General features: G+C 37.1%; 102 protein-coding genes, 6 tRNA genes and 1 pseudogene (1 of these 109 running past the window's edge). 59 read left to right on the top strand and 50 right to left on the bottom strand.

Annotated features, from left to right (window positions below; translation table 11 throughout):
• Both prfA and hemA read right to left on the bottom strand, forming a co-directional pair.
• On the bottom strand, positions 1-190 hold the beginning of the coding sequence (gene prfA, locus H4J67_RS09570; RefSeq protein ID WP_182203558.1) for a peptide chain release factor 1. Its footprint begins 899 nt before the window's first position; 190 of the gene's 1089 nt are visible here — the first part of the coding sequence; it begins with the start codon at positions 188-190; its stop codon lies off the left edge, out of view.
• Between the two features lie 163 nt (positions 191-353).
• A complete protein-coding gene (gene hemA / locus H4J67_RS09565) occupies positions 354-1613 on the bottom strand; it encodes a glutamyl-tRNA reductase (RefSeq protein ID WP_182171320.1) in 1260 nt (419 codons plus the stop codon).
• 234 nt (positions 1614-1847) lie between these two features.
• Here hemA and lolB point away from each other — a divergent pair, with 234 nt between their 5' ends.
• The 3 genes from lolB to H4J67_RS09550 all read left to right on the top strand — a co-directional run bounded on the left by lolB (position 1848) and on the right by H4J67_RS09550 (position 4476).
• Positions 1848-2489, top strand: coding sequence for a lipoprotein insertase outer membrane protein LolB (gene lolB / locus H4J67_RS09560; RefSeq protein ID WP_182171318.1), 642 nt, complete (start codon positions 1848-1850; stop codon positions 2487-2489).
• Positions 2476-3399, top strand: a complete 924-nt coding sequence (gene ispE / locus H4J67_RS09555; RefSeq protein WP_182171316.1) for a 4-(cytidine 5'-diphospho)-2-C-methyl-D-erythritol kinase — start codon at positions 2476-2478, stop codon at positions 3397-3399. The genes lolB and ispE overlap by 14 nt, the downstream gene beginning before the upstream one ends.
• 129 nt (positions 3400-3528) lie before the next feature.
• Entirely contained in the window at positions 3529-4476 is a 948-nt protein-coding gene (locus H4J67_RS09550) for a ribose-phosphate pyrophosphokinase (RefSeq protein WP_070376156.1), read from the top strand.
• A gap of 121 nt (positions 4477-4597) precedes the next feature.
• Here H4J67_RS09550 and H4J67_RS09545 read toward each other — a convergent pair whose 3' ends face one another.
• Positions 4598-5719: an alanine--glyoxylate aminotransferase family protein gene (locus tag H4J67_RS09545; RefSeq protein ID WP_182203556.1), complete on the bottom strand. Its 1122-nt coding sequence runs from the start codon at positions 5717-5719 to the stop codon at positions 4598-4600.
• Between the two features lie 344 nt (positions 5720-6063).
• On the opposite strand from H4J67_RS09545, the gene H4J67_RS09540 reads away from it, so the two are divergent.
• The 10 genes from H4J67_RS09540 (at position 6064) to H4J67_RS09495 (ending at position 10126) form a co-directional block, all read left to right on the top strand.
• The gene (locus H4J67_RS09540; protein WP_182171312.1) at positions 6064-6684 is read left to right on the top strand and encodes a 50S ribosomal protein L25/general stress protein Ctc; all 621 of its coding nucleotides are present in this window, start codon (positions 6064-6066) and stop codon (positions 6682-6684) included.
• Between the two features lie 19 nt (positions 6685-6703).
• Entirely contained in the window at positions 6704-7288 is a 585-nt protein-coding gene (pth, locus tag H4J67_RS09535) for an aminoacyl-tRNA hydrolase (protein WP_182171310.1), read from the top strand.
• Between the two features lie 43 nt (positions 7289-7331).
• A complete protein-coding gene (gene ychF / locus H4J67_RS09530) occupies positions 7332-8423 on the top strand; it encodes a redox-regulated ATPase YchF (RefSeq protein ID WP_070376152.1) in 1092 nt (363 codons plus the stop codon).
• Positions 8424-8715: 292 nt separating this feature from the next.
• Positions 8716-9063 (top strand): DUF3718 domain-containing protein, encoded by a 348-nt coding sequence (locus tag H4J67_RS09525; protein WP_182171308.1) that lies wholly within the window; start codon positions 8716-8718, stop codon positions 9061-9063.
• A gap of 216 nt (positions 9064-9279) precedes the next feature.
• Positions 9280-9356 (top strand) — tRNA-Met (locus tag H4J67_RS09520).
• 37 nt (positions 9357-9393) lie between these two features.
• A tRNA-Leu gene (locus tag H4J67_RS09515) sits at positions 9394-9478 on the top strand.
• A gap of 52 nt (positions 9479-9530) precedes the next feature.
• Positions 9531-9605: transfer RNA gene (locus H4J67_RS09510), tRNA-Gln, on the top strand.
• Between the two features lie 102 nt (positions 9606-9707).
• Positions 9708-9782, top strand: a tRNA-Gln gene (locus H4J67_RS09505).
• Positions 9783-9914: 132 nt separating this feature from the next.
• A tRNA-Leu gene (locus tag H4J67_RS09500) sits at positions 9915-9999 on the top strand.
• 52 nt (positions 10000-10051) lie between these two features.
• Positions 10052-10126: transfer RNA gene (locus tag H4J67_RS09495), tRNA-Gln, on the top strand.
• Between the two features lie 101 nt (positions 10127-10227).
• Here the strand turns inward: H4J67_RS09495 and H4J67_RS09490 are convergent.
• On the bottom strand, positions 10228-11439 hold the full coding sequence (locus tag H4J67_RS09490) for an FAD-dependent oxidoreductase (RefSeq protein ID WP_182171306.1): 1212 nt from the start codon (positions 11437-11439) through the stop codon (positions 10228-10230).
• Between the two features lie 252 nt (positions 11440-11691).
• Here H4J67_RS09490 and miaB point away from each other — a divergent pair, with 252 nt between their 5' ends.
• The 6 genes from miaB to H4J67_RS09460 all read left to right on the top strand — a co-directional run bounded on the left by miaB (position 11692) and on the right by H4J67_RS09460 (position 18920).
• Positions 11692-13134: a tRNA (N6-isopentenyl adenosine(37)-C2)-methylthiotransferase MiaB gene (gene miaB, locus H4J67_RS09485; protein ID WP_182203554.1), complete on the top strand. Its 1443-nt coding sequence runs from the start codon at positions 11692-11694 to the stop codon at positions 13132-13134.
• 36 nt (positions 13135-13170) lie between these two features.
• On the top strand, positions 13171-14217 hold the full coding sequence (locus H4J67_RS09480) for a PhoH family protein (RefSeq protein ID WP_220463203.1): 1047 nt from the start codon (positions 13171-13173) through the stop codon (positions 14215-14217).
• Positions 14217-14675, top strand: coding sequence for an rRNA maturation RNase YbeY (gene ybeY / locus H4J67_RS09475; RefSeq protein WP_182171301.1), 459 nt, complete (start codon positions 14217-14219; stop codon positions 14673-14675). Before H4J67_RS09480 ends, ybeY begins: the two co-directional genes overlap by 1 nt.
• A 108-nt stretch (positions 14676-14783) precedes the next feature.
• The gene (locus H4J67_RS09470; RefSeq protein WP_070376146.1) at positions 14784-15659 is read left to right on the top strand and encodes an HlyC/CorC family transporter; all 876 of its coding nucleotides are present in this window, start codon (positions 14784-14786) and stop codon (positions 15657-15659) included.
• Between the two features lie 5 nt (positions 15660-15664).
• Positions 15665-17233, top strand: coding sequence for an apolipoprotein N-acyltransferase (gene lnt / locus H4J67_RS09465; protein WP_182171299.1), 1569 nt, complete (start codon positions 15665-15667; stop codon positions 17231-17233).
• A 25-nt stretch (positions 17234-17258) separates the two neighbouring features.
• On the top strand, positions 17259-18920 hold the full coding sequence (locus H4J67_RS09460; protein WP_182171297.1) for an amidohydrolase: 1662 nt from the start codon (positions 17259-17261) through the stop codon (positions 18918-18920).
• Between the two features lie 61 nt (positions 18921-18981).
• On the opposite strand, the gene H4J67_RS09455 is transcribed toward H4J67_RS09460, so the two are convergent.
• Together H4J67_RS09455 and H4J67_RS09450 are read right to left on the bottom strand one after the other, a co-directional pair.
• Positions 18982-19950 (bottom strand): GGDEF domain-containing protein, encoded by a 969-nt coding sequence (locus H4J67_RS09455; RefSeq protein ID WP_182171295.1) that lies wholly within the window; start codon positions 19948-19950, stop codon positions 18982-18984.
• A 2-nt stretch (positions 19951-19952) separates the two neighbouring features.
• Positions 19953-21062, bottom strand: a complete 1110-nt coding sequence (locus H4J67_RS09450) for a response regulator (protein ID WP_182171293.1) — start codon at positions 21060-21062, stop codon at positions 19953-19955.
• A 172-nt stretch (positions 21063-21234) separates the two neighbouring features.
• On the opposite strand from H4J67_RS09450, the gene tpx reads away from it, so the two are divergent.
• Positions 21235-21897, top strand: coding sequence for a thiol peroxidase (tpx, locus tag H4J67_RS09445; protein ID WP_182203552.1), 663 nt, complete (start codon positions 21235-21237; stop codon positions 21895-21897).
• A gap of 295 nt (positions 21898-22192) precedes the next feature.
• The gene (locus tag H4J67_RS09440; RefSeq protein WP_070376140.1) at positions 22193-22684 is read left to right on the top strand and encodes an Hsp20 family protein; all 492 of its coding nucleotides are present in this window, start codon (positions 22193-22195) and stop codon (positions 22682-22684) included.
• 136 nt (positions 22685-22820) lie between these two features.
• Here H4J67_RS09440 and H4J67_RS09435 read toward each other — a convergent pair whose 3' ends face one another.
• From H4J67_RS09435 to H4J67_RS09420, 4 genes are read right to left on the bottom strand one after another with little or no spacing between them, the layout of a single operon-like run.
• Complete coding sequence (locus tag H4J67_RS09435; RefSeq protein WP_182171289.1) at positions 22821-24056, bottom strand: ABC transporter permease; 1236 nt, start codon at positions 24054-24056, stop codon at positions 22821-22823.
• Entirely contained in the window at positions 24049-24822 is a 774-nt protein-coding gene (locus tag H4J67_RS09430; RefSeq protein WP_404842788.1) for an ABC transporter ATP-binding protein, read from the bottom strand. The genes H4J67_RS09435 and H4J67_RS09430 overlap by 8 nt, the downstream gene beginning before the upstream one ends.
• Positions 24823-26028, bottom strand: a complete 1206-nt coding sequence (locus H4J67_RS09425; RefSeq protein WP_182171286.1) for an efflux RND transporter periplasmic adaptor subunit — start codon at positions 26026-26028, stop codon at positions 24823-24825.
• A gap of 14 nt (positions 26029-26042) precedes the next feature.
• Positions 26043-26762: a YIP1 family protein gene (locus H4J67_RS09420; protein ID WP_182203550.1), complete on the bottom strand. Its 720-nt coding sequence runs from the start codon at positions 26760-26762 to the stop codon at positions 26043-26045.
• A gap of 326 nt (positions 26763-27088) precedes the next feature.
• On the opposite strand from H4J67_RS09420, the gene H4J67_RS09415 reads away from it, so the two are divergent.
• The 3 genes from H4J67_RS09415 (at position 27089) to H4J67_RS09405 (ending at position 29041) form a co-directional block, all read left to right on the top strand.
• Entirely contained in the window at positions 27089-28069 is a 981-nt protein-coding gene (locus tag H4J67_RS09415; RefSeq protein WP_182171283.1) for a methylenetetrahydrofolate reductase, read from the top strand.
• A gap of 203 nt (positions 28070-28272) precedes the next feature.
• A complete protein-coding gene (locus H4J67_RS21220) occupies positions 28273-28833 on the top strand; it encodes a transporter substrate-binding domain-containing protein (protein ID WP_182203579.1) in 561 nt (186 codons plus the stop codon).
• Between the two features lie 16 nt (positions 28834-28849).
• The gene (locus tag H4J67_RS09405; RefSeq protein WP_259368543.1) at positions 28850-29041 is read left to right on the top strand and encodes a hypothetical protein; all 192 of its coding nucleotides are present in this window, start codon (positions 28850-28852) and stop codon (positions 29039-29041) included.
• Here the strand turns inward: H4J67_RS09405 and H4J67_RS09400 are convergent, their stop codons facing one another.
• Entirely contained in the window at positions 29042-29380 is a 339-nt protein-coding gene (locus H4J67_RS09400; RefSeq protein WP_182171277.1) for a HopJ type III effector protein, read from the bottom strand.
• A gap of 220 nt (positions 29381-29600) precedes the next feature.
• On the opposite strand from H4J67_RS09400, the gene H4J67_RS09395 reads away from it, so the two are divergent.
• Positions 29601-29840 (top strand): hypothetical protein, encoded by a 240-nt coding sequence (locus H4J67_RS09395; RefSeq protein WP_182171274.1) that lies wholly within the window; start codon positions 29601-29603, stop codon positions 29838-29840.
• Positions 29841-30076: 236 nt separating this feature from the next.
• Here H4J67_RS09395 and H4J67_RS09390 read toward each other — a convergent pair whose 3' ends face one another.
• The 6 genes from H4J67_RS09390 to H4J67_RS09365 form a co-directional block, all read right to left on the bottom strand.
• Complete coding sequence (locus tag H4J67_RS09390) at positions 30077-30994, bottom strand: ABC transporter permease (protein ID WP_182171271.1); 918 nt, start codon at positions 30992-30994, stop codon at positions 30077-30079.
• Positions 30991-31851 (bottom strand): ABC transporter ATP-binding protein, encoded by an 861-nt coding sequence (locus H4J67_RS09385; RefSeq protein ID WP_182171268.1) that lies wholly within the window; start codon positions 31849-31851, stop codon positions 30991-30993. Before H4J67_RS09385 ends, H4J67_RS09390 begins: the two co-directional genes overlap by 4 nt.
• Positions 31848-32204 carry a GntR family transcriptional regulator gene (locus H4J67_RS09380; protein ID WP_182171265.1) on the bottom strand — a complete coding sequence of 119 codons (357 nt, stop codon included), beginning with the start codon at positions 32202-32204 and terminating at the stop codon, positions 31848-31850. Before H4J67_RS09380 ends, H4J67_RS09385 begins: the two co-directional genes overlap by 4 nt.
• A gap of 256 nt (positions 32205-32460) precedes the next feature.
• Entirely contained in the window at positions 32461-32850 is a 390-nt protein-coding gene (locus H4J67_RS09375; protein WP_182171262.1) for an acyl-CoA thioesterase, read from the bottom strand.
• A 134-nt stretch (positions 32851-32984) separates the two neighbouring features.
• Complete coding sequence (locus H4J67_RS09370) at positions 32985-34463, bottom strand: VCBS repeat-containing protein (protein ID WP_182203549.1); 1479 nt, start codon at positions 34461-34463, stop codon at positions 32985-32987.
• 533 nt (positions 34464-34996) lie between these two features.
• Entirely contained in the window at positions 34997-35881 is an 885-nt protein-coding gene (locus H4J67_RS09365) for an alpha/beta fold hydrolase (RefSeq protein WP_182171256.1), read from the bottom strand.
• A gap of 291 nt (positions 35882-36172) precedes the next feature.
• Between H4J67_RS09365 and H4J67_RS09360 the strand changes: the two genes are divergently transcribed.
• Positions 36173-38623, top strand: coding sequence for a DUF748 domain-containing protein (locus H4J67_RS09360; RefSeq protein ID WP_182171253.1), 2451 nt, complete (start codon positions 36173-36175; stop codon positions 38621-38623).
• A gap of 173 nt (positions 38624-38796) precedes the next feature.
• Here the strand turns inward: H4J67_RS09360 and H4J67_RS09355 are convergent, their stop codons facing one another.
• Both H4J67_RS09355 and H4J67_RS09350 read right to left on the bottom strand, forming a co-directional pair.
• Positions 38797-39438 carry a LiaF domain-containing protein gene (locus tag H4J67_RS09355; protein WP_182171250.1) on the bottom strand — a complete coding sequence of 214 codons (642 nt, stop codon included), beginning with the start codon at positions 39436-39438 and terminating at the stop codon, positions 38797-38799.
• 185 nt (positions 39439-39623) lie between these two features.
• Complete coding sequence (locus tag H4J67_RS09350; protein ID WP_182171248.1) at positions 39624-40397, bottom strand: ABC transporter substrate-binding protein; 774 nt, start codon at positions 40395-40397, stop codon at positions 39624-39626.
• 154 nt (positions 40398-40551) lie between these two features.
• On the opposite strand from H4J67_RS09350, the gene H4J67_RS09345 reads away from it, so the two are divergent.
• From H4J67_RS09345 to H4J67_RS09335, 3 genes are all read left to right on the top strand, one after another.
• Positions 40552-40869 carry a DUF2956 domain-containing protein gene (locus H4J67_RS09345; protein WP_182171245.1) on the top strand — a complete coding sequence of 106 codons (318 nt, stop codon included), beginning with the start codon at positions 40552-40554 and terminating at the stop codon, positions 40867-40869.
• A gap of 164 nt (positions 40870-41033) precedes the next feature.
• A complete protein-coding gene (locus H4J67_RS09340; protein WP_182203548.1) occupies positions 41034-42905 on the top strand; it encodes a GNAT family N-acetyltransferase in 1872 nt (623 codons plus the stop codon).
• Complete coding sequence (locus H4J67_RS09335) at positions 42902-43858, top strand: histone deacetylase family protein (protein WP_182171242.1); 957 nt, start codon at positions 42902-42904, stop codon at positions 43856-43858. Before H4J67_RS09340 ends, H4J67_RS09335 begins: the two co-directional genes overlap by 4 nt.
• 68 nt (positions 43859-43926) lie before the next feature.
• Here the strand turns inward: H4J67_RS09335 and H4J67_RS09330 are convergent.
• The 5 genes and pseudogenes from H4J67_RS09330 to yegD form a co-directional block, all read right to left on the bottom strand.
• A pseudogene (locus H4J67_RS09330) lies at positions 43927-44875 on the bottom strand (DUF808 domain-containing protein).
• Positions 44876-45089: 214 nt separating this feature from the next.
• A complete protein-coding gene (gene hpf, locus H4J67_RS09325) occupies positions 45090-45428 on the bottom strand; it encodes a ribosome hibernation-promoting factor, HPF/YfiA family (RefSeq protein WP_070377205.1) in 339 nt (112 codons plus the stop codon).
• A 124-nt stretch (positions 45429-45552) separates the two neighbouring features.
• Complete coding sequence (locus H4J67_RS09320; RefSeq protein WP_070376120.1) at positions 45553-45897, bottom strand: YajD family HNH nuclease; 345 nt, start codon at positions 45895-45897, stop codon at positions 45553-45555.
• A gap of 111 nt (positions 45898-46008) precedes the next feature.
• A complete protein-coding gene (locus H4J67_RS09315) occupies positions 46009-46686 on the bottom strand; it encodes a hypothetical protein (protein WP_182203547.1) in 678 nt (225 codons plus the stop codon).
• A 101-nt stretch (positions 46687-46787) separates the two neighbouring features.
• Entirely contained in the window at positions 46788-48146 is a 1359-nt protein-coding gene (gene yegD / locus H4J67_RS09310; protein ID WP_182203546.1) for a molecular chaperone, read from the bottom strand.
• 592 nt (positions 48147-48738) lie between these two features.
• On the opposite strand from yegD, the gene H4J67_RS09305 reads away from it, so the two are divergent.
• From H4J67_RS09305 to H4J67_RS09295, 3 genes are all read left to right on the top strand, one after another.
• Positions 48739-49851, top strand: coding sequence for a DUF3083 family protein (locus tag H4J67_RS09305; protein WP_182203545.1), 1113 nt, complete (start codon positions 48739-48741; stop codon positions 49849-49851).
• A gap of 137 nt (positions 49852-49988) precedes the next feature.
• Positions 49989-50954 carry a 23S rRNA (adenine(1618)-N(6))-methyltransferase RlmF gene (rlmF, locus tag H4J67_RS09300; protein WP_182203544.1) on the top strand — a complete coding sequence of 322 codons (966 nt, stop codon included), beginning with the start codon at positions 49989-49991 and terminating at the stop codon, positions 50952-50954.
• A gap of 28 nt (positions 50955-50982) precedes the next feature.
• Positions 50983-51705 carry a tRNA (adenine(22)-N(1))-methyltransferase TrmK gene (locus H4J67_RS09295; RefSeq protein ID WP_182171227.1) on the top strand — a complete coding sequence of 241 codons (723 nt, stop codon included), beginning with the start codon at positions 50983-50985 and terminating at the stop codon, positions 51703-51705.
• A 156-nt stretch (positions 51706-51861) separates the two neighbouring features.
• Here the strand turns inward: H4J67_RS09295 and hppD are convergent, their stop codons facing one another.
• From hppD to H4J67_RS09275, 4 genes are all read right to left on the bottom strand, one after another.
• Entirely contained in the window at positions 51862-52917 is a 1056-nt protein-coding gene (gene hppD, locus H4J67_RS09290) for a 4-hydroxyphenylpyruvate dioxygenase (RefSeq protein ID WP_182171224.1), read from the bottom strand.
• A 279-nt stretch (positions 52918-53196) separates the two neighbouring features.
• Positions 53197-54999, bottom strand: a complete 1803-nt coding sequence (locus tag H4J67_RS09285; protein WP_070376112.1) for a DEAD/DEAH box helicase — start codon at positions 54997-54999, stop codon at positions 53197-53199.
• 499 nt (positions 55000-55498) lie between these two features.
• Positions 55499-57901, bottom strand: a complete 2403-nt coding sequence (locus tag H4J67_RS09280; RefSeq protein WP_182171218.1) for an ATP-binding protein — start codon at positions 57899-57901, stop codon at positions 55499-55501.
• A gap of 117 nt (positions 57902-58018) precedes the next feature.
• On the bottom strand, positions 58019-58504 hold the full coding sequence (locus tag H4J67_RS09275; RefSeq protein WP_182171216.1) for a zinc ribbon-containing protein: 486 nt from the start codon (positions 58502-58504) through the stop codon (positions 58019-58021).
• 249 nt (positions 58505-58753) lie between these two features.
• Between H4J67_RS09275 and leuS the strand changes: the two genes are divergently transcribed.
• The 15 genes from leuS (at position 58754) to H4J67_RS09200 (ending at position 73385) form a co-directional block, all read left to right on the top strand.
• Positions 58754-61357: a leucine--tRNA ligase gene (leuS, locus tag H4J67_RS09270; protein WP_182203543.1), complete on the top strand. Its 2604-nt coding sequence runs from the start codon at positions 58754-58756 to the stop codon at positions 61355-61357.
• Positions 61358-61386: 29 nt separating this feature from the next.
• Positions 61387-61908, top strand: a complete 522-nt coding sequence (lptE, locus tag H4J67_RS09265) for an LPS assembly lipoprotein LptE (protein ID WP_259368541.1) — start codon at positions 61387-61389, stop codon at positions 61906-61908.
• Positions 61908-62951, top strand: a complete 1044-nt coding sequence (gene holA / locus H4J67_RS09260; protein WP_182203541.1) for a DNA polymerase III subunit delta — start codon at positions 61908-61910, stop codon at positions 62949-62951. The genes lptE and holA overlap by 1 nt, the downstream gene beginning before the upstream one ends.
• Positions 62938-63606, top strand: a complete 669-nt coding sequence (nadD, locus tag H4J67_RS09255) for a nicotinate-nucleotide adenylyltransferase (RefSeq protein WP_182171207.1) — start codon at positions 62938-62940, stop codon at positions 63604-63606. The genes holA and nadD overlap by 14 nt, the downstream gene beginning before the upstream one ends.
• A gap of 70 nt (positions 63607-63676) precedes the next feature.
• On the top strand, positions 63677-63994 hold the full coding sequence (gene rsfS / locus H4J67_RS09250; protein ID WP_070376106.1) for a ribosome silencing factor: 318 nt from the start codon (positions 63677-63679) through the stop codon (positions 63992-63994).
• Positions 63995-64022: 28 nt separating this feature from the next.
• The gene (gene rlmH / locus H4J67_RS09245; protein WP_182171204.1) at positions 64023-64493 is read left to right on the top strand and encodes a 23S rRNA (pseudouridine(1915)-N(3))-methyltransferase RlmH; all 471 of its coding nucleotides are present in this window, start codon (positions 64023-64025) and stop codon (positions 64491-64493) included.
• A 2-nt stretch (positions 64494-64495) separates the two neighbouring features.
• The gene (gene mrdA / locus H4J67_RS09240; protein WP_182171201.1) at positions 64496-66493 is read left to right on the top strand and encodes a penicillin-binding protein 2; all 1998 of its coding nucleotides are present in this window, start codon (positions 64496-64498) and stop codon (positions 66491-66493) included.
• On the top strand, positions 66493-67608 hold the full coding sequence (gene rodA / locus H4J67_RS09235; protein ID WP_182203539.1) for a rod shape-determining protein RodA: 1116 nt from the start codon (positions 66493-66495) through the stop codon (positions 67606-67608). Before mrdA ends, rodA begins: the two co-directional genes overlap by 1 nt.
• Positions 67609-67638: 30 nt before the next feature.
• Entirely contained in the window at positions 67639-68433 is a 795-nt protein-coding gene (locus H4J67_RS09230; RefSeq protein ID WP_310650622.1) for a septal ring lytic transglycosylase RlpA family protein, read from the top strand.
• A gap of 102 nt (positions 68434-68535) precedes the next feature.
• Positions 68536-69723 carry a serine hydrolase gene (locus H4J67_RS09225; RefSeq protein ID WP_182171195.1) on the top strand — a complete coding sequence of 396 codons (1188 nt, stop codon included), beginning with the start codon at positions 68536-68538 and terminating at the stop codon, positions 69721-69723.
• A 172-nt stretch (positions 69724-69895) separates the two neighbouring features.
• Positions 69896-70159, top strand: coding sequence for a DUF493 family protein YbeD (gene ybeD, locus H4J67_RS09220; protein WP_070376102.1), 264 nt, complete (start codon positions 69896-69898; stop codon positions 70157-70159).
• 142 nt (positions 70160-70301) lie between these two features.
• Positions 70302-70925, top strand: a complete 624-nt coding sequence (lipB, locus tag H4J67_RS09215) for a lipoyl(octanoyl) transferase LipB (protein WP_220463210.1) — start codon at positions 70302-70304, stop codon at positions 70923-70925.
• A complete protein-coding gene (lipA, locus tag H4J67_RS09210; protein WP_070376100.1) occupies positions 70915-71883 on the top strand; it encodes a lipoyl synthase in 969 nt (322 codons plus the stop codon). Before lipB ends, lipA begins: the two co-directional genes overlap by 11 nt.
• A 247-nt stretch (positions 71884-72130) precedes the next feature.
• Positions 72131-72511 (top strand): GntR family transcriptional regulator, encoded by a 381-nt coding sequence (locus tag H4J67_RS09205; protein WP_070376099.1) that lies wholly within the window; start codon positions 72131-72133, stop codon positions 72509-72511.
• 10 nt (positions 72512-72521) lie between these two features.
• The gene (locus H4J67_RS09200; RefSeq protein WP_182203538.1) at positions 72522-73385 is read left to right on the top strand and encodes a hypothetical protein; all 864 of its coding nucleotides are present in this window, start codon (positions 72522-72524) and stop codon (positions 73383-73385) included.
• Positions 73386-73463: 78 nt separating this feature from the next.
• On the opposite strand, the gene H4J67_RS09195 is transcribed toward H4J67_RS09200, so the two are convergent.
• A complete protein-coding gene (locus H4J67_RS09195; RefSeq protein WP_182203536.1) occupies positions 73464-74864 on the bottom strand; it encodes a hypothetical protein in 1401 nt (466 codons plus the stop codon).
• Between the two features lie 132 nt (positions 74865-74996).
• The gene (locus tag H4J67_RS09190) at positions 74997-75329 is read right to left on the bottom strand and encodes a PBPRA1643 family SWIM/SEC-C metal-binding motif protein (protein ID WP_182171187.1); all 333 of its coding nucleotides are present in this window, start codon (positions 75327-75329) and stop codon (positions 74997-74999) included.
• A 220-nt stretch (positions 75330-75549) separates the two neighbouring features.
• Here H4J67_RS09190 and H4J67_RS09185 point away from each other — a divergent pair, with 220 nt between their 5' ends.
• Complete coding sequence (locus tag H4J67_RS09185) at positions 75550-76284, top strand: EAL domain-containing protein (RefSeq protein ID WP_182171184.1); 735 nt, start codon at positions 75550-75552, stop codon at positions 76282-76284.
• Positions 76285-76494: 210 nt separating this feature from the next.
• Here the strand turns inward: H4J67_RS09185 and H4J67_RS09180 are convergent, their stop codons facing one another.
• From H4J67_RS09180 to trmJ, 13 genes are all read right to left on the bottom strand, one after another.
• Positions 76495-77079, bottom strand: a complete 585-nt coding sequence (locus tag H4J67_RS09180; protein WP_182203534.1) for a YceI family protein — start codon at positions 77077-77079, stop codon at positions 76495-76497.
• A 35-nt stretch (positions 77080-77114) separates the two neighbouring features.
• Positions 77115-77678 carry a cytochrome b gene (locus H4J67_RS09175; protein ID WP_182203575.1) on the bottom strand — a complete coding sequence of 188 codons (564 nt, stop codon included), beginning with the start codon at positions 77676-77678 and terminating at the stop codon, positions 77115-77117.
• 160 nt (positions 77679-77838) lie between these two features.
• A complete protein-coding gene (gene cobO, locus H4J67_RS09170; RefSeq protein ID WP_182171179.1) occupies positions 77839-78468 on the bottom strand; it encodes a cob(I)yrinic acid a,c-diamide adenosyltransferase in 630 nt (209 codons plus the stop codon).
• Between the two features lie 116 nt (positions 78469-78584).
• A complete protein-coding gene (locus tag H4J67_RS09165) occupies positions 78585-80972 on the bottom strand; it encodes an EAL domain-containing protein (RefSeq protein WP_182203532.1) in 2388 nt (795 codons plus the stop codon).
• Positions 80973-81219: 247 nt separating this feature from the next.
• The gene (gene fdx, locus H4J67_RS09160) at positions 81220-81558 is read right to left on the bottom strand and encodes an ISC system 2Fe-2S type ferredoxin (RefSeq protein WP_070376092.1); all 339 of its coding nucleotides are present in this window, start codon (positions 81556-81558) and stop codon (positions 81220-81222) included.
• A 21-nt stretch (positions 81559-81579) separates the two neighbouring features.
• Positions 81580-83442 carry a Fe-S protein assembly chaperone HscA gene (gene hscA / locus H4J67_RS09155; protein ID WP_182203530.1) on the bottom strand — a complete coding sequence of 621 codons (1863 nt, stop codon included), beginning with the start codon at positions 83440-83442 and terminating at the stop codon, positions 81580-81582.
• Positions 83443-83557: 115 nt separating this feature from the next.
• Positions 83558-84088, bottom strand: coding sequence for a Fe-S protein assembly co-chaperone HscB (hscB, locus tag H4J67_RS09150; RefSeq protein ID WP_182171170.1), 531 nt, complete (start codon positions 84086-84088; stop codon positions 83558-83560).
• A gap of 106 nt (positions 84089-84194) precedes the next feature.
• A complete protein-coding gene (gene iscA / locus H4J67_RS09145; RefSeq protein WP_070376089.1) occupies positions 84195-84518 on the bottom strand; it encodes an iron-sulfur cluster assembly protein IscA in 324 nt (107 codons plus the stop codon).
• A gap of 15 nt (positions 84519-84533) precedes the next feature.
• Positions 84534-84914: a Fe-S cluster assembly scaffold IscU gene (iscU, locus tag H4J67_RS09140; RefSeq protein WP_182171167.1), complete on the bottom strand. Its 381-nt coding sequence runs from the start codon at positions 84912-84914 to the stop codon at positions 84534-84536.
• Between the two features lie 69 nt (positions 84915-84983).
• Positions 84984-86198: an IscS subfamily cysteine desulfurase gene (locus tag H4J67_RS09135; protein ID WP_182171164.1), complete on the bottom strand. Its 1215-nt coding sequence runs from the start codon at positions 86196-86198 to the stop codon at positions 84984-84986.
• A gap of 32 nt (positions 86199-86230) precedes the next feature.
• Positions 86231-86743, bottom strand: coding sequence for a Fe-S cluster assembly transcriptional regulator IscR (iscR, locus tag H4J67_RS09130; protein ID WP_182171161.1), 513 nt, complete (start codon positions 86741-86743; stop codon positions 86231-86233).
• Positions 86744-86915: 172 nt separating this feature from the next.
• Complete coding sequence (gene cysE, locus H4J67_RS09125; RefSeq protein WP_182171158.1) at positions 86916-87722, bottom strand: serine O-acetyltransferase; 807 nt, start codon at positions 87720-87722, stop codon at positions 86916-86918.
• Positions 87723-87836: 114 nt separating this feature from the next.
• A complete protein-coding gene (gene trmJ, locus H4J67_RS09120) occupies positions 87837-88643 on the bottom strand; it encodes a tRNA (cytosine(32)/uridine(32)-2'-O)-methyltransferase TrmJ (RefSeq protein WP_182203529.1) in 807 nt (268 codons plus the stop codon).
• A gap of 351 nt (positions 88644-88994) precedes the next feature.
• Between trmJ and suhB the strand changes: the two genes are divergently transcribed.
• The gene (suhB, locus tag H4J67_RS09115; protein WP_070376083.1) at positions 88995-89798 is read left to right on the top strand and encodes an inositol-1-monophosphatase; all 804 of its coding nucleotides are present in this window, start codon (positions 88995-88997) and stop codon (positions 89796-89798) included.
• A gap of 172 nt (positions 89799-89970) precedes the next feature.
• The gene (locus tag H4J67_RS09110) at positions 89971-92838 is read left to right on the top strand and encodes a pitrilysin family protein (RefSeq protein WP_182203527.1); all 2868 of its coding nucleotides are present in this window, start codon (positions 89971-89973) and stop codon (positions 92836-92838) included.
• A 94-nt stretch (positions 92839-92932) separates the two neighbouring features.
• Here the strand turns inward: H4J67_RS09110 and H4J67_RS09105 are convergent, their stop codons facing one another.
• Genes H4J67_RS09105 through prmB form a run of 3 tightly spaced genes read right to left on the bottom strand, consistent with a single transcriptional unit; the run spans position 92933 to position 96215 of the window.
• On the bottom strand, positions 92933-94096 hold the full coding sequence (locus H4J67_RS09105) for an MFS transporter (protein ID WP_182171149.1): 1164 nt from the start codon (positions 94094-94096) through the stop codon (positions 92933-92935).
• A 29-nt stretch (positions 94097-94125) separates the two neighbouring features.
• On the bottom strand, positions 94126-95217 hold the full coding sequence (gene aroC, locus H4J67_RS09100; protein WP_182171146.1) for a chorismate synthase: 1092 nt from the start codon (positions 95215-95217) through the stop codon (positions 94126-94128).
• A 53-nt stretch (positions 95218-95270) separates the two neighbouring features.
• A complete protein-coding gene (prmB, locus tag H4J67_RS09095) occupies positions 95271-96215 on the bottom strand; it encodes a 50S ribosomal protein L3 N(5)-glutamine methyltransferase (RefSeq protein ID WP_182203525.1) in 945 nt (314 codons plus the stop codon).
• 282 nt (positions 96216-96497) lie between these two features.
• On the opposite strand from prmB, the gene smrB reads away from it, so the two are divergent.
• Positions 96498-97055 carry an endonuclease SmrB gene (smrB, locus tag H4J67_RS09090; protein WP_182171139.1) on the top strand — a complete coding sequence of 186 codons (558 nt, stop codon included), beginning with the start codon at positions 96498-96500 and terminating at the stop codon, positions 97053-97055.
• Positions 97056-97063: 8 nt separating this feature from the next.
• Here the strand turns inward: smrB and sixA are convergent, their stop codons facing one another.
• Positions 97064-97537 carry a phosphohistidine phosphatase SixA gene (gene sixA / locus H4J67_RS09085; RefSeq protein ID WP_182171136.1) on the bottom strand — a complete coding sequence of 158 codons (474 nt, stop codon included), beginning with the start codon at positions 97535-97537 and terminating at the stop codon, positions 97064-97066.
• A 218-nt stretch (positions 97538-97755) separates the two neighbouring features.
• On the opposite strand from sixA, the gene H4J67_RS09080 reads away from it, so the two are divergent.
• The 3 genes from H4J67_RS09080 (at position 97756) to H4J67_RS09070 (ending at position 105906) form a co-directional block, all read left to right on the top strand.
• Positions 97756-100539: an insulinase family protein gene (locus tag H4J67_RS09080; RefSeq protein ID WP_182203523.1), complete on the top strand. Its 2784-nt coding sequence runs from the start codon at positions 97756-97758 to the stop codon at positions 100537-100539.
• Positions 100540-100799: 260 nt separating this feature from the next.
• On the top strand, positions 100800-105383 hold the full coding sequence (locus H4J67_RS09075) for an EAL domain-containing protein (RefSeq protein ID WP_182203521.1): 4584 nt from the start codon (positions 100800-100802) through the stop codon (positions 105381-105383).
• Between the two features lie 178 nt (positions 105384-105561).
• Entirely contained in the window at positions 105562-105906 is a 345-nt protein-coding gene (locus H4J67_RS09070; protein WP_182203520.1) for a DUF4097 family beta strand repeat-containing protein, read from the top strand.
• Between the two features lie 227 nt (positions 105907-106133).
• Here H4J67_RS09070 and H4J67_RS09065 read toward each other — a convergent pair whose 3' ends face one another.
• The 3 genes from H4J67_RS09065 to fadI form a co-directional block, all read right to left on the bottom strand.
• Positions 106134-106334 (bottom strand): hypothetical protein, encoded by a 201-nt coding sequence (locus H4J67_RS09065; RefSeq protein ID WP_182203518.1) that lies wholly within the window; start codon positions 106332-106334, stop codon positions 106134-106136.
• Between the two features lie 170 nt (positions 106335-106504).
• Positions 106505-108649, bottom strand: coding sequence for a fatty acid oxidation complex subunit alpha FadJ (fadJ, locus tag H4J67_RS09060; protein ID WP_259368546.1), 2145 nt, complete (start codon positions 108647-108649; stop codon positions 106505-106507).
• A 59-nt stretch (positions 108650-108708) separates the two neighbouring features.
• Positions 108709-110016, bottom strand: coding sequence for an acetyl-CoA C-acyltransferase FadI (fadI, locus tag H4J67_RS09055; RefSeq protein WP_182171123.1), 1308 nt, complete (start codon positions 110014-110016; stop codon positions 108709-108711).
• 246 nt (positions 110017-110262) lie between these two features.
• Here fadI and H4J67_RS09050 point away from each other — a divergent pair, with 246 nt between their 5' ends.
• From H4J67_RS09050 to H4J67_RS09030, 5 genes are all read left to right on the top strand, one after another.
• On the top strand, positions 110263-111228 hold the full coding sequence (locus H4J67_RS09050; protein ID WP_182171120.1) for a MoxR family ATPase: 966 nt from the start codon (positions 110263-110265) through the stop codon (positions 111226-111228).
• A gap of 59 nt (positions 111229-111287) precedes the next feature.
• Positions 111288-112316 (top strand): DUF58 domain-containing protein, encoded by a 1029-nt coding sequence (locus tag H4J67_RS09045; RefSeq protein WP_182203516.1) that lies wholly within the window; start codon positions 111288-111290, stop codon positions 112314-112316.
• The gene (locus H4J67_RS09040) at positions 112304-112813 is read left to right on the top strand and encodes a DUF4381 domain-containing protein (protein WP_182171115.1); all 510 of its coding nucleotides are present in this window, start codon (positions 112304-112306) and stop codon (positions 112811-112813) included. The genes H4J67_RS09045 and H4J67_RS09040 overlap by 13 nt, the downstream gene beginning before the upstream one ends.
• On the top strand, positions 112810-113808 hold the full coding sequence (locus H4J67_RS09035; protein ID WP_182171112.1) for a VWA domain-containing protein: 999 nt from the start codon (positions 112810-112812) through the stop codon (positions 113806-113808). The genes H4J67_RS09040 and H4J67_RS09035 overlap by 4 nt, the downstream gene beginning before the upstream one ends.
• A 1-nt stretch (position 113809) precedes the next feature.
• Positions 113810-115343 (top strand): VWA domain-containing protein (locus tag H4J67_RS09030; RefSeq protein ID WP_182203515.1); only part of this gene is annotated, 1534 nt, incomplete at its 3' end.

The following is a 115343-nucleotide window of genomic DNA, read 5'->3' as shown; positions in this document are numbered from 1 at the left end:
AAGAAAAGTCTTCTTCTGCGCTTTGGTAGTCATTAAACACACTAGTGACTGCTTCTAATTGAGAAAACTCTTTTGATAAGGCAATAAATTTTTCTTGATCTGAAAGTGTTCCAGGGTCAGAAAGCAAGGCTTGAACTTCTTCAAAGCGCTCGACTAATATTTCAAGTTTTTGATAAACAGATTTATTCATTAAGAAATCTTATAATTAGGGAACAGCGGATAAAAATTGGTGATGTTCAGTTTAAAGGGTTAGTTGAGCACTTTCAATCAAAGGTGTAAAAAAGCTGTAAATACCCAGCTAAGCTCAAATGCTCATCAAAATACGGTTTGGCTATACTGTGACGTCGGGACTGTTATTTAATGTTATAAATATCGCGTAAGTACACCAGTTTATCTAATTCGCCACCTTGAGCCGCCGATTGAATAGCGCTAGTGGGTGCATGCATAAATTTATTAGTCAACTTAGTGGCTAACTCAGCTAAAATTGCTTCTGGCGACTTATTCCCCTGAAGTTGTAATAATGCTCTATCAAGTAACAGATCACGATGTTCTAAACACTGCTTACGGTAATCTATGACGGTATCTTGGGTATTTAAGCCACGAAGCCATGACATAAACACATCAGATTGGGTAGAAACTATTGCCTCAGCTTGAACCGCTTCTTTACGACGATTGGCTAAATTTTTGGCAATAATGCCTTGTAAGTCATCAACGGTGTATAAAAACACATCTTCTAGATCGCCAACTTGCTCTTCGATATCACGAGGAACTGCTAAATCAACCATAAAAATAGGACGATGCTTACGCTTTCCTAATGCGTGTTCAACCATACCTTTACCGATAATGGGTAAAGTACTGCCGGTTGAACTAATAACAATATCGGCGTCAGCCATTTTGTCAGGGATTTGCGCCAAGGTAATAACGTCAGCGCCAATAGCACCAGCCATTGCTTCGGCACGGGCAATTGTGCGGTTAGCAACAGTTATTTTCCCCACTTTATTCTCGTATAAATGTTTAGCAACCAGTTCAATAGTTTCACCGGCACCGACTAATAGTACTTTTACATTTTCAAGACTGGCAAAAATATGTTTTGCTAGATTTACCGATGCAAAAGCAACCGAAACCGCACTCGCGCCAATTTCAGTTTCAGTGCGAACTTGTTTAGCAACGCCAAAAGTACGTTGAAATAAACGGTCCATGACTAAAGACATAGAACCAGCGGCTTTCGCTTGGCTATAGGCTTGCTTCATTTGACCTAAGATTTGCGGTTCGCCTAAAACTAAAGAGTCTAAGCCACAAGCAACCCGCATCATGTGGTTAACGGCCTGTTGATCAGTATGCCAATATAAACTCGGTGTAATAGTTGAAGCAGGGACATTGTGATGTTTTTCTAACCAGCGGACAACTTTTTCTTGGGTAACCCTTACATCGCCTTCTTGAACTAAATACAGCTCTGTACGATTACAAGTTGATAAAATAGCCGCTTCACGACATTCTACGTTTCCAAGTAATTCAGTTAATGCCACACTTAAATTGTCGGGATTAAAAGAGATTTTTTCTCTAACGGCAACAGGGGCAGTTTTGTGATTGATTCCAACAGCAACTATAGACATAACGGAACGATTCAGCCTTTTTAAGACGATTAATACCAGAAAGAAAAATTATCGATAAGCAATTTTTTTTTCCATTAATCTTTTTATTAACGACATTATTAATCAAGTTTTATAAAAAACCTATGATCCATGATAAATAATGATGTTAATTTTACGAAAAATCGCAGAAAATTAAAAGCATCAAATACGCGATAACGCAATATTATGGCGATTAACTTAATAATAATGGTTTATATGAATAAAATTACCTTATCGCTGCCACTCTTTTTCAGTTTTTTACTGATATTTCTATCTGGTTGTAGTTCTTTAACGAATAACCATCAGCAAATTACTGAACATCAAAACATTACCGAGCGCACTAAAAAGCTTACAGCAATGTCGAATTGGAAAATAAAAGGTAAAATGGGCATTATCAGCCCTAATGAGCGTCATAGCTTAACATTAAATTGGCATTACCAAGGAGATAAAAATCGCCAGATGCTAAATTTAACCACAGTGCTAGGTATTCAAGTTTTTACTTTAGAGTCAGTCAATAATATGCATGTTGTTAATGTCGATGGTGAGCGCTACCAAAGCCCTGATTTAAACACCCTGCTTGCTTCGCTAACAGGTTTCACATTACCGACACACGCGATGACTTTCTGGTTAAAAGGCTTACCTTATTTAGCTAATGATAAAATAACCTCTAACGAAATAACACAATTACCCCAAACACTGACCAGCTTCTCTGATGAAAAAAAATGGTTTATTAAGTATGGTAGCTATCAACAAGTAGACCAATATCAGTTAGCAACGAAGTTCACCATAAAACAAGATAACATCACCATTAAAATTAATGTTCACCAATGGGACGTGACAAGCAATGACTCAGACTAACCAACAATTTCAGAGTTTTCCTGCGCCGGCAAAGCTTAATTTATTCCTCCATATTATTGGTCAACGCAACGACGGCTATCATCAGTTAGAGACTATTTTTCAATTTTTAGATCACAGCGACACCATAGAAATAAGGAAGACTCAGGATAATAATATTGAATTACTCACGCCGATTGATGGTGTATTACATGAAGATAACTTAATTGTAAAAGCAGCTCGGTTACTGCAAAGCCACCTACTAAAAAATTCGACTATTTTTAATAACGTATATTTAGGTGCACAAATAAAAATAACAAAAATTCTCCCTATGGGGGGAGGCTTAGGTGGCGGGTCATCCAACGCAGCCACTATTTTATTGGCTTTAAATACTCTGTGGCAGGCCAATTTGTCTAACACAGAACTAGCAAAACTTGGCCTATCGCTGGGCGCTGACGTACCGATTTTCATTCATGGTTTTGCTGCTTTTGCTGAGGGTGTTGGTGAAGAACTCACTGCTGTTTATCCTCAAGAAAGCTGGTTTTTAGTCAGTAAACCTGATGTCAGTATTTCTACTGCCAGTATTTTTACTGATGCTGACTTAACCCGCAATACGGCAAAAGTTAATTTAAATGATGATATTAGTAAGTTAGACATAGACTTATGCCACAATGACTGCCAGACGTTAGTAATAAAAAAGTATCCCGAGGTTGCCAAGTTACTGGCTTGGTTGGTAGAATACGCACCGTCTCGAATGACTGGTACCGGAGCGTGTATTTTTTCTCGTTTTGATACTGAGCAAGAGGCTTGTCGCATCCAGTCATTACTTCCTAATGGAATAATTTCTTTTGTGGCGAAAGGTGTCAATACATCTCCATTACGCAATGCCATTAACAACTTAATAACATTGCAAACAGAAAATGCAGAATATTAATACCATTGAGAATTTATTTTCATAAAAATGCCAAGAACCACTGGAAAAAATTTAATAATTTGCTGATAGTAAACTCAAGGTTTACTAATAGCGTAACTTAAAATGTCAATAGTTTCCGAGGAACTGACCGTGCCTGACATGAAAATATTTACGGGTAATGCCACCCCTGAACTGGCCAAGAAAGTAGCTGATCGCTTGTATATGACTTTAGGCGATGCCAAAGTCGGTAGTTTTAGCGACGGTGAAATCAGTGTTGAAATTAACGAAAACGTGCGCGGTGCGGATGTTTTTATTATTCAATCAACTTGTGCGCCAACCAATAATAACCTAATGGAATTAATTGTAATGATTGACGCATTACGACGAGCATCTGCTGGTCGTATTACTGCAGTTATTCCATACTTTGGTTATGCTCGCCAAGATAGACGTGTACGTAGTGCTCGTGTACCAATTACAGCGAAAGTTGTTGCTGACTTTTTATCAAGTGTTGGTGTAGACCGAGTATTAACGGTTGACCTACACGCTGAGCAAATTCAGGGTTTCTTCGATGTACCGGTAGATAACGTATTTGGCACACCTATTTTACTTGAAGATATGCTTTCTCGTGATCTAGATAACCCGATTGTAGTTTCTCCTGATATTGGTGGTGTTGTTCGCGCTCGTGCCGTAGCTAAATTACTCAATGAAGCCGATCTTGCTATCATCGATAAGCGCCGTCCAAAAGCCAATGTTGCACAAGTTATGCACATTATTGGTGATGTTGCTGACCGCGACTGTATCATTGTCGACGACATGATAGATACTGGCGGCACATTAGCAAAAGCGGCTGAAGCATTAAAAGCACATGGCGCTAAACGCGTTATTGCTTATGCTACTCATCCAGTTCTTTCAGGTAATGCTGCGCAAAACCTAAGAGATTCTGTTATTGATGAGTTAGTGGTAACAGATTCAATACCACTTACCGACGAAATTAAAGCGCTTGGTATTGTTCGTCAACTTACTTTAAGCGGTATGTTGTCTGAAGCGATTCGCCGTGTGTGTAACGAAGAATCTATTTCAGCAATGTTTGACAGTTAAGCATTTACTGATAAAACAACTTCATAAATAATAAAGCCCCGAGTCATTTTTTGACTCGGGGCTTTTTTATTTAACACAACACTTGAGCTACAGGCACTCAATTATTTCTGTCAGACGTTGACTATTTCTCTAAAACATCCGCTAAAGCCGCTAAACATAAGGTCACATTTTCAGTTCTTGCCGCATAGCCCATTAAACCAATGCGCCATGCTTTACCGGCAAAACCACCTAGACCAGCGCCAATTTCTAAATTATATTCATTAAGTAAGGTTTGGCGAGCAGCTGCATCATCGACGCCTTGAGGAATTAATACCGTATTTAATTGTGGTAAACGGTATTGCTCTTTAACAACAAACGCTATACCTAGTTTTTCTAATCCTGCTTTTAATTTTAGGTGTTGGTTTTTATGGCGTTGCCACGCATTTTCTAAACCTTCGTCTTGTAACATCACTAAAGATTCATGCAAAGCATAGAGAGAATTTACCGGTGCCGTATGATGATAACTACGTTTACCTGTACCGCCCCAATAGCCCATAACCAACGATAAATCTAAAAACCAACTGGGCACTTTAGACGTTCTATTTGTTAATTTTTCAACCGCTTTAGTACTGAAGCTAATCGGTGATATGCCAGGCACACAAGATAAACATTTTTGGCTCCCCGAATAAATAGCATCGATTCCCCAATCATCAACCTTTAGTTCAACACCGCCTAATGAGGTCACTGCATCGACGATAGAAAGCGCTGAATTTTCTTGTGCTATGGCACATAAGGCTTTTGCATCAGACAATACGCCGGTAGATGTTTCCGCATGAACAAAGGCTAAAAATTTAACATCGGTATTGTCTTTAAAAGCTTGTTTTACTTTATTAACATCGACAGGCGTTCCCCACTCATCGTTTATAACGATGGCTTGAGCCCCGATGCGTTGAACATTTTCCACCATACGCGAACCAAAAACACCATTTACACAAACAATCACTTTTTCGCCTGGTTCCACTAAGTTAACAAAACAAGTTTCCATACCTGCCGAGCCTGGCGCTGAAACCGCCATCGTTAATTCATTCTTGGTTTGAAATGCGTATTGTAGTAATGATTTGATTTCGTCCATCATCTGCACAAACTCTGGATCTAAATGACCTATGGTCGGACGACCTAAAGCAGATAAAACACGAGGTGAAACATCACTAGGACCGGGGCCCATTAAAGTACGAGGAGTTGGATAGAAAGATGTAATTGTCATAGTTAATTCTCTTATCGACATTAGGCATTAGAAGTATGAGGCACATATACCCGCTCATTTTCAGAACGCAGGTTGCTAGAGTGTATTTTGAATGGTAACGGGTCTAACACCTAAATTTCAATAAAAAATTATCTATAACGGCCATTTAGCCCAATGATACCCATAATAAGCAGCCATGATTAATAGGTTATTAATCATATTAACGTTGGATATGTTTAGGTTGAGGTGTTATTATGCTGCGCCTTTTATGATGATTGAATTATTTTTATTGTTGTAAAGGTTCATTGTTGTTTTTGGTCGCAAAAAACAACTCAACTAACTCTTTAATATTAGGTATTAAAAAAATGACTGATTTATTTACTTTAGAAGCTGAAGTTCGTACTGACCTAGGGAAAGGTGCGAGCCGCCGCCTACGTCACGCAAACAAAGTTCCTGCAATTTTATACGGTGAAGGCCAAGAGCCGATTTCTTTAACGTTAGAGCACAAAAATGTTTACCGTGCACAACAAGAAGAAGCATTCTACTCTCACGTTTTAACTGTAAACATCGACGGTAAGCCAGTTGAGTGTCTTTTAAAAGACATGCAACGTCATCCGTTCAAGCAACTTGTAATGCATTTAGATTTCTTACGCATTGATGCATCTCATGCAGTTCACGTTAACGCTCCTATTCACTTCCTTAACGAAGAAGAAGCAGAGAAAAAAGGTGGCAAAATTACTCACCAGATTAACGAAATTGCGATTAGCTGTTTGCCTGCTGACATTCCAGAATTCATCGAAGTTGATGTTGCTGATTTAGAAGTTGGTCAAACATTGCATTTATCAGACGTTACTTTGCCTAAAGGTGTAACATCTGACGAATTAGCAAAAGGCGAAGATCATGATCAAGCTGTTGTTTCATTAAATGCACCGAAAGGCGTAAGTGAAGAAACTGATGAAGCTGAAGAAACTGAAGCTACTGAATAATCATTAAGTATAAGCTTAAATGACTATTCAACTAGTTGTGGGCCTGGGTAATCCAGGCCCCGAATATACAAAAACTCGTCATAATGCCGGAGTTTGGTTCGTCGAAGAACTTGCTTCTCGCTACAACATCTCCCTCAGACCAGAAAAAAAATATTTCGGACTTTACGGCAAAGGCCTAATAGGTGACGAAGTTGTTCATTTGCTTGTTCCAACAACGTTTATGAATAGAAGTGGTCAGTCTGTAGCGCCTCTTGCAAATTTTTTCCGTATTCCCGTCGATAATATCCTTGTTGCTCATGATGAGTTAGACATGGAACCGGGCGTCTGTAAAATTAAAAAGGGTGGCGGGCACGGTGGACATAACGGCTTACGCGATATTATTTCGTGTCTGGCTAATAACAAAGAATTTTATCGGTTACGCATTGGTATAGGCCACCCAGGTCATAGAGATCGCGTTACCGGACATGTACTTGGCAAAGCACCAGCTATTGACCAAGACAAAATAGATCAAGCGATTGATGAAGCAAGCCGATGTATCGACATCTGGCAAACAGATGATTTAAAGAAAGCTCAAAATCGTTTGCATTCATTCAAGCCGCTATAACTAAACTTTTAAAACAATTTTGCAAAACAATTAAGGTATTATCATGGGATTCAAATGCGGTATTGTTGGCTTGCCCAACGTAGGTAAATCAACACTTTTCAATGCATTAACAAAAGCAGGTATTGAAGCAGCTAATTTTCCATTTTGTACTATTGAGCCGAATACGGGTGTAGTGCCAGTGCCCGACCCTCGTTTAGATGCATTAGCCAAAATTGTAAACCCTGAACGTGTTCTAGCAACGACTATGGAATTTGTTGATATTGCTGGTTTAGTGGCTGGTGCTTCGAAAGGTGAAGGTTTAGGAAATAAATTTCTTGCTAACATTCGTGAAACCGATGCAATTGGTCACGTTGTGCGTTGTTTTGATAACGACAACATTATTCATGTTGCCAATAAGGTTAGCCCTAGTGATGACATAGAAGTGATCAATACTGAGCTGGCTTTGTCTGATATGGACACAGCAGAACGAGCAATTTTTCGCTTAGCGAAGAAAGCAAAAGGTGGCGATGCAGACGCTAAATTTGAAATGCCGGTATTAGAAAAGATATTAAAGCATGTTGAAGAAGGACATATGATACGTTCTTTAACATTGTCTAAAGAAGAAAAAGCAGCAGTAGACTACTTAAACTTTTTAACACTAAAACCGACCATGTATATCGCTAATGTGAATGATGATGGTTTTGAAAATAATCCTTATCTAGATCAAGTTCAAGCAATTGCTGATGCCGAAGGTGCTATTGTTGTTGCTGTTTGTGCTGAAATTGAAAGCGAATTGTCTGAAATGGATGATGAAGACCGTGTTGAATTTATGGCTGACCTTGGACTAGAAGAACCTGGGCTTAATCGTGTTATTAATGCTGGTTATTCTTTGCTTCACTTACAAACCTATTTCACGGCAGGTGTAAAAGAAGTACGTGCATGGACAGTAAAGCAAAATGCTACCGCTCCACAAGCTGCTGGTGTTATTCATACCGACTTTGAAAAAGGCTTTATTCGCGCAGAAGTTATCGCCTATGATCACTTTATCGAATTTAATGGCGAGTCAGGGGCTAAAGAGGCCGGTAAATGGCGTTTAGAAGGTAAAGAGTACCGTGTTAAAGATGGTGATGTTGTTCACTTCAGATTTAACGTGTAATGTTTACGCTTTAACGCGAATAACTTAAATAGTAAAAGGAGCTTCGGCTCCTTTTTTGTCTTTCAAAATAAGTTATTATCCGTCATTAAAATGTAAAAAAATGACTGCAAAAGAAAAAGATATAAATAAAAAACAATGAAAACAATAGACTACTTAATTTAAAAAATTTAAAAATATCTTGTTTTATTTCTAAAATATACCACAATTATCATAATACCAATCTGATATAAGTTGAAATTATCAACGTCAGACCAACAACCTATTACTTTAATAAACAATAAAAAGGCAGACCATGAAAAAAACACTCCTACTTGCTAGCTTAATTGCCGCTTCAGTAACTTTTGCCCCTGTGACTAAAGCCGATAATATATCTCTTCGTATTTGTGAATACGTTGCGGCAAATGATAAGAACCGCTTACGTTCATTTATGAAACAAAATAAATTAAAAATTCGTACACTTTTTGGTAGTATCGAATGTAACGGCCAAAATTTATTAGTTTTTGCTGCATCTAATAGCGCTTTAGAAACAGGTGAATTTATTATTGGTAAAGTTCCTTCAAAAGAAGTGGCTAAACATATCGCCGATATTGGTAAATACTCAAAACATTTAGAAGAAGAAGCAAAAGAACGCGTAAAATAATCATTATTTGATATCTACGGTTCTTTAAAATAAAGCAAGAACTTAGCGTTCTTGTTTTTATTTTAAAGAGATTGCGCTTTCCTAGAATATTAAACGCCCAATTTGTAGACTAAACAAGCAAACAGAAAGAAATTAGCATTTATTATAAAAAAACGGTTGACGTAGCCTAAGCAGATTTGCATAATACGCGCCACTTGCTGAGAGGCAATACGGAAAGGCTACATAGCTCAGCTGGTTAGAGCACATCACTCATAATGATGGGGTCCCAGGTTCAAATCCCGGTGTAGCCACCATTTAACTCTTAGTAGTGAACGTAGTATTAGAAAAAATGCGGGTTTGGCGGAATTGGTAGACGCGCTGGATTTAGGTTCCAGTATCGAAAGATGTGAGAGTTCAAGTCTCTTGACCCGTACCATTCTAACTAACATTTATCATCATGATATTTGTTAGAAAGTAAGTAACATTGCAGGGGTATAGCCAAGCGGTAAGGCAGCTGGTTTTGATCCAGTCATTCAGAGGTTCAAATCCTCTTACCCCTGCCACTTTCTTGTTTAACATTCCTTTTTTAAAACTCAATCAGTCTTTATTAAAACTAATATTAAACATAATAAGTGTCATATTTACTTGTTATTTAGAATACCTACAGGGGTATAGCCAAGCGGTAAGGCAGCTGGTTTTGATCCAGTCATTCAGAGGTTCAAATCCTCTTACCCCTGCCACTTTATTGTTTAAGATTCCTTTTTTAAGAAGTAATTAATCTTTATTAAAAAAATAGTAAACATTACTGAGTGACATAATAATTATTTGAAATATCTACAAGGCTATTAACGCTAAGTATTATTAGAAACAATGCGGGTTTGGCGGAATTGGTAGACGCGCTGGATTTAGGTTCCAGTATCGAAAGATGTGAGAGTTCAAGTCTCTTGACCCGTACCATTCTAATTAACAGATATCATCATGATAGTTGTTAGAAAATAAGTGATATTACAGGGGTATAGCCAAGCGGTAAGGCAGCTGGTTTTGATCCAGTCATTCAGAGGTTCAAATCCTCTTACCCCTGCCATTATTTTCAAATCTTACCTTAAACACCCAATACATTTTATCTTGATACTTAATCTCTTACTGCATTAAAAAATTTCTTTTAAGACCCATTTTTACTTCAACTTATACACCACAAGCGTAAGCTAAAGCCTTATTTTTCAAAAAAGGTATCTTATTAGCCATATTCAGCCCTAGGTTTCGAAAGAGTTTAATGGCTGGTGATGGGTGGCTGAACGTTGCATACAGTGAATCCATAGTCGTCATCATCAAAAGATTGTCTAATCGTCGCTTAGATTCATAGCGTGATAAAACCTCAGGTAAGTGCCAACACTCATTATTACCAATCGCACTGGCTATGACGGTTTGCAAAGCCTTAACATCTTTAAAGCCAAGATTTACCCCCTGCCCTGCCATAGGATTAATGGTATGCGCTGCATCACCTAATAATAATACTCGACCTTTTTGATAAGTATTAGCATGTCGACGAGTCAGTGGGAATGCTCCTTTATTAATAACCTTTATTTGGCCTATTCGTTGCGGAAATTTTTCAATGATTTCACTTTGCAGTTGTTCATTAGATAAAGCCGACAACCTTTTTATCTCGCTTTTTTGATGATACCAAACCAAGGAAGCATAACCACCTAATTGACTTTCTCCTGGTAACGGTAAGAAAGCAATTGGGCCAGTCTGAAAAAATTGTTGCCAGGTAATATCTTGTTGTAAATGCTGAGTTTCAACATTTACAAGCATTGCTGATTGCTGATAATCCCAACCCGTTATACCTATATGAGCTAGTTTTCTTACTTGTGAATGAGCGCCATCAGCCGCAATTAATAATTGAGTGGTAATTTGTTCTATTTCGCCACACTCTTTTTCAGCCGATTTAATTGCCAAGTTTACTGCTATTTCATTTTGATGTTCAATAAAGCTTTCTAAACTCGCTGGTGCAAATAAAGTCACCTTGCTGTGAGTTTTAATTTGCTGCCATAAGGCAAGCTGGACTAGGCGATTTTCAATAATATGGCCAAGATGGGATTGCCCAATATCATCGGCGTTAAACTCGGTATAACTTGCCTGATTTTCCCAAACACCTAATCGTTTATAAGGACACATTCGCCATTGTTTTAATTGTGGCCAAGCGCCCAATTGTGTCAACAAATGCTCAGAAGCAAGCGATATAGCTGAAACACGTAAATCTAGTGCTTGTGTTTCATTAAAACAGACAGGCTGCTTTGGTTCAACAACCGCTACAGTTAACCCTAAGTTTGCCAAAGATAACGCACTAGCCGCGCCAACCATTCCACCACCAACAACTACACAATCAAAATTGCTCATAAAATTTACACTTTTTATTTAATGATTTTTCAAAGTTATTCTAACCAACCTATATCATTTATACGAATATTATTAATGGTTGCGGTCAATAATTAAAATCAGATAGACACACGCCATTTAAAGTTGAATCGGGTACTGGCGTCAAGCGTCAAGAAGGAGTAAAATATGCATCCTTAAATTGAACTAACAGTGAAGCAATAAATTTCATGTTAGTGTGTCTAAATTTTTAAATATTTAATGAGTGGAAAGTTAATGAGTAAAAAGCTATATATCAAAACTTGGGGTTGCCAAATGAACGAGTATGACTCGCAGAAAATGGCGGAATTATTAGACTCAACGCATGGTTTTGTATTGGCTGAAGAAGCTGAAGATGCTGATGTCATCTTATTAAACACTTGTTCTATACGCGAAAAGGCACAAGAAAAGGTTTTTCATCAGCTAGGGCGTTGGAAACATCTCAAAGACAATAAACCCGGTTTATTAATTGGTGTTGGTGGCTGTGTTGCTTCTCAAGAGGGTGATGCTATTCGCCAGCGTGCGCCTTATGTTGATATGGTTTTTGGTCCACAAACATTGCACCGCCTACCTGAAATGATCCAACAAGTTACTGGTGATCATAATCCTGTTGTTGATGTTAGCTTTCCTGAAATTGAAAAGTTTGATCGTCTTCCTGAACCTAAAGCTGATGGCGCTAGCGCTTTTGTGTCGATTATGGAAGGCTGTAGTAAATACTGTACCTTCTGTGTTGTACCTTACACACGCGGTGAAGAAGTCAGTCGTCCGCTTGACGATGTATTATATGAAATAGCTCAACTTGCTGCACAAGGTGTACGTGAAGTTAATTTATTAGGACAAAACGTTAATGGCTATCGTGGTATTACGCACGATGATGAAATTTGTCGCTTTTCAGAGTTATTGCGTTTGGTTGCTACTGTTGATGGCATTGACCGTATTCGCTATACAACATCACATCCGATTGAATTTACCGATGATATCATTGAGGTTTACAAAGACGTTCCTGAGCTAGTAAGTCACCTACATTTACCGGTACAAAGTGGTTCAGATAGAATTTTAACGCAAATGAAACGTGGTCATACTGCATTAGAATATAAGTCACAAATTCGAAAATTAAAGAAAGCACGTCCAGATATTTGCATGAGTTCAGACTTCATTATTGGTTTTCCTGGTGAATCGGATGCTGATTTCCAAGCAACAATGGATTTAATTAAAGCGGTAGATTTCGATTTAAGCTTTAGTTTTATTTACAGTGCGCGCCCTGGTACACCAGCAGCAGATATGATTGATGATATTTCCGATATCACTAAAAAAGAACGTTTAAAAGTGCTTCAAGACCAAATTACCCATCAAGCATTACGTATTGCACGTCAAATGTTGAATACGGAACAGCGTATCCTTGTTGAAGGTCCTTCAAAGAAAAATCCGATGGAATTACGCGGTAAAACAGAAAATAACCGCACGGTTAACTTTATTGCTCCTCACACCGTCATTGGTCAATTTGTTGATATTAAAATTACTGATGTTTATGCTAACTCGCTGCGCGGTGAATTAGTGCGCGAAGAAAGTGAAATGGGCTTACGCATAGCGTATTCTCCACAAGACATCCTAGCCAATAGTCATCATACGAGCAAAAGTAGTAACATCGATGAGTTAGGTGTTGGTAGTTTTACGCCTTAATGATTAAAACCTTAGCCTATAAAAACGGATATAAATTTGACTACAAGTATTAGCAAACAATTTGACTTAACACCGCTTGATAATAATCGCCTAGCGAATTTATGTGGTTCAATGGACGATAACTTGAAAACCATTGAACGTCGCCTTGGTGTGAAAATAAGTTACAGCAGCAATGCATTTAAAGTGATGGGCGCACCCGCAAATTGTGAAGCTGTCATTGTCTTGCTTAAGAATTTATATATTGAAACAGCAACCGTAAAAAATGAGCTAAGAGAGATCACAGAAAAAATGGTCCATCTTGCTATTTTAGACGCCAAGGTGCTTGAGCAAGAGCCCACTAAAGTTGATGTTGATTTCGACAAGTTAGTGACCATAAAAACCAAACGTGGTGTCGTCAAGCCTCGTAATCCAAACCAACAAAGTTATGTACATAACATTATGAGTAATGACATTAGCTTTGGCGTTGGTGTTGCGGGTACGGGTAAAACCTATTTAGCCGTTGCTTGTGCTGTTGAAGCCTTAGAAAAGCAAGAAGTTAGACGGATTTTGTTAACACGCCCAGCCGTTGAAGCGGGTGAAAAATTGGGATTCCTTCCAGGTGATTTATCACAAAAAGTGGATCCTTACCTGCGCCCATTATATGACGCACTCTTTGAAATGCTGGGTTTTGAAAAAGTTGAAAAGCTTATCGAGCGCAATGTCATTGAGATTGCTCCTCTTGCCTATATGCGTGGTAGAACATTAAATGATGCTTTTATAATTCTTGATGAGAGTCAGAATACGACCGTAGAACAAATGAAAATGTTTTTAACCCGTATTGGCTTTAATGCCCGTGCTGTTATCACCGGTGATATTACCCAAGTAGATTTACCACGTGGTGCTAAATCAGGCTTACGTCACGCGATTGAAGTACTTGACGATATTCCAGGCATTAGTTTCAACTACTTTGAATCAAAAGATATTGTCCGCCATCCGGTTGTGGCTAGAATTGTTGATGCATATGATGCTTTTGAAAAAAAAGAAAAACGTTTAAAAGATGAAAAAAGAAATAAAGCGGCGCTTGATGCAATGGATAATCAATAGTGGCAACACTACTCGATCTTCAACATGCTTGTGATGCCAAAAATTTGCCCAGCAATGAACAATTTCAATCTTGGGTAAATATCGCTTTAAATAATGATAAAACAGATTTTGAACTTACCATACGTCTCGTTGATGTTAAAGAAAGCCAATCTCTGAACTTACAGTATCGTGGAAAAGATAAACCGACCAATGTTTTGTCATTTCCTTTTGAGGTACCAGCAGAAATTGAACTAGACTTACTCGGTGATTTAGTAATTTGTGCTGACATCGTCGCCCAAGAAGCCGACGAACAGCACAAAGCACTGCATAATCACTGGGCTCATATGGTTATTCATGGCTGCTTACATTTATTAGGTTACGATCATATTGATGAGGTTGAAGCCACAGAAATGGAAGCACTGGAAAAAAAATTACTTAAAGCACTCGATATATCCGATCCTTATATTATAAATGAATAAATTTATCCTTTATAATTCATAGATAAATAACCACTTACTACTTGAATTTACTTTCGATTGATTAGAAAATAAGCAACAAGTTAACCTTACAGGAAATAAATAAGCTCTATGAGCGATGACCACCCCCACTCTAGCAACGGCTCTGCAAATCGATCGATACTTGATAAAATAGTACAGGTCTTTACCGGAGAGCCCAAAAGTAAAGACGAATTGGTTGATGTATTAAATGACGCTGAAGACCGCGACTTAATAAAACCAGAAACCAAGTTAATGATCCAAGGTGTATTAGAAGTTTCTGATATGCGAGTGCGTGATATTATGATCCCAAGATCGCAAATGGTCACGCTTGATATTAACGATCCGATTGAACATTCTTTACCGATCATATTAGAGTCTGGTCACTCTAGATTTCCTGTTATTAACGACGACATTGATCACATTGAGGGGATTTTACTCGCTAAAGATCTGCTCGCTTACGGCTTTGGTCAACAAGAAGAATGCATCATAGCCAAAATAATTCGTCCATCGATTATTGTTCCAGAAAGTAAAAGAGTTGAACCGTTATTACAAGAGTTTCGTTCGCAGCGTTATCATATGGCAATTGTTGTTGATGAATATGGTGGCGTTTCTGGTGTTGTGACCATTGAAGATATTCTTGAATTAATTGTTGGTGAAATTGAAGATGAAACAGATGATGAAATTGAACTAGATATTAAGTATCTTGCCGGTAATGTTTATCAAGTTAAGGCATTAACAGAGCTTGATGACTTCAATGAATATTTTAATACTGAGTTTGATGGCAACGATGCCGATACGATTGGTGGTGTAGTGTTACATCAATTTGGCCATATGCCTAAAAAAGGTGAAATAATGACGATTGGTGATTTTGAATTTAAAGTCACCGCTGGCGATAATCGCCGTATCCAAAGCTTACATATTACGATTCCAAAAGACCATAAAATCAATGGAAAGATAGTCGACTAACCTCAATGGCGATAAAAACACTAGGCACTCGCCTACTAAAGCGACTACGCGACAACTTATTTAATAAGCGTAACTGGCTCAGCTTCATTGCTGGGCTTAGCTTAGTGCTGGCCTACGCACCATTTTCATTATGGTGGCTGATGCTTATTGTGCTGCCGTTATTTCTCCATTCTATTAATGGTACTGATGTAAAGACAACTACTAAACAAGGTTTCATCTTTGCACTTGGTTGGTTTGGTAGCGGTATTAGTTGGGTGCATGTCAGTATCGATCAATTTGGTGGTTTACCACTATTTTTCTCACTATTATTGATGGTATTATTGTGTTGTTATTTGGCACTTTATCCAGCACTTGCTTGTTATTTATCAACGAGGTTTGCGCCAAAGAAACAATTCTCACTGTGGTTACTGCCACCCTGCTGGCTTATTTCAGAATATTTACGTGCTAACATCTTGACTGGTTTTCCTTGGCTTTCAATTGGCTATAGCCAAATCGATGGCCCACTAGCGAATTTTGCACCACTTATTGGTGAAATAGGGATAAGTGCTTTGCTGCTGGTAATTAGTATTGCGGTTATTAATGTTGTAAATAACTGCTATCGCAAGACACATATACTCTTATTGATTGCTGTGTGTCTCTCTGCTTATTTATTAACGAATGTTGCTTGGGTAACACCGACCAGCAAAAAAATCACCGCTGCTTTAATACAAGGTAATGTTGAACAATCAATGAAATGGCAGCCCGAAAAAGAGTGGCCCATCCAATTAAAATACCTAGATCACAGCCGAGAAAATTATGATGCTGACATAATTGTTTGGCCGGAGTCAGCAGTAACAGCATTAGAACTCGCAGCACAAGACTTTCTCAGCATGGCCGATAGATCTGCCGCACTTAATGATAGTGCTATTATTACCGGTATTTTAGATTACAAATATCAATCAAAAACCTATTTCAATTCACTGATTGTCATCGGTAAGAAAGAAAGCAACGACGATACTGGGCATTACCGTTATAACCATAGTAACCGCTATTATAAAAACCACCTGCTACCCATAGGTGAATTTGTGCCTTTTGGTGACGTATTAAGAAAAATTGCGCCAATATTTAATTTACAATATTCTTCTTTTACCCGAGGTGACTATATTCAACCCAACCTTGTTGCTAAAAGCGTTCATCTATTACCACTTATTTGTTTTGAAATTGCTTTTCCTGAGCAATTAGCTGCTAATTTTACCGACAAAACTGACATTTTACTCACGGTTAGTAATGACTCTTGGTTTGGCGACTCACATGGACCTCATCAACATTTAGACATTGCTCGCATGCGCGCTTTGGAATTTGGTCGCCCCCTGCTACGCGCCACCAATAATGGTGTAACAGCTATCGTTGACCACCAAGGAAATATTCAAGCCACACTGCCACAATTTACCAACGCTGTGCTTAAAGCTGAGCTTGAACTCGTCCATGGAAAGACTTTTTATAGCCAATATTGGCAACTTATTCACTGGTTATTACCATTAATACTATTAATTTTATTTTTCTGCCTTTATCCTATGCTCAATAAAAAAACATAAAAACAATAATACCTAGGATTTATTTATGAAAGTATTGACTAAACACCTATCCACTTTAATCTTTTTTTTACTAACCTCTACCAGTTTCGCCTTCGCAGAAACAACTCTTATCACTAATGTTCAAGGCTATACTTTAGCTGACCAAGAATTAAAGCAGTTTACCGCTATTCAATTTACCGATGATAAAATTGATAAGCTTTTTATCATCGGTGAACTATTACCTAAATCCGGACAGATGACTGTTATCGATGGCCAAGGTAAAACACTACTTCCGGGCTTAATTGATGCTCATGGTCATATATTAAGTTACGGTTTAAGTTTGATGCAAGCAAATGTACTTGGCTCACTTTCAGAAGAATCAGCCGTAAAGAAAGCCGTAAATTATGCAAAGGCAAACCCAGATATTGCTTGGGTACAAGGACAAGGCTGGAACCAAACTCAATGGGAAAATACTCAATTTCCAACAGCAAAATCGCTAGATAAACACTTTCCTAACAAACCTGTTTTCTTAAGACGTGTTGATGGACATGCGGGCTGGGCCAATACCAAAGCGATGGAGCTTGCCGGTATAACATCAGCGACACAAAGTCCAACAGGTGGCGATATAATTCGAGATGATTCGGGTCAGCCTACAGGTGTTTTTATTGATAATGCCATGGATTTGATTACTAAAAGTATTGCCCCTTTGACCAAGCAAGAACAAAAATTAGTTTTAAAAAAAGCACTTAATAAATTGGTCTCTTTTGGTTTAACCAGTGTTCATGATGCTGGTATTTTTACTGATAACCTTGAGCTATTCAAAGAATTGAGCAATGAAAACGCCCTCCCTATGCGTGTTAACGCTATGTTGTATTTACCCTCTGAAAATTGGCAGGAAACACTCAAGCAAGGACCATTCACTAGCCGTGATAACATGCTTAATTTTAATAGTGTGAAAATTCAAGCCGATGGGGCTTTAGGTAGTCGTGGCGCCTCTTTAATTGCTGATTATTCAGACCATGCTGGTCATAAAGGCTTGATGTTACATGATAAAGAAAAGTTAACCTTGTATATGAATACTGCGATGAAGGCAGGTTTTCAGGTTAATACTCATGCCATCGGTGATAATGCTAATAAAGTGGTTCTAGATTTATATCAACACCAAATAAAAGCAACAAATACCAAAACGCTTCGTCATAGAGTTGAACATGCACAAATATTACAATTAAGTGATATTCCTCGCTTCGCTGAGCTCAACATTATCGCTTCAATGCAAGCAACACACGCAACCAGTGATAAAAACATGGCTGTTGACCGAATTGGTGAAGAACGTATTTTAGGTGCTTATGCGTGGCGTAAATTGATGAATGCCAAAGCTATAATCGCTGCAGGCTCAGATTTTCCGGTGGAATCTCCTAATCCATTTTTTGGTTTGCACTCTTCAGTCACCCGTCAGGATCATCAGAACCAACCGAAAAATGGCTGGTTCAGTGAAGAAAGTATGACACGCTTAGAAGCCTTAACAACTTTTACTATTGACGCGGCTTATGCAGCACACCAAGAAAATATTTTAGGGAGCTTAGAAAAAGGTAAAAAGGCTGACTTTATTTTATTAGAGGATAATTACTTTACGGAAAACCAACAAGATATCTGGAAGAATAAAGTCATAGCGACTTGGGTAAACGGAAAAAAAGTTTACGCTCATTAAAGTAAATGTTTTACATAAAAAAAGCCCGTAAGGGCTTTTTTTATTAGGTATTTATAACGCACTAAACTAGTTGCTTAGGGTGCAAGCATATTTGATTACGACCATTATCTTTTGCTCGGTACATAGCCGCATCAGCACACTCAATCCAAGCTTCATAACTTTCAATACTGATGTCTATTTCAGCAATCCCCATACTTACCGTGTAGTTAACATCAATGTCATTATATTTCACCACAGATTTTTCAATTTCTTCTCTTAATCGTTCAGCAAATACTTTACCATTATCTAATGGTGTGTCGGCTAATAATATAACAAATTCCTCACCACCGTAGCGCCCCGAAACATCGGTTTCACGCACATGATGGCGAATAAGTCCTGAGATATGGCGAATAACTTCGTCACCAACGACATGGCCATAGGTATCGTTAACCACTTTAAAATGATCAATATCAATCATCACTAAGCAACTAGGGTTTTGACTACGGATCCAACGCTTGTATTCCGCTTGTAAGCAATGCTCCCAGTGCGTGCGATTAAAGAGTTTTGTTAGGCCATCAGTTTGACTCAAAATAGCGAGTTCTTTATTCGCCTTAACTAAGTCTTTTTTATGAGAAGCATTATCAGTTACATCATAAATAATGAGACATAAATGAGTCACTATTCCTGTCGCTGACATCAAAGGAATAAAAGTAGTATTTTGATACATATAATCAGCCGCCCCTGTAATAGGACGATAATTTTGAAACTTAAACAAATAAGGACGTTGTTCCCAAATTGTAAAGGCTTTATTTTTTAGTAAGAATACTGATTCAGCTTTGCGCTTAAACCATGCTTCAGGTATTTCATCAAACAAAGGGAATAGCACTTTATCCTTCACTTCACGGGGTAACAGACCGCTATGATTCTCCATAAAACCATTCCATATTTGCACTTTATAATCTCTATCTAGTACAACCAATCCTACATCGATGGTGTGTAACATTTCCATTAACCAATGTAATTCATTTATTTGTGATGTTTCTAATGACATAGTTAATCCAGTAAGTAAGAGATTTTATTATTGAGTGTACGCATAGACTCTTCGGTAAAGAGTAAGAGTAAATCACATTTGATTGAATAGTCTTCAATGCTATAACTAATTTCGATAGCTAAGGTACGCTTCCATTTTTTAGAGTTGGTCGCTATCAACTCAGATATTTTTTTATGTTGTCCTAAAACAACGGGGTGCCCTTGGCTAAAAGGCATATCTAATTGGGCAGAAACACCATTTAAACAAGCACCAATAAGTACATTGGCTAGATCCATTAATAATTCAAGCTCTGTACTTTCATCAACTTCATACTTATAATTCATTAATGAAGCAACATCTTTAAAACTTGAGTCATTTAAAATAAGTAGTGCTTCACCAGAAATACCCGCGCCTATAAATCCTTGGCAAATTCCCGAAGTACTTTCTTGTTCTTCTACATCAAAGAGCGCCATGCTCAGTTCACTAACTTCAATTAAATTGACATTAGGAATGGGGAGAACAACAAACACATCGAGTAAACGCGCTAATAAGTCTCCTGCTTGTCCCATAGCGACGTTGGCTATTTCTTGGTAACAGTCTCGAAGTTCAGGGTCTAAGAAAAACGCTTCATCTGATTGTTCTCTTTCAATACTAACTGTCTCTGCCGCTTGTGTCAGTGGTGCCAACTCGCTATGTTTAGGAGCTGGAGCTATCACTGGCGGTTTTTCGATTTCAACGGGTAAAGGCTTTTCTTCTTCGCTGTCTTGGGTAAAAATACCGTAAGCCAATAATATTTCTGTTAGTTTGGTTTTATTGACTGGCTTTTGAATAAAGTCTAGAGCACCTAAGCTCGTAACACGTTGGTGTGCTTCCGGCTGTATATCGCCAGAAATAACAATCACCATAGTGTTTAAGTCTTCTTTAATAATAGTTTCAAGGACTTGGTAACCGTCCATCACAGGCATATTTAAATCAAGTAAAAGTACATCACCTTTACCTGCTTTTATTGCTTGAATGCCTTCTTCGCCATTAGTAGCGAAGCTTATCTCGACATCCCAATCATCAGGTAAAGAACGTGCTACCTGCTTACGCGCCATATTTGAGTCATCACAAATTAACAAGGGTATTGACATATTTTCGTTATTCCTATTCTAAGATAATAATTGTGGTGATGATTCTCAATACCTTACTATTTATCTATAGATAACAATAGATAATATTTGAAATAAAGCACTAAATAATGGCTATTTTTTATCGTCAAAGTTAACATCTCTCTATTAACAATTTTTAAGCGCGCTTAACATTATGAAATTTTTAACAGTATTTATTACATTTTCACTGATTTTAACTTTAAATAGCCTGAGCATTTTTGTGGCATCTGCAAAGCTATTTGATGAAGATAATTTACAACAAACAACTGACTTGGTTCAGGCAAATAACAAATTCATTACACTATTAGGTACACAAGTTAATGTTGGTCAAAAAGCACCTGATTTTAAAGTGGTTAATGCCAGCTTTGTGCCAGTAACTCTCAAAGAATTCTCAGGAAAAAATATTCTTATCTCTGTGGTACCGAGTTTAGACACCGGCGTCTGTGCCTTACAAACAAAACGTTTCAACGAAGAAATGGCTAAATTACCCCAAGACATTATTGTATTAACGATTAGCAATGATTTACCTTTTGCGCAAAAACGTTTTTGTGAAGCAGAAAGTATCGATAAAATAACGGTCTTATCTGATTCAGTGTGGCGCAACTTTGGCAGTAATTACGGCTTACTCATTAAAGATATGGGCTTATTAACGCGAGCGATATTTATTATTGATTCATCAGGAGTGATCGCTTACAAGGAAATTGTTGCTGATATTTCAAAGCACCCTAATTATGAATTAGCGCTTTCGACTATACAAGCATTAAGCCCAATTGAAGCACTAGATATGGAAACGGTTCAAGAGAATAACGACAAATAATAAATCAATTCATTTCAGCAACTTAAATTAAAAATAATTTTAATTTAAGTTTAAAACTTGAAAAATAAAACATCGCGCCCATCTTTATTAATGTAGTCGCCACAAGATAAACGGGACTACATTAACCGCCTGTTCAATATTGAAAGGCACCTTAAATCTCTGAGAATAATAATTTCAGCCTAGCTATATCGCGACTTTATGTTGGTTATAGTAAGCACAGAAATATTCAAAAGAGATCCCATATTGCTAATACCCTAACATCTTAATTATGGGTATAACTAATAGGATATGAATTATGCGTATACAAACAGATATCAGCCCACTTTACCGTTCATTTATCGGCTTTGAGCACTTAGCGGGTTTAATTGAAAAAGCGTCTCGTACAGACAAGCAATCATCTTACCCCCCTTACAATGTAGAATTACTTGCCGAAGACCAATATCGTATTACTATGGCTATTGCTGGCTTTGCCGATGAAGATCTTGAAATTGAATCAAAAGAAAACACCTTAATCGTTACCGGTACCAAACCTGTCAACGATAATGGTTCACCAAGAAACTTTGTACATCAAGGTATTGCTGAGCGTAACTTCGAACGTAAATTTCAACTCGGTGAACATGTCAAAGTCATCGGTGCTTTTATGGAGCATGGTTTGCTACATATAGATTTAGAGAGAGAAATACCTGAAGCGTTAAAACCAAGAAAAATTGCGATAAATGGTAAAAGTTTACTGCAACCACGTGCTGCTTCAAGTACTAACCATTCGATAGGAGCAAACGAAAGCTAAACTTTTATTGATTATGTTTCTCCCTTATATTTTTTGCCCAGTCTATGACTGGGCTTTTTTTTGTTTAAGAGGTATAAAATATAAAACGTTAACAAGCTCTTTAATTACACAATTATATCGCTGTAATACATGTTAACTACTCATAACGTAGCGCATCAATAGGATCTAAATTAGCCGCTTTAGCCGCTGGAATAATACCAAATAACAGCCCAACGCCTGCACTAAAACCAAACGATAACATTATAGCCCACATAGGTACTTCTGCTGATGGTAAATCAATAAGGTTACTGACCAAAGCGCCAGCACCATAACCTAATGCCAAACCAATTAAACCACCCAGTAAACATAAGAACACAGCTTCTATAAGAAACTGCAAAAGTATATCTACACGCGTTGCTCCAAGTGCTTTTTGAATACCTATTTCACGCGTACGTTCAGTCACAGAAACCAACATTATATTCATAATACCGATGCCCCCCACTAATAATGAAATACCAACCACGCCACTAAGCACCATAGTGGTATTCGAGGTAATATCATTGACTGTTTCAAGCATTTGTTCTGCGGTACTAATTTTAAAATCATCCCCCGTATCTTTAGATAAATTATGATTTCGACGTAGTAAGTTTTTAATATGCTGCTTGATACTATCAAGCTGACTAGCATCGTCTACTTGCAACGAAATACTAATATCTGGCTCTTCAGCACCGCCTAACAAGGCTCTTGTTGTTGTGTATGGTAGAAGAATAAAGTCATCTTGATCAAAGCCGAAAAGTTTACCGCGCTTTTCTAACACGCCAATCACTTTAAACCACTCACCGCCAATCATAATATACTGACCAACAGCAGAACCTTTTATTTCAAGCTTGTCTATAATCGAGTCCCCTAACACAGCGACTCGACGTCGAGACTTATCATCATTAATATTAAAAAAGCGCCCCGTTTCAGGAAAGATGCCATATAGGGATTGATAACTAGAACCGGTTCCTACAACGCGTGTTGCCGTTGACTCCCCTTTATACTGAACTACGCCATTTGGGCCTGTTGCAGCAACTGTCGGAGTGATATGGCTAATGCCTGAAACTTTATACTGGATTTCTAAAAAGTCACGATAACTTAGTTTGGCAACTTTGCCTTGAAGACGTTCTTTTAATGGCGTAAAAGCATTAATACTGACAACATTAGTGCCCATATCGTCAAACTGCGAAGTAATACTGCTACTTAATCCTTGTACGACAGAGACAACTGCAATCACTGAAGCAACGCCAATAATAATACCTAAGGTTGTTAAAAAACTTCGAAAACCGTGAGCTCGAACCGAATGTGCAGCTGAACGAGTACTCTCAACAACTTTAAAGAAAACACTAGACATTAGCACTCTCCTTTATCAGTTGCTGCTCTTTATAGTGCTGTTCAATATTTGGATTTAATGAATCAGCAACTAAGCAGCCATCAGTTAAGCGTATAACTCGCTGACAACGATCGGCTATTTCTTGTTCATGGGTAACAATAATTAAGGTTTGACCATCTTGGTGAAGCTCATCAAACAGTGCCATAATTTCCATTGTAGTCGCTGAATCTAAGTTCCCGGTAGGTTCATCTGCTAATAATATCGCCGGTTCGGTGACTAATGCCCGAGCGATAGCGACACGCTGACGTTGCCCACCAGACAACTGATTCGGTAAATGGTCAACACGATCTTTTAAACCGACTCGAGTTAAAGCTAACTGAGCTTTTATTCTTCGTTGTTTAATTGGCATGCCTCGATAAATCAATGGTTGCATGACATTTTGTAAAGCACTTGATCTGGGTAACAAATTAAAACTTTGAAAAATAAAGCCAATTTCTAAATTTCTAATGCCCGCTAGAGTCGCTTCATCAAGCTTAGCTACATTTCTGTCTTTAAGTTTATATTCACCACTTGTTGGATAATCTAAGCAGCCAAGAATATTCATCAAGGTCGACTTACCTGACCCCGACTGTCCGGTAATAGCAATAAAGTCATTATATCGAATATCGAGATCAAAATTATTCAGTGCATAAAACGCTTGATTACCCATTTTATAAAGTCGAGCGATATTTCTTAATGAAATAATTGGCGCGATCACTTTTTTTTCTTGAGAAATTTTAGACATCATTTATGCCTCTTTATCGATCACTTTTACCGACTGAGCATCTTTTAATTTACCAAGTGCTCTTGCGGGTCCTGTGATCACTTTATCACCTACTTTTAGGCCAGAAGTAATTTCTTGTAAGCGATCATTTGAGATACCTAGCTCAACCGTCTGCTTTACCGCCTTACCATCAATAAGCACAAATACGTGGTCAACATTATCTGCAAGCACTTCGTTATCGCTTTCATCGTCTTCTTGAACGTTCTTTCCTTGTGAAGCAAAAATGATTGACTCACTGGGTACCGCTATCGTTTTACTTTTACTCTGGGTATATATTTCGGCGCGACAACTCATGCCAGGTCGAACGGCGATAGTATTTGAGTCAGACAATAATATTTTAACTTTGAAGCTTAAACCTTGTCGACCTTGTGCGCGCTTAGCTGTGGTGGCAATACTCTGAACTTGCCCCTTAAGTGCTTTATCCGGAAAGGCGACCGCAAAAATATCGGCTTGCTGTCCAACAAGAATATTTGCAATATCAGCTTCGTCGACCTCTACTTCAATAAGAATAGAAGAGGGATCAGCTAAAGTAATTAAATTCGAGCCTGAAATATTTGTGCTGCCACTAATGGCTGTTTCGCCTTGCTTAATATCAACTGACGTCGCAATCCCCTTTATAGGTGAACGAAAAACGGTTTTATCTAAACGCTCTTGTGCCTTATCGAGTGTAGCTTGTGCTTGCAGTAAAGATTCTTGACGAGAACGTAAATCAATTTTTGCTAACGCGTACTGATTGTCTATAAGTTCATAAGCGTCACGATCAAGAATTTTTCGCTGATATAAGTCATGTTTGCGCTGCCATTGAGATTTTAAGTTTTCAATTTTCTTGCTTTGATGCTCGATGGCAATCTTTTGAATACGAACAAAAGCCGCTTGTTGCTCAACATCAGCACGGAAAGTGCGAGGTTCAAGGCGCATTAATACTTGTCCTTTAGTCACCTCATCACCTTCTTCTATTAACATTTCACTGACTTGGCCAATAACTTCAGAGCGTAACTGAACCTGCTCTTTATAAACTAAAGTGCCTGAGGCCAAAATTGAACGTTTGATATTTTCAGTGGCAACTTGCTGAACTTTAACTTCTAGTGTCTGTGATTTACCTGTTTTTTTAAAATAAGCCAGACTAACTAGCCCAATAATGACCGCAATTATAATCAGTGTTTTTTTCATCAATCAGTTCTCTATTAAGCCGTAAACAGTAGGAATAAAGCCCAACCGCCAAAGATAAAAATCTGCGGTGCAGCTGCAATGATTAATGATTTTTTACTGTCAATATTTAGCCAAGAACCAAGGCCAATACTGGTAACGGCAATCATCCAAAATGTAAATAAGTTAATAGCTTCAAGAAAGCTGTACCAAGCGTTGCTCGGTTCTACAGAAAATAATAAGCTATTTAAACTTGTAGGTTGTAAATCTTGCATTGAAACCATGCCATCAGAAGAGAAAAAGATAACAAGTGTACTGAGCAATACCGATACGAAAGCAGGAAAGCTTGCCCACCAAGTGAATGCAAACCATTGAGTAAACTTATATTCACTACTTGCGCTTACTTTAGTAGCAATATGATAGTAAATAGCGGTAAGTGTATTGATAACGATGAAACCTATTGTGCCACCAATAGCCGTTGTCCACAGCATAGTGTCTTTTTCATAGAAACTTCCTATTGCTTTAAGTTCGTCATCAGTCATTGGTTTTGATGCTGCAGCCTGATTAAGCATAGTTTCTTTAAGCCAAGCAAAATCAACAACATTAAAATAATACAGGAATAAAACGAATGTTGAACTCGTCAGTAAGACAAATGGTAACCATGACCAACCTTTTTTTTCTTTAATCGTGTCAAAAGCTACGGTGGGTGAAAGTATTGTGTCCAAGCACGCTTGAAATGGGTTTGCAGACATTTTCATAATGTTCTCTTTTGTTAGTTTATTTTTATAGTTAAATTTAAAAATTGAAAATCTATTCTAAGTCTTCTATTTATAGCGAGCATTAAGCTCAATTGAATATTGGGACATATCTTCCTTAATATATAACTTTAAGCGTCAGTGTTTTGTGGTTTATAGAACAGTTAGTCTTATAGAATTAAGATTTATTACAATTAATTTTAATTATTTATCAATATATACAAATTATTTTTTTATCAACAATAAAATATGAATATCACAAAGATTTATTTTTACTAAGAAGGTATTATAATCTTACAGTCTTATCAAAATTACGGTATATAAATAAAGTGAACAAAGGTTCAGAATTAAGAGCTCGCTATAACGATAATACACGCGGCGTCTATTTTATTGGCACAACCCCCCCTAAAAGTGATACACCAGCAGAACAAATTGAAATTATTGCTAATAAGCTGCTTGAACGGGTCAGTGATATCGATTTTGATGGTTTGATTGTTTATGATATACAAGACGAAAATTCGCGTACCAATGTACCGCGTCCTTTTCCTTTTAAATCAACATTAGATCCCCGTTATTATTCATCATTATTGCAAAATCAATCTCAACGCCCCGTGATCACTTATAAAAGTGTCATTCAGTCAAATAACGATGATTTTGATCAATGGGCAAATGAAGCTTGGCACACGTATGGCATTCGTGACGTTGTTCTTGTTGGCAGCCCTTCGCAAAAAAACACGATTTCATTACCACTTGCCAGTGCTTATAAAACTTTAGTTGATAATAAAAATGATTTCTTTATCGGTGGGATCACCATTGCAGAACGTCATGCAAATAAAGGTAATGAACATACTCGGTTGATAGAAAAACATCAGCAGGGTTGCAATTTCTTTATTTCTCAAGCTATCTATAATCCACAAGCCACTATAGATATGTTAACGCGCTATGCAATTGAATGTCAGCAGCAAGGATTAAAGCCTCAGCGGATAATTTTAACATTTTCACCTTGTGGCAGTAAAAAAACACTCGAATTTATTGAATGGTTAGGTGTTAGTGTTCCTGAAGCGACTAGTTTACGTATTCTTAATGCAGAAAAACCACTATATGAATCTATTCGCATCTGTTTAAATACTTTACAACAAATACTCGATGCCGTATTACCCTACGATTTACCATTAGGATTAAATATTGAGAGTTTAACCAACCGTAAAGAAGAAATTGATGGCTCAATTTTATTATATAAGTTGCTGCGTTCAACCATGGAGAACTACTTGTCCAAACAAGAGCTAGACCGATTAATTCATCAGAAATAATAATTTAAGCACAAGCCATTATTTTTGTTATAATCGAAATAGAAGAAAACCGTAACAACTAGTCTTTTATAGCATTAAGTGTATTTTATTTTTTATCAGCTCAAGCCGAAACGATAAGGGTAGCGATATCTTTCGATGGAAAGCCTCCTTATTCATTTAGAGAACAAGAGCACCGCGGTATTTATGTCTAAGTATTTCAAGAGATATTTAAACTAACCCCTTATCAATTAGAGTTTGTTTATCTCTGTTCTGCACGAGTACGTTCTAGTTTTACCGACGGTAAAGTCGATATCGAATGTTGTCCTATTGGCGCGTGGCGAGCAAACGAAACGGCCATTTCTCTCTATAGCCAACCGCTATTCAAAACTGAAGACGTTTATGTATTTCCGCAAGGGAAATTAAGAACTATTGGTCCGTTAGCAGATGAAAACATTGCAACGATCAAGGGTTTTGGCTACGCTTTTGATACCGTTTTCACCCGCTATGATGTAGAAAGTGAACTGAAATTATTAAAGCTTATTGAAGGTAATAGATTACCGGTCGGCATTGTCGATCGAACCATAGTTAACTACCTGAGTAGAAGTCATCAGTTAACGGTTGTCATAGGTCAAGTTCATGAACATTCCCTACGCCCGTTGCGTATACATAAATCTAAAGCGCATATTTTACCTATTATAAACCAAGCTATTAATCGCTTAGTAAAGAATGGAAAAATAAATGCTATAGTCAGTAAATATACCAGCACGTTAAAGGAAGAAAATTAAGCCATTGAAATTAATTATGAAAACAGCGTTTGATAATTTAAGAAACAATCCGCTCCATCAATACCAAAGCGACACTAATGGCGAAAAACAAGTCGTGAAAGTTTATTTTGGTGGGTCACTTATCGCCAAAATGATCAAACTAAAAAAATCTGTTCGATATTTTGGCGTAAAAGGTTACCAGAGTTACTTATCCGCAGACGACACTTAATTAAGAAAGCGCGACACCTGCAAACGTAATACCTTGCCAACCTTGCTTTATAAAGTTTCGAATATTGGTGTGATCGTCACCCTTAGGATTTAACAATACATCTTTTCGGTAATATTCGCCAAAACACGCTAATGTTGTCTGTTCGGATAAATCATGTAACTTTGCAAAAGCAAATATTTTACACGACCCTTCATTAGTTCCTGACTCATTCATTAAGTCACCATTACTAAAAGCACATGGTTGATAGTTATAGTTAGCTGATATTACCGCCATTACCTCACTAAATTCTATTTGTTCAGCTTTAGTTGATAGCTGTTTAAGTAAGTCATTTAATTGCATAGTATTTCCTTTATGAATTCTAAAAAGTCGTAAATCGGCCAGCATTATATAAGTAAACCTGTGACACCAGCTAAAAAACTGATTGTAAGGCCAAGTTGGTAGCCATTTTTTCCTTTTGAAATCTAATGTAACATTTATCATTAGCTTCTATGTAGAGCGAATAAGATAACTTTGCTAAGCTTATTATATTAAAATCAAAGAAAGTTAAAAAGGCTAAAATATGAAATTATTTCAAAATAAAGAGCTGCAAGGACTCTGTTTATGCCTTGCTGTAATGGGAGTAGCCTACGCACTATTGTTAATACTGTTAATTATGTTTACGGGGATAAAATTATATAAAACAGTGATTATCGTAGCCACAATTTCAAGTATACTTTTTACACTCGGCCTTAATAAGCAAGTTAAAAATCGCTTAAGACAACAAATTGAAACTTTATTTGCAAAGAAAGTTATCGTCTAAATTATTTATCGCGCTATAGGCTCTGCTATAGCGTTTACCAAACACTTTCCTATTCGAACTATTATCAATTACTTCGCCAAATATAATATCAACCTAAGTTCACTTAGTTGTTTTTAGATATTTAAAGTTAAGACTATTAACCCACAAAAAAGCTGTGCCATTAACATATAGCATGTTGGTGGCGCAGCTTGTTGCGGCTAAAATTAATATGTTTAAGTTAATATGCTTAAATAATGTTACACCTCAGCTTTATTCTTTCTTAACCAATATGTGCCATAAAGTAATGAAATACCCACTAATACACTTCCTATATTTAATTTAGTAATAAATGCCTGTAATGGTACTGTTCTGGCAAAATGTTCTTGCCCTTGCACAGATTCAATAAATTGTGATGAAAGTGAGAAATACTCTAGTAATAAGCTACCTATATAGGATTGCGATAAATGGAAGTAGTGCACGACAAAACCTTCCACTAATAAAACAACGGCCACAGGTAGTATTGCCCATAAAAATGGGGCTTTCTTCGCATACATAGACGCTAACATTAACCATGCAAACAAAGGTAGCATCCAAATAGCAAGGGGAAGAAGGTGTAACCAAATAAGTGATACACCACTTAAAATATCAGCATCAACCCACAATGCCCATAAGCTAACATCGTAACCAACAGACAATATAATGCAAACTAAAAACGCTAACAAAAGAATCAAGCATAAAGTAGCGGTTGCGGCTCCTAAAAATATAGCTGGAATTGCTAAGGCTCCGGTAATTAATTTGGCAATAATTGCGGTGACATCAGAAACAGGTAACGAACGCCAAAACATAATAGATAAATCTCTGCGTTCATCAAATAGACAGACAGTAAAGTAATAAAGCTGAATGATTAGCGCCACCACTAAAAAGGGTGCAAATAAAGAAAGTGCCATTACAAAGAATAACTTAGGGATCATTGGCGCATGCTCAGCAGAAAAAAACTGTTCAGGGAATGTCGTTAAAAACTGAAATAATTCACTAAGACTTTCATTACTTTGCATAAAAATAGCGAGAGGCATCACGATGACCAAAGCAGCGATAATAATGGGCAGCCATTTTAGAATATTGCTAAATTCCCATAATTCTTTTTTAATTGAAGTTGTTAATACTTTCGTGTTCATGAATATATCTCCTTGGTCATCACGCCAACAAAAATGTCAGCTAAACTCGGTACGCTTATTTTACCCAACGCTTGTAAGTCCTCATTTTTTTGATTGTCAAAAAGCATGGTGGTTAACCCCATTAAACTATTTGAAAATAGCGGTTTAAATTGCTTTGCTTGCTCGATATTGTCCTGAGTTACGGTTAACAATGTAAAACGTTCACGAATATTTTCAGTGCTTTCAGCTATAACAATTTTACCTTCTTGAATAAAGGCAACATCTGTTAAAATATGCTCAATTTCTTCAATCTGATGCGTAGTTATAAGAATACATTTATCTTCCGTGTAGAAGTCTTCTAATAAGTGCGTATAAAACTGTCTACGGGTTAAAATATCTAGACCCAACGTTGGTTCATCTAAAACAAGCACTTTAGCGTCTATAGCCAATACTAAAGATAAATGTAACTGAGTAACCATTCCTTTAGACAAAGCCTTCACTTTATCATTCATATCGATATTAGTTTTTGCCAGAAATGTACGTGCTTTTTCAATATCGAAATTAGGATGAACATCATTCATGTAGCTTAATGCTTGAGTAACTTTTAACCATTTAGGCAATATAGCGACATCTGAAATATAGGCGACATCATTAAGCATCTTTTCACGGTCTTTTCTTGGATGATGGCCAAGAACATTAATATCACCTTGAAAATCAGTTAAACCTAGCAATGATTGAAGACATGTGGTTTTACCGGCACCATTAGGACCAACTAAACCAACAATTTGTCCTTTATGAATACTTAAGCTCACATCAGAAACAACATGTTTCTTACCGTAAGATTTGTTTAAGCCTGTTATAGAAATTAATTCATTCATAACTTATCTCCTGTTAGCAACTGCTCAGCAGAAAGTTTTAATCGCGTTATTTGTTTTAATATTTCTGGCCATTGCTGAACCAAGAAAGTTTCGCGCTCTCGATCAAGCATTAGTTCTTGCGCTCCTGATTTAACAAATAAACCTTTTCCACGCTGTTTTTCTACAACTTGTTCATCCTGTAACATTTGATACGCCTTAGAAATAGTAATTGGGTTCACTTGATATTCTGCAGCCACTTTTCGGACTGATGGCAATGCTTCGCCTTCTTTGATATAACCATCGAGAATACGAGCAACAACTTGCTGGTATAACTGTAGGTATATCGGTTTTTCATTATCCCACTGAGGTATCATAATATTTCCTAACGGTAGTTATGCTTAAGTTCTGTTATTTATGTTTAAATAAAAACAATACGTGTGTTATACATCACCAACACACCAGCACACAAGAAAAATATGTAGATAAAATAATCTACATATGTAAATAAATATTTCAAATGGTTCTTTAGCGGAGTGAAATCAATAAAAAAATTAAAAAATTAAAAAAATCAACAGGAAATGTTGATTTTTATGACAGGGATATTTTGATGAGAATCTAAAGTGGCGTGATTTATTCCGCTTCTTGAGCCTGTAAAGCTAGTAAGGTTTTTCCATGTGGGATAGGTGCTTTAGTTTCAGGGTCGACTTGTACAAAGACGATATCATCAGCTAAACAGATGGTCTTTTTAGTAATTTTATTACGCATTAAACAAGTGACTGTTATTGACGTTTTCCCCACACTTTTAGTTGATAAACCAAACTCAACTACATCACCCTGTACGGCTGGTGATTCAAAATTTATTGCACCAATGTGTTTAGTCACTAGGCAGTTAGTCTCTAATTGACAAATAGCAAAAATAGCAGCTTCTTCATCAATCCAGGCTAATGCACGGCCACCAAAAAGTGAGTCTGCATAGTTTAAATCATTAGGAAGAACCAATCTACGGGATAAAAAACGCATAATGTGACCTTAAAAATTGTCATGGTGTTATTTATGGCACTATGACATTGCTAAAAAAAGGGAAGGCTTGTGATTTGCTTGTAGCAAATCACATTGGCATTAACCCTTGATAGTATAACGAACTTTAGTGTTAATTAACTCGCTGATAACCATAATGTCAGTTTATTTTCACCCACTTCTTTCTCTTCATCTTCATCATAGTGGGTGCCATATAAAAAGAGGATGTCTGCTTTACCATCATTATTAAAATCTTTAATTTCAGTACGGACACTTTTAGGTAAGGAGATTTCATAATCAGCGCCACGTTTAGCAAATAAACGTTTGCCTTTAGCCCCCGAGTAAATGGTAAATTCTTTATCATCTGTTTTAAGGATCAGGTCGTTAATGCCATCACCATCAAAGTCGCTAACATCGGTTAGTGCCTGACCGTCACTGCCAGAATTAATTGCTATTTCAACTTCATTTTCATAAATAGGCTTTTTTACATACTTACCGTTTTTTTCCAACTTATAGAAGCGTAAATCCATATCTATAGCACCAGACATTGCCGACATCATAGTACCTATGCCCATTTCAACACTTAAGGTGTAATAATCTTTCAAGCCATCACCATCAACATCTTTAAACTTTATCATACCCTCACCATCAAAAGTCGCATGACCATCAGCTTCCTTTTTGTAGTGCATCAGACCATTTTCTATGAACCCATAACGTATCATCAAGTGATTAGTTCTAGACATCATGCCTTCTCGTACTGACTCTTTAGTGACAATGTCAACGAGCCCATCACCATTGATATCTTCAATGGTTTCAAGGTTTACAGAAGGACTTTTTTCACCTTGTTGTTTTTTTATCCTAGAGTTTTTATTTTCTAAATGTGCATTTAAGTTTATAACCATGGGGTTAATATCAAATAACTGAGCAGGCGTTTGAGCAAAGACCATCAATTGATCATCAATTTGGAAGGCGATATCTTTTTTGTCATCGTGGTTAAAGTCAGCATGGTAAAAATTTTGAGGGGTAAATGACAGACCACGTCCTGACTTTTCAATGCGAGGTGATATTGCGAAGGATTGATGAGTAAATTCTCCCATAGCGTTTTGCAAATATATGTGAGTTGTATCTAAACTGTGAGTAATAAAATCGCTTAGACCATCCTGATTAAAATCTTTGACAAAATCACCAAAGTTTACCTCAAAAATGCCTTGGTATTTGTATAAAGTATCAACGTCTATCAATTTACTGATGGTTTTATCTTCTAGGTTGTAAGACATCACCGCATTAGTTGTTAAGTAAACAATCACTTCGCCTACTTGCTTCGCCAATGTTGCTTGATTAAAGAATTGTGCGTTTTCAGGAATATCAATAATCTGTGCTTGCTCAACTAAACCATTCTTACTGATACGGGGATAATAACTAAAGCGGTTACCATCATGAATAAGTAAATCAACATCACTACCCTTCTCATTTAGATACAGCAACTTCCCTGTTATTTTGTGCTGCGAACTTTGCTGAGATTTATTAAAATTTAATTTATTAGCTTTTGCTAAAAGTAGAGGAGAAGCTAAAGTCGTTAATAATAAAACCATCGTTATTGTTGCTATCTTTGACATAATAATCCTTTGGTGTCTGATTTATTGCTAGTCTTTATACCCATCTAAGTGAACACAAAGATATTGAACTAATATTGATTACAAATGATTAACATAGTTCAAACTTAATAGCATTATCCTCTAATACCAAGTAATAAATTGTAACAATGGTTGTTTTTACAAAGGTGAGCTACCTGACCTATCATTAAATAAGGATGAGTTGCACTTGTCGTTATGTTGATGTTGATTTTATTTTTACTAGGATGATTCAACAAAGTATTCTTTTTAGGATCAAGACTAGATAAATACCTACCACAAGGTTGTTCATTGATAACCTTGTTGTTTTTCTCATTGCCGCATTTATATTGTCGGTGGAAGGGGAGAAGAATAGCATTACCCTTGCAGCATTCAGTAAAGGCGGTTGCAGCAAATTTTTAAACACTAAAGTTAGGCTAAATATCTACACTGAATGAATAACATTATTGGTTTAATAAGGTCTCGGGTAAAAGGCTATTTGTATAACCACTTAGAAAACGACCTAACTGTTCGGTAAGTCAATGAGACTTTAACCATTTAACTAGCTGCGGATAGTGATCAATTCTAGCATTAGGATGAGTAAGAATATTAATATGATCGTAATTTTGCATATTCCCTGAAGATTTTGACAGCAAAGTAAATTTCGCCTTCGGATTATATTCTTGAATGAAAATATTAACATCACTGGCATGTCCTAATACTTTATCTTTACTGCCAGTAAAGTGCCATGTTGGGGGCCAATCAACAGACTTAGCGGCTTGAAAGTAATCAAAACCATCAGTCGTATCATGCCAAGCACTTTTTTTAACCCAAGCGACGCTATCGGCTAACGATTGTTCGGTTTCATTATCAGAGCCAATGCCATGCTTTTTAGCATCTAAAAAGCCTCTGTTCCTTGCCAATTTAGGGGCGACATTATTCCAAACAATATTCACTTTAAACATTTTTTCTAAACTTTTTACTGTCACCATGCGCTTGGTACCAAAACAAGTTTTACTACGTATACGTTCAATTATTTTAGGAAACCTGGCCAGCGTACTCGCCAATAAAACCCCTCCCCAGGAATGTGCAACAAGATGAATTTTTTGTTGTGTGACTTGAAAAATATAATTTATAAAACGTGGGATATCTTCAGTGATCGCTTCAAATTGACCATGTACAGCATGCTCATCAATACGGGGTGTGCTTTCACCACGGCCACGTAAATCGGCGACATAAACATCAAAACCCTGCTCTGCTAAGTAACATGCTAGACCTTTACCTTTTTTAGTATAGAAAATAAGGCCATTTTCAATCGCACCATGCAACATAAAAATAGGCGCCCCGCCCTTTTTTTGCCAAATATGCCTTAAATGAAGTTGGTGATCTCCATGAGATAAAAATAAAGATTCTTGATTTATCATAGGATTATTAAAATATTCGTGAATAGAAAAAAAGGTCCGACCAGTGGATAATCAGCATACGGTGTTGGGTACTGTTGATCAACAAAAATAACTTAAGACTTGGATTACTGGCAAGATCCTAACCATAAGACTAGACAGTCGATTAAAAAGTCAATAACCTACTCCAATTTACAATATTATTGCCGTTAAGCATCATTTTTTTAACAAGAACATGATGCAAAAGTATTAAACATCTGCTTTATTTAATGAATAATAATTTTAATAACAACTGCTCCCTAAATTAGGAAATTTATGTCTTCTTCGATAAAAACCTTAGCTAAAGCAATTAAGTTTTTCAGCTTATTTATTATTGCTCTTTTGCTAATTATCTGGCTCTCTTCGCCATTTGTTAGTCGACATTACCTAACTAAATACCTTAATGAGCACCAGCTCACCCTAGCGGATAAAACAACCATACGTTATAACCCTTTTTGGTCGAATTTAAATATACGAGAGCTAGAAATAGTAAGCGTAGAAAATAGCGACAAGCCCCTTATATCGTTAAAATCTTTAAACGTTACGTTGAGTTTGTTTAAACTATTAACTGACACTTTATTTGTTTCAGAGTTTGCTATTGATGGCTTATATCTAGATGTTAATTTAAATGGTGAGGCACCCATTATTGGTGGCTTTGTTATTGCCAATAATTCAAACGAGACTAAAAAATCCGTCGAAACACCTGCAGCACAAACAGCAGATTTAGCAAAAGATTCAAATAATGAGGTTGCCAATAATTATCAAGTTTCATTACCCTATTTTAGCCTTTCCAATGCTACTTTTAATGTTGGTATTGAACAAAGCCAACAAGAATTTATCATTAATTCACTTGTTATAAAAAATGTACTTGCCTCGACAAAAACACAACAAGCAGAGGTTGTACTTAATGCTTTAATTAATAAGGCCCCTTTGCTTCTAAAATTAAATGCCGATTTGACTTCAGAACAGCGTAAAATAAGCTCTGAAATAACCTTATCTGAATTAGCACTCGCCCCATTACAGCCGCTGCTAACCGCTAATATCCCCGAGCAAGAACCACTAACAATGCAAGGTTCTATCAGTCTTAATAGCAAGCAGTCAATTTCTCTGTCGACTGCTGTCACCGACATTAACGTTGAAACTTTTGAGTTAAAAGCAACTGACTTTAAAGCGACAAAAAAAAACAAAACGCTTGCACTTAATATTTTCCCACTAACTTTAGAAAACTTTTCTCTGGTGCTTGTTAATGAACAAGCACCTAAAATAAATGGTACCGCTTCACTAAATATTAATGATTTAAAGGCTTATGAAGGTGAAGGCGCACAATTATTGGCTAAAATATCAACAATAAAACTTGATGATATTACGGTGACTACAACAGAGTCATTAATAACAGCTAGTATCAAAAATTTGATTATTGAGCAAAGTCTATTTGCTGAAAATACCACAGATAATTTCCCTCCTTTAGCCCAATTCAAAAACCTAAGTATTAATGATGTAACTGTGTCGCAGCAGGGTCTATTCATCGATACAATTAACCTTTTAGGTTTAACTATTGATACCAACTTAGACAAAGAAAAAAATATTACTGGTTTACCCACTTCACCAAAAGATCAACCACCCGTTGCCGAGCCGATAGCCAAAACAATTAATTCACCTAAAACCATTGAGGGAGAGGCAGGAAGCGAAGAAAAATTATTTTTATTATCACTCAATTCTTTTTCATTTGGTGATACCGCCGGTATTACTTTTATTGATCGCAGCACAAGTCCGTATTACAAAAGATCATTCAACATCACAACGTTTAACGCTGGCTCTTTTGATAACCAAAAACCACAGCAAGAAAGTAATTTCACCTTAACCGGTAACAGTGATAAATACGCTAATTTCAACTTATCTGCCGTTGCTAAACCTTTTAGTAAAAAAGACTATTATAAATTGAATGGTTTCTTCAAAGAGGTCAGTTTGCCTTCATTATCGACTTATATTGCGCAAGCACTTAACTACGAACTTAAAAGCGGTCAGCTTGATGTCGATCTAGATGTAACCATTGATGATAAAAAAATTGCTGGCAAGACCAAGTTATTTTTAAGAGGTGTGGAACTAGGTGCAGCAAACGATCATGAAACAGGCACAGTGAAAAGCCAAACATCGGTACCTTTTAACATTGCCTTAGGGATGTTAAAAGATGGTGATGGCAACGTAGAGCTAGATATTCCGTTGAAAGGTAGCACTGATGATCCTTCTTTTGGCATGAGCGGTTTTATTAATTTACTGGTAAAGAAAGCAACGATGTCTGCTGCTAAAGAATATTTGATCACTACCTTTGTGCCTTACGCCAATGTAGTTAATGTGGCTATGTCTGCGGGTGATTACTTATTAAAAGTTCGTTTTAATGATTTAAACTTTCCAATAAAAGAAACGCAATTAACAGCTCAGCAAAGCCAATTTTTAACTCAATTTTCAGCCCTGATGACAGATAAGCTCGATACACAATTAACCTTGTGTGCTATTGCAACACCAGAAGACATTGATAAACCGTTAGGGACTAAGATTACCGACATAGATGATATAAAACAATTGGCTGAAATCTCTGGACAGCGCCTTGAGGCTTTTAAAGATTATATGGTAAAAGAACACGGCATTGCCTCTTCTAGGCTGTTACTTTGCTCACCAAAAATAGACTCTACTAAGGGTGCTAAACCAAGAATTACCTTTACAGACTAACTATTTTATTCGCGAATAAAAAACGCTGACACGTAATGAGTCAGCGTTTTATTTATCTATTATTTTGGGCGATTATCGAAAGTGCCTTTATTAAACGTTACTCTACCAAAATCAAGTTTACTTTCCTTGAGGAATAAAGCCATTAATTTAACGTTGAAATAACATCATCTAGGCTAATAAAATATATCTTTTAACCCATTAGCAAAAGCGGTGAAACGTTCTTTTAAGGTACGTTTCAGCTTGATATCTAGTGCACCAAATAAAACTAAACCTTCAACATATATTTTTGGTGCATCAATATAATCAGTTGATGGCGCTTTATTGTCAATGCCACCAAAAATACAAAAAGCTTTCGAAACAACTTTAACATTTTCAGGTACGAATATATCAATTCCGCCAAACAAACAAAAAACTTTCACTGTTACTTCACGCTGAGTAAAAATAGCCTCACTAAAGTCAATATCACAACCACCAAAGACACTTATTGATTTGATTTCTTTAGCGACTCGCCATTCACCACTACGGCCACTTCCACTAAAGATATTAATAAGTAAATCACTGTCATCTGTTGGCGTTGAGGAATAATTAAAGCGAAAGTCTTCTTTTTTCTTTTCGATATATTCTTCGTCAACTTTTAAGTCTAAATCAGCAACAAGTGAAACAAGGTCTTCATTAGATTCAAAAGCCATTGCTTGATCTAATCGCCTTTCAAAAGCTTCATGTGAAAGTTCACCGTGACTATAGTTCATCACTAATTGGTCAACCACCTCTTCTCTTACTTTATCGACAGGCCTGTCTGCAATGTTAACGGCCATATTATTATTCCTCTAAACAGCCAAAATATTATTGAAATTAAAGCAATAAACAGACCATTAATAATAGTATTAAATTACAATGCCTTACATATCCACGGTACTAAATAGTAAAATAAAATATTATCATTTAGCATTTTTAACCAATATCCGTATAATTCAACCAACCCATCGAGTAATAATAAGGTTTATTTTTTACAGTCATGGTCAAATTGTGGTGCTAACTCATCATAAGATATATTAAGTCTATTGATCAAATCTAAAGAAGTATTAAGACTACTCGCTAAATATAAATTACGTGTTAAGTAATCGATAGGAAAAATAGGTTCTATCTTGTCCACATATTTTGAATTGCTTTCAATGAGCGATGCAAAATATGTTGATGAGAGAACGATCAATTCAACACGATCATAGACTAACATTTGCATAAGATTATCAGCATTATAAGAAATAGATAGATTTTTTTTGGGTTCAAAACCTAGCCTTAATAAATACTCAGCTGAAGCTTGTCCTTTTTGTACAGCAATAAGATAATTTTTTGCTTCTGCTAATGAATTAACTTGAATGTCAGGTCTTTTTTTTGAGCGATAAAATGAAAATTCTATTGAACATAATGGTGCTACCCACTGAAATAAAGACTCCCTCTCTTGTGTCCTTAACAGCGAAAATATAAAGATATTGGGTTGCGTTAACGCTAATTGATAAGCTCGTGCCCACGGATATATCTTTACCTGATAATCAATAGACGAATGATGAAAGAGCAATTTTACTTTATCAGCAGACAGCCCACCAAGATCACCGTTTTCATTGATAACTTGGTAAGGTGGATAAATTTCAGATACAACCTGAATGCTAGGTGGATCCTGTTTGAAGGTTTTCACTTTATTTTCATTAGATGCATAACTATCGACATTAATAAAGATAAGTAAGACAAGTAATTCTTTTTTAAATAATAAAGCCATACAATTAAAAAATCTTCATTCAAAGTTCAACAACTACCTTCGCTGGCATACACATGGTTTATCACTTTTGAAAAGTTAAGATAAGCCTTGATCAACAAGTGAGGTTCTTATAAATTCATCCTTATGATATTAATATTAGATGATAATAAAAAAAATGTTAGATAAACATTCTCCTGAAGTACAAGAACAAGCAATAAAAATAGCTAAAAGCATACAAAAGCCTAAACAAACGAAGGAGCAAACTAAACTTATTGCCCAAGGTATTGAGAAAGGTATTGCTGAATATAAGAAACAGCAGAGTAAAAAGTCTCGCATGCGTGATAAAGCCAAAAAATCATTACTGAGAGAAAAAATCAATCAAGAAAAAAGCACTGAAGCTTGCCCCCAAGAGACACCATCTAAAAGGGCACTTTACTTACCTTGGTTGCTTTTAGTCATCAGCTGGATTGGTTTTATTTTTTACAGTCAATGATAATAAATAAATTGATTACTTTTATAACCCAAAAGTGTGTATCTCAAGGTACAAGTCAATAGACAATAACGTTACGTTATACTCAATTGCCTTGATTTTAATCAATAAAGCCTTTAGCTGTTGCGGCATACTTTATTTATCATCATTAATGAGAGTCACTTACTATGTCATTATTCGACCAAGATAAGAAAACAGTAAAATGGGAACAATTCTTAAAATCAGGTAATCGCATTTTCATTGGCTCTAATGCCGCTGTACCAAACGCCTTAATCGACGATTTAATTGCCAACAGTGCAAAATTGCATGACATTGAAACGGTTCATATATTAACGCTTTCAGATAATAAGTGGGCAACACCTGAGCACAAAGATTTATTCAAAGTAAATGCGCTATTTATTGGTGGTAAAAATATTCGCGAAGCCATCGCAGAAGGCAGAGCTGACTATACACCGAGCTTTATTTCTGATATCCCCCGTTTATTTCGTGAAAATGTTTTACCACTTGATGCGGCATTAATTATGGTTAGTCCGCCAGATGAATATGGTTATTGTTCACTTGGCGTGAGCGTAGACATAGTGTCGTCAGCAGTAAAATCAGCAAAATATGTTATTGCACAAATCAATTCAAAAATGCCACGAACGAATGGACATAGTTTTGTTCATGTTAATCAAATTCATGCTTGGTTAGAGGCAGATCAAACTCTTCCTGTTTTAGCACAACCGAGTATTGACCGAGTGGCAGAGCAAGTAGGTCAATATGTTTCTATGCTCATTGAAGATGGCTCAACCCTGCAAATAGGTATAGGAAAAATTCCTGAAGCGGTCTTACGCTATTTAGCGAACCATAAAGATTTAGGTATTCATAGTGAGATGATCTCTGATGGCGTAATCGACTTAATACGTTCGGGTGTTATTAACAACCGTAAAAAGACCTTCCACAAAGGAAAAGCCGTGTTAACTTTTTGTATGGGAACGCAGCGACTCTACGATTTTGTTGATGGTAACCCCCATGTTGAATTCTATCCTTCAGAGCATGTTAACTCTCCGGTAAATATTGCTAAAAATGAGAATATGGTTTCTATTAATAGCGCTATAGAAGTAGATTTGACTGGTCAGGTCGTTTCAGATTCTATTGGTTATCAATTTTATAGTGGTATTGGTGGTCAAGTCGATTTTGTACGTGGCGCGTCATTGAGTAAAGGTGGTAAACCCATTATTGCGCTGCCCTCGACAACTAAAGATGGAAAAACCTCTCGTATTGTTGCCCATATTACCGAAGGTGGTGGTGTGGTCACTTCTCGCGGTCATGTCTCTTATGTTGTTACTGAATATGGTATTGCTTCATTATTAGGGAAAAGTATCCGTGAACGAGCATTAGAACTTATTCGTATTGCTCATCCAAAATTTCGCGAGCAACTTTTAAAAGATGTCAGGAAAAACTATTGGGTGCCAGAATATCAAGAGAGCTCGCCAACCTCAGTACCTGAATTAGGCGAAATAGAACTCAAAAAATTTACCTTTGAAGACATTAATTATTATTTACGCCCCTTAGCTCCCGCTGACGAACGTCGTTTACAGGAGTTTTTCTATTCGCATACCAAAGAAACCTTGATCATGCGTTATAACCATCATGCCACACAAATGACCCGTGAAAACGCTTGTAAGTTAGTCAGTGTCGACCAACATAAAGATTTAGCCTTGTGCTTTACTCAGCGCACTAATTTAGCTGATGTTATCCATGCCGTTGGTCGCTACTACTTCATCGAAAGTCATAATTGTGGTGAAGTAGCTTTCGTTATCAGCGAGCATAAACGTGGTAAAGGAATGGCAAAAACCTTATTAGATGAAATAATAAAAATTGCTACCTTACGTAAGCTAGACAAGCTCATTGCCTGTGTAAGACGAGATAATGCGCCAATGTTAAAGGTTTTTGAAAAAGCAGGGTTTCTTCGAAAATATTCTGAAGAGATGGACGAACTCAATTTAGAATTACAATTAACAGCATCAACAATAGCAGAAATAGAGGAACAATCATGACAGTAGGTGTAATTGGTCATCATAAATGTAATGGGCACAGTATGGGGGATTATCATCCAGAAAGCCCAAAAAGACTGGGGGCGATTCAAGATCAGTTGATCCGCAGTGGTCTTGAATATGTTATCCGCCAATATGATGCTACACCTATCGACCGAGATCTCATTTCACTTGCTCACGATGACAAGTATATCCAATATATTTTTGATAATGCTCCAAAAACAAGCGATCAAGATGCCATTTTTCGCCTTGATGATGATACCAGCATGAATGCTGATACCTTACCAGCTGCCTTATTATCGGCTGGTGCAGCCATTAATGCCGTTGATTTAGTGATGGATAAAACCTTAACTGCCGCTTTTTGTGCTACGCGCCCTCCTGGGCATCATGCTGAATATGATAAAGGTATGGGGTTTTGTTTTTTTAATAATATTGCTATCGCAGCCGCTTACGCAAAGAAAAAATATAAACTAGAACGTGTCGCGATCGTAGATTTTGACGTACATCATGGTAATGGCACCGAAGATATTATTAAAAGAGCCACCGCTAATGGCAAAGAACAAGGTTACTTATTTTGTTCAAGCTACCAGTACCCTTTTTATCCTTTTGAAATGCAAGAAAGTGATACGCCACCTATTATCAACACCCCCTTACCTGCCACTTGCAAAGGCCCTGAGTTTAGAGCAGCAATATGTAAGCATTGGTTGCCAGCTTTAGAGAAATTTAAACCACAAATTATTTTCATTTCTGCTGGTTTTGACGCTCATATCGAAGATGAAATGTCGCAAATTAGCCTGACTGAGTGTGATTACCGTTGGGTAACGGATGAACTTAAGACCATTGCTGATAAGTACAGCGAAGGTCGAATAATATCAATGCTTGAAGGAGGCTATGCTTTAAGTGCTTTAGGACGAAGTGTCGTTGAACATATGAAAGGTTTAATCAGTAATCAGTAATCAGTAATCAAGCATGTAGCTGAATGTTTTTAAACATCAGCTACATTAAACTAACCACAGAAAACATATTAATGGGCTTTTTTAAGTGACTTTACTAATGTTACGACTAATAACACTAAGCCTCCGGCAATAATACCTATGATACCTTCGGTTAATATCGGTACTATAATTTCAGCGATCGCCCCAAAAGTGTTCGCCAGAAATTCAACCATATGATGTACCTGCTTATGCAACCATGAAAAACTATGGACCAAAATACCACCACCTACAAGAACATTGCAATAGTACCAACCACTGTCAGCGTTTTCATTAATGCCGGGGCAAAAATAAGTAAACCGCGCCCTAAAGCTCGTTGAATGGCATTAAAGCGCCCCGAAACAGACTTTATTAATAAGTATAAGCCTAAGTCGTCAAGTTTAACGATAGCGGCAACAAGCCCATAAACACCAAAGGTTATTGCTAGGGCAAGTCCAGAAACGACCGAAACTTGAACTTCAAAGGCAGCCTCTTGAACTGTGCCTAAAGCAATAACAACAATTTCTGCTGATAATATAAAATCAGTGCGCATGGCACCTTTAATTTTTTCTCTTCAAAGGCGACTAAATCTACGTTTTCATCGGCTAAAGCTAACAACTTTTTTTGATGTGCCCCTTTTTGATCTTGAGATGAATTATCATTATGTTGGAAGAATTTATGGAAGACCTTTTCAAAACCTTCAAAGCATAAAAACAGCCCGCCAATAACAGGCAAGAGAGTAATTAAGGGCGGCACAAAAGCACTAATAACTAAAGCGGTAGGCACAATGATAAGTTTGTTTAACAGCGACCCTTTAGCAACAGCCCAAACTACCGGTAATTCACGTTCAGCTTTAACTCATGAGACCTGCTCAGCATTCAGTGCTAAATCATCCCCTAATACGCCAGCTGTTTTCTTTGCTGCGACTTTTGATAAGATAGCGACATCATCAAGTACTGTTGCAATATCATCGAGTAAGGTTAATAAACTTGATCCGGCCAATGGTTTCTCCCTGTTTACGCTGCCAGTTATAGACATCATCGTTATTTACCATCCACAATGGAAGGTCTAGATTTGTCGGCAGCTAAAATAACGTGCAACAAGCACTATTGCAGCAAAGACTAGGATGCCTAAAGCTGTTATGAACATTTTCCTGAACATAAAAAAGGCTGCTCATAGCAACCTTTGTTAAGATAATAAACTAATTAGATTACATTTATTCCACAGGTAAAAATGCATCTGATTGCTCAACTTCATATTTTTTATGTAATTTTGCAGCTAAGACACCTTTGCGGTGAGCGAGGGCTGCTTCCATCTTTTTAGCAGCACTTGCAATAGCAGCGTACAACTCTTTTCCTGATGCCGTTACGGAGATCTCATTACCTTCATAGTGAGTAGAAACTTCTAATTTTTGTTGATGAGGCTCGACGGTAATAATTGCGCTAATAGAAGTGAGACTTGGGTAATGCTTAGCAACTTTTTTAAACTTGTCCTCAATTGACTGCTGGATACCTTCAGTAATTTCAACATGGTGACCGGAAATATTTATTTTCATAATGTTACCTTTTACTAAGAGAAAATTGTCTTCACTTAATATACTCAGGGTTATCTCGGTAAAACACAATGGTAATTTTGTAAAAAAATGAAAAAAATTGTAACCACGTTGAAATATAGATAAATTATTTCTTAAGCATTGATTTCAAGTCAGCAAATGGATTATAGGTTGCCGTATCTTGATTAGTATCACCGGCAATAACTTCTGTTTTATATTTAGCGTGATCTGTATATTTAGCGTGCTCGTTATCGTGACAGTAAATACATAACAGTTCCCAATTACTTCCATCATTTGGATTATTAGTATGGTCGTGATCAACATGATGCACAGTTAACTCCATAAGGTTTGAATAAACAAACTCACGAGCACAGCGGCCACAGACCCAAGGAAATAATTTGAGGGCACGGTCACGATAACCCTTTTCTTTGGCTTTGTAATTGAGGCTTGCGCCTAAGGTATCAGAGGACATAATTAAGCAATATGAAAGTAAACATAAACCATTGTAAAATGCTGCTTAAATATGTTCAATGTCTATTTCAATTCAATTCAATCAACATAACGCTTCAAAGGCTTAACGCATTTAAATGACTTCAATCTTATATTCAATATCCTGCATCATATGTCCATGTACCAAATTATCATGATGGTACTGGGCATTAAACTTTAACGTATGAACACCTTTAGCTAAGGGGCGCAACATTAACCAATAGCCATCAGTAGCAGAAGGATAAACTTTTTCTGTTGCTTGTGTTTTCGCAAGTAATGCGTGTAAATCAAAACACTCTTTTGATTTTATTCGATTATTACGGATATTGGGAATAGATTGGGCATCAAGTTCAGCATAAACAAAATATAACTCTCCATTGTTTAATGCCGCTTCTTGTTTTACTTCATCACAGGTTTTACTGACATTTTGTTCTGGCCAATACGCCATATTAATAATAGGAAAGAAGATATGTTTACCATAAGGAATAATGCAATGCCGCTTTATTTTCGAGGTGCCATAACCACCGGCTAAAAACCAAACATTCCCTTTTTGATTAACACCGCAAAACTCTCCAGTACTATCACGCACCGGAGAGCTTCTATCACTCATTGTTTGGGTCAATTGCCACCAAGTATTCGCATATTGATCAAGTGATTTACCGGCAATGCTTTCATTAACGCCAACAACTATTGGTTGATAATTATTAGCTAAGCCACTGAAGGTGAAAAAACTATAAATAAAACAAATAAAACTTAATGTTTTAATACACATATCAATTCCTTTTTAAATGTAAAACCAGTCACAACTCCACAGTATTGTTTTTAACATTGTTGACACTACTATTACAAGATAATTGCAGTGAAATAGTCATGCTATTGAAATACTTTTTCAGCCCAGCGCGCTAAGCCAACGGTTACACTGCCAAAGTGATCGCCAGCAATCACCGGCGTATTTGGCATTTGCTCACGTAAAAATTGGTTTAACACCGGTGACTTTGCTGAGCCTCCAGTAACAAAAATCACATCAGGTTGGCAATTAGCTTGCACCACACATTCATTCATCAATTGAGCAATTTGCTTCAATTGTGAAGAGCTTGCTTTCAACATCAAGGCACGATTAACTTCTACTTTTAAATTATCAGCTAATTCATCTAGGTATATTGGCTGAGAGTCTTGTTCGGTTAAGCCTATTTTTGCTTGCTCTGCACCATTAACAATAAGGTGACTTAATTTTTGCTGGTGAACCTTTAACAAACGTGAGAATACCTCAGGGTGTTTAGCATCGCGTTGCAGCGTTTGCAAATAACGATAATTGGCTTGACTGTAAAAATTAGTTTGCTCGTTAATATTATTAATGGCCACAGCTTGATTAAAACTATTAACAGGCATAGGTTTACCCGTTTTTAACGTATCATTCATCCCTAGGCTTGGCATTATTCCCTTGAGCGCTAATTGAATATCGAAATCATTACCGCCAATACGAACACCGGTGTGCGCAAGCAAATGTTGCTCTCTTGAAGTACTGCTTTTAAATTGTGGTCCCATCAATAACATTGAGCAATCAGTAGTACCACCACCTATATCAACAACCAAAACTTTCGTTTCTTCTTGCAAACTTGCTTCATATTCAAAACCAGCGGCAACTGGCTCATATTGAAATTCTACACTCTTATAACCGACGCGTTTAGCTGCATTAGTTAATATCGTTAGCGCTTGACGATTACTTTCTTCACCTTTTAAGCCTTGAAAGTTAATCGGTCTGCCAATAACAGTCTGCGTTATTTCTTTTTGCTGGTTTTCTTCAGCCAATGTTTTTATGTTGCTCATCATTGCAGCAACAATATCTTCGAATAAGTTAATTTGGCTATCAACCAAACCACTCGCCCCTAAAAAGGATTTTGGTGACTTAATGTAATAGCCTTCTTCAGGATCTTCTAGGTATAGGTTCAGCGCCGTTTGGCCAAACGATAATTCACTAGGGATGCCATCGAGCTTTAGCTCTCGTAATACATTCTGACCCCTTTGTAATGGACCAACCCGTTGTTGTTTGAACAGGAGCTGTTGCTCTTCACTTAATTGTTGACATAACCAATGAGAAATAATGTCTCGACTTGGTGCGTATAGTGTTGAAGGAATATACTTACCATGTTCGCCTAAAGATAATATCTTCGGCTGGCCACTTTCCATTACTGCGACAGCACAATTTGAAGTACCGTAATCAAAACCTATCATTGTTTATTTATACCACTGAGTCTAAAAGGGGTCGCGTAGCATACTGGGCAAGTGAGTAATTTTCAACTCATTAATAAATTTCAGTGATGTAATCGGTTTACTAACGCGGGTATTTACATTTTATTCAGTTGGTACCAATGACATTAAATAATAGTCTTCAGTGCAAGTAAAAATAACTTTATTTATCTAAGACTTTTGTTTTAAAACGCCTTAGTTAATTAACTGTCTCTTTTGAACATGATTATTACGACTATCAAAATATATTTTTCTTAGTGGATATAAATGTGCCACACCGTATGTTTTACCCACTAAGTCCTACGCATTAGGTTGCTCATTTGCAAAATGCGCTACTTAATAAAAAAAATGAGCTTAATAATAGTACATTGACTTTTTAAAGGTTTCACTGGGGTATTGTCATATAATAAAATGGCTATTAGTTCACTAACTTGCTGATATTTATTTACCCTCGAAAATTTTTAAACGAGAGAATAAAGTGATCATACTCCAAATTTTTGTTTTAGATCATGTGAATACAGACGCTTCTTGTTATAATGCCTTTAAGATTTATGACTCTATTTAATAAGGAAATAAAATGCCTATCTCACGTTCTCGTAATAATCAGCATAAAGTATACATTCCGTCATCTGCGCGTACTAATCACTACTTGTTAGTTAAATTCCCACTGACTGACGAGTTAATCAGTCTTAACAATCAATTAATTGATCGAACTAGTGAGCAGCCCTACCAGCGTCTATATCAACATTTAGCTGATAGTTTCTTTGACGTGAATAATAAATTAGACATAGAAAGTGGACAATTTATTGCTAACGGAAAATTTGCTCGTATCCGTTATAGCCCAGAAAAATTAACCGTACAAACTGATGAAGAAATTCTTTTTTTGTACAGTCCGCGCAACCATTACAGCCAAAACACTTACATTAATGGCAAAAAGCGCGTGCGAGTTATTACACTGGTATTTTTAGCTAATGGTGACGATGTTCGCCAAACCTCAGCAGAGTTTCATAAGAATGTTGTGCTCGCTTTAAATGAGTTTATTGACGTTAACCACATTAATAAATCAACAGTAAGAGTCTGTGATCACCAACATTTTACTTATGATTTATTCTCTAAAGATAAAGGCGTTACGGGTACACAAACCCATAAATTACGTACTTTAAAAAATCGCTATGCCGCTGATGATATTAGCTTGCCAGACAAAAGAGATGTACTTACTTATGTAGTGGCTGATTTACCTATTAACCGCCGCATCAAAGAACTACTTAATATTGATAAATCAAAAGAGCAACCTTATCAACCACTCTATGATTTAATCAGCCATGCTTTTATTGAGTCGGCTAATAAGCAACATTTATTCGAAGGTGCTATTTTAGCCAATGGTTTAATACCTATCGTCAGAAGTCGTTTGGAAGAAAAGCATAAAGCTGCAGGTGAGTTACAAAAATTAAGCTTCAACCCATTTGAACCTAATAATAACTTCACCTTACATTTTGCTGGCGATTGCTTAGTTGATTCCATACAATTTGTTATCATAGCATCAGAAGATCATAAAACGAGTCAAGGCTATGGTAAATTCCTTAATTTAGCTGAACAAGCACTGCGTTCAACTGCTGAAAAACTAGGCTATGTTAATTCGAAAGAAGAATTAGTCATCCGTTTACACCAGCACCTAGGTTATGACCTTTAAACCATTCAAGTAAAGATGATGCTATTGACGTTTGTCGTATAACCTTTATATACGACAAACTTATCATTTATTATCATGTGGCATGGCTATAAAGGAAATGTTAAAATGTTAGGGATATTTATTTGTAGAGAAAATTCGTGCCATTAAAACAAAACCTTCATCCAAGCAACCGCCATAACAACGGTTATGATTTTTTAGCACTGTGCCAGTCGTTACCGACATTAAAACCCTTTGTTCATACCAATAAATATCAGAACTTATCTATTGATTTTGCCAATGCAAAGGCGGTAAAAGCACTTAATCAGGCATTATTGAAATATCACTATCAAGTAAATCAATGGGATATACCTACGGGGTATTTATGTCCACCTATCCCTGGCAGAGTCGACTATATTCATTATCTTGCTGATTTATTAGTAATATCACTCCCTGCAACTTCAACCTTAAAGGAAAGCAAAATATCCGTGCTTGATATAGGCGCCGGGGCAAGTTGCATTTATGCTATTTTAGGTCAACGTGAATATCAATGGCAGTTTACTTGCACCGATATAGATCCGACGTGCATTAAAGTTGCCAAGCAAATAATCTCTGCTGACAAGTCGTTTAAAAAATCGATTACTTGTCGCTTACAGCCGAATTCATCACAAATATTTAATGGCATCATTGAAGAAGATGATCGCTTTGAATTAACCATGTGTAACCCTCCTTTTCATCGTTCATTGGCTGAGGCAACAAAAGGCTCAGCTCGGAAAGTCAAAAATTTAGCGGCAAATAAAAAAACGTTAACACCTTCCCTAACAACCAGCCCCAGTGTTTCGTTAAATTTTGGCGGTCAAAATGCGGAATTATGGTGCGAAGGTGGCGAGCTTGCCTTTATTAATCAGATGATAAAAGAAAGTAAATCTATCCAAAAACAAGTGCTATGGTTTACCTGCTTAGTGTCAAAAAAAGACCACATTAGCCAACTAAAGCAGACGCTTAATAAGTCGAAAGCCAAACAAATAAAAGTTGTAGATATGGCGCAAGGACAAAAAATCAGTCGTTTTATTGCTTGGAGTTTTCTCGATGAAAGCCAGCAAAAAAATTGGTTTAATTTGGTTTAATTTGGTTTAATTTGGTTTAAGCACGCAGATGAGAAACATTAGTCAACGATTGCAAAAAATAGATAATATGGTCAGTACTCACTATCAAAGCATTTGGGATTGTTGCTGTGATCATGGTTTACTGGGACTAACATTATTAAAGCGCCAAACAGCTGACACTGTGCATTTTGTCGATATTGTTCCCTCATTAACCACGCATCTTGAATCATTATTACAAAAGCACTTTAGTGCAGACGACTATATCCAAGCTTGGCAGGTCCATTGTATTGATGTCGCAAAGCTACCGTTGGCAATACAAGATAAACAGTTAGTTATTATTGCTGGCGTTGGTGGAGAGCTACTCATTAGTTTTATTGAAAGTATCATCACTAATTTTCAGCAAAACTCGCTCGTTCCCCCAACAAGCGAAATAGAGTTTATCGTTTGCCCCGTGCATTACAACTACCCGGTAAGACAAACCCTAATAGCTCATAATTTTATTTTACTGGATGAATGTATCGTTACTGAAAACAAACGTTGCTATGAAATTATCCATGTCAAAAAACAGTTTGGTGCATCTGCCGACATTGATAACACTTTAAATAAAATATCACCTACCGGTGATAAAATGTGGGATTTGTCGATTAAATCACATCAACAATATTTAGCGAAAACCATTGGCCATTATAAGCGTATGTTACTGGCCGCAAAAGATAATGAGAAACAAACGATTAACCGTATTATTGAACAATACTCTTCCCTTACAACCTAGCTAAGAAAACCTTAAAAAAATCTGGATTAATTTGTATTACATCTAAGTTTATTCGTTAAAAATCAAGTAACTAAGCCACTTAAATAAACGCAAAATAGCAACAAAAAAGGCCTGCATAAGCAGACCTTTAATCATTATACCGCTCATTTATAAAAATTAAACGGTACCTTTTTCCATTTGGTTAAGCTCAATAGATTTAAACAAAGCGGTAAAATTGCCTTCTCCAAAACCTTGGTCGTCAACACGCTGAATCATTTCGATAAAGATTGGACCAAAAATATTTTTAGTGAAAATTTGTAATAAATACGAGTTTTCTTTTTGGCTATCGACAAGAATTTGATGATCTTGAATGCGTTTATGATCTTCTTTAACCCAAGGAATGCGTTTAAATACGTCATCATAATACTCAGGGACGATATCAAGGGTATCAATAATATTTTTATCTAACTTGTCTAAAGAGCCAACTAAGTCATCACTGATAAAGGCTAAGTGTTGAACACCAGGACCGTTATACTCATCTAAGTACTCATCGATTTGGTTATTCTTCTTACCCTTACCTTCATTAATTGGTAAGCAGAAAGTGCCACAAGGCGATGCTAACGCGTATGAAATTAGTGCAGTTTTCTCACCTTTAATATCAAAGTAGCGCACATCGGTAAAGCCAAAAATATCTTTATAGAAATTAGCCCAATGCTCCATCGTACCTTGATGAACATTGTTCGTTAAATGATCAACACGTAAAAAACCTTTATCTTCGTTAATAACTGGAGCGTCAATCGCTTCAAAGTCATCTTCGTAGATAGAACCCGGATTAGTCGTTGACGCTGCAAATTTCTCAATAAAATAAATTAAACTGTCACCAATACCAAAAATAGCGGGATAAGGTAATTTGTTGTCTTCATTAGCCGCAGATTTAGCACCACGCTTAATCGCTTCTTCAAAAGCAAAATCAGCATTGTCTACACGCCAGCCCATAGAGCAAATAGCAGGACCATGGCTTTTAGCAAATTCTTTTGAAAAACCTGCTTTTTCATTATTTAATAAAAAATGAATATCATTTTGATTAAAGTAATCGATATCACGACCTTTAAACTTTTTTGTTTTTGAAAAACCAAAACCATAAAAAGCGTTTTCCATAAAATCTGAATCGGGTGTCGCATATTCAGTGAATTCAATACCACGAAGGTTAAGTGGATTTTTTACATCAGTCATGTTTATCTCTCTTAAAGAATCAATAGCTGCATTATTACTAGGTTTTCAATGAAGAGATAGCGCAAAGCAAATCTAATAAAGCATCGCAGCGTAACAGAAAATGTACGTGCTATCTGTGCGGAATGTATTCGACGTCAAGACAAGCCATATAGTGCTTAGCCAATAGCTGTTCAGTTATGTTTACATGACTAATTAACGCTAAAGTATTCATGCTTTTTGGCAAATTACGGGCATAAAAAAAGGTACGATATACGTACCTTTTTATTATTTATTTATCGACTAGCTAGGACGATTAGAACGCTCTTGACGTTTACGAGGACGATCAGTTGTTGGTGTTGATTCAACCGTCTTAACATCTGAAACCGTAATTTCTAATGATTGACGACGAATTTTAACACGCTTTAATTGCTCAAATGACTTCTCTGGCATACCTTTTGGTAACTGAACATAAGTATGTTTATCATGTAAGTTAATGGCACCGATGTAGCTACTATCTAACGAAATTTCATTAGCGATTGCGCCAACGATATCACCAGGACGTGCACCATGCTCTTTACCTACTTCTAAACGGTATGTCTGCCAATCAACGTCGGTACGGTTAACTTTAACTTTACGAGGAGCACGTTCGCCACCACGCTCAGCGCCACGTTCACCACCACGTTCATTTCTGCCGCCACGACTTTCGTTACGACCACCACGCTCACTTCTAGAATCACGGTCACTACGTTCACGCGTTTCACGACGAGGCTTAGGATCTTCTTTTGGTTGTAATGGCTGGTTTAATTGTTTTTGGAACAATAAAGCTGCAGCTAAATCAGTCATAGAAAGCTCTGATTCATTGGCCATTGCTTCAACAATTTCACGCATGTTTACTAAATCTTTATCTGCAACAATTTGCGCCATTTCAACACGTGTACGTTCAATACGTTTTTTACCAATTTCTTCAATATTTGGTAATTCATAAGTGTTAATAACACCTGAAGTTAAACGTTCGTAATGACGTAGAGAGTGCATTTCGCGAGGACGAACAAATGCAATTGACATACCTTCACGACCGGCACGACCTGTTCGACCGATACGGTGAACATAAGCTTCATTGTCGCCTGGTAAATCATAGTTAACCACTAATGAAATACGTGGAATATCTAAACCACGAGCAACAACATCAGTTGCCACTAATATAGATGACTTACCTGATTTCATTTGTTCGATACAACGTTCACGTTGTGCTTGGTTCATGTCGCCGTTTAAAGCTAATGCTGGGTAACCAGCTCGCTCTAGTTGTTCTGCAACTTCTACCGTGTCGCTACGAGTACGTACGAAAACTATCATCGCATCGTAATCAACGATTTCAGCTATACGCTCTAAAGCGGTAATTTTACGAATGCCACTAACTTTCCAAGCAAATTGAGAAATATTTGCTTTTGACTGTTTAACAGCAGCAATTTTAATATGTTCTGGATCTTTTAAGAAACGGTTAGCAATTTTACGAATTGCTGGTGGCATAGTTGCAGAGAACAAAGCCATTTGCGTCGTTTCTGGTAAATGGTCAAGTATCCACTGAATGTCTTCAAGGAAACCCATGTTAAGCATTTCATCAGCTTCATCAAGTACACAAAAAGATAAGTTACCTAGTTTTAGACTCTTACGACGTAAGTGATCCATTAAACGACCAGGTGTGCCAACAACAACTTGAGCGCCACGCTCTAATTGTTGAAATTGTGGCTGGTATGATTGACCACCGTATAAAGTAGCAACCAATAAACCTTTCATATTTTTACCGAAGCTTTCAATTGCTTCAGCAACTTGCATCGCTAATTCACGTGTTGGTGCTAACACCATTAACTGTGGCTTTTTCAATGAAACATCAATTTTAGCCAATGCAGGTAAACCAAAGGCAGCAGTTTTACCTGTACCTGTTTGTGCTTCACCTAAAACATCTTTACCCGCTAATAATGGCGGAATAGTTTTTGCTTGAATATCAGTTGAGTTTTCGAAACCGATAGATTTTACAGCAGATAATAAAGTTTCAGGCAAGCCTAAAGAGTCAAAGCTCACAGGAGCATCGTTAGAAGTAGTCATAAATTTTGTCTTCTCTTGTGGCGGAATAGGTTAAAAGTAACCAAAACATTCCGCGTTATATACGAGGAAACCACCAGGAAGACTTAAGGCACGTTCACTAAAGAACATAGGGCTAATAAAGAATATTAGCTAAGAAGTCTATTGGGCGGAAAACCCCACTCATTTCGTATAACCAGTGTGAAAGAAAATATTCAAGTCAGAATCACTGTTATCGAGGCGCGCATTATACTGACATTTATTTATTATTCAAGGTATATAAATCATTTTGTTCAAAAAACAATCAGAAAAATGTATTTAATACCAATAAAGATAAATAACAGCGGTAATGAGATTGGCCGTGAAAAAGAAACGGCTGGGGTTAAATTACAAATACTGACAAGTAATCCTCTGTGGCCTGAGCTATATCGGTCATTTTATCTAGACATTGATATAAAAAAGGCCAGACGCTTATATATGCCTGACCTATATTAAAATCATTTAAACGTAGATAATATTTTAATTACTCGTCAGCACCCGTTAACAAATCAGAAAAAAGTGAAAGTTTATTTAAAACTAAACCATGAATAGATTTTCTTGGGTAGCGCCCCGTTCGACTAATTTCTCCAGCGGGTTCATTCATCAGCAACTCTAATGCTTGATCAATGTCTTCAACAGCGTGAATGGCAAATTGGTTGTTTTTAACCGCTTCAATAACATCGTCCGCTAACATCAGATTATTAACATTGGTGCGCGGAATAATAACCCCTTGTTTTCCCGTTAAGCCTTCGTCCTTACATAAACGATAAAAACCTTCAATTTTTTCATTTACGCCACCAATTGATTGCACACCTCCGTGCTGGTTAATCGAACCAGTAATGGCAAAGCCTTGTTTAATTGGCAGTAAAGAAATAGCAGAAATAAGCGCACAAAGTTCCGCCATAGACGCACTGTCACCATCAATATGTCCGTAAGACTGTTCTATTGCAAGGTTAGCAGAAATTGACACTGGAAAACCTTGCCCGTATTTATGTCCTAAATACCCGGTTAATAACAGCACGCCTTTGGAGTGAATAGACTTACCTAAGTCTACTTCTCTTTCTATATCAGTGACACCTTCACTTCCCGCATAAACGGTTGCTGTAATCCGCGCAGGCGTTCCAAAAACACTGTCTCCTATTTCTAAGACAGTTAAACCATTGACTTTACCGATATGGTGCCCTTGGGTGTCAATCAATACTTGTTTTTCTTTTATTTCGCCTAACCATGACTCACTCATTCGGCCAGTTCTTCGCTGTTTAGCTGCAAGCGCTAAAGCAACATGGCTGGCAGTTAAATGACCTTTGTTGTCTGTTTTTTTCCACAAATAAAAAGCTTCATCAAGTAAGTCGTTTACTTGAACAATATTAGCCGAAATCTTATGTTGATGCTCTGCACGTCTCAATGCATAGCGCACTAGCTCTAATACAGCTTCATTACTGACATGTGGATAGCTGTATTTATGTGCACGCTGGCGAATCAAATGAGCGTAATCATTAAGATTTTCTTCGTTACTTTCAAGATACTGATCAAAGTCTGCTAAGACCCTAAATAATTCGGTGAACTCTTGATCATAGTCTTGCAACATGTAATAAATTTCGGGGTCACCAAGCAATATCACTTTAACGTTTAATGGAATTTTTTCAGGTTGTAAGCTAAATGAGCCCGGTTGACTATATTCGGAGTAAGGATTTTCAATGGTAATTTCTTGTGATTTAAGCGCTAATTTTAAACGTGCCCAGACAAGGGGTTGATTGAGTAACTTGTCTGCCTCTAAAATTAAATAACCGCCATTAGCCTTATGTAATGCTCCAGGTCTAATTAATCGATAACTGGTATAGGTGCTTCCTTGAAAGCTCGCGAAATCAACATGGCCAAATAAGTTTTGAAAGGTTGGGTTTTGCTCATAAATAACAGGAGCGCCAGCATCAGGTTTTTGAGAAACGAGTAAATTAGGTAAAAATTGTTCAACCATAAGTTTACGCGCATCTTTATCGTTTCTGTTCTCAACACTTTCATCAACAAGAATTTCTAAAACAGTATCGACTACATGGGTTTTTACTTTTGACAAGTACTTTAACACACCAATATTACTGGAAAACTCATGTTCTAATTCTTCTAGAAACGGCCTAATAGCTTGTTCTGCTGTCTCATTTTTTAATTTACGTAATTTATCCGATGAGATGCGTTTCCATTGTGGTAATTCAATCAATTTTTCAGAGAGGAAATTTTCTAATTTATCTAGCAACAGATAAAAGTCAGCACGTTTACCTTCATCTAAACCGGCAAATTCTTTATCATTTAAAGGTTTTCCCTCAACCAGCGGTGAAAAACCAATCTCTCCATTTTCTTCAAATAATAAAACATTATCTTTTAAAGCACTTTCTTCGACTTCAGCGATGGCTTGATCATATTTTTTATTAAATGCGCGATCAACCGCCGACTTTTGTCGTTGATAACTTGGGTTATCAAAAATCTCAGGAAACACGTCTAATAATTCATCAATAAAAGTATTGATACGTGCCAATAATTGTTTACCATCTCCGGGACTTAAATAGAGGTTGTGCGGTGCATGAACATCATCAAAATTATTGATATAACACCACTCATAAGGCGTTTCTTGATTGCCAGCGGTTGTTGCTAACATTTGCTTAATTAAGGTTTGTCTGCCCGTACCATGCTCTCCCATAGCAAAAACATTAAAACCAGGAGCTTCCATAGACAAACCAAATTCAAGCGCCTCTTTAGCGCGAGCATGACCGATAATAATTTGCTCTACATCAGGAGTGACTTCAGCATTAGAAAACTGCTCAGCAGATAATTGAGCAGTTAATTTTTCAACAGGTAACCGAGTAATTGAAGAAGTTAACTTAACGGATGAAGGCATACAATATCTCACTGATAACGCTTAAAAAACAAGCGTATAATAATTAATAAATTTAATAATGCCAGTGTACCCTCATTTTAAATAATTAGTAAATTTTAGTGGCGTCCCAGCTTCGTTTTAAGGAGCAAAGGGTAACCTTATAAAAGAACTACCGCCGCAATTAAAACAATCAGCAACATCCGCCGCATGACTGTATGTTATTTTTTCTTGGCAATGCTGGCACTCTAACAAACCAAAACCAATAAAGTCGCCCGTTTCATATAGACCACGATGCTTAATATCTTCATCAAGCTCTGACCACTCCACTTGTGACTTATCAGTAATCGCTTGCATATTTTTCCAGAAAGACTCATTGAGTAAGCCTAAATAGAGGGAATGTTTGGCTTGTGCTTCATTTTGAATAATAAATTCGTTGATATCAAAACGTAAATTATCAACAAACTGCTTAACTTTCTCTTCAGGTAGTTTTTCTGCCGCTTGCAAGTAAAGCTTACTTTGCTCTACTTTGTTAACAATATCAGTTATCTCATGCTGGTTAACATCTTCAGCCCATGTAACTAAAGCTTGATAAAGCTCTTGAAAAACACTATTTTTTGATTTCATAACACATTCCTTGACGACTTATAGATTAAGTATAGCTAGTCATAGCTTTATAGAAAAAACAAATCAAATAAACTTCTAAAAACTATAACATATCCTTCCTTTACTTCAATATGCTCAAAACAGTATCTTGATGTGAGACAGGTATATAAGGTATTCTATCGCCATTATTTTTATGCGTTCATAATCGCGGTCAATTTACTATTGATTGGCTAATGAACACCACATTCTAAAGTGTTTGAGAAATCTTTAATGGAATCCATTTACAATCCCCAAGCTATCGAAGCGCAAGTTCAAAAATTTTGGACTGATAACAATACCTTTAAAGCCGAAGAAAAGCCCGGTCAAGAAAAATATTACTGTCTTGCTATGTTCCCTTATCCAAGTGGACGTTTACATATGGGGCATGTGCGTAATTATAGTTTAGGTGATGTTATCTCTCGCTATCAGCGCCTGCAAGGCAAAAATGTTATGCAACCTATGGGTTGGGACGCATTTGGTTTACCTGCAGAAAATGCGGCAATTAAAAACAAAACAGCGCCAGCTAAATGGACCTATGAAAATATTGATTACATGCGTAACCAATTACAATCACTGGGTTTTGCTTACGACTGGAGCCGTGAATTAGCGACGTGTAAAAAAGACTATTACAAATGGGAACAATGGTTCTTTACGCAACTTTACGAAAAAGGTTTAGTTTATAAGAAAAATGCTACGGTCAACTGGGATCCCGTTGATCAAACAGTATTGGCAAACGAGCAGGTTATTGACGGACGCGGTTGGCGTTCAGGCGCACCGGTTGAACGTAAAGAAATTCCACAGTGGTTTATTAAAATTACTGATTACGCTGAAGAGTTACTTACAGATTTAGACCAACTTACCGAATGGCCAGAACAAGTTAAGACCATGCAACGTAATTGGATTGGCCGCAGCGAAGGTATTGAAATGACCTTCCAAGTTGCAGATTCAAATGAAAGCTTTGACATCTATACTACACGTCCAGATACACTCATGGGAGTTACTTACGTAGCACTTGCTGCGCAGCATCCACTGGCTTTAGCTGCAGCAAAAAACAACCCAGCTTTGAGTGACTTTATTACAGAATGTAAAACCAATAAATCTACCGAAGCCGATATGGCAACGATGGAGAAAAAAGGTGCCGATACCGGTCTTAAAGCGATTCACCCACTAACGGGTAACATCGTTCCAGTATGGGCAGCAAACTTTGTCTTAATGGATTACGGTTCAGGTGCAGTAATGTCTGTTCCTGGCCACGATCAACGTGACTTCGAATTTGCCACTAAATACAGCTTGGACATTACCCAAGTTATTGCTGGTAGCAAAGACGACGATTTCAGTAAAGCAGCAATTACTGAAAAGGGTTTGTTAATTAATTCAGGTGAATACGACGGTTTAGGCTTTGAAGCGGCCTTTAAAGCGATATCAGAAAGATTAATCAGTGAAAACAAAGGATCTGTAAAAGTTAACTACCGTTTGCGTGACTGGGGTGTTTCTCGTCAGCGTTATTGGGGTACTCCCATTCCTATGATGCACCTAGCAAATGGTGAATCTGTCGCTGTACCTCTTGACCAGTTACCCGTTGAGTTGCCTGAAGAAGTTATCATGAATGGCGTTACATCACCGATTAAAGACAATCCTGAGTGGGCAAAAACCACTTATAACGGTGAAGAAGCATTCCGTGAAACTGATACTTTTGATACGTTCATGGAATCCTCTTGGTATTACGCACGTTACTGTTCACCGAACGATGATACCCAAATGATTGATCCCGCTAAGGCAAATTATTGGCTACCTGTTGATCAATACATCGGCGGGATTGAGCATGCTATTTTGCATTTACTTTACGCGCGTTTTTTTCACAAGTTATTGCGTGACGCCGGTTTAGTAAACTGTGATGAACCGTTTAAAAAGTTATTATGTCAGGGCATGGTATTAGCAGATACCTATTACCGCGAGGCAGATAATGGTGGTCAAGATTGGATTTCACCAACAGATGTAGACGTTGAGCGTGATGAAAAAGGACAAGTTACTTCGGCTGTTAGCAAGCTTGACGGCAAACCAGTTATTTCTGCTGGTATGAGTAAAATGTCAAAGTCAAAAAATAACGGCATCGACCCACAAGAAGTTATAAGCAAATATGGCGCAGATACTGTACGTTTATTTATTATGTTTACTTCACCACCAGAGCAAACCCTTGAATGGTCTGATTCAGGTGTTGAAGGCGCACACCGTTTCTTAAAGCGTGTTTGGAAACTCGCCTTTGATTTTAGCGAACAAGTCAAAGAACATGGCGAAGTGGCACTACTGAGCACATTAACTTTAAATGCAGCGCAGAAAACATTACGCCGCGAGTTGCACAAAACTATAGCAAAAGTCAGTGATGATATTGGCCGAAGAAACACCTTTAATACCGCTATAGCTTCAATTATGGAATTAATGAACCATTTATCGAAAGCAAATTTGGTTAGTGTTGAAGACAGAGCGGTTATGCAAGAAGCCGTTCGCGCTGTCATTATAATGTTGACGCCAATTACACCACATATGTGTCATGAGATTTGGAAAACATTAGGCAGTGCGAATAACAATAATGACTCGATTGAAGAAGCATCTTGGCCTATCGTTGATGAGAGTGCTTTGGTTGAAGACGAGAAGTTAATTATCGTACAAGTTAACGGTAAGGTACGTGCTAAAATTACTGTTTCAGCTAACGCCAGCAAAGAAGAAGTTGAAGCCTTAGGTTTAAGTGATGAAACAGTGGTCCGCTTTATTGATGATAAGACAATTCGTAAAGTTATCTATATACCGGGTAAACTTTTAAACATTGTTGCTAACTAATCGCGAAAAAGTCCTACAAGGTAATAAGAATGAGCCATATGCACAAAAAAAAGACAAAACACCAAACACGGGTAGCCACGGCTACTTTGGTGTTACTCACCTTGTTTTTATCAAGCTGTGGCTTTGCTTTACGCGGTGATTACTTATTATCGCCGCAACTGCAAACTTTGCACTTAAGTTCCGCTGATAAATTTGGGGAGCTTACTCGCCAAGTTAAGCAACACTTAACGATAAATAAAATAAAGTTGCTAAGCCAAGCTACAGAGAATGTCCCGCAACTTAAACTTTCAAAAGACAGCCTAAATCGTCGCACTTTATCCGTATTTCCAAATGGGCAAGTGGCAGAATACGAATTGATTTATACCGTTAGATATCGGCTAGTACTTTCACAAAATGATGTTCGCTCTTTTGTTTTTGAACTTAATCGCGATTATCAAGATGATCCCAATATTGCACTTGCTAAAAGTCGGGAACTGGAATTAATGTTAAGTGAAATGCGTAAAGAAGCGGCTAATAAAATCTTACGCGACCTCTCTACGATTAAAATCTAATGCGGATCTATCATAACCAGCTATCTAATACCCTCAATCAGGGGTTTAAGCCTGTTTGGTTAGTTTTTGGTGATGAGCCTTGGCAAAAGAACAACAGCTTAACCGCAATAAAACAGCACTGTCAGCAACAGGGGTTTAGTGAAGTTATCCGTTTTAGTGCTGACGATAAATTTGACTGGAACCTTTTGGTTGAAGAGTATCAAGCGATGAGCCTATTTTCAGCACAGCGCATCATTGAAATAGAACTAGTCAACGGGAAAATAGCTGACGCCGGCAGTAAAATACTACTTAAACTCAGTGAAAACTTTCATCCTGATGTACAGCTAATCTTTCATGGCCCTAAAATCGACAGTGCGGGTCAAAAACGAAAATGGTTTAAATCATTAGAACAGTTAGGTTGTTTTGTCCCGCTTTATGATATTGAAGGTCGTCAATTACAACAGTGGTTAAATCAACAAATCAAACAGCATAAATTAAATATTCATCACGATGTCACCCCATTGATGATAGAGCTTTTTGAAGGTAACTTACCGGCTTTAGAACAAGAATTACAAAAATTTTCATTGTTGTTTGGTACACAACTAATTGTTGCTGAAGACGCAGAAAAATTACTCATTAAACAAGCAAAATTTAACCCTTTTCAGGTGGTTGATACCTTACTTAGTGGTGACTTGAAAAAATGTATTGGCATGTTAGATCAACTGCAACACGAAGGCGCTGCAATCGGTCAGCTTATTTGGTTTATTCACAAAGAGATAGTGCAATTATCAACTATGCTAGAGCAAATTGAACAAGGTGAGAGTATCGATAGTATTTATAAAAAATATCGAATATGGGATAAAAAGAAACCTCTGTATCAGTATGCCCTTAAACATATTAGTCGTGACAATATTTACCAAGCTCAAGCGCGTTTAGCACAAACTGACTTGATCAGTAAAACCAGTAGTGACTTTAATCCTTTTATATTACTGGCAGATGTTTGTATAAGTCTCTATCACGGGCAAACCACCAAAAAATTCAATTTAGATTATGAATTCGACTAAGCGAGTAAGCGAAATTAAGAAAAATATTGCCATAATGGGGGGAACATTTGACCCTATCCATAATGGCCATATTGAAACAGCAAAAGAAACAGCAACATGGCTTAATGTTGAACAACTCTTCTTTTTACCTGCCCATTTGCCGCCTCATAAAAACACCACAACAGCCAGCGCTAAGCACCGAACAGCTATGGTGAACCTTGTTTGCCAACAGCAGCCATTATTTCAGCTTGATAATCGCGAATTAAAACGACATAGCGCTTCTTATACCGTCAAAAGTTTACGTGAAATAAAACAAGAGCAACCCAACAGTCGGGTTTTTTTTATCATAGGGATGGACTCGTTCCTTAACTTTACTCTATGGCATCAATGGCAAACTATTTTGTCACTCTGTCATATTGTCGTCAATATTCGACCTGGCTATCAATTAAATCAAATTAATACCGCCACTCAACAACTATTAAAAAACCATCAAATAGATGACCTAGCAGAAATAAAGCAACAAGATGCTGGCGGCATTATTTTCCATCAAAACCAGTCGCTTAATATTTCTTCAAGTGAAATACGCCAACAACTTTTAAGCAATAAAAAACAGAATAATCACCTAACAGAATGCGTACATCATTACATTATTGAAAAAAAACTCTATCAAAAATAATTTGCTAGTTAACCTGCAGAAAAAATGATGATATTATAGCGCATTATTATTTACACTAAGAGTAATTCCCTTGCAAGTTGAAGCGTTAAACGCATTTGTTATTGAAAAAATCGAAGAAATGAAAGGTCGTGACATCACGACTTTAGACATCGGAAAAAAATCAGGCTTTGCTGATTATATGGTTGTCTGTTCAGGTAACTCGAATCGCCATGTTAAATCTATTGCACAATCGGTTGCCATCGAATGCCGCGCTAAAGGTATTGAGCCGTTAGGTATTGAAGGTAATGATGTTGGCGAATGGGCGTTAGTTGATTTAGGCAATTTAATTGTTCACGTAATGACAGACGAAATTCGTGACCGTTACCAGTTAGAAGAATTGTGGAACTAAGCTAATAGTGAAGGTAAACTAAACTATTATGCGACTTACCTTATATGCTGTTGGCAATAAAATGCCAGCATGGGTTACTCAAGGCTTTAACGAATATTGTCGTCGATTTCCGCGCGACATGTCGTTTCATTTAGTAGAAATCCCGCCAGGTAAGCGTGGTAAAAACGCCGATATAGCTCGCATTCTAGAAAAAGAAGGCGAATTATTACTAAACGCAATCCCAAAGGGTAACCGTATTGTTACGCTTGAAGTGGAAGGTAAACCGTGGACAACACCACAGCTTGCTCAACAACTTAAGCGTTGGCAATTAGACAGTCGCGATGTGGCTTTACTTATTGGTGGCCCCGAAGGTTTAGCCCCCGCTTGTATTAAAACTTCAGAACAAAAATGGTCTTTATCGCCATTAACCCTGCCACATCCAATGGTGCGTATTGTTGTCGCTGAAAGTCTGTATCGAGCTTGGAGCATTAACAATAACCACCCGTATCACCGAGAGTAATAATGGCATCGAACAAACGTGTTGCTATTCGAAACCATTCGGCAGAAGCTAATTTATTTGCACGCAGAACCTTTATTGCTTTTATCGGTATACTCGCTTTATTGTTAACCTTAATTAGCAATATCTACGAGTTAGAAATTAATTCTTATGAAAAATATCAAACTCGCTCTAATTCCAATCGAATAAAACTCCTTCCCGTTGCACCTAATCGCGGCCTAATTTACGATCGTAATGGCATTCTACTCGCTGATAACAAACCCGTTTATTCGCTGGAAGTTATTGCTGAGCAAACGGTTGATTTGAAGAAACACATTGTAGAAGTCAGTGAGTTGCTTGATATCAGTGAAGAAAAGCAGCAAAAGCTTTTTGAAGCGCTAAAAAGTAAACGACGCTTTAAACCGGTAGAACTGCACTCGCGGTTAAGCGCACAGCAAGTTGCATTATTCTCTGTCAATCAACACAAATTCCCTGGTTTTTTTATTGATGCTCGTCTTAAAAGATACTACCCATTTGGTGATTTAACGACCCACTCTTTGGGTTATGTTGCCCGCATTAACCTTAAAGATTCAATTCGTTTGGCCGAAGAAAATTTAGATGAAGATTATGCAGCAACCCGTAACATAGGTAAGCTTGGTTTAGAAAAATATTATGAAAATATTCTTCATGGCACTATTGGTCATCAAGAAGTTGAAATAAATAATCAAGGTCGTATTATAAGAACGCTTGATTATGCGCCCCCAATATCAGGCAAAAACTTAACCCTAAGTATTGATATTGAATTACAAATGATTGCTAAACGTGCCTTAGCTGGTAAGCGTGGCGCTGTAGTAGCAATTGATCCACGAAGTGGTGAAATATTGGCCATGTATTCAAACCCAAGTTATGACGGAAACTTATTTGTTCATGGCATTAGCAGTAAGAACTATCGTAAATTACTTAATCCTAAAAACGACAGACCCTTACTTAATCGAAGTGTACAAGGTTACCCACCCGCCTCAACAGTCAAACCTTTGCTCGGATTAACAGGATTAGAAGCAGGTGTAATCACCAATAAATCACGCTTCTACGACCCTGGCTGGTTTCAGCTAAAAGGTCTTGAACGTAAATACCGTGATTGGTGGGCGCCCGGTCATGGCTGGGTAGATCTTAATCAAGCCATTGAACACTCATGTAATGTTTTCTTTTATAATTTAGCGTACCAATTAGATATTGATACGATTACTGACATGATGGAAAAATTTGGTTTTGGCGATCTTACGGGTGTTGATATCTGGGAAGATAAACGCGCTATTTTGCCTGGTAGAGAAACCAAGCGTAGTCGATACAATAAACCTTGGTATACCGGCGATACAATCGCGGTTGGTATTGGTCAAGGCTACTGGACAGTAACACCGTTACAGCTAGCTCAAGCTTTTTCTATTTTAACGAATAAAGGCGACATTAAAATCCCACATTTTTTACGTGCTACTACAGAGTTAGTCGTGGAAGAAGTTCAAATCAATGAGGAGATCATTACCGCTGAGCGTGATGCTGATATGGTCAATAAAATGGTCACTAAGATGGCAGAATATGATGATAAACCTCCGATTATTTTAAAAGACAATAAACACTGGGATTTAGTGCTTGATGCTATGCATAACACGGCACAAAAGAAATATCCTGCATTTAAAGGTGCTCGCTATGACGCCGCAGGAAAGTCGGGTACAGCACAACTTATTGCAAAAAAACAAGATGAAAAATATGATGCAGAAGCCACTAAAGAAAGGCAGCGAAACAATGCTATGTTTGTCGCTTTTGCTCCTTATGAGAATCCAGAAATAGTGGTTGCTGTTGTCGTTGAAAATGTTTTAGAAGGCGGTGGTGGTTTTAATGCTGCGCCGGTAGCGCGCCAAGTTATGGATCAATATTTTGGTGATAGAGTCATTATTAGTACCGATAAAAGTAAGCATCCACAACACAATAATGTTTATGGTGTTGACAAAAACACAGGACGTAACTAGTGCGTAATATTGGCCATGATCAACAAAAGCAGCGAAGTCTCTGGCAAAGAATTCATATTGACTTGCCTCTTTTGTTGGGTATTTTAGCATTAATGACCTTAGGGCTATTTGTTGTTTATAGTGCAGGTGGCCAAGAAACTGCCATTGTTTACCGTCAAATAACCCGCTTAGGTATAGCATTGTTGGTGATGTTCGCCGTTGCTCAAATCCCTCCCCTTTCCTATCAAAAATGGGCGGTGCCCGTATTTATTTTAGGTTTGCTGCTCTTAATCGCCGTACTTTTATTCGGTCATATAGGTAAAGGCGCACAGCGTTGGTTAGACTTGGGTTTTATGAAATTTCAGCCTTCTGAAATAATGAAACTGATTGTCCCCATTATGATCGCTTGGTATGTTAGCCAATATGACTTACCCGCTAAAATATCGACCATCACCATTGCATTTATTTTAGTGTTATTGCCAACCTTATTAATTGCTAAGCAACCTGATTTAGGTACATCACTGTTAATCGCCAGTTCAGGTGTTTTTGTGATTTTTCTTGCCGGAGCAAGCTGGAAACTCATTATCGCTTGTATTGGCTTAGCATCGGCATTTGCACCCATTCTCTGGATGTTTTTGATGAAGCCCTATCAGAAGCAGCGTGTATTAACTTTTCTTGACCCAGAGCAAGACCCACTTGGCTCTGGATATCATATCATTCAATCAAAAATAGCCATTGGTTCAGGTGGTTTACATGGCAAAGGTTGGTTACAAGGTACACAGTCGCAACTAGAATTTTTACCTGAACGCCATACCGACTTTATTTTCGCGGTGTTTAGTGAAGAATTTGGCTTTGTAGGTGTCGCCGTACTGCTCAGTGTCTATTTAATAATAGTAATGCGAGGCTTATGGATTGCTGTCCATGCCGACCATGCATTCACAAAACTTTTAGCCGGTAGTATAACTTTAACCTTTTTCGTTTATGTTTTTGTCAATATAGGTATGGTGTCTGGATTATTGCCTGTTGTTGGCGTTCCTTTGCCCTTAGTCAGTTACGGTGGAACATCGATGGTGACATTACTTGCAGGTTTTGGCATGCTAATGGCGATTAGTACCCACAAGCGTTTTATTGCTTAAATTGATTAACAACATAAAAAGAATCTGCCAGTGAAAATACAATTATTAGTAATCACGCTTTTAGTCTCGATTTCTGCCTGCAGTGTCAATACCGGACGCTATCAACAACACAAAGATAGTATGCCCAGCCGAGCCCCTACCGCAAGTGAGCTTATTGATATTACGCCAAGAGCAGAACCCCATAGTAGAGGCGGTAATAGAAGCCAGTATCAAGTGCGCGGCAAAACTTATTCGGTATTAAAAAGTGCTGAAAATTTTAGCCAAACGGGTATTGCTTCCTGGTATGGTGAAAAATTCCATGGTCATTTAACCTCAAATGGTGAAATTTATAATATGTACGCTATGAGTGCGGCTCATAAAAATTTACCCCTACCCACTTACTTAAAAGTCACTAACAACGCCAATAGTCAATCAGTAATTGTTAGAGTAAATGACCGCGGACCCTTTCATCAAAACCGAATTATTGATTTATCGTACAGTGCGGCTTATAAACTGGGTATGATGAAAACAGGGGTGGCTAATGTAACGATCACTGCTATTACTGATTTTTCTGTTACTGAGATAAATGAAAAACTGACTGAAAACAACTTATCTACAGATAGTGAACAACGTAAATATATTCAAGTTTTCGCCACTAAGAATGAAGTGCTTGCCAATAAAACAGCCCAAGCCCTAGAGAATTTATATCAAATAAATACCATAATCCCAATGAATGATAGCCTTTTTCGTGTACAAATGGGCCCAATCAACGATGAAGAGGCGTTAAACACACTATTGACCAGTTTAAAAAAATCAGGTTATCCAAAAGCATTTAGTCTGAAGTAATCATTCGTAACAATTTGCCACGATAGCACCATAGCAATCAGTAACAAAGATGGTATACTCCTAAAAAATTCTTCTTTTATCATTCAGTTTCGTAGGAATATTATGACTTACCCATTAGCTAAAAAAACGGCTAAAACCTCAACAAAACTTCTCTGCCTTTTAGGCGCAATTTTTTTAACTTTTTCATCTTTTTCCCAAGCATTAACCATTATTCCCTCACCACCAGAAGTTAAAGCAAAAGGTCATATCCTTATTGATTTCAATACAGGTAAAGTTCTTGCAGAGAGTAATGCCGATGCTTTGTTAGCGCCCGCTAGCTTAACAAAGATGATGACCAGTTATATCATAGGTAAAGAATTAGCCAGTGGCAATATCAACAACACTGACTTAGTTAAAGTCAGTGAAAAAGCTTGGGCAAAGAACTTCCCGGGTTCATCGCTTATGTTTATTGAAGTTGGTACTGAAGTTTCTGTAGAGTTATTAAATCAAGGGATTATTGTCGCTTCAGGTAATGATGCTTGTGTTGCTATGGCTGAACATATTGCCGGTAGCGAAGGTACCTTTGCTCAGTTAATGAATGGTTATGCGGCAGAACTAGGAATGAGTTCTAGTTATTTTGAAAACAGCCACGGTCTAGACAGCCAAGAACACAAGACAACACCCCGTGATATGGCAACACTGGCAATGGCACTTATTCGAGATGTACCAGAAGAATATAAAATTTATAGCCAAAAAGTTTTTAGCTATAACAATATTAAACAATACAACCGTAATAATTTATTATGGGATAAAAGCATGAATGTTGACGGTTTAAAAACTGGTCATACCGCTCAGGCAGGTTACAGTTTAGTTTCATCCGCTACCAAAGGCGGAATGCGCTTAGTTAGTGTCGTTATGGGGACGGAAAGCGAACGAGCAAGAAAAGTTGAGAGTAAAAAGTTACTTAATTATGGCTTTCGCTTCTTCGAAACCTATACCCCTTATAAAGCGGGTGATAAATTTGCTACCAATAGAGTTTGGATGGGCGATGTAAAAGAAGTCGACTTGGGTATTTTACTCGATACACCTATTACAGTTCCGCGTGGTCAACGTAAAAATTTAGCAGCCAGTATCGAACTTGACCAACAATTAAAAGCACCGTTAGCTAAGGGAACCGTTGTTGGTAAACTATTTTTACGCTTAGACGGCGAAGACATTGCAGAATACCCATTAGTAACTTTGCAAGAAGTTAATGAAGGCGGCATGTTCAGCAAGTTAGTCGACTATGTGAAACTACAATTTGTGAACTAGTTAGCAAATAAAAAATGTGTCATTTTAAACTCGGCTCATGCCGAGTTTTTTATTATTAAGACAAAATGGTGATTAATAATAAAAGCGGTAAATACAATGATCACATTTTATTTGATTAATGATAAAATACCCCCAGATTGACTACTGACCAAGTACTATTTAGAGAGAGAAAATGAAAACCAAGTTTGATGAATTATTAGAATTTCCGACCGTACTTAACTTTAAAGTTATGGGCGTTGCTTGCGACGAATTACCTGATTTAGTGATTAATGAACTACAAAAGCATGCACCCGGTGATTACTCTCCTAAAATTAAAGCCAGTTCGAAAGGGACTTACCATTCGCTTTCAATTGCGGTGACGGTTACCAGTAAAGAGCATATCGAAACAATTTATACAGAATTAACGGCTATTGATATCGTCCGCTACGTTCTTTAAAAAAATGACGCTTTTGCGTAACGATAATAACCTTAGTATTTGTCCGGTGTATTCCCATTATTATTTGGATATAATCGACATCAATAGAATTAAGTGAAGTATAAACTTGAAAAATTCGTTAATCATTCGACAACTTGCCACTATGGACTACACCAAAGTTTGGCAAGGGATGCAAAAATTTACCGATGATCGTAACGAAGACACTCAAGATGAACTTTGGTTAGTCGAGCATCCAGCCGTTTTCACACAAGGGCAAGCAGGTAAAGAAGAACACTTGTTAATGCCGGGTGATATAGAAGTAGTAAAAGTAGATCGTGGCGGACAAGTGACTTATCACGGCCCTGGTCAACAAGTTATCTACTTTATGATAAATTTACGTCGACGAAAGATGGGCGTGCGTGATTTAGTAACACTACTTGAAAATGGCTTAATTGCCGCATTAGCTGATTTTAACATTATCGCCAAAGCTAGACCTGACGCACCAGGGGTTTATGTTGGCGAAAAGAAAATTGCATCGTTAGGTTTACGAGTGCGTAAAGGTTGCTCTTTTCACGGTTTGGCACTGAATGTAAATATGGACTTATCACCCTTTCTTCGGATAAATCCTTGTGGTTATCAAGGACTAGAAATGGTGCAAACAGCCGATATCAGTCAATTAACAGATACTGCTCAAGCAGGTGAATCCTTAGTAAAACACCTCGCTAAATTATTAAATACCAATAATATCAGTTATAAAACTGGTTGGGACGAAATGAATGACCACTAAAACAACTCGAGTTATCCCTGGCACAAAAATGCGTGATGCAGAAAAAATGGCGCATATCCCTATTCAAATTGTGCCCTCAGAGCGTGAAACCATGCTTAGAAAGCCTAAATGGTTACGTATTAAACTACCTCGTACGACAGAACGGATTGACAGTATAAAAGCAGCGCTACGTAAACATGACTTACATTCAGTCTGTGAAGAAGCTTCTTGTCCAAACTTATCCGAGTGTTTTAACCACGGTACCGCCACTTTTATGATCTTAGGTGATATCTGTACACGCCGTTGTCCTTTTTGTGATGTTGGCCACGGTCGACCTTTAGCCCCTAAAGTCGATGAGGCTAAAAAGTTAGCACTAACACTTAAAGATATGAAACTGAAATACGTGGTGATCACTTCGGTTGACCGTGATGATTTACGTGATGGTGGCGCTCAACAGTTTGCTGATTGTATTACTGAAATAGCTATACATGCACCAAATACTAAAGTTGAGATTTTAGTCCCTGATTTTCGTGGTCGTATGGACCGTGCCTTAGAAATTTTAAATGCTAATCCTCCACATGTATTTAATCATAATTTAGAAACAGCACCACGTCTTTATACTAAAGCACGTCCAGGCGCTAACTACCAATGGTCGTTAGATTTACTGAAAAAATTTGGCGAAGCCAATCCAGAAGTTCCGACAAAGTCAGGTTTAATGGTTGGCTTAGGTGAAACAGACGAAGAAATTTTACAAGTTATGCGCGACCTCCGAAGCCATGGCGTCACTATGCTTACCATTGGTCAGTATTTACAGCCGAGTAAACATCATTTACCGGTAGAACGCTACGTTCACCCTGATGTTTTCGATATGTATCAAGCTGAAGCTATTAAGATGGGCTTTAACCATGCAGCCTGTGGGCCTTTAGTGCGTTCAAGCTATCATGCTGATAAACAAGCCGCAGGAGAAGAAGTTAAGTAATCCCCTTTGTAAATAACCTTAAGCCTGAATATCTCGATATCACTGATATCACCGAAATATTCAGGCTTTATTGTATACGACCTCTGTACCCACACATCCACGCAAGAACATGATTTTATTAATATAAATCAAAAACACTTTTCTTAATACCTCAATAGTTCAAAAAACAAACTATTTTTACTTGCCTTGATCGATGTTATAGTTGTACCATCACCACACACGGAACAACTGGAGCAGACAAAGAAATATGGAAATTACCATTAATATAGAAGATCCGATGCCGTTATTTACACAACTCGTTGAACAAATAAAATCAGCGGTTATTAGCGATAAGGTTAGACCGGGAGACCCACTTCCTTCGATTAGACAATTGGCTAATGATTTAGAGCTCAACAGTAAAACTGTTGCTAAAGCTTACAAATTATTAGAACGAGACTTAGTCATTCAAAGCAAAGGTTATCGAGGTACCTTTGTTCACCCTGATGCAATCGTAAATAGTAAGATGGATTTAAATGCTGATGTTTTAGCACAGTTAGATAATGCTATTTCTGCCTGTAAAACGGCAGGGGTAACCGACTCAGAAATACGTATTGCTTTTAGTAGTGCAATGAACAGTAAAAACAATTAAGGAGCAGAAGATGTCTATTAACATTTTATTTTACACATTATTTTTAAGCCAAATTATACTCATTTCATACTATTACCCTAAGCAAATAATTAAAAAAATTGATGGGGTTTTAAAAAATTTTCCGCCGGAGAGTTATCCAAAACTTTACCCTGAGTCAACTGAACAGGTGAACGTAGCTAAGGTTCGTTATCGATTACTTAATCAAATAATACTGGTTATTGGTCTGATATTACTGGGGTTCTATGTTTTGATGTCAAAAGATTATAGTGATAAGCAGAAATTTGCAGAAGGGTTACCCTTAATGTTTGGTATGGTGCAGTTTATCCCCTATATGTTGTTAGAAGTCTCTGGGTGTAAACAATTTAAACTGATGAGAAAAGCCAATAAGCGTACCAGTCGTACCGCAGATTTGACCCCACGTCACTTGTTCAATTATGTTTCACCTTTATTGGTTATTTCAGCTGTGGTGTTATTATTTTCTTATATTTTATTTGATTTATATATTCATGATTTTGCGATTACCAGCGACTTGATGATTAAAATAGTAACACTAAGTTTAGTATATGCACTCTTTATTGGTTTAGCCGTTTGGCACCTTACCGGCAAACGTTTAGATCCCCACCAAGCCGTGAAAGATAGAAGTAGTCAAACTCAATTTGCTTTACAATCAATGGGCTCAGTGAGTATTTTCTTAAGCTTATTTTTAATGGCAAATACAGCAGTTGATGTTTATCAACTAGGTTATATGGAGATAATTATTAACAGTATCTACTTTCAAGTTATTGCCTTTGTTGGTATTGGGGGTATGCTTAGAACCGTTAAAATAGAGACGATTGATTTTGATGTTTATAAGGCCGATAATTCGATAGTTTAGCGATTGATTAACCGCTAATTTTATTATGGCCAGTTCAACGACAAATAATATATTTGCAAATAAACTGGCCAACTTATACTAAAGTGGATTTCCTTCAAAATTTTGTTCTGATTTCATCCCTTCGATGTTAATGATTTTCGAACGATTCATTGTTATTTTAAAACGCTGAATGTATTGTTTAGTTTTATTACCCGGTATTTTTTGCTCTTGCACAACCGCTAAATTTATCTGATAACGTCGTTCAACACCTTGATTAGATATCTTGCTGCCATCAAGGGCATATAAACGCCCTTCTCCTTTTTTCAAAAAACGCACAAAAGGTGTTAAATTAAAAAACATCTGGTGCTGAATCTCTTTAAAGCCAGGGATAAACTCTTTAGCAATAACTTTTGAATTACAGCGAAAATGTAAAAGTTGTGCCGCTTGCTTGTTTTGTTGACGGCGTTGTTGAAAATGTTTATTAACAATATCAGGTAAGTCTTTGTTCTTAATATAATCAAGCCATAGGGTTTGCATAGACATTTTATTTTTAGACATACTATCGGTAAATACATGCTGCCACTTGGGTCGTCCTCGCTGAATTTTTCGCCAAAGATAGCGTGTGAGATCATCCTTAAATATTTCACGGACACCATAAATCACCCCTAAAAAAGTGATCAGTACTAAAGTTACTTCGTTAAATGCTGAGCGAGCGTTGAGCACAATTGACATCACGAACGCCATAACGACAGCGGTAATGCTACCACGAACTAAGCGTCTTAGATTATTGTCTAGGTCATGAGTGGTTCTTTTAAAGACCACACCGAATTCACTTAATCGCTGCAACAAGCGCATTTTGTTAGTGATACGATTTGGGTCTGCTAGCGTAATTTTTGAATTATACTGGCGCTCTGTTCGGTAATTATTTTCTTGGCGACACAAGGCAAACAACACCTCTCGGGTTTCTGCATGTTCTGAGCTTTTTGGTCCATTGGCAAGCAAATTAAGAAATGACTGTTCGGTGTACCAGCTTAAGTAATTATCTACATTTTCAAAGTAAGAACTTAGTTTTTGATCTAAAGGAGTATAGCGGCGCAGTTTTTTTAACAAGCTTTGTGTTTGCTCAACCAATTCAAGTGCATATTGATAAAAAATTTCGATATCTTTTTTTTGTAAGGCTTGCTTAATATCTGTTTCGAGTGCGACCCTAAATTGATAAGAAAATAAGTTTAAGTTACTGCGATAGTCGCCCTGATCACCCTTTTTTTGGCTTATAAATCGGCTACGAACTAAAGGTAAATGCACTTGGCGAGAAAAGTAAGCACTATGGCTTCGAATACTGCTGTGAAAGTAATTATCTTCACTGAGGGTAATAGCATTAATGCCCATTTCTTCGGGAATAGAAAAATAAAGATCAAAACGTTGTGATTCTTGTGGTGATAATTGCTGGCTAACTTTAAATGATAAATTTTCATCTTGCGTTAAGCTGATTTTTTTCACTTAATGATCCTCTCCTATTAACAACAACTGAGGGGTAAGTATCTGTCAATTTTACTCTTTTTACCATAATTGCTTTAATAAAAAAGGCCGAGAAATAATTTCTCAGCCTTTTTTATTAAAGCTATGACTCATTTATCCACAGCATTTTTTATATTTTTTAGTACTTCCACAAGAACAAGGATCGTTTCTGTTCGGTGTTTTATCAAAACGCTGTGTTTTAGGGACATTTAATGCCGCTTCTAGCTCAACAATATTTTCTTTTACATCAGCATTAATTTCAATGTTAGCAATAAAATTGTGCTCAGTAACAATAGCGATAACTTCTTGCTGTCTTTCTTTTGATGCAACAACAAGCATTAATGGTTTTGCTGCACTACCGAGCTTAACGCCACGATTAGGTTTATAACCTGCACTGCCGTGAGTGCCCATAACATCAGGAGTACCGCGATAAAAAAATTTAGACATAAAAGCACCTTAATTGAATGTGAGTGCCGAATAATCAGCCATTAAAAAATTCGCGCGAATTTTAACAGCTAAACGTAATTTTAGCTAAATTTATATGTTTCTATAGCGCTAATCTTATTAGCAATATAACCAACAGCTTCACATGATAATGATTATCATTTACAATGGAGATTATATTTAAGCTGTAGGACAGGTTAGTCCTATGGCAACCTGAACATTTATGAAAAATAAAACTCATCTTCCACCCTCCACTTTGATAGATCTGATGGAAAGTCAGCGCTATGGCGTTGAATATCAACCTATTGTTTGCATCAAAAGCCAAGAAATATTTGCCTATGAATGTTTATCACGGTTTTTTACTAAAGATAACTTAGCGATACGACCTGATCTTGTTTATTCTTCTTTACATGACAGTCCACTCAGTTTGTTTCAAGTAGAATACCAACAAAAAAAATTACAACTCGCCTATGCTCCCAGTAAGATAGACATTTTTGTTAATTTAGACCAAGACTCTTATTTTTCAACGGGGACTTTAAAGGATGACAATCCATTTTTGAAATTATTTAAAGATTTCAAAAAATCTAAAATCATTGTTGAGCTCATCGAAAATTCAGAAATAAATGACGCTATTATGAGCTTAGCGATGATTGATAACCTATCAAAAAATAACATTCATACCGCTATAGACGATCTCTGTAATCCACAGTCTATGGTGTCGATGGCTGTGATTCAGCTTGTTGAATATATCAAACTTGACAGATATGTCGTCACTAATAGGTCTAACCGTAACTTTATGTTACTCGTTGAGTCGATGATCAACTATGCGCGAAATACTGGTAAAAAGGTTATCTTAGAAGGCGTAGAAACCGCAGAAGATTTATGCTTCGCAAAACAGTTAAATGTTGATTTTGTTCAAGGCTTCTTTTACCGAAAAAAATTTAAAAAGGTAAGTTAATCCATAAGAATCTTCTTGTATTATTTTCAATAAAAATATAAATAAACACAATAAAAACTATTACTGTTTATAAATATCACCGATAAAATCGCTGTAATTTTATAAAAATAAAGCCAGCACTGATGCTGGCTTTATTTTTATCAAGTAAATTAATATGATTATCTGATAGTGTCTAAAAATAAAAACATCGGTAAGACGTTTAACCAATGACTATTTTCTGATGCCTTCTATATGTAATTCTAATTCAACATGTGATGAAGCAGGTCCTAACGTGTCTGGAATACCAAAATCAGCTAAACCAATTTTTGTTGTTCCACTAAAGCCAACACGATAACCACCCCAAGGATCTTTACCCTCACCAATTTTTATCGCGTCAATAATAATGTCTTTACTAACACCGTGTAAGGTTAAAGTGCCGTTAATTGCTAATTTATTTTGACCATTATCAGTAATGCTAGTGCTAACAAATTTTGCACTTCCAAACTTATCCACATCAAGAAAGTCATCACTACGAACATGCTTATCACGTTCGCCATGGTTAGTATTTAAGCTAGTGGTATCCACCAACATTTCAATTTTAGCCGTAGATAAATCAGCTGCATCATAACTAAAACTGCCACTAAACTTATCAAAACGTCCCATTAACCAACTGTAACCCAAATGCTTAATTTTGAAGTTAACGGAAGCATGCGCGCCTTTGTAATCTACGATGTAGTCTGCTGCATTAACTGTGGGTGTGAAAGCAGACGTCATAAGTAGCGTTGGCAATATTGAGGCAAGTAATAATTTTTTCATGTGAGTCCTTTTTTATTTAATCGTATGAATAAAGTCTATTGATTGTTTAAACGCTGATAACCAAGCATTCTTGTTAATGTGTTATCTTTATCGATAAAATGATGCTTTAGCGCTGCTAATGCATGTAAAACAACAGAACACATCAATAGGTAAGCAAGATATTTATGCACCGCACCGGCAAGGTCTTCCTGATTAGTAAACAGTTCACCAAAACTCATTATTGATATCAACTGAAAAACTTCAATTGCACGTCCATCAGCCGTAGAAATTAAATAACCACAGATCATTAAAATAAACAGCGCAGTATACAAAAATACATGCATAAAATGTCCAAGTTTTTTTTCTGTATCGCTATGTGTTTTAAGCGCTTTTGGTTTTATCTGAGCGCTGCGCCAAATCAAACGAAAAATCATTACAAAGAACAAGAGTATACCAATACTTTTATGAAGATCAGGCCCTTGTTTATTCCAAGGATTGTAATAATCGAGATCAACCATCCAGTAGCCTAAAGCAAAGAGCCCAATAACGGTTAACGCAACGAACCAGTGTAAAAAGATACTGACCCAGCCATAGTGCTTTGTGGTGTTTTTGATGTTAATTTGGATGTTCATTAGCATATTACTATTTAGTTTACTGTTAATAATACTACAGGGGTTTCGTGAACAGATTAAGTCGCTAAAGCGTGATTCATTGTTTCCATATAGCTTCTAATTAAGTCGATAATATAACGAGACCCGTGCTTTTAGTAGATTACCTACTTTACCAGTCAAGTCCTTTTTGTGCTTTAACGCCAGCTTTAAAAGCGTGCTTAATTGGTTGAACTTCAGATACAGTATCAGCCAACTCGATTAAACGGCGATGACAAGCGCGTCCTGTTATAAGTACATGCTGCATTTTAGGTCTATTATTCAATGCCTCAATGACTTCGTCTAGTTCAATATAGCCATAAGTCACCATGTAGGTCATTTCATCAAGTAAAACAATATCAAGCGTTTCATCACTCAACATTTCCTTACTTTTTTGCCAAGCAACTTTTGCTGCTACTACATCAGTTTCAGTACTTTGTGTTTCCCAGGTAAAGCCGGTTCCCATAACATGGTGCTTAACAGCGAATTGTTTGAGAATATTCATCTCACCACATTCCCATTGAGTGCCTTTAATAAACTGTACAACACCAGCTTTTTGGCCGTGACCAATAGCACGCAATACCGTACCAAAACCAGAGGTACTTTTACCTTTGCCATTACCCGTTATTACTACAAAAACACCACGTTCTTCTGTTGCTTGAGCAATTCGTTGGTCAACGTTAGCTTTAATTTTCTTTTGACGTTCAATATGCTTTTTTTCTTTGGCCGCTGCTTTATCAGCCGCCGAGGGTAAATCACACATATTATTTCCTATTTAACGGTAACGATTGAAAGTACCCGGCGCTTTAATATTTTTATACATTATTTATAATTGACAGAAAGGCTTAAAGTCAAGGTATATTAATTTAACAACAAACCTTAGCTTACTCTGTTTAAGAAGAAGCGCTTAAAGTCGCTCTCAAGTAATGGTTTAGCAATATGATATCCTTGGCCTAAATCGCAACCAATCTCTTTAAGCTTCTGATATTGTTCCACAGTTTCAATCCCCTCTGCGGTAGTTTTAATATTTAAGGATTTAGCTAAATTAACCACAGCTTCCAGTATCAAGACCTTACTATTGACTGCATTTAAGTCGTCAACAAAGCTTTTATCTATTTTTAAAAAGTCTAAAGAAAATTGGTGCAAATAACTTAACGATGAAAAGCCGGTTCCAAAATCATCTAGGGCAACCGAGATATTAATACTTTTCAAAATGTCTAAATGGTTTTTGACCGCGTCAACGTTTAGGATGAGGCTTTCTTCAGTGATTTCTACACATAATCGATCAGTAATATCGGCAGATATCAGGTGCTGGTCTTGTAAATAGCCAATAAAGTCTTTAGATGCAAAACCTGATGTTGAAACGTTAACACTCAATTTAAATTGTTTTGGTAACCAGTCAACCCATAAATTTAATTTACTGACCGCAAGCTTGAGCATATAAAGATCAAGCTGTACTATCTGACCTGATTTTTCTAAAATGGGAATAAAAAAATCGGGATACAAAAGCCCTAATTTAGGATGCTGCCAACGTACTAGTATTTCAGCACCAATAACCTTGCCACTGTCAAAATCAATCAAGGGTTGGTAATTACCGACAAACTCTGAATTTTTAACCGCATTATCAAAATCATACTCAACTTTGACATTGGTTGATTTATTTTGTTCTTCGAGCGCTTCGAAGAAAACATACTGATTGCGCCCTTTCAACTTAGCTTGATACATCGCATGATCGGCATCAATCAATAATTGTTCGGCGCTTTCACTTGAATTGTTATAAGTCGCTATACCGATACTGACACTGCTAAAGATATTCAAACTGTCGATATTGAAGGCAGAGGCCGTAGCGACAAGAATACTTTCAGTTATACGGCAGATAGTCTCATAATCAATTTTCCCATCAAGTAGTATGGCAAATTCATCACCACCTAAGCGAGCTAACGTATCAGTATTTCTTAATCTAGTCATTATTGCTTGCGCTATACCAATCAGTAATTTGTCGCCAACATGATGACCATAAGTATCATTAATTTGCTTAAACCTGTCTACATCAATAAATAATATCGCTATATTGTCTTGGCGATTATTCTGGCAATGTAAAAATGCATGTTGGGTTCTGTCTTTGAATAGCGAACGATTCGGTAAATTGGTTAAAGGATCATGTAAGGCTAAAAATTGTAACTTTTGTTTAGCCTCCATTCTTTCGATGGCATTATTGATATGCTTAGCAACAAACATTAACAATTGTTTGTCTTTTTCTTGAAATAAGAATTCAGTACTATAACTTTGTACGACAACTATGCCCTTATTTATCCCACTACCAAAAGGCACTCCTAACCAGGCTTTGGGGATGTTACCACGAATATAGATGGCTTTTTCATCAAGCATCTTTTGAATATCTTCTTCATAAAATAGAAAAGGCTGGTCTTTAGCTAACGCATAACCAGTAATACTTAAAAAATTAGGATCGATATTAATACTAGTAAACGTTGAGCTATCATCAAACTCATCAATAGCATAAGGAAAATCTATTGTTTGACCATCATCTTTTAATAGTGCGACAAAAAAGTTTTTCGCCAAGGTCAGTCTGCCAATACACTGGTGCAAATATTGATAAAACTCATCAATATTTTTAGTTTTAAAGATAATTTCTGCTATTTCAAACAGTGCATCTTGAATTTTATTGGCATACTCTAAATTTTCGATGACCTCTTCTAGGCCATCGACTTTAATAATTTGAGAAATTTTCATTGCGGTAATTGTTGCTAACGCAGTGAGTGTTTTCAGATGATACTCAGTATAAAAATTAACTCTGGCATGTTCAGAATCAATAACACCTAATAATTGCTGCTGAAATAAAATAGGAACAGCTAACTCAGATAAAGTTGTTTCATCCTCAACAATATAGCTTTCAAACTCACGGGTATCTTTTACCAATATCGGTTGTTTAGTCGCAGCAACTTTCCCTATAACACCTTTATTAAAAGGTATAATCATAGAGTTAGACGAAGTATCTCTTATTGAACTAGTACTAATTTCAGCCTCATTGAAGGATTTTTTTTTGTCAAAGCCCGACATTCGACTTAACGTCATCCCCCCTGAATCTAAAGTGTAAATAACGGCATCTTCAAAACCTAATTTTTCGACAATATTTTGAGCTAAATATTGCCAAATTTCACTTGGGGTATTTAATAACAATATATCAGTCGCAAACTGATTAGTGATGGTTAAGCTTTTTATCGTTTCTGATTTAGATAGTTCGGACAAATTCATTATGCCTAAAGTTATTTTTAAAATATATTGACTATTATTGAGCGATTACAACGCGTAAATATTTATGGTGAGTAGAGCAAATTTTTAATGTCCTGTCTATTTATCTCAGTAATACAGTTGATTTAGCCGTACGGAAAGGTTGACTAAAGTCCCCCCTAAAAAATAGTTATAGGGTGCTACAACAAAAAAGGGCAGTAACATTAACATGTTACTGCCCTATCTATCAAATTGAGAAAAATGACTAGTGGTTTTCAGAAACCATATTGACCGTATATTTTGGGATTTCAACAACTAGGTCTTCATCACCAACAAGCGCTTGACAGCCTAAACGAGACTCAGGCTCTAATCCCCAAGCTCTATCTAGCATGTCATCTTCAAGTTCATCACTTTCTGCAATTGAATCAAAACCTTCACGTATGATCATATGACAAGTAGTACAAGCACATACTTTTTCACAAGCATGCTCAACGCCAATATCATTACGCAGTGCAACATTAAGTACACTTTCACCTTTTTCTGCCTCAACCACTGCACCATCTGGGCATAAGTCTTCGTTAGGAAGGAATATAATTTTCGCCATTTTCTTAGCTCCTAAAAGTTTTTAAACTTCGTCTACTGAATGTCCTGCTAGTGCTGTTTTTATCGAAGAATCCATACGACGTTCAGCAAAAATAGCGGTACTTTCATTTAATATTTCAATAGCTGCTTCAATATCATCGGCAACCGTGCTTTGGGCAATCTTCGCTAAAGCGGTTATTGCATTGTTTATTGTGGTAATTTCGTCATGATTTAGTAATGCGCTGTCATTAATCAGTGCCGATTGTACTGATTCAATAACTCGTGAGGCTTCAACTTGTTGTTCTTTCAACATACGCGCTTGTATATCTTGCTGAGCATTGCTCATTGAATCTCTGAGCATTTGAGTAATTTCCTGCTCTTCTAAACCAAAAGAGGGCTTCACCGTGATACCTGTTTCAATCCCTGTTGACTTCTCCATGGCTGACACTTCTAATAAACCGTCAGCGTCAACTTTAAACGTAACACGAATATGAGCAGCACCAGCAGTCATCGCTGGGATACCACGCAATTCAAATCGAGCTAACGAACGACAATCTTCAACAAGCTCACGTTCACCTTGCAACACATGAACAGCCATAGCCGTTTGGCCATCTTTAAAGGTCGTAAACTCTTGTGCTTTAGCAACAGGAATTGTCGTATTTCTAGGAATAACTTTTTCAACCAATCCACCCATCGTTTCTAGGCCAAGTGATAAAGGAATAACATCAAGTAACAAAATATCGCTGTCGGGCTTATTACCCGCCAAAATATCGGCTTGAATCGCAGCGCCAATGGCAACCACTTTATCGGGGTCAATAGACGTTAACGGTAAGCGATTAAAATATTTTTCAACCTGTTGGCGAACGATAGGAACACGTGTTGAACCACCAACCATCACCACTTCAATGACTTCATCAACACTAATATCAGCATCTTTTAATGCGCGTCGACAGGCACGTAATGTTTTAGTTACTAAGGTATTGATTAAAGATTCAAACATCACACGATTAACTTCACCATGTTTTTCATCACCATTTTCTAGCGTTAATGAGAAATTAATAACTTCATTTTCTGTAAGTTGTTCTTTAACGTAACAGGCCTGCTGTAACAATTGACGCTCTGTTGTTGCTGACAATGGTCGTTGCAAACCCGTCTGTTCGATAATGTGGTCAACAAGAAGATTGTCAAAGTCATCACCACCTAGCGCTGAATCACCACCGGTCGCTAATACTTCAAAGACACCTTTATTGAGACGTAATACTGAGATATCAAAGGTGCCACCGCCTAAATCATAAACGGCAACAATACCTTCTTTGCCACTGTCTAAACCATAAGCGACCGCAGCCGCAGTAGGCTCATTAAGTAAACGTAAAACTTTAAGGTCGGCAAGTTTTGCCGCATCTTTGGTACTGTGGCGCTGGGCATCATCAAAGTAAGCAGGCACAGTGATAACAACACCGGTCAACTCACCACCTAATGTATGTTCAGCACGTTGCTTTAAGCTTTTTAATATCTCTGCCGATACTTGCACTGGGTTTACTTCGCCAGTACGTGTAGTGATGCTAGGATGACTTTCGTCACCTGAAAAGGAATATGGCAGTGAAGGGTATTTTTTGCGGATATCAGCTAATGAACGACCAATTAGGCGTTTAGCTGAGACAATTGTATTTTCTGGATCACTTACCGAATGTGCTTTAGCAGCATGGCCTACCAAGACTTGATTCGCTTGGTAACTCACCACTGAGGGTAATATATCTCGTCCTTCGTCATCAACTAAGGTTTCAGATAAACCACTTTTAACGCTGGCGATAAGAGAGTTAGTTGTACCTAAATCAATACCTGCGGCGAGGCGATGTTCATGAGGAACCGTGCTTTGGCCAGGTTCAGCTATTTGTAATAACGCCATTTTTAGACTCTTTTATATTCGATTACGATTAACGGGCGGTATGATATTTCATTGTAAATAAAAAAACATCGATTTGCTGTTATTTTATTAAACTAAAATTCATATGAACTAACGATCAGTCGTCATTGAAAAGTTGATCTTCTAATTTATCGAGATCGACACGTAACTTTTGATAAAACTTTAACTTTCGTAATTTATCACCCGCCAATAAGTTTGACTGGATGGTGTTTTCATCAAGCAAGGTATGCATCTCTAAAGCGAGTTCTTCAAAGCCGGTATTTAATACTGCAGCATAACTTAGAATGGCAGCTTCATGGTCGTCAGCATGCTTAACATCGTCAAGCATTTCATGTAATTCCATTTGGCGCATTAAAAAACTGTTATCACTAAATGAAGCTTGTTCATTTGGCTGATCACTTTCTCGCAATGTTAATAGATATTGTGCACGTTTTAAGGGATGTTTTAGTGTTTGATAGGCATCATTAATTAAGGTGGATCTTTTAACGGCGACTAATTGCTCTTGACTAGAAGCATGAGCGAACTTGTCTGGATGTACTTTTTTTTGTAGTGTTTGGTAAATATCAGCTAATTTATGAACATTGAGTTCATATTGCTCTGTAAAACCGAAAATCTGAAAATAATTCACAAAAACTCCAGCGAACGACTTAACATTAAGTCGTTCACAAAATATATACCACTGCGACCAAGTTACTTGCTACTCAGCAATATTTAAAAGGCTTAGAGACTTGGTATTAAACGTTAAAGCTTTCACCACAACCACACTCGCCTTTGGCATTCGGGTTTGTGAATTTAAAACCTTCGTTTAGACCTTCCTTAACAAAATCAACTTCAATACCGTCAAGGTAAACTAAACTTTTTCCATCGATAATGATATTCACATCAGAGATTGAAAACAACGTATCATCTTCATTTAACTCATCAACAAATTCCATCACATAAGCTAAACCAGAACATCCCGTTGTTTTAATACCAAGACGTAAACCGAGACCTTTGCCTCGATTGGTAATAAATGACTGAACACGGTCTGCTGCGTCTTTCGTCATTGTAACACTCATAAATAACTCCGATGTTTAAACAGTTTTACTGCGGTAATCTTCAATCGCTGCTTTGATAGCATCTTCAGCTAAAATAGAGCAATGAATTTTTACAGGCGGTAAAGCAAGCTCTTCGGCAATAGCAGTATTTTTAATTTTCCCTGCTTCGTCAATTGACTTACCTTTTACCCATTCAGTCACTAATGAACTTGATGCAATTGCAGAACCACAACCATAAGTTTTAAACTTAGCGTCTTCAATAATACCGTCAGCGTTGATTTTTAGTTGTAACTTCATTACGTCACCACATGCCGGTGCGCCAACCATTCCTGTTGCTACTTGTGGATCGTTTTTATCCATTGAGCCAACATTACGTGGGTTTTCATAGTGATCAATTACTTTTTCTGAATAAGCCATGATTTCTCTCCTAATAGCGATGAACGAAACAAAATGCCCGCTCATCAGTAAAATTTTTAGTGGGGATGCTTAGTGAGCAGCCCATTCAATTGAGTCTAGATCAATACCGTCTTGGAACATTTCCCAAAGTGGTGACATATCACGTAAATGCCCAATTGATTTTTGAATAAGTGTAATCGCGTAGTCTACTTCTTCAGTCGTGGTAAAACGGCCAAAGCTAAAACGAATTGAGCTATGTGCCATTTCGTCATTTAAACCTAAAGCACGTAGAACATACGAAGGCTCTAAACTAGCTGAAGTACATGCTGAGCCAGAAGAAACCGCTAAATCTTTAAGCGCCATAATCAAAGACTCACCTTCAACAAAGTTAAAACTTACGTTTAAGTTACCCGGATAACGATTATCAAAATCTCCGTTAACAAAAACTTGTTCCATGGTGTTCAAGCCAGCCCATAAACGATCACGCATTTCAGTTACGTGAGCGATGTCTTGAGTAATTTCTTCTTTGGCAATACGGCAAGCTTCACCTAAACCAACGATTTGATGCGTTGGCAATGTACCACTACGCATACCGCGTTCGTGTCCTCCGCCATGCATTTGAGCTTCAAGACGAATACGAGGCTTACGACGTACATACATAGCGCCCATACCTTTTGGACCATAGAATTTATGTGCTGAAATTGACATTAAATCAATTTTCAACTTTTCCATGTCTACTTCGATTTTGCCAACACTTTGTGCACCATCAACATGAAAAACAATTTTACGTGCTCGACACATTTCGCCGATTGCAGCGACGTCTTGAATAACACCAATTTCATTATTAAGATGCATAATGCTAACTAATATAGTGTCATCACGCATAGCAGCTGCTAATTTATCAAGATCAATCAAACCACTGCTCTCAGGATCTAAATAAGTCACTTCAAAACCTTGACGCTCTAGTTCGCGACAAGTATCTAAAACAGCCTTATGCTCTGTTTTACAGGTAATAACGTGCTTACCTTTTTTACGATAAAAGTTGGCAGCGCCTTTAATGGCTAGGTTATTTGACTCGGTAGCTCCTGAGGTAAAAACAATCTCACGAGGGTCGGCATTAATAAGCTCTGCGACTTGATTTCGTGCAATATCAACCGCTTCTTCAGCTTGCCAGCCAAATTTGTGTGAACGAGATGCAGGGTTACCGTAAAAACCGTCAGTAGTCATATACTGCATCATTTTTTCTGCAACACGTTTGTCTACAGGTGTTGTAGCTGAGTAATCAAAATAAATAGGAAGCTTCATTCGCTAACGTTCTCCAGTTTAACAACACGCATTTAGTGCATGTCGTGCATAATATTCTTGGTTTTAATTAATGTTTCTAATGACGGCATAACTTTGTTTGCTCGCGCATGTGCTTTGTCTTGTCGTCTAGACACTAATTTCACATTGCGTTGCTCGACAAGTTCGGCCAACGTTATGTTTTTTAAAAAATCTTCGATTCGGTCACTTAAACCTTCCCACAACGTATGGGTTAAGCATTCGTCACCGTTTTGGCAATTACCTTTACCGTCACATCTCGTCGCTTTAATAGATTCATCAACAGCATTGATAACATCAGCAATCGAAATTTCTGCAGAACACATCCCTAAGCGATAACCTCCGCCAGGACCTCTAATACTATTTACTAAACCATATTTTCTTAACCGAGAGAATAGTTGTTCTAAATATGACAACGAGATCCCCTGTCGCTCTGAAATATCGGCTAAAGGTACGGGTCCAGTTACTGCATGTATTGCTACATCTAACATAGCAGTTACAGCGTAACGCCCTTTTGAAGTCAGTTTCATTGTGTGCCCCTGTCGAATCGTTATCAATTTTACATAACCTTATAAAATAGTCAACTAAATACCCGACTGTTTTACTCAAGTATTCTACACCTGTTGTAAAAACAAGCAATTAATAGCGCGATACCTAAGTTTGATAGGGACAAACATCAGTTAACTCATCAATTATTTTCTATTATATTTCAGGATCAAATGACTCTACACGTTTTTCTCGACGTTTAGCCGCCGCTATTTCATCTTCAATAAATTCGCCAACTCGTAGCTCGGGTAAATCCTCTAGACATACTTCACCACCAAGATGATTGACTTCTTTACATAAATCAGCGACTTTTTTATCCATTAAGTGCATATGATCAAGTACTCGACCAATGGCTTTAGCGACGGGATCAGGATTATCTGCAGATACCGCATAGGCATCGAAACCAAACTTTTTAGCCACTTGGTCACGTTGTTCTTTTTCTGACTGGCTTTTTTCATTAACAATACGTGCTGGAATACCAACAGCTGTTGCATTAGCAGGCACATCTTTCACCACCACAGAGTTTGAGCCAACTTTACCGCCTTTACCGATAGTAATGGGGCCAAGGACCTGAGCTCCTGCACCGATAACCACGTTGTCTTCTAATGTTGGATGACGTTTACCGGCATTCCAGCTTGTGCCTCCCAGAGTAACACCGTGATACAAGGTAACATCGTTGCCAATCTCAGCGGTTTCACCAATAACGATCCCCATGCCATGGTCAATAAAAAAACGACGTCCAAGTGTTGCTCCTGGATGAATTTCAACACCAGTTAACCAACGTGAAAATGTCGATAAGCTACGCGCAAGTAAATACCAGTTATTTTTCCACAACTTATGGCTCAAGCGATGGATCCAAATGGCATGCATACCAGGATAATTGGTGAGAACTTCTAGTGTATTTCGAGCGGCGGGATCTCTATCAAAGACACTTTTAATATCTTCTCTGATACGGCTGAACATATTTCTATCCTTCTATATATTGGTTAAGGCAAGTACCAATATATACCCGTTATCGGCCAACATGCTGAATTTAGAAGGCACTTTGCACGAAACGGGTATGATTGCTTACTTTTATTATTCTTTGTTTGCTTCTTTATTATTAGCTTTAGCGGCTCTTTGCACTGAAGCTAAAATTCCACGCATCATTTTGACTTCTTTAACATCGGGACGGGCGCGATTGAATAAGCGGCGTAACTTAGTCATCACTAAACCTGGATGACTCGGCGTTATAAAGCCAGTTTCTTTTAAAGCATCTTCAAAATGTTGATAAAAGCGCTCAGTTTCGTCCATAATCGGATAATCGTCTTCATCAAGCGTCTTTTTTGGTAAATTTTTACTTAAATTTTCGCCTTTCGTTTGAAATGCTTTTTGTTGATCAATTAAAAAACTAGTCCGCACTTCATAACTTAAGGTTTGAACCGCCATCGCTAAGTTCAACGAACTGTAATCAGGGTTTGCTGGAATTTGCACATGAAAATGACAAAGTTGTAATTCGTCGTTAGTTAAACCACTGCTCTCACGACCAAAAACTAAAGCAACTGGAAAGTTATAGGCTTCTTCGACAAGTTTTTCTCCACAGCCTCTTGGCTCCAACATTGGCCAAGGTAAAGTACGAGAACGTGCACTGGTACCAACGACTAAACCACAATCACTAATAGCTTCCGCTAAAGTAGCAACAACCTTGGCATTTTTTAGTACATCAGTAGCCCCTGCTGCTAAAGCTTGTGCTTGACCATTTGGCATTTCAATAGGATCAACTAATATAAGTTCACTTAGCCCCATTGTTTTCATGGCGCGTGCGGCTGAACCAATATTACGACAATCGGAAGTATTAACTAATACAATCCGAACATTACTTAAAAGTGATGATTGCTCTGACATTATCTTAAATTACTCAATTTATAGTTAATTTATAAAATAAATTATACCTACTGGTATTAACTATCTAGATGGCTAAAATTGATAATAATATTATCATAGAACATTAACCTTGTGCTGAGAAAAAATCATCAAATTTATTGAGAATGGTTAGTGCGAAAAATTATGTGTTAGTTATTAAACATCTATGAAATTTTTTCTTTGATATTTTATATAAAAAACAATGTCGCTAATTACCGATAACTTTGCTATAATTTTCGCGCTTGAAAATCCGCTCGGCGGCAAGCCTCGTTCTTTATAAAAGTTGTTATACTGTTTAATTCTATTTACAAATATGTAAAAGGTAGTCTCTATATGCATCCTATGCTTAATATTGGTATTCGCGCTGCGCGTAACGCAGGTAAAGTTATTGTTCGTGCCATCGAACAATTAGATAAAGTTGAAGTTCAAGCAAAAGGGACAAATGATTTTGTCACTAGTGCTGACCTAAGCGCTGAAGAAGCCATTATTGAAACATTAAAAAAATCATACCCTAACCATACAATTATTGGTGAAGAATGTGGTGTGATCAAAGGAAAAGATGACGACTTCCAGTGGGTTATTGATCCAATAAACGGTACAACGAACTTTATTAAAGGCATTCCACATTTTTCAGTGTCTATTGCTTTGAAAGTCAAAGGTAAATTAGATCAAGCCATCATCTTTGATCCTTCTCGCGGTGAACTTTTTACTGCTAGTCGTGGTAAAGGCGCACAACTTAATGGCTTTCGTATTCGCGTAAAACAACATAAAGAACTCTCTGGTGCCATTGTTGCCACAGGTTTCCCATTTAAGCACAAGCAACACAGCAACGCTTACTTAGAAATGTTTAAAACATTATTTACTAAATCATCAGATCTTCGCAGCTCGGGCTCTCCAGCTTTAGATTTAGCTTATGTCGCTGCCGGACGTGTTGACGGATATTTCCAAATTGGTTTAAAACCTTGGGAATCTGCTGCTGGTGAATTATTAATTATTGAAGCCGGTGGTTTAGTCACTGATTTCGTTGGCGATCACAACCATACTGTTTCAGGTAATATTGTTGCTGCTTGTCCACGTTTATTAAAAACTATTCTAAAAGATATCCGCCCTCACTTAGGTGAAGCGTTAAATAAATAGTCACCATTTAGATAAATAGATTTGAAAGAAGCGCTTACGGCGCTTTTTTTATACCTTGGTAATACTTATTAACATTAAATTTACTTTGTAACGTTACTTTTATTGGTGTTTGGATAAATAAAAGGCACAATATCAGCAATATTTATTTAATCATTAAAATAAGGTTTCTCTCATGAAGTGGGCAGCGCTAAGCTTTTCATTATTAACTGTTCTTGCGAACACTGGCTGTAATACAGCAGAAAAATCAATTAACTCAGTAAAAATCAGCCAACCATCTGATCAGACTGATGTGGTTGATAACGCCATCAATATTGAATATAGCAAGTTCGTCTTAGCTAACGGCTTAGAAGTTGTACTTCATATAGACCGCTCAGACCCAGTTGTTGCTGTTGCATTAACGGCACATGTTGGATCTGCTCGTGAAACACAAGGACGAACAGGCTTTGCTCATTTATTTGAACATTTGCTCTTTCTTGAGTCTGAAAATCTGGGTAAAGGTGGGTTAGACAAAATGAGTGCCCGTATTGGCGGCTCGGGTGCAAACGGCTCCACTAGCCGCGATAGAACAAATTACTATCAAACTGTCCCCAATGATGCTTTAGAAAAAATGATCTGGGCTGAAGCTGACAAACTAGGGTTTTTTATTAATACGGTGACCGAAGAAGTACTCGCCAAAGAAAAACAAGTGGTTAAAAATGAAAAAAGACAAAGTTATGACAACCGACCTTATGGTCATACACAGTATGTTATTGATAAAAATCTTTATCCAGAGAGTCACCCATACAACTGGCAAGTGATTGGTTCATTATCTGATTTACAAAACTCAACACTTCAAGATGTTAAAGATTTCTTTAAAAGCTGGTATGTACCCAATAATGTTACCTTGGTTATTGCCGGTGACTTTGATGAAGCACAAGCAAAAGCTTGGGTACATCAGTATTTTGATGAGATTAAGGCGGGTAATGAAATAACGCCCCTTGCCAAGCAAGCGGCAAATCTAACAACAACCAAGAAAATTTATCATGAAGATAATTTTGCTAAGTTACCCGAACTCAGCCTAACTTGGCCAACAGTCCCACAATATCACTCAGACAGTTACGCATTAAATGTTTTAGTTCAATTGCTCAGTGAGGGTAAGAAAGCCTTACTCAATAAAAAGCTAATTGATGAATTAACCTTGACCTCTCGAGTAACCATGTATCAATACCAATCAGAGTTGGCTGGCCAATTAATGGTAAAGGTAAGAGGCTTTGAGAAAACTGACTTAAACCAGATTGACCAAGCAATTAGTCAAGCACTGAACGAGTTTGAAACAAAAGGTTTTAGTGATGAAGATCTTGCTACGATTAAGGCAGGTCAAGAAACAGCCTTCTATCGTGGGCTTTCAAGTGTATTAGGTAAAGGCTTTAAATTAGCACAATATAATATCTTTACTCAAGATCCTGGTTTTATTAACCAAGAAGCTAAAAATATTTTAGCCGTCAACAAAGCAGATGTTTTACGTGTTTATCATCAATATATTAAAGACAAAAGTTTTGTTGCCACCAGCTTTGTACCGAGAGGTCAAAAAAACTTGGCATTAAAAAACTCTATAAAAGCACAAATCATTGAAGAAAAAATTGTCGCTAATGCCGAACAAAGTTTTGATGCTGGCCAGCAATCACGTTATGTAAATACACCTTCAATTTTCAATCGAGCCAGTGAACCTAAATATGGTGAAGCCCCAACGCTATCGGTACCTACCGTTTGGCAAAGTCAGTTAAGCAATGGGCTACATTTTTACGGGATAAAAAATAGCGAAGTCCCTTTAGTACAGCTTGAGATAACGTTTGCTGGTGGCTTATTACTTGATAATATACAAAAAGTTGGTGTCGCCAACTTGGTCGCTGAAATGATGAATAAAGGGACTAAGTATAAAAGTCCTCAACAACTAGAAGAAGCGATTAATAAACTTGGCGCTACCATTAGTATTTATGCGACTCAAGAGTCAATAAAACTGTCAGCCAGTACTTTAGCAAGAAATTATCAAGCAACTGTCGACTTGATCACAGAGATGCTTTTAGCGCCTCGCTGGGATGAAAAAGAGTTTACTCTCACCAAGCAAGATATTATTAGTCAAATAATACAACAGCAAACCAACCCCAACCAATTGGCTAATAACCAAATGAATAAATTACTTTATGGTAAAAATCATATTTTATCGAATAACTTATTAGGGACATTATTGTCTGTTGAGGAAGTCACTTTAGCTGATTTAAAAATATTTTATCAAACAAAACTGTCGCCAAATTTAACGGATATTCATATTGTTGGCGATATCGATGAAACAAGCGTATTAACGGCTTTTAAAAAATTAGAAAATAATTGGCTTAATACTAAGGCTGTTTTGCCTAAGATGTTACCCGCAGCGCTACCCACAGCATCAACCCTATATTTCTATGATGTGCCCGATGCTAAGCAATCGCAGTTGAGAATTGGCTTACCAGCCTTAAATGCTATGCATAAAGATTTCTATAGTGCTCAAGTGATGAATTATATTTTAGGCGGTGGTAGTTTCGCTTCAAAACTCACCCAAGAATTACGTGAAGGAAAAGGTTATACCTACGGCGTGCGTTCAAGTTTTAGTGGCAGAAAATCAAGTGGCGAGTTTATCATTAGCAGTGGTGTGCGCACCAATGTCACATTAGAGGCTACAGCATTAATAAAATCGCTGGTAGAAAATTATCAAACTGATTTTACTGAGCAAGATTTAGCAACCACTCAAAGCTATTATTTAAAGAGTAATGCGAGAAAATTCGAAACATATAACGCTAAACTGACCATGTTAGAAAATATTAGCCAATACAACTTGCCGATAAACTATGTATTAGCACGAGCAAAATCAGTTCAAAGCTTAACTTTGGCTAACGTCAAGTCTTTAGCCAATCAACATTTACACCATCAACAAATGATTTACTTAGTGGTAGGTGATGCAAAATCACAACTACCACGTTTAAAGGCATTAGGGTTAGGAGAGCCGATTCTTTTAAATGTTAATTAATTAAGAAAGATGAATGTCAGCCTAGTGATTAACCACTAGGCTGACAAATATATAGAGTTCAAAAAGATATAAAGGGTGACAGCGCGTTTAGGGCTTAACCATTGACATTGACTTGTTGCCTATCTTGCATAAATAACACTAACACAAAGCCAATAAATGCCGCAGAAGCCGCTAGATTATAGGCAAGTTCACTGCCTTGCCCTCCTTGCCAAACGATACCAGCAATATAAGCGCCAATCGCACCACCTAGACCATAAACACCACCGATATAAATAGCTTGGCCACGATTTTGTTGGTCGTGATTAAAATGTTGATGGATAAATTGGATAGAAACACTATGGTACAAACCAAAACTCAGCGCATGTATGCACTGTACTAAAACAAGTACCCAAATGACATCGGCAAAACTACCCGTCATAAACCAACGTAACGAGGTGAGTAATATACTGATGGCCAGCAAGGTTTTTAGTCGGAAGTATCGAAAGAATATACTCGCATAGATAAAAATAAGAATTTCAGCCAATACCGAGATGGTAATAAAGATACCAACCGCAAATCCTGGATAACCGAGCTCTCGAAGGTAGAGGGCAAAAAAACCATAATAAGGACCAAAACTCATTTGTAACATCAGGCCAGCAAGAAAAAAGAATATAAATGAGCGACTGAATATTTTATCACTAATTTTTTCGACCTGCTGCACAGGATTCTTAGTCTTTTTTGCAGGGGTGAGTTTCATGCTTGAAAGAAATAGTCCCGCCAGCACCATTACACCTAAATAGGTAAAAGCATCTGCGGAATATCGTTCAATTAAATCCCCTGCTATCACAGCTAAGAAAATAAAACCGATACTGCCCCATAAGCGTATGCGCGCATAAATTTTAGCACTACGTCTAATGGAGTTAAGAGTAAGCACTTCAAGCTGAGGTAAAACAGCGGTCCAGAACAAGCTAAAAATCGCTAAACAAAAAACAACAGGCCAATAACCGTTTAGCCAAAAAAGTAATGAAAAACTCAATAATGCCAACAAGGCTCCACTGCGAATAATGGCTAATTGTTTACCTGATTTATCGGCGGCAAAAGCCCAAAAAGTTGGACCAATAATTTTAGTGGCTGTAATAATAGCCAGAATTTCACCTATTTCAATTGAGCTAAAGCTTTTAGCATCAAGAAAAACAGGTAGGAAGGGAATGATCAAGCCTAAAATAGCAAAATACCAAAAGTAACTCGAAGACAGCCTGACAAACTTGACTGATGTCATCACTTTTGGTTTTTAATTATAAACACTACTTAAGCTTCAATATCAGGTGTTACGCAAACAACATCAGCATTTTGTCCGCGATGACGTAAAAAATGATCCATCAAGGTTAGTGCTAACATAGCTTCAGCAATAGGAACCGCACGAATACCCACACAAGGGTCATGGCGACCTCTAGTTACTAAGTCAGTCGCTTTACCATCTAAATCAATGGTTTTACCACTAACACCAATACTTGAAGTTGGTTTCATCGCAATATTTGCAACAATACTTTGTCCTGATGAAATTCCGCCTAAAATGCCTCCACTGTGGTTACTTGCAAAACCCTCAGGTGTTAACTCATCGCGGTGCTCTGAGCCTCTTTGATTGACGACAGCAAAACCATCACCAATTTCAACACCTTTAACAGCATTTATGCCCATAAGCGCATGAGCGATATCAGCGTCCATTCGATCAAAAATAGGTTCACCTAAACCAACAGGAACGTTAGTGGCTCGCACCATTATTTTAGCGCCAATGGAATCCTTTTCACGAATAATACCACGCAATAATTCGTCTAAGGTTTCAAGTTTAGTTTCGTCAGGAAAGAAAAATGGATTATTTTCTACAATATCCCAATCAATTTTAGTTGCGTAAACATCACCTATTTGGGTAACACACCCCTGAATTTCAACATTAAATTTTTCTTTTAAGTACTTTTTAGCTACGGCGCCTGCGGCAACTCGCATAGCTGTTTCACGTGCTGACGATCTTCCCCCGCCACGATAGTCACGAATACCATATTTTTGCCAATAGGTATAATCGGCATGACCTGGACGAAAGCTTTGCGCGATATTTCCATAATCTTTTGAACGTTGATCGGTATTTTCAATTAACAGCCCAATAGGCGTTCCTGTGGTTTTGCCTTCAAAAACACCCGACATTATTTTAACCTGATCGGCTTCACGACGTGCCGTAGTATAACGAGAAGTGCCAGGACGACGACGGTCAAGATCATCTTGTAAGTCAGCTTCTGATAAGGCGAGTCCTGGCGGACAACCATCAATAATTGCACCTAAGCCTAAACCATGGCTTTCACCAAATGATGTTACGGTAAATAATTTTCCAAAGGTATTGCCTGACATGAATATATCTTCTCTCTATTATTTGAATACACGATTACGGTAAATAAGCTGAATTACTTTTGTTCAAATGCTTGCGTAAAACTATTTTGATGGCTTGTTAACTGTTCTTTAGTCAACATAAATACACCATGACCACCATTTTTAAAGGTTAACCACGTAAAAGGCACCTGTGGATAAACATGCTCAACATGAATTTGAGAATTACCTACTTCACAAATTAAAACACCGTTCTCATTTAAATGACTCGCCGCTTGAGCAAGAATTTCACGAACAATATCTAAGCCATCGACACCCGAACCTAAGCCCATTTCTGGCTCATGTAAGTATTCTTGCGGTAATGCGTCAACGTCTTCTTGATCAACATAAGGTGGATTAGTTACGATTAAATCATAACTTAGCCCCTCAACCCCAGAAAAAACGTCAGATTGAATTGGAATAACTTGTTCTGTTAAACCATGATTTTCAATATTAATTTGTGCAACATTTAATGCATCAATTGATAAATCGAGCGCATCAACCTCGGATTCAGGAAATGCTACAGCGCAAGCAATGGCAATACAGCCGCTTCCCGTACATAAATCAAGAATACGTTTAGGTGGATTTTCTGGTGAAAAATTTGGCGAAAAGTGTTGCTCTATTAATTCACCAATAGGTGAACGTGGTACTAAAACCCGCTCATCAACATAAAAGGGTAAGCCAACAAATTGAGCATGATTAGTTAAGTATGCAGCCGGCAGTTGTTCGACGATACGGCGTTCAATTAAGGCCAATACCGCTGATTTTTCAGTGGATGTTAAACGACAATTAAACACTTGTTCATTTAGTTCTACTGGCAAGTTTAAAGCGAACATCACTAAAGTAATAGCTTCATGCCACGCATTATTAGTACCGTGACCAAAAAAAATCTCGGCTTGATTAAATTCACTGGTGGCAAACCGTAGATAATCACCTATGGTAAACAGTTCATCCTTAATCGGTGAAAAATCAACTTCGTTCACATTTACTCTCTTTATTTAACAAGTTTTATAAGGGGTATTATAACAATTAAATTAATTAATGGTGCAAATTTAAATGAAGATAAATTTTCAAGAACAAGACGATTGATTGACTAATAGCTGGCTATTGTGATTAAAAGCAACGCTGTTTTTGGATATTTAGAGCATTAACATTGATCATTGAGTTAATTTACTGAGTATTATAACCTTTTGCTTGTTATTGCCCACAGATGTTTTTAGAATTTGAATTGTTTTCCCTCTTAAAGTAAGAATGTAGTTTCCAATATGAAATTTAAAGACGCATTGACACCCGATGAGAAAGATTTATTTATGCAGGCTATTGGTAAAGTAAAGCCAATTGTGCAAGATAAAATTGCGCCTATAAAAAAGCAAAGCCAAAATCAATCTTTACATCTTGGAAAAAACAAAGGAGATGCGAAGAAAAAACAACATGCTGAGTTCTACTTTTCTGATGAGTTTGAACCAAATCTGAATCAGCAAGGGCCGATGAAATATGTGCGTGAAGATGTTGACAGCTTTGAGGCTAAAAATTTAAGACGCGGTCAGTACGCACCCGATTTAATTTTAGATTTACATGGTTTAGATCAGAAAACAGCCAAATTAGAAATTGCCGCGCTAATGTTTGCTTGTAAAAAAGAACATGCGAAGTGTGTCTGTATTGTACATGGCTTAGGTTCACAGGTGCTTAAAAATAAAGTCCCACATTGGCTAGTGCAACACCCTGACGTAATGGCTTTTCATCAAGCACCACTTGAGTGGGGTGGTAATGGCGCATTATTGGTTTTAGTTGAACTTAATGATCGCTTCGCTGATATTATCTAACCAGAGCACTAAAGACTGTTGGGTGTCGTATGCGAAACTAACCGCCCTTTCGCTGAACTAATATCATAATCAATAACCGCAATAGAGGCGGTTTCAAATAACGGCGCATGTTGACCACAGGTAAACTCCTCCACTAAATAGCAGACCAAAGGCATATGTGAAACAATAAGTACATTTGCCTGGGCATTATCGATGAAAGCAACATCAATATAATTATGCATTTGTTGAGCTGAGTCTTCTGGCGTTATAAATTCAAGCGTAGTTAGAGTTGTTGTAGTTGCTAAGATGTTTTTTACAATTTTTGCGGTTTGTTGAGCGCGAACATAAGGGCTAACAAAAATAGCATCAAAGTGCTCTTTTTGATGGACCAATTTCTTTGCCATCATTTCAGCTTCACGTTGACCAACCGCAGTTAATTCACGACTTTTATCAGAAGGAGCCATTGCTTGAGCTTGACCATGTCGCATTACAAATATTCGCATAAATTTTCCAAATAACATCATATCTTCAAATCGATGGCATTTTAGCGCTTATTTCAGTCTATAGTATAGATAATTAATAGATAAATTAAGAATACAATAGACTCTAGTTGGTGCTTCAGGTAATTTAACTAGATAATTAAAATAATCTTAGAAACAAACGCTTACCTTTCCAGTGTTCGTCACAAATGAGGTTGCTGCAGTGTTTGCCGGAGCCGATATTGAAACAAAGCCCAAATGACAACAAGCAATATAAAACCTTAACATTAGCTAATGGCTTGCGTGTTCTATTAGTTCACAACGAACAAACCAATAAATCAGCTGCAGCATTGGCAGTAAATATTGGCCACTTTAGTGACCCCAGCAACCGTGAAGGTTTAGCCCATTTTCTAGAACACATGCTATTTTTAGGCACTAAGTCTTATCCTGATGGCAGTGAATATCAAAAATATATTAGTCAACATGGCGGCAGTAATAATGCATGGACAGCAACTGAGCACACCTGTTTTTTCTTTGATATTCAACATCAACATTTTACTTTTGCTTTAGATCGTTTTAGCCAATTCTTTATCAGTCCGTTACTCTCACAAGAGTTTGTTGAAAAAGAACGTCAAAATGTAGATGCTGAGTTTAAACTTAAACTTAAAGACGATATTCGTCGTTTATACGATGTTCACAAAGAAACTATCAATCAAGCTCATCCTTTTTCAAAATTCTCGGTTGGTTCAATTGATACTCTAGCCGACAGAAAAGAAAGTGACCTAACAACCGAAATACGTGACTTTTTTCAACAACACTATCGTGCCAATATAATGACACTTGTTTTAGAAGGCCCGCAGTCACTTGATGAGTTATCGCAATTAGCAAAGAATAAATTTACCGATATAAAAGCTGCAACCTCACCCCCAAAAGCAATAGATACACCGCTTTATTTACCTGAGCACCAACAAATAAAAATCAATGTAAAACCGGTAAAGAATGATAGGCAACTTATTGTTAGTTTTGCAATGCCCAGCATTGACCCCTACTACCGCAACAAACCAGAATCTATTTTGACCTATTTATTGGGCCATGAGGGTAAAGGCAGTATATTGTCTTATCTGAAAAAGCAGCGTTGGGCACTTAGCTTAACCGCTGGTTCAGGAGTAAATGGTTCAAACTTTAAAGATTTCAATTTAAGTATTTCGCTTACTGAATTAGGTGAGCAGCATATTAACGAAATCATTAGCAGTATTTTTTCTTACCTAAATTTAATGAAGAGCAAACCTGTTGATGAGTTTTATTATCAAGAAAAGCAGGCAATCGCTAATTTATCGTTCAGTTACCAAGAAAAACTAAAACCCTTAGATTCTGTTTGTCAGTTAGTTATTAACATGCAGCATTACGGACCCGAAGATTATATTTACGGTGACTACATAATGGATGGTATGCAACAACAAGAAATCAATGTCTTGTTGGGCTATTTATCAGCAAGTAATATGCGCATTATTCATATTAGTGCGCAAAATGAATTTGATAAAAATAGTTTTTGGTACCAAGTCCCTTTCAGTATTGAAAAAATAACTCAACTGCAAATTAACACTTGGGAAAATGAAGCATTAACAGCTAACTTTTCTTTGCCACTAAGTAATCCTTATATTGTCAAAGAGCCCAAAATATATCCGTGTAAACCTGTTGCTAAGCAGAGTAATAAAACCCCCAAATTAATTGAAAAAATTGATGGTTTATCTGTTTGGTTTAAACAAGACAGTACTTTTATTGTCCCCAAGGGCTATATTTACATTGGTATTGATGCACCCTTAACGATAAAAGACAGCAAACATATTGCAATGACACGGTTATTTGTTGATTTGTATAGCGATGCTGTTATTGAACAGCATTATGATGCTGAATTAGCTGGAATTCATTACCATTTGTTTTCGCACCAAGGTGGTATTACCTTACAACTATCAGGGGTTAGTACTAAACAAGACAAGTTACTCGAACAGTTATTGATAAGTCTAGTCACTGAGAACTTCATTGAAGAAAAGTTTGAGTTATTTAAAAAACAATTGATTAACCACTGGCATAACGCGCAAACCAGTAAATCTATTTCACAATTATTTTCGATTCTTAGCTCAACAATGCAACCTAAAAACCCAACCAGTAGTTCTCTCGCTAACGCGCTAGAAAACACTTCTTTTGAAGAGTTTGTCTCCTTTAGAGAACACTTGTTTGATGAGATAACTATTGAGGCGTTAATGCATGGCAATTGGTTACCTGAACATGCGTTGAAATTTAGTGAACAATTAAAGGCAGCATTTAGTCATCATTATTCAGATAAGTATGCCGTTAATGTACCTGTTCTTGATATTGAAGACCAAGGTGACATTCACCTTCCTTTGCATTTACCAGAACATGATCATGCTGCCGTGGTGTATTACCCGTTCGTAGGAAAAGATTTAACAACAATAGCGATAACGATGATCGCCAGCCAAATATTGTCACCCCTATTTTTTCAAGAAATGCGCACTGAAAAACAATTTGGTTATCTGGTAGGGGTTGGCTTCATTCCTATTAATCGTTATCCAGGTATCGCTTTCTATATACAGTCACCGCAGGTTGACGCCACTGTTTTAGTAAAAGAAATAAACGAGTTTATTAATAGAGCACAGGACAATTTAACACTGTTATCTGAGCAAGATTGGCAACATATTCAACAAGGCTTGGCGAGTCAATTACAAGAAAAAGACTCTAGTTTGCGAATAAAGAGCCAACGATTTTGGGCCGCTATTTGTAATAAAGAAACGAATTTCGACGAGAAACAAAAATTGATCAACGTTATTTTGTCATTGGCGATTGATGATATTAGTCGCTTCTTTACTCAACAACTTTTATTTAACAACAATACCGACAGGATAACCTTAGCGAGTTACCAAGAAAACATGGCGGAAAATGATGAGAAAACATTGCAGCACAATGAAAGTATTGAAAAAAAATTAAAAAATTGTCAAAGAAAATACTAAACCTGCCGATAAAATATTAGGGCTATTGATATTAATTTATCTGAGTATCTTATCCATATAAGGGTAAATAAGTTGACTTAACTCTAGCCATGATTTGTAATGTGGCTTGATGCAATATAAATAACAAAAATAATAAAATTGCTTGCTTAATTTATACCGTTCAAACGGTCCAACAATTCATTATAAATATTTTTCTTCTATTTTATATTAGTGAGTGGTGTAAATAAGCCTAATTGAAGCTTCTATCCAAGGTTGTATTTGTGTTTAATTTTTTTCCAAAAACTCATCTGATAAAATTCCAACAGTTATTCCGCATTTTATGCTTACTCACTCTCGCGTTAATATTTGGTACCCAAAGTGCTTTGGCTGAACAAACAACAACAGAAAACCTTATTGCAGAAAACACCTCACTATCCAGCCAAGCCGCTTTAAAATTCAAGCATTTATTAACCACTGAGGGCTTAAGCCAAAATAACGTCTTTGATATTGCTCAAGATCTCGATGGTTTTATATGGATAGCGACAGAAGATGGCCTCAATAGATATGATGGAAAAAACTTCGTACATTATCGTAAAAATTTAGAAAACCCCAATTCGATTGCCAATAACTTTATCCGTAAAGTATTTATTGATAAAGATGGGGTGCTATGGGTTGGTACCCAGAAAGGTTTAAGTAAATATAATGTACTACTTGATAATTTTGAAAATTATTATCATCAAGAAGGTAATAATGAGTCATTAAAAGACGATAAGGTTTGGGATATCTATCAAGATAAAAAAGGAACTATTTGGATATCTACAACAAATGGTATTCAAAAGTACGTTGATGGAGGAAAATTTTCACATATAACCGTTCATGGGCTTAATAATAATATCAAAGAAATAAAAACCATGTATCAAGATGATAATGGTAATTATTGGTTCGGTAGTTATGACAAGGGGATATATTTAGTAAATCTAGATCGCAACTACTCCGGTTCCCTTCAAAAAACAAACAACAAATGGCATATAACCATTGAGGCTAATTCATTATTTGATATAAAGGAAATCAATAAAGAATATTGGTTAGCGACCGATCTCGGCGTTTATGTAATAGATAAAAACTATAATTTAGTTAGTCGCTATAATGTAGATCATCCGGTAAATAAAATTGTTTCAAATAAGGTTCGAAGTATTGTTCAGTTAAACGAAAATACAGTTTGGTTTGGAACCGAAAATGGCTTAAATACAGTTGATTTACGCACAGGTGAAATTAGTTTTCATCAACACTCAATAAATACCTCGAAATCATTAAAAGAAACAATTTTTACAATTACCAAAGACCGTTCTAATAACCTGTGGATAGGAACAAAAGGTAAGGGAATTAGTTTTTTTGTAGAGGATAGTAAATATTTTCAGCATTATATTTCAGGAAATAGCGAACCTTCAATAGTTTCATTTACAGAAACTCAAGATGAAAAACTTTGGTATTATTCTGATAATACGGGATTAAATTATATAGATGATAAACATAAAACAGTCTCTAAAATTAAATTATCAAATGAATATATAGTTCAAATCCAAGCTGACAGTAATAATAACATCTGGTTGGATACCTTTTCAGAAAAACTTTTTTTATACGATATTGAAAGCAATAAAACAAAAAAAATAGATAGTTGGGACAACGCTAAATACGATAGGAGTTACGCATTTCAAGTACACAATAACTACATCTGGTTTATCGACAAGCAAGGACTATTAACTAATTTCCATATTGAGACTCACAAATTTTCTAGAATCAAATATAAAGATAGTGGCCAATTTAAAGCTATTCATATTGATAAAAAAAATACTCTATGGACACTAACTACTAACAATAAATTAATTTCTTTAGATCTATCATCAAAAGAATTTTCATACAAGACAGTCGCAAACATTGAAGATTTACCAGCTATAGAAGTTACCAATATTAAAGTTTCAAATAATTGGGTATGGTTAAGCTCTGAACAAGGTATTTCACTATATGATAAAAATAAAAAGTCGTCTATTCACTTTAATAAAAGTAATGGGTTAGAAAACAACTTAATATATTCAGTGGAACTAGATACAAAGGATAATGCTTGGCTATCAACAAATGGAGCAATTAGTGTTATCTCACCAATTAGTAAAACGATTAAAAACTTTAGTAAAGACCTTCATTTATTAGATAATGAATTCATCTGGAATTCATCAATAATAACATCTAATCAAGATATATATTTTGGTGGAAATAATGGTTTCCATAAAATATTTCCAACTAAAATATTAGGAATAGATCAAGAATTAAATAAACCTATTTTTATTGATTTATTCATAGCAAACAAAAAAATCAATATAGAAAGTAAGCAAAGTCGTTTATCTAATAGCTACACTTTACCCAGTAAGTTAAGCCAATTAACAAAACTCACTCTTGAACATAAACAATCCCCATTTAGCCTTGAATTTATTTCCCCAAATTCCAAACACATAAATCAATTGTCCTATCGCTATCGCTTATTAAATTTAGAAAAAAAATGGATTTATGCAGGAAAAAACAACCATAGAGCAACTTACACTAACCTTAGTGCAGGTGACTATATCTTTGAAGTTGAAGCCTATGATTTGCTAGATACCGTTCCAAGTAAAAAGAGTACCTTAAATATCCATATACTAGCTCCTTGGTGGTTATCAAAAGGTGCCATTAGTATTTATGCCTTACTTATCTTATTAGTCATTGCTTATTTTGTTCAGCAAATACGCCATAAGCGTTTATTTCACTTACAAATTCAAAAAAGTGAAGAACGTTTGAAACTTTCCTTATGGGGAAGTGGCGATGAGATGTGGGATTGGAATATAGTAACTGGAAAAATTTATCGTTCAAATATTTGGGGGATTTTAGAATTTCCGCAAGATGGTAAACGCAACGTAGGTGCAGATAAGACTAACATTAATGAACACGATATTGCGCGTGTTCGTGACGCGATAAATGACCATTTTGATAACGACACTGACCATTTTGAAGCAACCTATCGCGTTAAAAATAAAGATGATAAATGGATATGGGTGCTTGACCGTGGGAAAATAGTTGAACGCGATGAAAAAGGCACCCCAACCCGTATGACAGGTACTTTAAAAGATATAAGTCGCATAAAAAAAGCTGACGAACGTTTAAAGTTATTTGCCAAGTGTATTGAAAATATTTCTGATGCGGTTGTTATATACGATCGTGCTTTTAATATTGTTGATGTCAATAAATCTTACCAACGCATCACCCAAAAAACGCGTAAAGAGATGCTTGGTATAACGTTAGATTTTGCCCAATACCCAAAAAGTTTCACCAAAGATGTAAAAAAGCACTTAATAACCAAAGGAAGTTGGCACGATGAAATCGAAAGTAAACGTGATAATGGCGAAGAGTATTTAACCGACCTAAATATCGATGTGATACTTGATGAGAATAAAAGTATTTCTCATTTTGTTGGTGTGTTTTCTGATATAACTAAACGCAAAGAAACTGAAGCAGAACTGCGAAAACTCGCCAATAGTGATACCTTAACAGGCCTTCCTAATCGTTCATATTTTCAAGCTAATTTAACTCTGCTAGTTAATAAAAAAGCCCCTCATGCTCTACTGGTTTTTGATTTAGATAATTTTAAAAAGATTAATGACTCTATGGGACACGAAGTAGGAGACGTACTTCTATGCCAAGTAGCAAAGAGAATGCAAGCTGTTGGCAGAAAGCAAGATACGGTTTACCGCTTAGGTGGTGACGAATTTAGTATTATTATTGAAAACACCAACGATATCCATACAATCACCAGTATTGCTAAAGATGTGCTAACGACCATTGCCCAGCCACTGAAACTGAGAAATCAAGAAGTGGTTCTTTTTAGTAGCTTAGGTATTGTACTTTATCCTGAAGATGGTATATCACCACAAGAGCTTCTTAAAAACGCAGATACGGCCATGTACCATGCTAAAAATAATGGTGGTAATAAGTATCAGTTCTTTAGTGACTCGATGAACAAAGCTGCTGTTAAGCGTTTACAAGTAGAAAGCTTAATACGCCATGGTTTAAAAGAAGATTCCTTCTCAGTCTTCTATCAACCTAAGATTGAAATTTCTACCGGTAAAGTGGCCGGTATGGAAGCCTTAGTGCGTTTCGAAACCCCTAAAAAAGGCATCATTAGCCCAATAACTTTTATCCCTATTTCGGAAGAAACAGGCCAAATAATTGACATTGGCGAAGTGGTTTTAAGAAAGTCATGTTTTGCAACTAAAAAATGGGTTGATGCCGGGCTATTTAGTGGTCGGGTAGCGGTCAATTTATCAGCGGTGCAATTTACCCAGCCTAATTTGGTTGGCATGATTGCTGACATTCTCAAAGAAAGTCAATTACCGGCTAAGTACCTTGAATTAGAAATAACGGAAGGTACGGTAATGGACTCACCCCAAAAAGCCATTGATATTATGTTGCAAATTCGAGCTATGGGTATTCACTTGTCGTTAGATGATTTTGGTACTGGCTACTCATCGCTCGCTTATTTAAAGAAGTTTCCGCTTAATACCTTAAAAATAGATAAAGCTTTTGTTGATGATATTGAAGAGTCTGAGCAAGGACGTAACATGGTTGCTACTATAGTGACAATTGCGCACAACTTAGGCATGCAAGTAGTCGCAGAGGGAGTTGAGACCAATCAACAGCTCAACTTCCTCTCTGGTTTACGCTGTGAGCAATTACAGGGGTATTTATATAGTAAACCCTTACCAGAAAATCACTTTCAGAAATATCTCCTCTCGCACCAAATAACTAACAAATCGACTGATTTTGGCAAAACGTCACGTTAATGTCACTTTGTAAATAAAGTGACTAAACAACGGCACTACCTTTGACAAAGTTTTGACAAAAATACGATCACACTACCCCCCCCCCTTTAAAAGCCTTATTAAGTAAGGCTCTTAATTCTTGGCACACTCTATGCTTTAACATTCATGAAATTAATAAAAACTAATGAAGGAAATATGAATGCTTAGCTCACTTATTTTATCAATGACAATGTCAGTTTCACCATTACCTGTTATAGAAACCAACTCATTAAATATGATTGAAACAGGGCGTAACCTTAATGGTGTTCGCATCAATAATTCAACATCAGATGTTGAATTAACAGGTCGTAATCTTAATGGTGTTCGCATCAATAATTCAAAATCGGATGTTGAATTAACAGGTCGTAATCTTAATGGTGTTCGCATCAATAATTCAAAATCGGATGTTGAATTAACAGGTCGTAATCTTAATGGTGTTCGCATCAATGATTCAAGATCTGATGTGGAATTAACAGGTCGTAATCTAAATGGCGTTCGTATCTAGGGGTCCAAGATGATCAACTTATTTAAAGCTCTATTTGTAACAACTAAAGCAAACCCTATTGCTGCTAGCATTGAAATTAAAGAAATGCCAGCCAGTAAGTGGTGGAAGTAATAATCATTGAACCACTATTATCAATGGTTAGTTTGAAGAAAGGCACTGTTTGCTACAAGGAATGTAGCTGTCTTATTTTATCTAGAGTGATAAAGAAAAATTAATTTTAAAAACTTCTAAGCTTTTAAAATTAGTGTATTAAAGCCAAACATCTTATTCATTTCCATTCGTTTCTTCATACAGAACATTGGCCAAATGAAAGGCCCAAAAACTAATCCTGCACAGGCCCAACGTTTCAAACCTAAACCACTTCGTAATGCCTGGCAGTAAAAGAACATCGAACAAACAACACTGACAACCGCTAAAAATAACAACATAATATTTACCGCTAAACTGACTAAAAGAATGGCTAAAACTTTATAAGCAAAATATAACTAATTTAGAGTATTTATTCAACTTATTTTTAAAGGGTAAAAAGCATAAAAAAAGAGGCATTAAATGGCCTCTTTTTCGTTAAATTGCCACCGAGGTGGCATAACATTGCCTGTTACTGATAATATTTATTACCGGTTTCAGCCATGGTAATTAATGCCTGACAAGGCTTGAATCGTTCGCCTAGTTCAGTGCTCCACAGGTTCAACTTATTAACAATTACCTCTGCACCTAACGTATCGATATAATGGAATGGTCCACCTAAAAATGGTGGGAATCCGATACCGAAGATAGCGCCGATATCACCGTCTCTAGCATTACGAATAATACCTTCATCTAAACACCTAGCAGCTTCATTCAACATCATAAAAACACAGCGCTGGACAAGTTCATCATTTGTTTTTTGATCTTTAATGATGATGTTTAATAATGGATAGACAGATTCATCAACAAGTTTTTTGGTGACTTTTTTACCATTTTTATCTTTATAGAGGTAAAAGCCTTTCTGCACTTTTTTACCTAAACGTTTATCAGCAATAAGTTTATTAAATGCTTCTGGTGCAGCAAATCGCTCGCCTAATTCAGCTTGTAAAATAGGACCAATTTTAGCGCCTATATCAATACCGACTTCATCTAGTAATTGTATCGGTCCGACGGGAAAGCCGAACTTAACCAGTGCTTTATCTAACTTACCAATCGATTCGCCTTCGAGTAATAATAAGGCGGCTTCATTCATATAAGGCGCTAAGATACGATTAACATAGAAACCCGCTTTGTCTTTAACAACTATCGGCGTTTTACCTTGTTTTTTAGCAAAAGCAACTGTCGTTGAAATAGTTTGATCAGAGGTTTTTGAATGTGCAATAATTTCAGCTAACGGCATTTTATCTACCGGAGAAAAATAATGCAGTCCAATGACATTTTCGGGGCGTAAAGCCTTTGCTGCTATTTGTCCGATAGGTAAACTTGAGGTATTACTCGCAAAAATAGTGTCTTCAGCACAAATACTTTCCATGTCATCAACCATTTTTTGCTTTAATGACAAGTCTTCAAAAACAGCTTCTATAACCATATCAACGTTTTTAAAACCGCTATAATCAACACAACCCGTAATTTTAGCCAATTGCTTTTGCATTTCACTTTTCAACATAAAGCGACGTTTAACTTTTTTGTTGAGTATGTCATAACCATATTTCATCGCATGGCTGATACCTTGCGGCGCAATATCTTTAATACGTACATCAACATTCGCTTTAGTTGCACTAACAAAAGCAATACCACCGCCCATTAAGCCACCACCTAAAACACCAATTTGGCTAATCGGCTTAGCATTAACACCTTCGATGCCCTGCTCTTTTTTCATGTCGGTAGTAGCAAAAAATATTTGTCTTAATTGAGCTGATTCTGGTGACATAACAAGTTCACCAAAATGATCAGCTTCAGTTTGGTAACCACTAACCGATGATTTTTCGATACCAATGCGTACACTATCAATAATTTTGAGGGGTGAAGGATAATTGCCTTTGGTTTTAGCTAATACAGATTTAGTCGCCTGATTGAAAATTATTTTACGGCCAACCGCATTACCTTCAAGTGCCTTATCTAAAACACTGATTTTGCGTTGACTCTTTTTAATTTTACTCGCTTTACCTTGCGCCGCTAGCACTAAGTTTTCAGCAGCAGAAATTAAAATACTGTTTGGCACAACATCAACAACCAAGCCCATCTTCAAGGCTTGTTTCGCGCGTAATTGTTTTCCAGTTAGCATCATATCTAATGCTTTTTGAATACCAACCAATTTTGGTAAACGCTGCGTACCACCGCTCCCCGGTAATAAGCCTAACTGTACTTCAGGTAAACCCAAGGCTGTTTTGCCATTATCACTACAAATACGAGCATGACACGCCATAGCAAGTTCAAGTCCGCCGCCTAGGCAAGCACCATTAATAGCAGCAACAACAGGAATTGAGAGGTTTTCAATTTGATCAAAAATCATTTGCCCATTGCGAGAAAGAGCCGTTGCTTCACTCGCACTTTGACAGCTCGCCAGCATATTAATATCTGCGCCAGCAACAAAAGAATCTTTTTTGCCACTGATTAAGACAACACCTTTAATCGTATTGTCATTACGTATTTCTTTTAATACCGTATCAATTTCTTCAGAAAACTCAGCTTTTAAGGTATTCATGGATTCGCCAATCACGTCCATCACTAAATGAGCAATACCATTGTCTTGGCGAATTAATGTAAACGTACTCATATTGTTACTCTCTTGTTTAAGCGCTTCATCGTTTGCTTGAGTGTTATTAGGTGCAGTCATTAGTCAGTCTCCACTATCATTGCAGCGCCTAAACCACCAGCGGCACATGCGGTAGTTAACCCAGTACCTCCACCTCGACGATTTAACTCATTAAGGGTTTGTACAATTAAACGAGTACCTGTTGCTGCAAAAGGATGACCATAAGCTAACGAACCACCCATCACGTTAAATTTAGCCATATCAATATCGCCAATCGCTTTATCTTGACCTAATTGCTCACGGGCAAATTTTGTACTGGCAAACATTTTCATATTAGCAAGCGCTTGTGCTGCAAAGGCTTCATGCATTTCAATTAAATCTAAATCTTTTAATTCCATACCTGCACGCTTAAGTGCTAATGGCGTCGCATAACTTGGCCCCATAAGCATATCTTGCCAAACATCAATGGCAGCAAAAGCATAACTTTTGATATAACCAAGCGGTTTATAACCTAATTCTTTTGCACGCCCTTCACGCATTAAAATAATGGCAGAGGCACCATCTGTTAATGGTGTACTTGTTGCTGCAGTCACTGTGCCGTGTTTTCTATCAAAACAAGGACGTAATTTTTTATAACTGGCAAGTTCTGAGTTCTCACGAATACAGTTATCTTTTTCAATAAAGCTTTTATAAGGTTCACTGTAGGCGGTCATCACCTCACCGGTTAACTTACCTTCTTGCCAACTTTTTGTGGCTAAAGTATGCGAACGGTGCGCTAATTCATCTTGAGCTTCACGAGAGATATTATGGGTTTTTGCCATCTGCTCTGCAGTCTGACCCATCGATATACCCGTAGAGTATTCAGCAACAGCAGGTGGAACAGGCATAATATCTTTTAGGCCCAACTGACGAATAAGTGATATTTTTTGCCCCAAGCTTCTAGCTTTACTCAAATCAAGTAAGATACGTGCAAACTTTTTTGACACGCCAATAGGCGCAACTGATGAAGAATCAGCACCACCAGCGATACCCACATCAACATAACCGGCCATAATAGCTTCTGTTACATTAACCGTTGATTGAAAGCTTGTTGCACAAGCTCTTGAGACACTATAGGCGTCGGTATTTACATTCATGCCAGTACCCAAAACAATTTCGCGGGCAATGTTTGGCGCTTCAGGCATTTGTACCACTTGGCCAAAAACCAATTGATCTATAATAGTAGGGTCAATATCATGCTTTTTTAGCAATTCATTAACGACAATTTTTCCTAAATCTACTGCTGGTACACCATGAAAAGCAGTGGCTTGTTTTGCAAAAGGTGTTCGCAACCCAGCCACTACAGCGATGCGTTCTCCGTTTCGAGTCGTTAAATTCATTTTTGTCATGTTTTACCCTTCCATCGTAATATCTAATTTTATCGTCTTCAAACCAAGAGGTCTGACCACTTATTGATTGCTTTATTCTAACCTCAAATGAAATAAATACAACTCCCAGCTAAAACGTGAGCTATTCATTCAAAAATAAATTGTTAAAAATCATGTCAAATTGTAAAAAATCCTTGTTTTATGGTACCTGAACCTTATATATATACCCTCAGGTTTAACAATAAAAACAAGTAAGTGGTAGTTAGCATGGCAATTGAACATTTTTCATCTTTAAAAGAATACTTATCTCAACAAATTATAGGTCAACACGCCCTTGTTGAAAATTTACTTATTGCATTGCTTGCCAATGGTCACCTAATTGTAGAAGGTCCTCCCGGCTTAGCAAAAACTCGTGCCGTAAATGCATTAGCTGAAGGTATTGAAGCTGATTTTCACCGCGTGCAATTTACCCCTGATTTATTACCTGCTGATTTAACCGGCACAGATATTTATCGCCCTGAAGATGGTACTTTTGTTTTTCAGCCAGGTCCTCTTTTTAGAAATTTAGTACTCGCTGATGAAATCAACCGCGCGCCAGCAAAAGTACAATCCGCTTTATTAGAGGCGATGGCAGAGGGACAAATTACGGTTGGACGCAATACTTATCCTCTTCCTGACTTATTCTTAGTGATGGCAACACAGAATCCTATTGAACAAGAAGGTACTTACCCTCTTCCTGAAGCACAATTGGATCGCTTTTTAATGCACATTGAAATTGATTATCCTGATGCTGTAAGTGAATTAGCTATTTTAAAGCTCAACCGCGGTGAAGCACTTCAACATAACAAAGAAAGTAAAAAACCGGTAAAAGAAATATCGCAAAGTGATATTTTTGCTGCTCGCGACCAAGTGATGGAAATTCATATGGCACCGGCCATTGAAAATTATATTGTTGATTTAATTATGGCGACGCGTACTCCAGAAAAATATGACGACCAATTAAAAAAATGGCTCGCTTATGGCGCAAGTCCCCGAGCAACCATTGCACTTGACCGATGTTCACGTGCTAGAGCTTGGTTACATAACCGTGATTTTGTTAGCCCTGAAGATGTACAAGCCGTATTCCATAATGTATTACGTCACCGCATTTTGCTGACTTACCAAGCTGAAGCTGAAGGTATTAACAGTAATCAACTTCTTGATCACTTACTAAGCTTAGTCGCTGTTGCTTAAATAGCAGCAATTGCTTTAACAACATTAAATAATGAACGATCAATCTTGTAAGTAAATTTATGTGGCTTAATCAAAAAAAAGAAAAAAACCAGCAAGACATTGCAAATCTGCTTAGTAGTGTTTTAAGTAATGGTATTGAATTATCAATCGATGAATTAATTCAATACCAAAACAAAACTAGACTCATTGATCTCGCTGCGCGAAAAAGTCAGCATGGCCAAATGTCAGGTAATTACTTATCTCGTAGTAAAGGGCGAGGTATGGAATTTGACGAAGTGCGTCATTATCAAAATGGTGACGATATACGTGCCATCGATTGGCGGGTAACAGCACGAACAGGTAAAACCCATACTAAAATTTTTCGTGAAGAAGTTGAACGTCCAGTACTCGTAGTAACCGACCTCAGTAATTCAATGTTGTTTGGTAGTCAGTTTTTATTTAAATCAGTACAAGCTGCACACCTAGCGGCATTAGTGACTTGGCATGCTAAAGGCCGAGGCGATAGAGTCGGCGGTATTGTTTTTAATCAGCATAAACATAGTGAATTAAAACCGCGCAGTCGCAAACAAGGTGTGCTTCATTATTTACACAGTTTAGTAGAAACTCATCGGCATACGTTATCTATCGAACAGCAAAAACACCTAGAACATTTGTCTATTGAGCAGCAGCATGATTCTGCCAATGCTGCTTTTGAAGAGAATTGTGCACGACTAAGACAACTTGCTCGCCCAGGAAGTTTGGTTTATTTAATCACCGATGGTAATTATATTAGCCAAGAAACTATCCGCCACTTATCCCATATCAGTCGTCATTGTGAACTAGTTGTCTGTTTGATAAGTGATCCTCTTGAGCACGACTTACCTAATAGTAAACATAAAATGAACGTTACGGTGACCGATGGAAACTCACGACACCAATTATTAATTGGTGATGAAAAGGCAACTGAAAATTATCATCAACAAGCCAATGAACGAGTTCAATTGAAAAAAGACTTATTACTGAAAGCCGGCGCTCGAGTATTGCACTTCTCATCAGGTCAAACTTTAGAGCAACAATTAACTGACGGAGTTGCCTCATGGAAGCGTTGAAAAAACCGTCTGAGCAATTAGCTCAATTAAAAGATATTCACTTACCAGAGCAGGTTCATAATTACCCATTCGCTTATGGCTGGTGGATCTTACTTGCGTCTATATTAATAGCGCTCGTTTTCGTTATTGTAAAATGGCAAAGAAGCCGAAAATTATCTCATGCTAAAAAATTAGCATTATCAAAACTTCAAAGCACCGATAATAATGACGAAATAATCACTTTATTAAAATGGGCTGCATTTCAGTACTTTCCACGAAAGGAAATTGCCTCGTTACATGGTGAGCAATTAAAAGATTTTTTCAAGAATACCTTAGCAGTTAAGCATCAAGAAAGATTTCTAACCTTATCTGAACAGCAGTTTAGTCATAAATATCAAATCACTAAAAACTCAGAAAGTGAAACGTTGAAGGAAGCCGCTCATCTTTGGCTCAGTCAAGCGCTTCCACCGCAGTTACAAAAGCAAAATTCGGTAACAAAACATGAGAATCAATCATGATTAATCTACTACTACCTTGGGTATTGTTAGCGCTGCCAATACCCTTATTAATGTATCTATTGCCAGCAAAGAATCAAAACCAAGCGGCAGCATTAAAGATGCCAATATTAATTCAAAATGCCTCTAGTCAAAGTTTTTCAGCTAAAACTAAAAAGTCGCCACGTATTTTGTTTTTACTGATTTGGAGCTTAATTGTTCTATCTGCCAGTCAACCGCAATGGCTCGGTGAGGCAGTAAATGTACCCACCGAAGGGCGCGAAATGATGATAGCTGTTGATCTGTCTGGCAGTATGCAAGTTGAAGACATGCAAATAAATGGCAGCACCGTTAACCGCCTAGATATGTTAAAAGTGTTATTAGGCGAGTTCATTGAACGTCGCACCGGTGATCGTTTAGGTCTTATTCTCTTTGGTGATGATGCCTATATGCAAACACCAATGACCTTTGATAGAAAAACAGTGCAGCAGATGCTTGATGAAGCCGTATTAGGTTTAGTCGGTAAACAAACCGCAATTGGAGATGCTATTGCCTTGGCAGTAAAACGCTTTGATGCAAAAAAACAATCAAATCGTGTGTTATTACTGTTAACTGATGGTCAAAATACGGCGGGTAAAATAACCCCAGAACAAGCATTAGAACTCGCAGTCGCCAAAAATATTACCATTTATTCAGTAGGCATTGGCGCTGATGTAATGATTCAAGATTCAATTTTTGGTAAACGTCGCATTAACCCATCTAGCGAATTAGATGAAGAGTCATTGCAACAATTGGCTAGCGAAACGGGTGGTTATTATTTTCGAGCCCGTGACAGTAAAGATATGAGTGAGATATATCAATTACTCGATGCACTAGAACCGATAGAGCAAGACCAACAACAAATGCGTCCCCTTACGGCATTATTTTATTGGCCATTATCTACAGCATTATTATTATCATTTTTTTATCTAATTTGGGTGAACCTACCCACTATCACATTAAAAGGAGCGAATAATTAAAATGGCTGACTTTCACTTTATTCGTCCTTGGTGGTTATTAGCTATCATCGCCTTATTTTTTGCATTAAAACTCCTCAAAAAATACCGGTTGAGCCAATCTGGCTGGCAACAATTACTTCCAAAACATTTAGCAAGCGTATTGGTTGATAAGCAAGACAGCCTGCAGAAGTTGTCGCTTACTTTCCCTTTTATCATAGGTTTATTAGCAATTGTTGCTTTAGCTGGGCCTACGTGGAAAAAATTGCCACAACCCGTTTATCAAATAGCACGCGGGTCGGTGTTAATCATGGACATGTCGTATTCTATGTATGCTACTGATATTGCGCCTAATCGATTAACAAGATCGCGATACAAAGCGATTGATTTACTCGAACAATTAAATGAAGGTGGAATAGGCTTAATCGCCTATGCCGGTGATGCTTTTACGATTAGCCCTCTAACAGACGACATTAATAACATTAAATTGTTATTACCATCTTTGTCCCCTGAATTAATGCCAGAACTTGGCAGTAACCCTCTAGCGGCGCTAACACTCGCTCACGATATGCTGGTTAATGCTGGTCATAGTAAAGGTGATATATATTGGTTTACTGATGGTATCGATAATTATGATATACAAGACATCACCGATTGGAGTAGAAGCAATAATCATCGATTGAATATTTTAGGCATAGGCACATCAGCTGGAGCACCAATAAAGCTTAATAATGGTGAACTGATGAAAAATAACAGTGGTTCTATTATCGTCCCTAAATTATCAATATCGGCCTTAAAAGGCGCAGCAAAAAGAGGCAGTGGTTATTATGCAACACTTGCTAACAATAATAGTGATATTGAAGCGTTACTTCGACAACCCAGTGATGTTGAAGATCAACAACAAAAAGAATCTTCAAATACGGGTGATCAATGGCAAGAAGCTGGTCCCTATCTATTATTTTTTGTCTTAGCCTTGTTATTACCCTACTTTCGTCGAGGCCGTTTATTAGCGATAGTGCCATTAATATTATTAATGGCACCCGTTGATAAAAGCTATGCGCAAAGCACAACATTACCAAGCACAATAAAACCCAATGCAGTGCTAACAAAAGAATCAGTACCAGATAAACAGGTAACTGATAATTTTTGGAAAAATTTATGGCAAACCAAAGACCAACAAGGACAACAACAGTTCAACAATGAAGCTTTTGAGCAGGCCGCAACTAGTTTTGAGGATTCATTTTGGCAGGGGAGCTCTTATTATCGCTCAGGAAATTACGAGCAAGCATTAAAGGCATTCCAACGCCAAGACACTGCGGAAGCTCTGTATAACCAAGGTAATTCTCTAGCGCAATTAAAACGTATTGATGAAGCAATTAAAGCGTATGAACAAGCGTTATTAAAAGATCCGCAGCATCAAGATGCAAAAGCCAATAAAGCTTACCTTGAAGAGTTAAAAAAACAACAAGAGCAGCAACAAGAAAACCAAGAACAGAACAACGAAGAAAACAACGACAAAAATCAAGAGCAGCAAGAACAAAACAAGCAAGAAAATCAGG

Source organism: Colwellia sp. BRX10-4, assembly GCF_014077465.1.
Lineage (GTDB): Bacteria > Pseudomonadota > Gammaproteobacteria > Enterobacterales > Alteromonadaceae > Colwellia_A.
The sequence above is the reverse complement of the archived record's forward strand: the minus strand, read 5'-3'. Positions and strand labels throughout refer to the sequence as shown.

Coding starts and splice junctions, on each gene's coding strand:
- hemA (WP_182171320.1), bottom strand. CDS start 1,613: ATGTCTATAGTTGCTGTTGGAATCAATCACAAAACTGCCCCTGTTGCC.
- lolB (WP_182171318.1), top strand. CDS start 1,848: ATGAATAAAATTACCTTATCGCTGCCACTCTTTTTCAGTTTTTTACTG.
- ispE (WP_182171316.1), top strand. CDS start 2,476: ATGACTCAGACTAACCAACAATTTCAGAGTTTTCCTGCGCCGGCAAAG.
- H4J67_RS09545 (WP_182203556.1), bottom strand. CDS start 5,719: ATGACAATTACATCTTTCTATCCAACTCCTCGTACTTTAATGGGCCCC.
- H4J67_RS09540 (WP_182171312.1), top strand. CDS start 6,064: ATGACTGATTTATTTACTTTAGAAGCTGAAGTTCGTACTGACCTAGGG.
- pth (WP_182171310.1), top strand. CDS start 6,704: ATGACTATTCAACTAGTTGTGGGCCTGGGTAATCCAGGCCCCGAATAT.
- ychF (WP_070376152.1), top strand. CDS start 7,332: ATGGGATTCAAATGCGGTATTGTTGGCTTGCCCAACGTAGGTAAATCA.
- H4J67_RS09525 (WP_182171308.1), top strand. CDS start 8,716: ATGAAAAAAACACTCCTACTTGCTAGCTTAATTGCCGCTTCAGTAACT.
- H4J67_RS09490 (WP_182171306.1), bottom strand. CDS start 11,439: ATGAGCAATTTTGATTGTGTAGTTGTTGGTGGTGGAATGGTTGGCGCG.
- miaB (WP_182203554.1), top strand. CDS start 11,692: ATGAGTAAAAAGCTATATATCAAAACTTGGGGTTGCCAAATGAACGAG.
- H4J67_RS09470 (WP_070376146.1), top strand. CDS start 14,784: ATGAGCGATGACCACCCCCACTCTAGCAACGGCTCTGCAAATCGATCG.
- lnt (WP_182171299.1), top strand. CDS start 15,665: ATGGCGATAAAAACACTAGGCACTCGCCTACTAAAGCGACTACGCGAC.
- H4J67_RS09460 (WP_182171297.1), top strand. CDS start 17,259: ATGAAAGTATTGACTAAACACCTATCCACTTTAATCTTTTTTTTACTA.
- H4J67_RS09455 (WP_182171295.1), bottom strand. CDS start 19,950: ATGTCATTAGAAACATCACAAATAAATGAATTACATTGGTTAATGGAA.
- H4J67_RS09450 (WP_182171293.1), bottom strand. CDS start 21,062: ATGTCAATACCCTTGTTAATTTGTGATGACTCAAATATGGCGCGTAAG.
- tpx (WP_182203552.1), top strand. CDS start 21,235: ATGAAATTTTTAACAGTATTTATTACATTTTCACTGATTTTAACTTTA.
- H4J67_RS09440 (WP_070376140.1), top strand. CDS start 22,193: ATGCGTATACAAACAGATATCAGCCCACTTTACCGTTCATTTATCGGC.
- H4J67_RS09435 (WP_182171289.1), bottom strand. CDS start 24,056: ATGTCTAGTGTTTTCTTTAAAGTTGTTGAGAGTACTCGTTCAGCTGCA.
- H4J67_RS09430 (WP_404842788.1), bottom strand. CDS start 24,822: ATGATGTCTAAAATTTCTCAAGAAAAAAAAGTGATCGCGCCAATTATT.
- H4J67_RS09425 (WP_182171286.1), bottom strand. CDS start 26,028: ATGAAAAAAACACTGATTATAATTGCGGTCATTATTGGGCTAGTTAGT.
- H4J67_RS09420 (WP_182203550.1), bottom strand. CDS start 26,762: ATGAAAATGTCTGCAAACCCATTTCAAGCGTGCTTGGACACAATACTT.
- H4J67_RS09405 (WP_259368543.1), top strand. CDS start 28,850: ATGAAAACAGCGTTTGATAATTTAAGAAACAATCCGCTCCATCAATAC.
- H4J67_RS09400 (WP_182171277.1), bottom strand. CDS start 29,380: ATGCAATTAAATGACTTACTTAAACAGCTATCAACTAAAGCTGAACAA.
- H4J67_RS09395 (WP_182171274.1), top strand. CDS start 29,601: ATGAAATTATTTCAAAATAAAGAGCTGCAAGGACTCTGTTTATGCCTT.
- H4J67_RS09390 (WP_182171271.1), bottom strand. CDS start 30,994: ATGAACACGAAAGTATTAACAACTTCAATTAAAAAAGAATTATGGGAA.
- H4J67_RS09385 (WP_182171268.1), bottom strand. CDS start 31,851: ATGAATGAATTAATTTCTATAACAGGCTTAAACAAATCTTACGGTAAG.
- H4J67_RS09380 (WP_182171265.1), bottom strand. CDS start 32,204: ATGATACCTCAGTGGGATAATGAAAAACCGATATACCTACAGTTATAC.
- H4J67_RS09375 (WP_182171262.1), bottom strand. CDS start 32,850: ATGCGTTTTTTATCCCGTAGATTGGTTCTTCCTAATGATTTAAACTAT.
- H4J67_RS09370 (WP_182203549.1), bottom strand. CDS start 34,463: ATGTCAAAGATAGCAACAATAACGATGGTTTTATTATTAACGACTTTA.
- H4J67_RS09365 (WP_182171256.1), bottom strand. CDS start 35,881: ATGATAAATCAAGAATCTTTATTTTTATCTCATGGAGATCACCAACTT.
- H4J67_RS09360 (WP_182171253.1), top strand. CDS start 36,173: ATGTCTTCTTCGATAAAAACCTTAGCTAAAGCAATTAAGTTTTTCAGC.
- H4J67_RS09355 (WP_182171250.1), bottom strand. CDS start 39,438: ATGGCCGTTAACATTGCAGACAGGCCTGTCGATAAAGTAAGAGAAGAG.
- H4J67_RS09350 (WP_182171248.1), bottom strand. CDS start 40,397: ATGGCTTTATTATTTAAAAAAGAATTACTTGTCTTACTTATCTTTATT.
- H4J67_RS09345 (WP_182171245.1), top strand. CDS start 40,552: ATGTTAGATAAACATTCTCCTGAAGTACAAGAACAAGCAATAAAAATA.
- H4J67_RS09340 (WP_182203548.1), top strand. CDS start 41,034: ATGTCATTATTCGACCAAGATAAGAAAACAGTAAAATGGGAACAATTC.
- H4J67_RS09335 (WP_182171242.1), top strand. CDS start 42,902: ATGACAGTAGGTGTAATTGGTCATCATAAATGTAATGGGCACAGTATG.
- hpf (WP_070377205.1), bottom strand. CDS start 45,428: ATGAAAATAAATATTTCCGGTCACCATGTTGAAATTACTGAAGGTATC.
- H4J67_RS09320 (WP_070376120.1), bottom strand. CDS start 45,897: ATGTCCTCTGATACCTTAGGCGCAAGCCTCAATTACAAAGCCAAAGAA.
- H4J67_RS09315 (WP_182203547.1), bottom strand. CDS start 46,686: ATGTGTATTAAAACATTAAGTTTTATTTGTTTTATTTATAGTTTTTTC.
- yegD (WP_182203546.1), bottom strand. CDS start 48,146: ATGATAGGTTTTGATTACGGTACTTCAAATTGTGCTGTCGCAGTAATG.
- H4J67_RS09305 (WP_182203545.1), top strand. CDS start 48,739: ATGCCTATCTCACGTTCTCGTAATAATCAGCATAAAGTATACATTCCG.
- H4J67_RS09295 (WP_182171227.1), top strand. CDS start 50,983: ATGAGAAACATTAGTCAACGATTGCAAAAAATAGATAATATGGTCAGT.
- hppD (WP_182171224.1), bottom strand. CDS start 52,917: ATGACTGATGTAAAAAATCCACTTAACCTTCGTGGTATTGAATTCACT.
- H4J67_RS09285 (WP_070376112.1), bottom strand. CDS start 54,999: ATGACTACTTCTAACGATGCTCCTGTGAGCTTTGACTCTTTAGGCTTG.
- H4J67_RS09280 (WP_182171218.1), bottom strand. CDS start 57,901: ATGCCTTCATCCGTTAAGTTAACTTCTTCAATTACTCGGTTACCTGTT.
- H4J67_RS09275 (WP_182171216.1), bottom strand. CDS start 58,504: ATGAAATCAAAAAATAGTGTTTTTCAAGAGCTTTATCAAGCTTTAGTT.
- leuS (WP_182203543.1), top strand. CDS start 58,754: ATGGAATCCATTTACAATCCCCAAGCTATCGAAGCGCAAGTTCAAAAA.
- lptE (WP_259368541.1), top strand. CDS start 61,387: ATGAGCCATATGCACAAAAAAAAGACAAAACACCAAACACGGGTAGCC.
- holA (WP_182203541.1), top strand. CDS start 61,908: ATGCGGATCTATCATAACCAGCTATCTAATACCCTCAATCAGGGGTTT.
- nadD (WP_182171207.1), top strand. CDS start 62,938: ATGAATTCGACTAAGCGAGTAAGCGAAATTAAGAAAAATATTGCCATA.
- rlmH (WP_182171204.1), top strand. CDS start 64,023: ATGCGACTTACCTTATATGCTGTTGGCAATAAAATGCCAGCATGGGTT.
- mrdA (WP_182171201.1), top strand. CDS start 64,496: ATGGCATCGAACAAACGTGTTGCTATTCGAAACCATTCGGCAGAAGCT.
- H4J67_RS09225 (WP_182171195.1), top strand. CDS start 68,536: ATGACTTACCCATTAGCTAAAAAAACGGCTAAAACCTCAACAAAACTT.
- ybeD (WP_070376102.1), top strand. CDS start 69,896: ATGAAAACCAAGTTTGATGAATTATTAGAATTTCCGACCGTACTTAAC.
- lipB (WP_220463210.1), top strand. CDS start 70,302: ATGGACTACACCAAAGTTTGGCAAGGGATGCAAAAATTTACCGATGAT.
- lipA (WP_070376100.1), top strand. CDS start 70,915: ATGACCACTAAAACAACTCGAGTTATCCCTGGCACAAAAATGCGTGAT.
- H4J67_RS09205 (WP_070376099.1), top strand. CDS start 72,131: ATGGAAATTACCATTAATATAGAAGATCCGATGCCGTTATTTACACAA.
- H4J67_RS09200 (WP_182203538.1), top strand. CDS start 72,522: ATGTCTATTAACATTTTATTTTACACATTATTTTTAAGCCAAATTATA.
- H4J67_RS09190 (WP_182171187.1), bottom strand. CDS start 75,329: ATGTCTAAATTTTTTTATCGCGGTACTCCTGATGTTATGGGCACTCAC.
- H4J67_RS09185 (WP_182171184.1), top strand. CDS start 75,550: ATGAAAAATAAAACTCATCTTCCACCCTCCACTTTGATAGATCTGATG.
- H4J67_RS09180 (WP_182203534.1), bottom strand. CDS start 77,079: ATGAAAAAATTATTACTTGCCTCAATATTGCCAACGCTACTTATGACG.
- cobO (WP_182171179.1), bottom strand. CDS start 78,468: ATGTGTGATTTACCCTCGGCGGCTGATAAAGCAGCGGCCAAAGAAAAA.
- fdx (WP_070376092.1), bottom strand. CDS start 81,558: ATGGCGAAAATTATATTCCTTCCTAACGAAGACTTATGCCCAGATGGT.
- hscA (WP_182203530.1), bottom strand. CDS start 83,442: ATGGCGTTATTACAAATAGCTGAACCTGGCCAAAGCACGGTTCCTCAT.
- iscA (WP_070376089.1), bottom strand. CDS start 84,518: ATGAGTGTTACAATGACGAAAGACGCAGCAGACCGTGTTCAGTCATTT.
- iscU (WP_182171167.1), bottom strand. CDS start 84,914: ATGGCTTATTCAGAAAAAGTAATTGATCACTATGAAAACCCACGTAAT.
- H4J67_RS09135 (WP_182171164.1), bottom strand. CDS start 86,198: ATGAAGCTTCCTATTTATTTTGATTACTCAGCTACAACACCTGTAGAC.
- iscR (WP_182171161.1), bottom strand. CDS start 86,743: ATGAAACTGACTTCAAAAGGGCGTTACGCTGTAACTGCTATGTTAGAT.
- cysE (WP_182171158.1), bottom strand. CDS start 87,722: ATGTTCAGCCGTATCAGAGAAGATATTAAAAGTGTCTTTGATAGAGAT.
- trmJ (WP_182203529.1), bottom strand. CDS start 88,643: ATGTCAGAGCAATCATCACTTTTAAGTAATGTTCGGATTGTATTAGTT.
- suhB (WP_070376083.1), top strand. CDS start 88,995: ATGCATCCTATGCTTAATATTGGTATTCGCGCTGCGCGTAACGCAGGT.
- H4J67_RS09110 (WP_182203527.1), top strand. CDS start 89,971: ATGAAGTGGGCAGCGCTAAGCTTTTCATTATTAACTGTTCTTGCGAAC.
- H4J67_RS09105 (WP_182171149.1), bottom strand. CDS start 94,096: ATGACATCAGTCAAGTTTGTCAGGCTGTCTTCGAGTTACTTTTGGTAT.
- aroC (WP_182171146.1), bottom strand. CDS start 95,217: ATGTCAGGCAATACCTTTGGAAAATTATTTACCGTAACATCATTTGGT.
- smrB (WP_182171139.1), top strand. CDS start 96,498: ATGAAATTTAAAGACGCATTGACACCCGATGAGAAAGATTTATTTATG.
- sixA (WP_182171136.1), bottom strand. CDS start 97,537: ATGCGAATATTTGTAATGCGACATGGTCAAGCTCAAGCAATGGCTCCT.
- H4J67_RS09070 (WP_182203520.1), top strand. CDS start 105,562: ATGCTTAGCTCACTTATTTTATCAATGACAATGTCAGTTTCACCATTA.
- H4J67_RS09065 (WP_182203518.1), bottom strand. CDS start 106,334: ATGTTGTTATTTTTAGCGGTTGTCAGTGTTGTTTGTTCGATGTTCTTT.
- fadJ (WP_259368546.1), bottom strand. CDS start 108,649: ATGAGTACGTTTACATTAATTCGCCAAGACAATGGTATTGCTCATTTA.
- fadI (WP_182171123.1), bottom strand. CDS start 110,016: ATGACAAAAATGAATTTAACGACTCGAAACGGAGAACGCATCGCTGTA.
- H4J67_RS09050 (WP_182171120.1), top strand. CDS start 110,263: ATGGCAATTGAACATTTTTCATCTTTAAAAGAATACTTATCTCAACAA.
- H4J67_RS09045 (WP_182203516.1), top strand. CDS start 111,288: ATGTGGCTTAATCAAAAAAAAGAAAAAAACCAGCAAGACATTGCAAAT.
- H4J67_RS09040 (WP_182171115.1), top strand. CDS start 112,304: ATGGAAGCGTTGAAAAAACCGTCTGAGCAATTAGCTCAATTAAAAGAT.
- H4J67_RS09035 (WP_182171112.1), top strand. CDS start 112,810: ATGATTAATCTACTACTACCTTGGGTATTGTTAGCGCTGCCAATACCC.